This window comes from Ruminococcus bicirculans (ex Wegman et al. 2014), assembly GCF_000723465.1.
GTDB classification, from domain to species: Bacteria; Bacillota; Clostridia; order Oscillospirales; family Ruminococcaceae; genus Hominimerdicola; species Hominimerdicola aceti.
The window spans coordinates 1441785-1557127 of record NZ_HF545616.1; the positions used below are offsets into that span (position 1 = coordinate 1441785).

Below are 115343 nucleotides of genomic sequence, written 5' to 3' on the forward strand. Positions count from 1 at the left end.
TCTGCATCTGGATAATGATAAGGTAGGCAGGCTTTGTACCGCTACTTTGAAAGAACTGTTGCAGAAAGACTACAAAATCGTTGATGATCCACCGCCTGTCGGCAAGGACTTCAACGATTTTTTGTTGTCCTATCTGGAAATTGCAAGACCTATGCCCAAGCGTGAAAGGAGTGATGCCCGTTGATTGTGTAGTAGATTCTCACCAGAAAGACACCGAAACCAAATCAAAATTTAGTGCTGAAAGCGAGGAATGAACCATTGAAAAAGTATGATGTAACCCTTACCGCCCATTATCAAAAGACCGTTTCCGTCTATGCAGAAAGCCCCGAACAGGCAAAGGAAAAAACAAAAATTATCCTGTTCGATACCGACCTTATCAACTTTACCGATGATGATTTTGTCTGCGGCGAAGCCGATATTACCGAGCAGAGAGAGGACGGGCTTGACGGTGTTGGCGAGAATACACCACAGGAAAATGAAGATTGTTCGGACTGCCCGTACTTCTGCCCTGTGTGCGGTGAGTGTATGTATGAGGACGATTGCGAAGAATGAGATGTCTTACCAAGCACTGAATTTGGTTAGCCAAATTCGCTTGTTAGGGGGCAGCCCCCTAATACCCCGTGAGAACAGAAAGGAGTTCAAGAATGAGTGAGTTCTTATTTTTCATTATCGGCACAATGCTCGGCGGTCTGTTCGGCGTTGTGTGTATGTGCTGCTTGCAGATAAACAGACTTTCCGAGAGAAAGGAAGAGGACAATGCGAAAAAGAAATGTGCAGATACTTTTCCGTCTGACTGAGGAGGAAGCCGAACACCTTAATGAGCTTGTGCGGAAATCGGGTCGCTCAAAAGAAGCCTTTTTAAGAGAAATGGTAAGGGGCTATCAGCTCTGCGAAAAGCCCGACCCAGAGTTCTATAAAATGATGCGTGAGCTGTCCGCTATTGGCAACCGTATCAATCAGCTTGCGGTTAAGGCAAACGCCCTCGGCTTTGTGGATACCCCGATGCTCCGTGAGGAAGCAAGGAAGTGGCACGAATTTCAGATTGAAATTCGCAAAAGGTATCTGCTTCCACGCAGGTCATCGTAATGGCGGTCTGCGAGATATGGGATGTGCGTGGCAGGCTCGACCACCCAATCGACTATGCCGAAAATCCCGAAAAGACAGCCAACCCCAAATACACCGAAGCCGACCTGCAGGCGATGGTCGATGTAATGGAGTACGCTACTAATAAGAATAAGACCGAGCAGCGTTTCTTTGTCACAGGCGTAAACTGTGACCCGACCACCGCTAGAGATGAAATGATGATTACCAAAGCGGGGTGGAACGACACGAGCGAGATTGTCTGTTACCACGGCTTTCAGAGCTTCAAGCACGGTGAGGTTACGCCAGAGCAGGCTCACGAAGTCGGCGTTAAACTTGCTGAGCGAATGTGGGGCAACAGATTTCAAGTCATCGTTGCCACCCATCTGAATACCGACTGCCTGCATAATCACTTTGTCGTGAACTCTGTTTCTTTTGCTGACGGTATGCACTACCACGACAACAAAGCAAATCTGCGGCTGCTCCGTCAGCGCTCCGATGAGCTTTGCCGTGAGTATGCCCTGTCCGTCATCGAACACCCAAGCGGCAAGAAAAAGCCCTACGCCCTTTACCAAGCCGAAAAGCAGGGGCGACCCACGAGGGATAATGTTGCAAGACAGGCGGTGGACGAAGCTATCAGCAAATCATTCACGCTGAAAGACTTTGACCGCCAGTTGGCAGAAATGGGCTACCGCATAAACTTTGACCCCAACCGCAAGTATTGGACGATTATCGGCAAGGGCTGGCAAAGACCCAAGCGGCTTTATAAGCTCGGAGAGGAATACACCAATGACAGGATTATGGAGCGTATCAGAGAAAATTCCTATGCGGTCAAATTCCAGAGCTTCTCGGAGCCACAGCCACAGATTAAGGTCTATCGGGTCAAAGGCTCTTTGAAGAACGCTAAGAAAATCGGTGGCTTGCGTGGACTGTATCTCCATTACTGCTACAAGCTCGGTATCCTGCCAAAAGGCAGAAAACAAAATTATGCACGGCTTCATTATCTCTTAAAGGACGACCTTATGAAGATGGAAGCCATCACACAGGAAACAAGGCTGCTTTGCCGCAATCACATTGATACGGCGGAGCAGCTTTGTTCATATAAAGGCTCTCTGGAAACGGAGATGTCTGCCCTGCTTCAGAAGCGAAAGGAGCTTTACTCCAAATCCCGCAGGATAAGCGGCGAAGAAAAGGAAGCGGTCAAGGCAGAGATTTCCGATATTTCGGGGCGGCTGAAAGTTATCCGAAAGGAGGTCAGACTGTGCGAGGGCATTTCCGCCCGTAGTGATACCCTCAAGGAAAAATTGCAGACGATACGGGCAGACGAAAACGAACAGCGAAGAAAGGAGCTGATGAAGAATGAACACAGGCGGCGAAGCGGCAGAACAAATCGTCCGAATGAGCTTGGAGGGCTTTGAGGTCGCTGCCAAAATCACAGGTGCAGGTGCGAAGAACATCGCTATCCTGTTGTATTCCATTCTCAAAGAAGAAAAGAAAACCAAAGGAAAAGCAAGGCTGACAAGTATGCTCCGTTCTGGCAAGGAGCTGAAAGTCTTTACCGTCAAAAGCGCCGACTTAAAGAAGTTCACGCAGGAAGCAAAAAAATACGGTGTGCTTTACTGCGTCCTCACGGACAGAAAAAACAAAGACCCAAATGCAGAGGTCGATGTCATCGCTCGTGCCGAGGACGCATCGAAAATCAGCCGTATTGTGGAACGCTTTAATCTTGCTTCGGTGGATACCGCTTCTATTGTGACGGAAGCTGAGAAATCCAAAGATGCAAAGGACGGTCAGCCAGAGCCAGATATTGGCGTGCAGGAAAAGGCGGAGAAAGATAAGCTGCTTGACGAGCTTATGGGCAAGCCTGTCCAGAAGGAGGAAAACGCCCCAAACCCCTCGGTGGCAAAGACAGAAAAATCCCCTCAGTCCGAGCCTACCTCAGAGCAGCCAAAGAAGTCCGCAGAGGGGGCTACTATGACTAAGGAGAAACCTTCTGTCAGAGAGGAACTGCGGAAAATCAAGGAGAGCCGCAAGGAGCAGGAAGCAGAGATTGGCACTTCCGCCCTGGACAAAAGCGGAGCTTCCGACAGGGCGAAAAGTGCTAACAGGAAAACGGAGCATAAACAGCCCCAGAGAAAGAAAAAGAAACCAAAATCCAAAGAAACGAGGTAAACAGCTATGAGTATTTACGATGTATTCAGCGGCGGCAACAGACCTTTTGATAAAGAGGAATGGGCTGCCGCAAAGCAGGCACAGCGGAAAGAAGCCTATGAGCTGATTGACAATACCTGCTCTGAAATGATGGCAAGCGGCGACAGCTTCCGTCAGTATCTTGATGTGCAGGGTCGCTTTGACCGCTACTCCGTGGCTAACGCTATTCTGGTATCAGCACAGATGCCCGAAGCAACGCAGCTTAAAGAGTACAACAAATGGAAAGCGAGCCGTGTCTATGTGAACAAGGACGCACAAAAAATCATTATTCTTGAGCCGAGCAAGGAATACACCCGTGAGGACGGGACAAAGGGCGTCTCCTACAATGCCAAAGTGGTTTATGACATTTCTGAAACCTCGGCAAAGGACAGGCAGCAGGAACAGGAGCCGAAATCCATGCGTGAGCTTGTGTCGGCTCTGATTGATGCAAGCCCTGTACCCTGTGTTCCTGTCGGTGAGCTTGAACTGCCTGCCTATTATGACAGCTCTCAGCAGACCATTTTTGTCAAGAAGGGGCTTTCCGAGGAAGTGCTGTTCGTGAGTATGGCAAAAGAAGTGTCGGCGGCGGTCTATGATTTTAAGTACAACGAGAGCCGTGATGCTTCCGATTTCAAATCCTTCTGCGTTGCCTATATGGTAAGCTCCCGTTACGGTGTGGATACCAGAGGTTTTGACTTTTCCAGACTTCCCAGAGAGTGTGCGGAAATGGATACGCAGGCGTTCAAGGGAGAGCTTGGCACGATGCGTGATGTTCTGGGCGAAATCCAGAGCGATATGTATAAGAGTATGGAGAAGAACAAGTCTGCAAAGAACAAAGAGCAGGAACGCTAATCGGAGGTGAAGACTATGAGAGAGGAACGATACCATATCGCACTTGATAAGTACGATAAGAATATCGTCATCAACGCCTTAAACACCCTGCGTACAAGGCAGTTACAGGAGGAACGCCCCACCGAGCCTGTTGACGAGCTGATAAGCAAGGTGGCACACGCTCCGACAAAAAAGGTTAAGGTCGTGCATTGCAGGTGCAATGAGGAACGATGACCAGAAAACGAGCCTAATCCTTTCTGTCTGCGGCATACTTCCTGTTGTATGGCTCGCCCTACTGACAGCACCCTATGTCAGCGGTGGTCTTGTAGAGATTATCCGAGGTCTGCCTGTGGCGATGGGCAATCCGTTTGAAATAACGATGTGTGAGGACAGCGTAAAGACTGTCCTTATTTTTTTACTTGCCTACGCTATGGGCATCGGCGTTTATTTTTCTACACGCAGGAACTACCGCAGGCGTGAGGAACACGGCTCTGCGAAATGGGGCAACGCAGGTGCTTTGAATAAGAAGTACCGAGATAAAGACCCGTCAGCCAATAAGCTCTTGACCCAGAATGTCCGTATCGGGTTGGACGGGAAAAAGCACCGCAGGAATCTGAATATTTTAGTCTGCGGTGGCTCTGGTGCGGGAAAAACGAGGTTTTTCTGCAAGCCAAATGCTATGCAGTGCAACACATCTTTTGTAATACTCGACCCAAAGGGCGAAATCGTCCGTGACATTGGCGGTCTATTGGAAAATAAAGGCTATGAGGTGCGTGTACTTGACCTTATCAATATGCACCGCAGCCATTGTTACAATCCCTTTGTCTATCTGCGGAACGATAACGATGTTCAGAGGTTGGTAACAAACTTGTTTAAGGCGACCACGCCGAAAGGCTCACAGTCGCAAGACCCATTCTGGGATACGGCGGCGAGTATGCTGCTTCTGGCTCTGGTGTTCTATCTGAAATATGAAGCACCGCCAGACGAGCAGAATTTCCCGATGGTTATGGAGCTGCTCCGTGCAGGCGAAGTCCGAGAGGACGATGACAGCTATGTAAGCCCTCTGGATGAGCTGTTTGACCGTCTGGAAATGGTAAACCCAGAGCATATCGCCCTAAAGTATTACAGGGATTACCACTCTGGTAGTGCAAAGACCTTAAAGAGTATCCAGATAACCCTTGCCGCAAGGCTTGAAAAATTCAATCTGGAGAGCCTTGCAGGGCTTACCGCCACCGATGAGCTTGACCTGCCAAGTCTGGGAGAAAAGAAGGTCGCTCTGTTCGCTCTGATACCAGACAACGACACGAGCTTTAACTTCCTTGTCAGTATCCTTTATACCCAGCTCTTTCAACAGCTTTTTTATCTGGCAGATCACAAGTACGGCGGAAGCCTGCCTGTGCATTGCCATTTCATAATGGACGAATTTGCGAATGTTTCATTGCCTGATGACTTTGATAAAATCCTGTCCGTTATGCGTTCCAGAGGGGTATCGGTATCCATTATCCTGCAAAATCTGGCACAGCTCAAAGCCCTTTTTGAAAAGCAATGGGAAAGCATTGTCGGCAACTGCGATGAGTTTCTGTATCTGGGCGGCAACGAGCAAAGCACCCACAAATATGTGTCAGAGCTTTTGGGCAAGGAAACCATTGATACCAACACCTACGGGAAAAGCTCTGGGCGAAGTGGTAACTATTCAACAAATTATCAGATTTCGGGGCGTGAGCTGATGACCCCAGACGAAGTGCGTATGCTTAATAACCGCTACGCACTTCTTTTTGTGCGTGGAGAACGCCCCGTTATGGACTTCAAGTATGACATCTTGAAGCACCCGAATGTGAAGCTGACGGCTGACGGAGGGCAACCGCCGTATATCCACGGAGAGCCTACGCAGGCTGTCGCAACTCTTGTGTTTGACAGTGATATTCCAGATAACGCCGTGAGCATGAAAGCTGTCAGCACTTCCTATGAGCTTCTGTCCGATGAGGACTTGGAAGAAATATTCAATTTATAAGGAGGATTTACCCTATGAAACTTTTTAAGAAGAACGAGAACAAGAAAACCACGAAGCTGCCGATGACTGGAAAGGTTAAGAAAGGCTTTCGCTATTACTGTATGGCTGTTATGGCAATGACATTTGTGCTTGGTACTTCCGTAACCGCCTTTGCTGCCAATGACCCTATTCAGGTAGTCAACAATCTGTCCGATTTCATTTTCGGTCTGGTGAGGGCCGTCGGTATGATTATGCTCGGCTTTGGTATCGTGCAGATTGGTCTTTCCCTCAAATCCCACGACCCGTCCCAGAGAGCTAACGGATTTTTGACCCTTGCAGGCGGCGTTGTCATTACCTTCGCAAAGGAAATCTTGACTCTTATCACAGGCTAAGATAACAGACTGACACAAAAAGATAACGGGAGCAGATCCGCCGAGTGCGGAACTCGCTCCCGTTATCTAATATCATCAAGGAGGTGGTCAAATGTCTGATAACTGGGTGGTACAGAATTTAGAGAACGCCCTAAACACTTGGAATGAGAAATTAGCCGAGATATGGCAGCTCGTTACCCAATCCCCAGAGAACTTTAAGGGCGGCACGATATGGAATGTCATCGTGGATATTCACGGTGCGGTGCAGGCTATCGGACTTGCCCTGCTCGTGCTGTTCTTTGTTGTGGGTGTAATGCGTACCTGCGGAAATTTTGCAGAAGTCAAGCGACCAGAGCAGGCGTTGAAGCTGTTTATCCGCTTTGCCATTGCCAAAGGTGCAGTGACCTACGGATTGGAACTGATGATGGCACTGTTTAAGATTGTGCAGGGTATGATTTCCACGATTATGAATGCCGCAGGATTTGGCTCGGCACAGCAGACGGTGTTGCCGCAGGAAATCGTGACAGCCGTTGAAGACTGCGGATTTTTTGAGAGTATCCCGCTATGGGCGGTCACGCTGATAGGCGGACTGTTTATTACGGTGCTGTCATTCATAATGATTATGTCGGTATACGGCAGGTTTTTCAAGCTGTATATCTATACTGCCATAGCACCCGTACCCCTTTCCGCTTTTGCGGGAGAGCCGAGCCAAAGCGTTGGCAAGAGTTTCATTAAGAGCTATGCCGCTGTATGCCTTGAAGGTGCGGTTATCGTGCTTGCCTGCATTATCTTTTCCCTATTTGCTTCTTCTCCGCCTGTGGTCAATCCCGATGCGGCGGCGGTTACAATGGTATGGAGCTATATCGGGGAGCTTGTGTTCAATATGCTCGTCCTTGTCGGTGCGGTCAAAATGGCAGACCGTGTTGTAAGAGAAATGATGGGCTTGTAAGGGAGGTGCTATGATTGGAAGTCAAGATAAATAAGGAAATCCGTAATTATACGGAGAGTATGTTTTTTGGACTGTCCCTCAGACAGTTCATTTTTTCTGTCCTTGCCTGCGGCGTGGCGGTGGGTTTGTATTTTCTTCTCCGTCCACGGTTTGGTACGGAAACCCTCAGTTGGGTTTGTATCTTAGGTGCGTTCCCCTTTGCGGCAATGGGATTTATCAAATACAACGGTATGACCGCAGAGCAGTTTGTCTGGGCGTGGATTAAATCGGAATTTCTGATGCCGAAAAAGCTGATGTTCCTGCCAGATAATCTCTATTACGAAACGATGAAGCCGACCATTGAAGCCCATGAAAAAGGGTTGCCGACAGTACGGAAAAAGCAGAAAGGCAGGACACCTAAACCAAAGAAAACGAAAAAGAAAAAAGCGAAACGCAGCAAGGAGGTAAACAATGCTGAGAACTCTTAAAAATCTGTTCAAGCAGGACAGGGAAAAGTTTGTTGTGCCGAAGTCGGTACAGAATGTTATCCCGATTAAGACAATCTGGGATGACGGCATATTCCTTGTCGGCAGGAACAAGTACGCAAAGACCTTTAAATTTGAGGATATAAACTATGCCGTGGCAAGCCGTGAGGATAAGGAAGCAATGTTCCTTGAATACTCGGAGCTTCTTAATTCCCTTGACAGCGGTGCGACCACGAAAATCACTATCAACAACCGTCGCTTGAACAAAGCTGATTTTGAACAGACTATTTTAATCCCAATGGCTGATGACGGTCTGGATAAGTACCGCAAGGAATACAACAAAATGCTTCTGGATAAGGCGACAGGGGCTAATTCCATCGTACAGGATAAGTATGTAACCGTATCTGTCTGCAAGAAGAATATCGAGGAAGCCCGAAACTACTTCGCCCGTGTGGGTGCTGACCTTATCGCCCACTTTAACCGTCTGGGGTCGAAGTGTGTGGAACTGGACGCAGGCGACAAGCTGCGTATCTTCCACGACTTCTACCGTACAGGAGAAGAAACAGCGTTCCACTTCGATATTACCCAGACGATGCGGAAAGGTCACGATTTCAAGGATTTTATCTGCCCTGATACCTTTGAATTTGAGAGCGACTGCTTCAGAATGGGTGACAGATATGGGCGTGTGATTTTTCTCAGAGAGTATGCGGCATATATCAAGGACAGTATGGTTGCGGAGCTTTGTGAGCTGAACAGGAATATGATGCTGTCCGTTGATATTATCCCCGTTCCCACAGATGAAGCCGTGCGGGAGGTGGAAAACCGTCTGCTTGGTGTGGAAACCAATATCACGAATTGGCAGAGGAAGCAGAACCAGAACAACAATTTTTCTGCCGTTATCCCCTATGATTTGGAACAGCAGCGAAAAGAAAGCAAGGAATTTCTGGATGATTTGACAACCCGTGACCAGAGAATGATGTTTGCCGTGCTTACGATGGTGCATACGGCAGATTCCAAAGAGCAGCTCGACAATGATACAGAAGCTCTCTTGACTACCGCAAGAAAGCATTTGTGCCAGTTTGCGGTGCTGAAATATCAGCAGATGGACGGATTGAATACAGCCCTGCCATTTGGTGTACGGAAGATAGATGCCCTGCGTACCCTCACAACAGAGAGCCTTGCAGTGTTTATCCCGTTCCGTGTGCAGGAAATCTACCACGAAAACGGTGTGTATTACGGTCAGAATGTCATCAGCAAAAATATGATTATCGCCAACCGTAGGCAGCTCCTTAACGGCAATTCCTTTATTCTCGGTGTGTCGGGTGCAGGAAAATCCTTTACCGCAAAGGAAGAAATGACAAATATCATTCTGACCGACCCCAACGCTGATATTATCATCATTGACCCAGAGCGTGAGTATTCCCCGCTTGTTAAGGCAATGCAGGGAGAAGTCATTCATATCTCTGCGACAAGTGAAAATCACATCAATGCTATGGATATGAACTCCGATTACGGTGACGGTGCAAACCCTGTCATTCTGAAATCGGAGTTTATTTTATCCCTTTGCGAACAGCTCATCGGCGGCACGAACTTGGGAGCAAAGCAGAAATCCATCATTGACCGCTGTACGGCAAGCGTGTACCGCTATTATCAGCAGGGCAACTATATGGGAACGCCGCCCACCTTGCAGGACTTCCGTGAGGAACTGTTAAAACAGAATGAGCCAGAAGCACAGGAAATCGCCCTTGCGATTGAGCTGTTTACGGACGGGTCGCTCAACACCTTTGCAAAGCACACGAATGTTGATACCCACAGCCGCCTTATCTGCTATGACATTCTGGATTTGGGCAAGCAGTTACAGCCTATCGGCATGCTTGTCGTGCTTGACAGTATCTTAAACCGTATCACACAGAACAGAGCCAAAGGCAGAAACACTTTTATTTTCATTGATGAAATCTATCTGCTCTTTCAGCACGAATACTCTGCCAACTTCCTCTTTACCCTCTGGAAGCGTGTGCGTAAATACGGTGCGTACTGTACGGGTATTACGCAGAATGTAGACGACCTTTTGCAGAGCCATACCGCAAGGACGATGCTTGCCAACAGCGAATTTATCATTATGCTTAACCAAGCGTCCACGGACAGACTTGAGCTTGCCAAGCTCCTTAATATCTCCGACCTTCAGATGAGTTATATCACGAATGTCGGTGCAGGGCAGGGATTACTCAAAGTTGGCAGCTCCCTTGTACCGTTTGTAAACAAGTTTCCACGCAATACCGAGCTTTACAAACTGATGACAACCAAGTTCGGTGAGGTCTAAGAAAGGAGGTCTTTTATGGCTGATATTAAATTCCGTGATACGGCTCACCGTGATTTCTTTCTGGAAAATATGATGAAATGCAGAGTGAACGACTGTTATCATAGGGCGTTTTTCTATGTGATGGGTATCGCTTCGGAAACGAGGGCGAACATCAACCAGATGTTCAATTTCAAGGAGGACTGCATCGAGCCAGAGGGTATGCACGGCGGCTGGCAGACAAGCGGAACAGTCAAGGTCTGCCATCTTGCTTTTAACCTTTGGAACGGGTATGCAGAGGAAGGGCGGGAACGGTATTTCACGCCAGAGGAGTTGTTCTGCTGTGAGTTTGCTCCCTACTTTATGGAGGGTATCAAGGTCAGATACCCCGAATATTGCAGGGAGCTTCCTGCTCCCAGAAAACAGACGGAAATTTCAAGATAAGAAAGGAAAAGCCTATGAAGAATTATAAATCTATTATCTGTGTTGTAGCCGCCGTGTGCCTGTTAGGTACGGCGGCTTTTTGTGGCTTCCGCATTTATCATTACTATGCAGAGGTGGACGAGCAGACGGAAGCCTTTGAGGAGATTGCCGAGATGGTAGAGCAGGCTCCCACGGATGAAACCGTGCCAGACGATGCCCCTGTCAGCGAGGGAGAAGATGTGCTTGCCAAGTATCAGAAATTGTATTTACAGAATGAGGATATGGTGGGTTGGATTTCCATAGCCGGCACAACAATCAATTATCCTGTGATGCAGAGCAGGAACAATCCGAATTTTTATCTGAAGCACAATTTTGAAAAAGAGTACAGCGACTTAGGTACGCCTTATGTGCAGGAGAATTGTAATATTGCCGAAAGTGACAATCTGGTTATCTACGGTCATCACATCAAGAGTGGCAAGATGTTTGGAGCGTTGGAGGATTACAAGTCCAAGAGCTTCTATGAGGAACACAAGACTATTCAGTTTGATACCCTCACAGAGCAGGCAGAGTATGAAATCGTCGCTGTATTTAAGACTGTGGCGTACAGTTCTGAGGGATTCCGATACTACGACTTTGTTGATGCGGAGAATGAGGAAGAATTTAATTCCTATGTCGGGAAGTGCAAGGAGCTTGCTTTGTATGATACAGGTGTGATCGCTGAATACGGCGACAGGCTCATTACCCTTTCCACCTGCGAATACTCCGCACAGAACGGCAGACTCGTTGTAGTGGCAAAAAAGGTCGGCTGATTTGAACGCAAATCCTCTGGGAAAGGAGGTTTTCTATGGCTGATATTAAAACCAGAGATGCGGTTAAAGGCACGATAAAGACCATAGATAAAGCCACCATAGCCAGTGAACGTATGAAATCTGCCTATGTGGGGATAAAGGACAAGGCGGAACAGGGATATTACGCTGATGAAAACTCTGCCACAGAATATGCTGCGGACAGGATTTCTTATGTGGCAGACCGTGTAAAGGACGAAGGTATCCACCAGTTCAATAAGCAGGGGCAAAAGGCAGTCAAGACAACGCAGGAGAATATCGGTAAGGCAAAAGATAAAATAACCGATTTCAAGCAAAGTCGGGCAGTCAAAGCCGCAGAGCAGAAAGCAGCACAGAATATGTCAGAACAACACGGTTTGCAGATCCGTCACGGGGCTGCAAGCCGTTCCTCTGCCCCCGATGTTTCCCAGACAGCAAAATCGCAGTTGATAAAGACCCGACAGCAGGGGCAAAAAATGATTAAGACCACAGCCCGAAATGCAGAAAAAGCGGTGAAAACAACTGCTAAGGGAACAGTCAAGACTACCGAAAAGGGAATTAAAACCGCACAGGCAACTTCTAAGGCGGCGATTAAAACGACGGAAACCTCGGTAAAAACGGCACAGGCAGCGGCAAAGGCTTCTGCGAAAACTGCCCAAAAGGCAGCACAGGCGGCAAAAGCCACCGCAAAGGCAACCGCTGAAGCAACAAAAGCTACGGTCAGAGCCACCATAGCTGCGGTCAAGGCGATTATTGCAGGAACAAAAGCTCTGATTTCCGCTTTAATTGCAGGTGGTTGGATTGCAGTTGTGATTATTCTCATTGTTGTCCTGCTCGGCTGTGCTGTTTCCCTGTTTGGTGGCGGAAGCGGGAGCAACGCCTATACCCCTGTCAGTGCAGAGGTGGAAGCCTATGAGCCTTTGATACAGAAATATGCCAAACAGTACGGTATTCCCGAATATGTGGAGCTTATCAAGGCGGTAATGATGCAGGAAAGTGGCGGGCGTGGACTTGACCCGATGCAGGCGGCGGAGGGCAGCTTTAACACAAGGTATCCCCACGAGCCGAACGGGATACAAGACCCAGAATATTCGATTGAGTGCGGTGTACAGGAATTAAAGGCTGCCCTTATCTCTGCCGAGGTAGAAAACCCGATTGATATGGAGCATATCAAACTTGCCTTGCAGGGTTACAATTTCGGCAACGGCTATATCTCGTGGGCTAAGACTAACTATGGCGGCTATTCCTATGCCAATGCGGTAGAGTTCTCCACCATGCAGGCGGCACGGTTAGGTTGGGACAGCTATGGCGACACGCAATATCCCGCCCATGTGCTGCGGTATTATCCATACGGGAGAGCGTTCACAAGCGGCGGTAACCAGGCGATTGTGGAGGTCGCTTTGACACAGCTCGGCAATGAGGGCGGTCAGCCTTATTGGAGTTGGTACGGCTTTGAGGGGCGTGTGGAATGGTGTGCCTGCTTTGTGTCTTGGTGTGCCGACCAATGTGGCTATATCGAAAGCGGGATTATCCCAAAATTCGCAGGCTGCGTGGACGGTGCAAATTGGTTTAAGGGTAACGGACAATGGAAAGACCGAAGCTATGAGCCGTCGGCAGGCGATATTATCTTTTTTGATTGGGAAGGCGACGGAGAAACCGACCATGTAGGCATTGTGGAGAAATGCGAAAACGGTGTCGTTTACACCGTGGAGGGTAACTCTGGCGACACTTGCAGGCAAAATCAATATACGGTTGGAAGTAGCTCCATCTATGGTTACGGTGTTCCTGCCTATTAAGAATGGGCAAAAGAAAAACCAGAGGTTTATTCCTCTGGCTCTTTTGCCTTACATAGACCGCTGACAGTTGCTTCTATTACGAGCAACTCTTTATCATTTAGTTTGTCGAGTTCTGCGTCTAAGCGTCTGCGGACGGAACTTTTCTTGACCTCATTATCTGGGAATATGTATTCATCAACTGATACACCGAACATCGTCACAAGCTGAATGAACAACTCCAGACTTGGCTTTTGCCCCTCATTTTCAATCGCTTGAAGATGTCTTGGGTCATAATCCACAATACGAGAAAGCTCATCTCTGGTCATACCTTTTGCTGTCCTTGCTTTTTTGATTGCCTGCCCTATCGGTGTAAAATCGAAGTCAAAATCATTGTTTCTTGCGTCCATAAACTCACCACCTTGTATCAATATAATGCTTCTATTATATTTTACAGAAATAATAGTTCTTATAGAACGGTCTGAAATCCCTTGTATTAGGATATAAAATCTCTACTTGTAAGATATAAAAATTCACATTTGCATAGTTGATATTGTTCGTTCAAACGGATATAATAGATACAGTACGATTTTAGGAGGTCAGAAATGTTTGAATATATGACGGCACAGGAAGCCGCAGAACTTTGGGGGATATCGGTGCGGCGTGTGCAACGGTTATGCAAAGAAAACCGTATTGAGGGTGTCCTAAATATAAATCGGGTGTGGCTTATTCCTAAAAGTTCAAAAAAGCCCGTTGATAAGCGGAGAAAGGTTACAGATTATGGAGAATAGAATTTTATTACTAGAAGATGATGTAAGTTTAATAGACGGACTGCAATATTCGCTAAAGAAAAATGGCTTCGATGTCGATTTTGTCCGTTCTGTGCAGGAAACTCTAACTTATTTATCTGAGATAGAAAAATACGATATGCTCATCCTTGATGTCACATTGCCAGACGGAACAGGTTTTGAGATATGTGAAAAAGTACGAAAAAACGGAAGTCAGATACCGATTATTTTTCTGACAGCTTCTGATGAAGAAGTTAGCATTATTCGTGGTCTGGACTGCGGCGGTGATGACTACATAACAAAACCGTTTAAGTTAGGCGAGTTATGTTCACGCATACGAGCGTTGCTGCGGCGGGCAGGGTTGTCCACTCAAGGAACAGGGGCAGTTATGGAATGTGGCGATATTAAGATAGACCTTTTAGGAAGCCGTGTCTTATTAAAGGGAAAAATATTAGAACTTACCGCCGCAGAATACCGTTTAATATGCCTGTTGGTAAAGAATGCAAACCGTATTATTACAAGAGATATTATTTTAGACGAGTTATGGGACAGCACAGGAGATTATGTAGACAATAATACCCTTTCCGTCTATGTGCGACGACTGCGAGAAAAAATAGAAACAGACCCATCACATCCAGAACATTTACTAACAGTCCGAGGATTTGGTTATCAGTGGAAAGAGGTGGACGAATGAACTTCTTACATGATAAACATAGCCGTTATTATTGCATTTTCATTGTTACTCTTGTTTTGCTGCTTTTTTTGATGGGAATAGCTGTCATTGACACGCAAACGGCGGCTACCAAAGAAATGTTTTTAACACACAATAATGCGATTGCTACTTCTTTACTGGAAGAAGGAATTTCAAAGGAAGTAATTGCAACAGCCTTAATGAATACGGAAGCAGGCACTACAGGAAATAAGTTTTTAGCCGAAATTGGTCTTTCAAACAGCACGGATATAGAAAATTTACCTTATGTATCTGCTGTTAAAAATACAATACTGACATCTCTGTTTGTGATGTTATTTCTATGGACGCTGCTTCTGTTTTTAGGTACAATGCTGTTTTTGTATCGTAGGGAAAGACTATATAGGGAATCAGAAAACATCATTAAGGACTACATAGATGGGAACTATACTGTTCACCTTCCGCAATCTAACGAGGGAACTATTTACCAGCTCTTATCTTCTGTTGACCAATTGGCTACTATGCTTCAAGCAAAAAATGATACAGAACAAAAGACAAAAGAGTTTCTTAAAAATACAATTTCTGATATATCACATCAATTAAAAACGCCTCTGTCGGCACTTATGATGTATCAGGAAATTATTGAGAATGAGCCAGAAAACTTCGAAACGGTCAAAGAATTTTCCTTAAAGATTGGAACTGCATTAAAGAGAATGGAACAGCTTATTCAATCTATGTTGAAAATCACAAGAATAGATGCAGGGAGCATCTATTTTGAAAAATCCAATTACAGTATCCCGAATATTATTAATCACGCAATTAGTGAATTGACAACACGGGCGGACAATGAAAAAAAGGAAATTGTGATAGATGGTGATTTGGAACAGATGCTTTACTGTGATATAGAGTGGACGGGCGAAGCCATTGGCAACATTATCAAAAACGCACTTGACCATACAGATACAGGGGGAAAAATCTCTATATCGTGGGAACAAACGCCCGCTATGATTAGAATATTTATTACGGATAACGGACACGGCATTTCCCAAGAGGATATACACCACATATTTAAGAGATTTTATCGAAGCAAAAATACTTCAGAAAGTCAAGGGATTGGACTTGGATTGCCATTAGCAAAGGCGATTGTTGAGGGACAAGGCGGTATTCTTTCTGTTCAGAGCGAGCGATTACAGGGAACAACCTTTACATTGTCTTTCCTTACGGAATCGTAAGGTTAAATTCATCTGATTGTAAGCTGTTACTTCTATCCTTGTAAGAAAGGAGGTACTTATAAATGGAAATCTTAAAAGTACAAAATCTGTGTAAAACATACGGAACTGGTGAGGCAAAAGTCGATGCTTTGAAAAATGTATCGTTCTCTCTGGAAAAAGGTGAGTTCGTTGCTGTCGTTGGAGAGTCTGGCTCTGGGAAGAGTACCCTGCTAAATTGTATCGGTGCATTGGATGTTCCTACTTCTGGCACAGTCACGATGGATGGGAATAACTTATTTTCTATGAAAGAAGAAGAACGCACGATTTTCAGAAGGAGGAATATCGGCTTTATTTTTCAGTCTTTTCAGCTTGTATCTGAATTGACGGTGGAACAGAATATAGCATTTCCGCTTCTTTTGGATTATCGCAAACCGAAAGCTTCTGATGTAGAAGAAATATTAGAATTGCTCGGCTTAACAGAACGAAGAAACCATTTGCCAAGCCAGCTTTCTGGCGGTCAGCAGCAGCGTGTCGCTATTGGCAGGGCATTGATTACAAAACCGAAGTTGATTCTTGCGGACGAGCCGACAGGCAATCTGGATAGCAAGAATAGCCAAGATGTTATTGATTTGCTGACAAAAGCATCCAGACATTACCAACAAACAATACTTATGATTACGCACAACAACGGTCTTACTTCTATGGTTGACCGTGTCTTGCGTGTCACAGACGGTGTGCTGACAGACTTGGGAGGTAATGCGAATGAAAAGTTATCTTGACCTTGTTCCTATTTCTGCAAAAGTACATCGAAAGCAAAATCGTATGTCTATTATTTGCATTGTATTGGCTGTCTTTCTGGTAACAGCTATTTTCGGTATGGCTGATATGTTTATCAGAGGGCAGATTTTGCAGGCACAGCAGGAAAACGGAAATTGGCATATTGGCATACAAAACATTAGTGATGAAGATGCAATGCTTATATCTTCCAGACCAGAGGTAGCTACTGTTGCCGATTATGGTACGCTGAATTTTCGAGGAGAACAAGAATATACTTTGCATGGAAAAAATGTGAGTATATGCGGTGGAAATGAAAGCATAGTTACAGAAATTTTTAATGTGTTGGATGAAGGGACGTTTCCTAAAACTGAGAATGAAGCAATGATATCAATCAATGCGAAGGATACGCTAAAGTTAAAAATTGGTGAGCAAATTGTAATTACAACGCCAAATGGAACGGAATTCTCATATATTATTTCTGGCTTTATGAAAAATTCCGCAAACCTTATGCGTGAAGATGTTTATGGTGTGTTTTTGACAACAGATGGCTTTCGAACAATTTACTCCAATGAAACAGATGTTAACCCATCTGAGTATACAATGTTTTTCGTGCTATTTGATAATAAAGGAAACATTCCAAAAGAGATAGCTGAGATTAAAGAACAGTACGGATTGTCCGATAAACAAGTAACCGAAAATATAACATTGCTTGGTTTGATGGGGCAGAGTGATGATTCATTCATGGCACAGGTGTATACTGTTGCAATAATTCTATTTTTCCTCGTTTTGATGGCTGGCGTTTTAATGATTGCAAGTAGTATGAACACTAATGTGGCACAGCGAACAGAGTTTTTTGGAATGGTTCGTTGCATAGGGGCAACACCTAAACAGGTTATGCAGTTAGTACGTAAAGAGGTTATGAATTGGTGTCGCTTTGCAATTCCACTTGGTGTTATCGGCGGTATGGTATTGGTTTGGGTATTGTGTTTTATTTTGCGGCAGCTTAGTCCACAATATTTTGGTGGAATGCCTGCTTTTAGTATAAGCTATCCAAGTATTATAGCGGGTATTGTTGTTGGTTTGTTGACAGTTCTCCTTGCTGCCCGTTCTCCTGCTAAGAAAGCATCCAAAGTTTCTCCTTTGGCAGCGGTATCTGGAAATGCAAATGATTTACAACCTGTAAAAAAAGCGGCGAATACCAAGTTTTTCAAGATAGACACTTCTCTTGGTATTCATCATGCTAAAGCAAGCAAAAAGAATTTTATTTTAATGATTAGCTCATTTTCAATCAGTATTATTCTTTTTCTTGCATTTTCAGTAACTATTGATTTTATGAATCACACATTGACGCCTTTACAGCCGTGGACTGCCGATATATCTGTTATCAGTCCAGAAGATACCTGCTCGGTAAAGGCTGAATTTATTGAGGAATTACAGCAAAATCCCGCCGTAAAAAATGTTTATGGGCGAATGTTTGCTTACAATGTTCCCGTAATCGTAAATGGCGAGGAAAAAGTTGTTGACCTTATTTCATATGAAGACATGCAGTTTGACTGGGCAAAGGACTATGTTTTGTCCGGCAGCTTGGAAAAAGCACAAAGTGAAAGTAATACAGGACTTATCGTTTTTGAGCCACAAAACGACATTGAGGTAGGCAATGTCATTACCTTAAATTTGAATGGCAGCCAAGCTGATATGGAGATTGTCGGTATGTTATCTGACTGCCCATTTAATAATCGTCAAGATGTTGGCAAGCTCATTTGTTCTGAGGATACCTTTAGAAAACTGACGGGTGAAACGGATTATAGTATTATTGATATACAGTTATCTCAAAATGCCACAGAGAATGATGTAAATGAAATACACCGCTTGGTAGGCTCACAATATACATTTTCTGATGAGCGAATGGGTAATAGTAACACCCGTGGGGCTTACTATTGTTTTGGGCTTTTCATTTATGGCTTTTTGGTATTGATTGCATTGATTACACTATTCAATATCATAAATAGCATAGCTATGAGTGTGGTGGCAAAAATGAAACAATACGGAGTTTTTCGAGCGATTGGATTAAGTAACAGGCAACTGGCTAAAATGATTATTGCCGAAGCATCTACCTATGCAATCACAGGTACTATTTGCGGTAGCGTTTTAGGAATAGTCTGTAACAAGATTTTATTTAGCAAACTTATAACCTATAAATGGGGCGATGCATGGAGTGTTCCTCTGGTTCAGCTTGGTATCATTATTGTTGTTGTTGCCATTGCAGTAATTTTGGCAGTAAGAAACCCCATTAAAAAATTGGAGAAAACATCTATCGTAGATATAATTAGTGTGCAATAGTTCTCAATATTATTGCATTCATAGAGGGGCAGGCAGGTAATTCTTGAACGGAATTGTCTGCCTCTTTTAGCTTACTATTTTGTAAGTCAAAATTCATCTAATTGTAAGGTTGGCTCTATATCATAATATAGGAAAGATGGAGAACACCATGAAAAAACGATTATCTAAAAAAACTTTGATTTCTGTATGCACGTTGATTGCTGCTTTGATTATTTGGACTATGTGGAGCAATACAGCTTTGATGTTGAGTACGGTGACTGTTTCAAGCAATCGTATCCCTGCCGCATTTAATGGTTTTCGGATAGCTCAAATATCCGACCTGCACAATGCAGTGTTCGGAGAAGACAATGCAGAACTGTTACAAATACTGTCAGAATGTGAGCCAAACATAATAGTAATAACGGGTGATTTAGTTGATGCTGAACATACGGACATTGATGTTGCCCTTGATTTTGCAAAAGAAGCTGTTCAAATTGCAGATACATATTATGTAACAGGCAATCACGAAGCCAGTTTGTCACAGTATGATGAGCTTAAAGCAGAACTTGAAAATACTGGTGTAGTTGTCCTTGAAGATAAAGCAATGCAGTTAGAATATAATGGAGATGACATTACGCTTATCGGACTTTCCGACCCAAGCTTTACGCTTAAAGGGGATATGTTTGGAGAAGTTCCTGCTATGGTTGATACGAAATTACGGGGACTAATCGGAGATAAAGACAATTACACTATTTTGCTTTCACATCGCCCAGAATTGTTTGAAGCCTATGTAAATTGTGGTGTCGATTTAGTTTTAAGCGGTCACGCACATGGTGGTCAGTTTCGTTTACCGTTTATTGGCGGTTTGGTTGCTCCAAATCAAGGCTTGTTTCCAAAATATGATGCAGGCTTATATACGAAAGGTGACACAAATATGATTGTTTGCAGAGGACTTGGCAATAGTATAATCCCTATTCGATTTAATAACCGTCCAGAAATCGTGTTATTGGAGCTTATCGCAGAATGATAGTAAGTAAATGTATTTAATTTTGAAAGGTAGGTTGTAACTTGAAGCAGACAGAATGGCTATTATGTCCTCTTTGCGGAAACAAAACCCGAAACAAAATCAGAGAGGACACAGTTTTGAAAAACTATCCCCTTTACTGCCCAAAATGTAAACAGGAAACATTGATTGATGTAAAGAATTTACAAATAACCGTCATCAAAGAGCCAGACGCATAAGATGCAGAGCCGATGAACAAGTGAGTAATCGCAGTTTGTCGGCTCTGTTTTTATATAACCATAGGTAGGACAAGCCCGCCGAATAAAAAAAACGGTGCTTTGGTGGGCGGCTTTGTCACGCCCAGACTAAATTTTACTGCCCTCTAAACCCGTTTTCGAGTTTGGAGGGATTTTTATGTGTTGGTCAAGCACGACCATCACGCTGCTTATCAGAAGCAGCAGTTATTTACATAGTGTCACGTAGAAGTGAGGATAACTTATTAAAAAAAGCCTTGCTTGCTCGTGGCACTTTTCTACTTTTCGAGTAGAAGTCACATATCTATATCATAGAGATAATTATGCGTGTTGCCGTAGAGGTCTTAGTACCTTTGCGGCTTTTTGTTTGTCGTTTTTTGTCGCAACACAGGATAAACCTGCTTCTGGCATTGGGTGCCGTAGCCCACCTCAATCTGAATTTCTCAAAAAAATTCAGATTGGAGGTATACATTATGGCTTACAACAAAGCCAGAGAAGAAAAGAAATGGCGGCTCTGGAAAGAAGCCGAGGAAAAGCAGTTACGGAGCTTGGGGGTTAGCGAAGACACTATAGAACAGCTCCGTGTTCATGATTGGGCGATTTTTAATTCTGACAGACGGTACTATCAGCGTATGCAGGAAGCAGGTACATACCTTGATGAAGTCGCAGAGGATACAACACCACCCGAAATAAAAACGGTTGAGGACTTTTTGGATAACATCGAAAATCAGCAGCTCTACCAAGTTTTGATTAAAGTGGACAGGCTTACTTTGCAGGCAGTTCTGTTGCAGTTACAGGGATTTTCTATCGCTGAAATTGCTCTGATGCTCGATATGAAAGAGTACACCGTTTATAAGCGGTTGAGCAGGCTCAAAGAAAAAATAAAAAAACTTTTAGGATAGTGTCCAAAAAAGCACTTTCCCACGGGCTACAGGGTGAGAGGACAAAAACCTCTTACCCTGTTTTCCTTTGTGTGGCGAAAACGGGATAGCTCCTTGACAACCGAATACCCATTCGCCAAATACTTTCTCTTTGTGATTGCGATGAGCATAAGCGTGTGCAGCGGTACGCCACGACCTGCCGAGCGGCAGCGAGCGATTGAAAGGTGGTGAGCCTATCTTTACCGACTCAAAATATCGGGCAGCTCCCGATTTCGCCATAACCCACAAAGAGGATAATGATACTCCCGTCCAGTCACAGTCCGAGCGTGAAAAAACCGTCGCAGGCAATGAGGGCGGCTCTGTCAGAACGACAGTTGGGGTGGAACTCCCGTGGCGTCAGTTCGCTGCTGACCGTTTGGCGACTTCCCATAGCATTTCGGGGTGTCGAGGACAAGTTGAAATGCTTCTATCATATCAGCCAAACGAAAGGCGGTCATAAGAACAGAGATATTGTTAAGATACTTCCGACCTTAAATACTTCCTTGCGTTTGGCTGCCTACATAGGCAGGAAGCACCTGTCTAAATCATATTGGGAGGTCAAACACAATGGAAAGAATTATTAAGCGTGGCGACATTTACTATGCGGAGCTTAATCCCGTTATCGGCTCAGAACAAGGCGGCACAAGACCTGTACTTATCATTTCCAATGATATAGGAAACAAGCACAGCCCGACGGTAATCATTGCAGCAATTACGAGCCGAGTACACACAAAAGCAAAGTTGCCCACACATACCGCAGTAAGTAATTATGAAAGGCTTGACAAGGACTCTGTTATCCTGCTTGAGCAGATACGGACGATTGATAAGCAGAGGTTAAAACAGTATATGGGAATGATGCCCAATAACATAATGGCAAGAGTTAACAAGGCTCTTGCCATTAGTGTTGCACTTAAAAAAATATGAAAAAATGTGTAAAGCAGGTATGCGGGATAGATTTGCACATTGGTAAAAATGCGGCTGTATTTCTATAATTTAGAGTACAGCCGCTTGTTTTATAGCGGAGGTACTCATTATGGGAAATGAAAACTATATCCAAAATCCAGAATTGCAAAATGAACAGATGAAAGATGAAAACGAAGTATTTAATTCATTTATCAATGTTATGGTGCAGATAGTTGAAAAATACGGAAAGACAGTTTTGCAAGAATTGGATTGTGCTGCGTAAGCTACGCAGCCTTACATATCACATTTCCCTATAAAATTATGGAGGTGGTACGATGAACAGAGAAGGAAAGAAATGTGTCCTGTATCCGAGAGTAAGTACCGAAATGCAGGTAGACGGATATAGCCTTGAAGGACAAAAAAACGGATTAAAACGATTTGCTGACCGAGAAGAAATGGAAATTGTCGGTATCTATGAGGATGCGGGTAAATCAGGAAAATCTATTGAAGGACGCCCTGCATTTAAGAAAATGCTTTCCGATATAAAAAACGGATTGGAGATAGACTATATTCTGGTTTATAAACTTTCCCGTTTCGGAAGAAATGCAGCGGATATTCTAAATTCATTAGAGTTTGTACAATCTTATGGAATAAATCTTATTTGTATTGAAGAAGGAATTGACTCGTCACAGACAAGTGGAAAACTTTTAATCTCTGTTTTGTCTGCGGTTGCAGAAATAGAAAGAGAAAATATCATTGAACAGACAATGAATGGACGGAGAGAAAAAGCACGACAAGGTGGGTGGAATGGTGGATTTGCACCATACGGATATTATCTGAAAGACAATCAGCTCTTGATAGAAGAAACGGAAGCTGAAGCAATCAGAATTATATTTGATAAATTTGCTAATTCTGATATAGGACTTGGCGGAGTAGCAAAATATCTTAATCTTCAAGGTATAAAGAAGATACCTCGTCAGAACGGCACATTGGAAACTTGGAGCAGTCATTTTATACGGTTGATATTAGACAATCCTGTTTATTGTGGAAAGATTGCTTATGGCAGAAGAACACGAGAAAAGGTAAAAGGTACAAAAAATGAATATAAGCAGGTTCATGCAGAGGATTACATTCTGGAAGATGGACAACATGAAGGAATTATCAGCGAGGAATTGTGGCAAAAGGTTCACGCAAAGCGTATGGCAACAGGAATTAAACAGCCATCCAAAATCGGTAAGGATAGGTCACACCTTTTGACGGGGATATTAAAGTGTCCCCTTTGTGGAAGTTCAATGTATACGAACAAACACGCTTGGACAAATAAAGACGGCACATACAAAGAGGTTTACTATTATATTTGTGGTAGAAATAAGCAGGAGCGAGGACATCATTGTGATTATAAAGCATCGCTAAGAAAAACAGATATTGAGCCACTTGTAATTGAAGCTGTTAAGGAATTGGTAAGCGATAAGTATTTTGCAAAAGAGATTGAAAAGCGTATTGGCGTACAGAACGATACAACAGCTATTGATAAGGAACTTGCCAATTACGAGAGTAAGCTGAAAGAAGTAGATTTGAATAAAGCCCGTCTGGAACGAGAGATTGATAATCTGCCTATTGATGCTCGTTTCAGAGAAAGGAAAATCCACGACATGACTTTAAGACTTGATGCCTTGTATGATACGATTGTAGAGTTGGAAGAACGGATTGAAGATGCAAAGCTGAGAAAAAGTTCTATCGAAATGGAAACAATCACTCTGGACAATATTTACAAGCTTATGCTGAATTTTGGAAAGCTCTATGATATAATAAGTGACGAGGAAAAGAAAAGCCTTATTACTTATCTCATAAAAGAAATTCAGATATATCCAAATGGGGAGTCAGAGCAGCCTTTGAAGTCAATAGAGTTTAATTTCCCAATATATCGGGATGGTCAAGAGGTAAGGCGGCTCTTGTGGGAAAAAGGTAATACCGTTGAGACGGTTTGTTTGCTGTCAAGAAAATAAAATCAAGTGCTGAAAAGTGGCGTATTTCCGGGCTTTTTCGGAGGTTTGGATTTGAAGCCAGACTTCTGAAAAAACTCGGTTTTCTTATATGGAAACATATCCACTGCAAAATATGTGTCAGCTTTTAACCTCGGATTAGATGTCACAATTTGAGACAGTGGATTAGATGTCAGGCATTTTGAGATGATTTTTGGAAAATGAAAAAGGGTGACAACCAATCCGGCAGGACTGACTCCTATTGAAATCGGTCAGAGAGTAACCTATAAAGAGGCAAAATTAACATTTCTTTGTCAAAAGTTGTATCAGCATCAATTTTCCAAAGAGAATATTACAACTGAAGTTCAGGAGTATTATGCTTCCATGCCAAAAGTATATCCCGATTTCAATGGAGGCTGGCAACCACATATTGTTTTTGTAGGTGGAATTATAGAGGTTAGGGATGAGCGATAAATTGGGATTTAGAGGATGTGAATGAGCAGCATGAAGAAAACAAAAGAAGGAATTAATTTAAAAAAACTCCTTAGGCTGAAGAATACAGGCAGTATCTTTGTGATTGCGGGGCTTTTGACGATTTTTGTAATAGCGTCGTACACATTTATTCTGCAAAGTTCTTACACTAAGACTGCCCTTGAAACAGAAATCACACGTGACACTGCGAGTGCAGATGCAGTACACAAACTCGTGGATGGAAGAATCGGCAAAGAAGATTTTGATCAAATCAAAGATCAATCTGATGAAACGAAGCAATTATATAAGGATATTTCTTCATATTTCAATGAAATCAGAACACTGAATTCTACTCGATATATTTATACCGCTACAAAAAATGAAGAAGGAAAACTCGTTTATGTGGTAGACGGTTTGGATTCGGATGCGGATGATGTAAGACACCCTGGAGATTATATTGAGGAAGAAATGGTTCCGTATATTGATAGGGCTATTTCTGGGGAGAATGTGTACTCTCAGGATATCATTGATACAACATGGGGTCCGATTTTTACGGCTTGCTATCCTGTAAGAGCAAATTATGATGGGACAGGAGAAATCATTGGCGCATTTTGCATTGAAATGGATATGCAATCAGCTTATGGAATGGTTGAAGAGACGAATCATATTTCCATCATCTGCGGTTTAGTCGCAGGAGCTGTATTGCTTTTAATTTGTCTATATACCTATTATGTTTACCAGAAAAGCAAGGCAGAAGAGCAAAAACAAAAACAATTATTAATGACCGCCGCTGAGGAAGCAGATGCTGCCAACAAAGCAAAATCTGCGTTTTTGCTTAGTATTAGCCATGACATCAGAACGCCGATGAATGCCATTATTGGATTTACAAACATTGCGCTTCACCAGAACACGGTTTCAGATATACATGATAGCTTGGAGAAAGTTCAAAAAAGTTCGAATCATCTTCTCTCTTTGTTGAATGACGTTCTGGATTTTACTCGCATTGAAAGTGGAAAAGTTACTATTTCGCCCGAGCCGGTGGACATTACTCAATTGACGGATAACGTCCAGGCGATCATGAATGGACTTATTTATAATCGAGATCTTAAGTTTGAAGTACATCGAGAAATCCCAAAGAACCCATATGTCCTTGCGGATGTTGCGCGTATTCGGGAAGTTTTGGTGAATCTTCTTGGCAATGCTGTGAAATTCACAAAGGACGGCGGAAAGATTACTTTGGATATCAGCAGTTACCCAGGAGCAGATGAGAAACATATCATAACTCGTTATGTTGTTCGAGATAACGGTATTGGCATGAGCGAAGAGTTCCAGAAAAAATTATTCGATCCGTTTTCACAAGAAGATGATGCTAATGCCAGAACTCAATATAAGGGAACCGGTCTTGGTATGGCCATCACAAAAAAATATGTGGATATGATGGGCGGTTCGATCGCTGTTGAGAGCAAAAAAGGTGTAGGTTCTACATTCACAGTGGAGATCCCACTGGAGTTGTCAGAACAGGTTATTCAATCAGAACAAAAACAACATCTACATAGAGATTTGACGGGTATTCATGTTCTTATGGCTGAGGATAATGATCTAAATGCTGAACTTGCTACGATGATACTGGAAGATGCTGGCACGACCGTAACACGCGCATCAGACGGAAAAGAAGTTGTGGATTTGTTTAAAAATCATCCACGAGGCACATACGATCTTATTTTGATGGATATTATGATGCCAAACATGGATGGACACCAAGCAGCAAAAGCTATTCGAGCCTTGGGTATAGAGCGGCCCGATGCAGTTACGATTCCAATTATAGCTTTGTCTGCAAATGCTTTTATAGATGATATTCAGGAATCCCTGGATTCAGGCATGAATGACCATATTTCCAAGCCGATTAACATGGAGGAATTAATCGATACTATCACTAAATACATTAAACACGATTAGGAAAACAAAGAAGTTAATTCTGATTTACCTGTACCTTTTCAAAATCTTCTCTGCTGATTATGGAAGATCTGGAACAAAATGCGTGCTACTGATCCTGAATATGCACTTGCGATGAAAAATGCTGATATCGCTAAGGTTTGGCTGCTTGAAAATCTCTTCTAGCTGCAGGCTGATGAGATTGCAATTCAGACGTGTTTGGTAATGTAGCCATTCCTTATTTCTGATCAAAAATCAACAAAACTCGTTTGGTTTAGTTTTAGCCAAACGAGTTTTGTTTTTTACTCCCTGAGATTTTCTTTGAGTTTTACTTTTCGATATTCTTTTGGTGACATACCAATGTATTTATGAAACAGTCTGCTGAAATAAAGCGAATTGGTGTATCCAACCATATTTGCAATTTCAGTAATGGTGTAGTCCGTATTTTCTAACAAATTTTGTGCGTTGGAGATTCGCAGCTTTAAGATATATTGCAGCGGACTGGAACCTGTGATTTCTTTAAAGCACTGAATAAACCAACAGTTGCTAAGCCCTCTGGATTCGGAGTACTCCTCAATGCTGATTTCTGTGTTGTAATTCTTACGAAAATAGTGCATCGCAAAAGCAACTTCTTTTTCACTGGTGCTGCTGAATTTCTTTGCACTCATGATTGCACGGCTTATCAAAACAAAAATATTTCGCAGCTGCAAAGAAATCAACTCATCATACCGTGGTCTGCAAAGCTGTAATTCCTGAATCATCTGACCAAATAACCACTGATAATCGGGAGATGTTCCAATATAGAGAATATTATTTTTCAGGTTGATATTGTAATACTTTAAAATTTCTTCTACTTCATTTCCGGTAAAATGCACCCAATAAACATCTGTTTGATCTGCACGATAATAAACATATTCCTGTGGTTGATCCGGCAAATATATAATAATATTTCCGGCTGAAACCGTTTTTTCTTCTCCATGAATGAAAAAATGTCCTTTTCCGGAGGCAATATATAAAAGCTGATAATCTTTTCTTCCCTTCGGACGATGTGTTACTACTTCAGAACGATTTTTCACACGATAATTTCCACAGCTTGTTACAATCAAAGGTTTCGTATTATCCACTACAGTAGATGTAGAGTTGTTCAAATAGGCAACATTCATAAACATAAAAAGCACCTCCTTGATTCTATAACTATAGTATATCACACCTGAGCACTGATTACAAGAAAAATCCTAAACTTTGTGCATATATTTTATAACTTTGTGTATTTTTTAAGCCGTTTTGTGTGATATAATAGAGTTAAGAAATGAGAGGAAAGAATTAAAAAAAGACGTCTTTCATTGTAATTCCATGTTGAATTCAGTAAAAATTCTTTATGCTCAAAAAAATAATCATCTATTCTGACGATGGCATTATTTCGTTTTTGCAAGATGAAAAGCAGTTCGTATCATTCGTTATGGAAAAATTCTGTCCATGTGGGCATACAAACAATGAAAGGAGCTCTATTATGAGCAAAGAAAAAACATACTTAAAGTGGTATAACAAAGTCGGTTATGGTTCCGGCGATGTTGCAGGGAACGTTGTCTATGCATTGCTGACATCATTCGTAATGATCTATCTTACCGACACGATTGGATTAAACGCAGGTGTTATTGGCGTTCTCATTGCTGTATCGAAGATTTTTGATGGAATAACAGACATCATTTTTGGTACGTTGATTGATAAGACACATACGAAAATGGGCAAGGCAAAACCGTGGATGCTTTATGGTTTTATCGGCTGTGCAATTACCTTGATTGGTGTATTTGCAATCCCGATGAACATGGATAATTTTGCTCAGTACGCATGGTTCTTTATCTGCTACACACTTCTTAACAGTGTATTTTATACGGCAAACAACATCGCATATTCTGCTCTGACCGCTCTTGTTACAAAGAACAGCAAGGAAAGAGTTCAGATGGGTTCTTATCGCTTTATCTTTGCATTTGGAACAAGCCTCCTGATTCAGGCTGTTACATTCCAATTTGTTGAAGCAATGGGCGGTGGTGCAAATGGCTGGAGAACAGTCGCAATTATTTATGCGGTTATCGGTCTTATTGTAAATACAATTTCCGCTCTTTCTGTAAAGGAACTTTCTGATGAGGAACTTGCAGACAGTGAAACAAAAACAGAAGAAACCAAATACAGTTTTGGAGAAGCATTCAAAATTCTCGTACACAACAAATATTATGTGATGATCACAGTAACCTATATTTTGCAGCAGTTCTATGGTGCGATGATCGGTGTTGGAACATACTATGCAAAATATATTCTCGCAGATGAGAATATGTTCGGCACGTTTGCGTGGTTTATCAATATTCCTTTGATTATCGCCTTGATCTTCACTCCTACCATCGTACAAAAATGGAACGGCATGTATAAGCTGAACAAATACAGCTACATGGTAGCAACAGTTGGCAGACTTCTGGTAGCAGTTGCCGGATACATGGGAAACATTCCGCTGATGCTTGCATTTACAGCACTTGCAGCACTCGGTCAAGGTCCATGGCAAGGTGATATGAATGCAGTCATCGCATCATGCTCTGAATATAGCTGGCTTACCAAACACAAGCACGTTGATGGAATCATGTACTCCTGCACATCACTTGGTGTAAAAATTGGTGGTGGACTTGGAACAGCAATTGTCGGTCTTTTGCTCGACTTTAGCGGATTCAAGGGCACTTTGACAGTACAGCCTGATTCGGCTATCAATATGCTTCACATTATGTATCTCATCGTTCCGTTTGCACTGGATCTGATCATCACATTTATTCTTTCTAAGATGAATGTTGAAAAGGCAAATGCGGAAATCAAAGAAAAACTTGGAATATCCGAAAATGAAGTTGTGATGGAATCACAGAACTAAAATGGAGGAAACAATATGAAATATACACTCGACTGGCTGACCGATCCGGAAGTGTTTGCAGTCAACAGAATCGCAGCACATTCCGACCACAGAATCTATGCAAACCATTTGGAAGCCGATGCAGACAATTCCTCTCTGATTCAGAATCTGAACGGCACCTGGAAATTTGCGTGGGCAAAGAATCCGTCTGAATGGGAGCAAAAGTTCTATGAAGAAAGCGACAGCACTGACAATTTTGACAACATTCAGGTTCCGGGACACATGGAATTGCAGGGATACGGCAAACCGCAGTACGTCAATACCATTTATCCTTGGGAGGGACAGGAGCATCTCCGTCCGCCGTTTATCTCTGAAAAGGACAACCCTGTCGGCAGCTACGTCAGATATTTTGATTTGAACGATGCTCTGAAAAATAAACGTGTATTCATTTCTTTTCAGGGTGTGGAAACTGCTATGTATGTCTGGCTGAACGGCGAATTTATCGGCTACAGCGAGGATTCTTTTACACCGTCTGAATTTGAACTGACACCATATATCCGTGAAAAGGACAACAAACTTGCTGTTGCAGTGTTCAAAAGAAGTTCTGCAAGCTGGCTGGAAGATCAGGATTTCTGGAGGTTCTCCGGCATTTTCCGTGACGTATTCCTTTATGCGGCACCGTCTGCCCATGTTCGTGATATGAGGGTGATTTCAGATTATGATGGTACAAATGGTATCTTCTCTGCAACGCTGGATATTGCGGGCAAGTGTTCTGTGAGATCGATCTTGACAGATGAAAATGGAACGGTTATCTCAGAATCCAATGAAAAGGAATCTGTAAACTGGACAATTGAAAATAGCAAGCCTTGGAGTGCCGAAATACCGAATCTCTACACGTTTACAGTGATTCTGACAGACGAAGACGGAAATGAAATCGAGGTCAGCAGAACCAAAGTCGGATTCCGCCGATTTGAACTGAAAAACGGAATCATGTGTTTAAACGGAAAACGTATCATTTTCAAGGGCATCAATCGACACGAATTTGATGCGAAAACAGGCAGAGCAATCACAAAGGAAGATATGCTGTTTGACATCCAGTTCATGAAGAAAAACAATATCAATGCAGTTCGTACCTGTCATTATCCGAACAATTCTTTTTGGTATCAGCTTTGTGATGCATATGGCATTTATCTGATTGATGAAACCAATCTGGAAACACACGGTACATGGCAGAAGCTTGGTGCAACAGATCCGTCTTGGAATGTACCTGGTTCACTTCCGGAATGGAAAGAAGCTGTACTGGACAGAGCAAAATCAATGTATGAACGTGACAAGAATCACGCAAGTGTTCTCATCTGGTCTTGCGGAAACGAATCCTACTGCGGAGAAGGTATTGCTGCAATGTCGGAATATTTCAGAAGCGTAGACCCGACAAGACTGGTGCACTATGAGGGCGTTACAAGAGTTCCGAATCATCAGTATGATTCTATCACGGATATGGAAAGCCGTATGTATGCAAAACCGCAGGAAGTGGAAGAATACCTGAAGCAGAATACAGGCAGACAGTATATCAGCTGTGAGTATATGCACGCTATGGGCAATTCTCTTGGCGGTCTGAGCCTTTACACTGACCTTGAGGACAAATATGAGGCTTATCAGGGTGGTTTCATCTGGGACTACATCGATCAGGCAATCGAAACCAAAAATGACGACGGGAAAACGGTTCTGGCTTATGGCGGAGATTTTGAGGACAGACCAAGCGATTACGGATTCTGCACCAACGGTGTGGTCTATGCCGATCGCACCTATTCTCCAAAGGTTCAGGAAATGAAGGCTCTTTACTCCAACATCAGAATGTCTATTCAAAACGGAATGCTTACCGTAGAAAACCGAAATCTCTTTGCAGATACAAATAACTTGTCCTTTGTTGTACGATTGGAAAAGAATGGCGTTGTTCTGAAATCCGATACATTTTCTCTGAATGTTCCTGCCGGAGAAAGCAAGACAATGAAACTGACACTTCACAAAATAGACAGTACAGGAGAATATGTTTATCATGTTTCCGCCGTTACCGCAGATCAGACACTATGGGCAGATGCAGGACACGAAATTGCCTTTGCTCAGGAAGTGTTTGAAGTGAAAGATAATCAGATTCCGGAAACAACATTGCAAAAGCCAACGATTGTATACGGCGATGTTATAATTGGCGTTCACGGAGAAAACTTCTCCATGATGTTCGACAAAAAAGAGGGTGGCATCAGTTCTCTGAGATACAATGGTTTTGAATATATCACACGCACACCAAAGGTCAGCTTCTGGAGAGCGATGACAGACAATGACACTGGTGCTTCCGAGCCATACAATCTTGCACAGTGGTATTCCGCAGGTAAATTTGCAAAGTATAAAACCGTTTCATGGCTGGAACAGGAAGATGCTTTGAAAATCACATTCACATATCAGGCTGCCTGTGTTCCGACTTTTGAGTTTACTGTAACCTATACCGCGCACTTTGACGGAAAGCTGGGCGTAAGTGTAAATTATGCAGGAGTAAGCGGAATGTCCGATATGCCGGTTCTTGCATTGGACTTCAAGATGAAAAAACAGCTTTGCAATTTTCAGTATTACGGACTCGGCCCTGATGAAAATTACAGCGACCGATGCAAAGGAGCAAGACTGGGATTGTGGAAATCTACGGCAAAAGAAAATCTTTCCGGATATCTCAATCCTCAGGAATGCGGCAACCGTACCGGTGTAAGAACGCTCTCTGTCCATGATGATATGCAGCATGGTCTGACGTTCCAAAAGGCATCTGCTCCGTTTGAAATGAGCGTACTGCCATACAGTGCCTATGAACTCGAAAACGCAATGCATCTGGATGAACTTCCAAGTGTTCGCTACACATGGGTCAGAATCGCTGCAAAGCAAATGGGTGTCGGCGGCGATGATTCCTGGGGTGCACCGGTGCATGAGGAGTACAGAATCCATGCAGATCAGCCGATGAAATTGGAATTTGTAATTATGCCCTTAAGATCGTAAGAAGAAAGGAAAGCAATGAAAATACAAGATTTTCAAGACAAAGTTACTTATGGTGGATTTGATAATATCTTCGCAAATATTTATAAGCCACAGGATATAGAAAGTCAGAAATCTCGATATATGAGTGCTGTGGAGAAATTCACAGCACTGTATCCGAATAGAAATGATATACACGTTTATTCTGCTCCGGGTAGGACAGAAATCGGCGGTAATCATACCGATCATCAACATGGCTGTGTCATTGCAGGAGCAGTTGACTTAGATGTTATCGGTGTTGCAGCATTTCATCATGAAAACATCATCAGAATTAAATCAGAGGGATACGATGAATTTGCAGTTTCACTGGACGATTTGGATGTTCATATCGGTGAAAAAGGTTCTTCTGAAATTGTCAGAGGGATTGCAGCTCGCTTTAAGGATTTAGGTGTAGAAATTTCCGGATTTGATATGTATACAACTTCAACCGAACAGATAGATGCAGTGATTCACTTTGCAGCATATTCTGGTTTTGTCAATATCACTTGACATTACTATAAACCGTTCTAAGCCAGAGAAAGATCCTCGTGATATTGCCGCTGCTAAATTGCAAAAAAAATCAGCCTATCCTCAATGTCAGCTTTGTGTTGAAAATATGGGATTCGCAGGTCATCAGACTCACCCTGCAAGACAAAATCTTCGTCCGGTAAAGTTGAATATCAACAGCCAAGATTGGTTCATGCAGTATTCTCCTTATGGATATTATAATGAACACTGCATCGTCTTTAATAAACAGCATATTCCTATGACAATAAATGCACAGGTATTCAATAAACTGTTTGATTTTGTTGAGCAATTTCCACACTATTTTATCGGTTCAAATGCAGACCTTCCTATTGTAGGCGGTTCAATTCTAACGCATGAACACTTTCAAGGCGGCAATTATAATTTTGCAATGGCAAAAGCACCGATTGAAAGAACATTTCTTTTGAAAAATTATATGAATGTTAGTGCCGGCATTGTAAAATGGCCGATGTCTGTGATACGTCTTTCTTCAAAAAACAGGAAGGCTTTGGCAGCTGCATGTGCTGATATTTTATCAAAATGGAGAACATATACGGATGAAGTGGTTGGAATTTTTGCAGAAACAGACGGAATTCTGCATAATACAATTACTCCAATTGCAAGAGCAACTTCTTCTGGATTTGAATGCGACTTGGTATTGAGAAACAATATTACAACGAAAGAAAGACCGTTAGGTGTGTTCCATCCGAATCTTACCTTACATCATATCAAAAAAGAAAATATCGGATTGATTGAAGTGATGGGACTTGCTGTTCTTCCGGCGCGTTTAGCAGATGAACTGACACTTTTAAAAGGTGCAATGCTGTCCGGCAAAGAGATTGCTACAGATGATAAAATTGCATCTCATGCAATTTGGGCAAGTGAAATTCTAAAAAAATATTCTGATTTTAACGCTGATAATGCAATGGAGATTATTCGTTATGAAGTTGGCAGAGTTTTTGAACAGGTACTTGAAGATGCCGGAGTATTTAAGAGAGATAAACAAGGAAAAGAAGCATTTGCAAGATTTGTAGAACAATTAGGTTGATTTGGAATATACGAAAATGAGCTATTGCATTATGTGCAGTAGCTCATTTTTAATTTAATTATTCAAGGCTGAGAATTTATTTCAGCACATCATCCAGTGGAATCCAATTATCTCCTGACATATCTTCAGTGTAGATTGTATTATTTATGTACAATTCCTCATCAATGTCACGCACAAAGCCCCAATGAAGGTTGTACTTCTTGGCGTATTCCTTAAATGCATTAAACTTATTTTCGACCTGACGGTCAATGTTTTTGGTGTGACCAGCCTGCATACGACCTTTAGTTTCGATAATCCAAATATTTACGCCAGTAGTCTTAATGATGTAATCAGGATAAAAGAGCCACTGCTTTCTGATACCATTCACATAGACGATAGAAAGATACTGTTGACCAGAGTCACCATTTTTGTAAACCTATTCTACACTATCAAAGGATATGTGCGTTATCTGAATTTTGTTGACTTTTTATATTTGTATGCTATAATATAATTACTGCCTAATATAAAATGCACTGATGAGTAGTGTCATTATCTTAAATTTGAGGTTTGAGAGTAGTGTAATTTTATATGGTAGTAAAATTTCCAAGACAGGATATTGTTCTTACACCAAAAACTGAAAATAGATTATTTTTTTTTTGGATGAAAGATATGAGCAGGGATTTCCGTTGGATGAGAATGAATCGTTCTACATTGGAAAGTCGATAGCCGGATTGAAGTTGAATCAGTCGGCACAGAATCCGATTACATATCTGTATCCACTGGAGAAAGATAAAATTCATATTTAACGAAATTGACAAATCGGAATTTGAGAAGGTAAGTGAATGGGATATCACGATACAAGATACCAAAGATACCATGGAGGAATATGATAATGTCGAAAGATGAGTATTTGATAACCGATACGCCCTTCAAAGCGTTGACGGTTTTTGCAATGCCAATGATTATTGGAAGTTTCTTTCAACAAATATACAATATGGCCGACTCTGTTATTGTCGGCCAGTTTGTTGGTTCTTCCGCACTTGCAGCTGTCGGTGCATGTGCAGCATTGACCAATGTGTTCATTTGTGTGGCACTGGGAGCCGGTGTCGGAGCCGGTGTGCTTGTGAGCCGTTATTTCGGAGCCAGGGAGTATGGCAAAATGAAAACAATCGTGTCAACCTCCTTGATTAGCTTTTTGCTTCTAAGTATAGTCCTTGGTGTTTTTGGCTTTTTCTTCGCCAACTCGTTGATGAGTGGACTGCAAACCCCTGTCGACATACTGGATGATGCAGTACTGTATCTGCGGGTCTATTTTGTGGGCTTTCCGTTTCTGTTTATGTATAACATTCTTTCTACCATGTTCACCTCAATCGGCGAATCCAAAATTCCGCTAGGACTGCTGATTTTTTCGTCCATACTGAATATTTTAATGGATCTTTGGATGGTAGCCGGGCTAGGTCTCGGTGTGTTCGGTGCGGCTATTGCAACCCTGATTGCACAGGGAATTTCTGCCGTGTTTTCGTTTTTGATCTTTCTGTCTCGGATGCGGCAATACAAGAGCTCCTTTAGTAGGTTCGACCGGCAGGAGCTCTATTCCATGCTTCGCATTGCGGTACCATCGGTTTTGCAGCAGTCCACAGTGTCTATCGGTATGATGATCGTGCAGGCAGTAGTAAATCCTTTCGGTACACAGGCACTCGCCGGGTATGCAGCAACGATGAGGGTGGAAAATGTTTTTTCATTGATCTTTGTATCCATCGGCAATGCGGTTTCGCCGTATGTTTCCCAGAATCTTGGTGCAAAGAAAATTGATCGTATCAAAAAAGGCTACCATGTTGCACTGGTGCTGGATCTGTGTTTTGCGGTCATTGCGTTAGTGACCATTGAAGTGCTGCATACGCAGATCTCATCACTGTTTTTAGGAAAAGACGGAACGGCGTTTGCCTATCAGGTATCTGGTGATTATATGAGGTGGCTTGGTTACTTTTTCATCTTCATGGGTATCAAGATGGCAACCGATGGAGTTCTTCGCGGTCTCGGAATTATGCGTCCGTTCCTCGTTGCAAATATAGTGAATCTTGCGATTCGTCTGTCCGTTGCCCTGATCTGTGCACCACGTTTCGGCATTGCCTTTGTCTGGCTTGCGATACCAGTTGGCTGGCTTGCAAACTTTTTAATCTCCTATGTGGCTCTTAGGAGATCATGGCCGACTGATAAAATGGCATCCATTAGTTAAATTCCAGTTTGTAGGGATGACATGAAAAATGAAGTTTAAGGAACAGAACTTTACCCTGTTTGCCTATACAAATTATAGAGCAATTCAAGGTTATCACAGGCTCGAACCACTAGATTTTAAGGGAAAAGGTGCGTTCCACCATTTTCTTGTACAATAGGGGTTGAGTATGTTTTCGGTGTTTACAACTCTTTGATTGTTGCCGTATATAAGCCATCAGAGTGGTTTGTATGTAAAGAGGCAAAGGACAGACTTCCAGGACAGGATATTGTTCTTACACCAAAAACTGAAAATAGATTATTTTTTTTGTGGATGAAAGATATGAGCAGGGATTTCCGTTGGATGAGAATGAATCGCTCTACATTGGAAAGTCGATAGCCAGATTGAAGTTGAATCAGTCGGCACAGAATCCGATTACATATCTGTATCCACTGGAGAAAGATAAAATTCATATTTAATGAAATTGACAAATCGGAATTTACGGAGGAAAATAGTAATGGCACTGTTCCTACTGATTACATATATAGTAATTTTTATATTTCAAATAATATTATTTGTGATAACCATTCGCAAGAAAACAAAAAAAATTTGGCGGATATTGTTTTCGGCAGAACTAATTCCGCTGCTTATATCCATAGGACTGATGATTTACTATAATAATCTTCCTGGATATGGATTTATGCCAGGACTAACTTATTTGGGAGAAGTATTGTTTAGTTCTGGAGCGGTTGTTTTGTACTGTATAAGTTTCCTGATTTCTATATGCAGTTATATTGCAATTTCAAATAAACAAAGGAAACGCTGAATAAATCGTTTCTGCCGTTTTTTCACAGTCCTCTCAGTGACGTATTTTCGAGCGTTGCTCAAAACGGCGAAACGAATGCCTCGCATTAATCAGCTTTTTCTAAACTTAATTTGAGGTGTTCCACTTGTGTGTTTATTTGAGTTCCTTGAATGAGTTTAAATATTATGTTAATATTTTAAAGAAGTTGGCGTGTAGTTGATTAGAAAGATAAATCGAAATTTGTGAGGATAAAATGATAAGTCAGAGAGTACAGAACAATATAGAAGCCATGATCTGGTTCCCTCTTTCTATCTGGTAGATTAACAAATTCCAGTTTGTAGGGATGACATTAAAAATGAAGTTTAAGGAACAGAACTTTACCTTGTTTGCCTATACAAATTATAGGGCAATTCAAGGTTATCACAGGCTCGAACCACTAGATTTTAAGGGAAAAGGTGCGTTCCACCATTTCCTCGTACAATAGGGGTTGAGTATGTTTTTCGTTGAACAACCGAGCCACGTGGAGTGTGTGGTATTGATAACAAGGAAAGCGCAGTAAATCAGGACAGTTAGCTTAGCGGTGTGGTTTACACACATTGGTTAAACATGCCGCTTTTTATAGGGCATGGCAGTTTAGCGTATAGGATAATATGTTTGTGGTGACAACAGTTCCACAGCGATACAAGTAACGTTGGAGATATTATGGATAGAACTGTAAGAAATGCAGCAAAAGCATTAATTATTAAAGATGATAAGATGTTGGCAATCAAAATAAGTGACGGAAAAGAAGAATGGTATATTATGCCCGGCGGCGGACAAGATGTGGAGGAACTTCTTCCTGAAGCAGTTTGTAGAGAAGTGGCAGAAGAAATGGGATTGCGGGTAGTTGTGAAAGATTTAGCGTTTGTTATAGAGGGTTTACATGGAGAAAAATTTCATCGTGTAGATTTGGTGTTTTTATGTGAGTATATTGGAAAACTTGAAAATGCCGTCTTGCAAAGTGATACAAATCAAGTTGGATATGATTGGTTAGATATTAAAACATTAAATACAACACCATTATATCCTTCAAAATTACGCCGACAGATCATGAATTTGTATGAAGGAAAAGCGTATAAAGTTTATTTAGGAAATGAAGAAATTGGAGACCCGGAAGTAACAGACTAAATAATGAAGGAACTTGTTTATGAGAAGAGTGATACCAGCAAATAAAGTAAATCATGATTATGAGAAAGTATTGAGTGAATTTGTGTCAGCCTTAAAAAATAGATTAGGTGAATACTTATTAATGGTTTATTTGACTGGAAGTTATGCGAGAGGAGATGCAAATGATAATTCTGATTTAGACGTGTTTTGTATCTTTAGTACAATAAATCAATATGTCTTAGAAAATGTTGGGCATTGTGCAAGAAACACATCTATCCCTTATGATTTGTTGGAGATAAATACTCAATGCTTATCCGTAGACGAATATAAAAGCAAAATATTTGAAGATTGGTCAGAATATGCAATTGCTGAACTAAATAGTGTTTTATTGTATGGTGAGCAATTGGTGAAAATCGAAAATATAAATGAAAAGATACAGTTATCCTATAAGAAAAATTTAGCAAATATTTTAATGAGTGTTCGCCATTATATATGTGTAGATGAGCCAAAAGAATTACTTACGCACCAAAAAATTTCGACATATATTTTGAAGCCGCTCATGTTTGCATTAAGACAAGAACGCTTTTGTGCAACAGGAGTTTATCCCTTGTCGATAGAAAGTTTATTAGAATCGTATCAGGATGATAATAGAATTATGGTTGAATACTTTCTAAATAAGGAAAGATTTGAAACGGACATTTTGTCTGATCATAAGGATGTTCTGATGTTTCTTAATGATAAAATACAAAACTTTCTTGAAAATGATTTATAATTAGATAGCATGAAGAAAGCATATATACGAACCCTTTATATCGCAGAAATGGGCATGTCTTTATATGAAAAGTTTGGATTTGTGCAAATGAAGAATGAAATGGAGTACATTGAAATTTAGCAAATAGGAAGAAAATATGAAAAAAACAGTAATAGGCATAATTGCCCACGTCGACTCAGGCAAGACAACGCTTTCGGAAGCAATGCTTTATTTGTCTGGCAAAATAAGAAAGGTCGGACGTGTAGACCACGGTGACGCTTTTCTTGACACGGATATGATTGAAAAATACAGAGGTATAACTGTTTTCTCAAAACCCGCAGAATTTGAATATAAAAACACATCTTTCACCTTGCTTGACACACCTGGTCATGTCGATTTCTCAGCGGAAACTGAGCGTGCCTTGCAGGTGCTTGATCTTGCAGTGCTTGTTATAAGCGGCACTGACGGTGTGCAGAGCCACACTCAAACTCTTTGGAGGCTGTTAAAGCGTTATAACGTCCCAACCTTTGTTTTTGTAAATAAAATGGACTTGGACGGCGCTGATAAAACCTTCGTCATGAACAGTTTAGAGGGTCGTCTTGGCAGTGGATTTGTGGATTTCTGCCGTATGAAGTCCGAAGTCGCAGAGGATTGCGCCCTTTTTGATGAAAATATTATGAATGAGTTTCTTGAATCGGGATCAATGTCTGACAAGATACTGTCAGATGCCGTGGCTCATAGAAAAGTATTTCCATGCTTTTTCGGCTCAGCTTTAAAATCACAGGGCATAGAAAAATTTATGAACGCCATTGCAGAGCTTGCACCGTGTGTATATGACAGCGGTACTTTTGGTGCAAAAGTGTATAAAATTTCAGAGGACGGTGGCTCACGCCTGACTTTTATGAAGATAACAGGGGGCTGTCTTAAGGTTAGAGATCTAGTAGATTACACATCGGCTGACGGTGAAAGCTTCTCAGAAAAGGTCAGCAGGATAAGAATATATTCAGGGGCAAAATATCGTAATGCGGATAAGGCTGAAACTGGCGTTGTTTGCGCTGTTGAGGGGTTGACTAAAACCTATGCAGGGCAGGGATTTGGTTTTGAGCAGGATTCTGCAAAACCACTGTTGGAGCCTGTTCTTACCTATCGTGTCGAGCCTGTGTTTGATTTGGATATGCACACTCTGCTGTCGTATTTCCGTGTGCTTGAAAATGAAGATCCACAGCTTCACGTCGATTGGAATGAACAGCTTGGCGAAATACATGTCAGTATAATGGGTGAGGTGCAGCTTGAAATACTGAAAAGCATTTTCAAGCGGCGCTTTGATATCGACATTGATTTTGGCGAGGGAAGCATTGCATACAAAGAAACTATTGAGAAAACGGTTTACGGCTATGGTCACTATGAGCCGCTCAGGCATTATGCTGAGGTGCATTTGAAGCTTGAGCCGCTGGAGCGTGGCAAGGGTCTGCGTTTTGCAACCGAATGCAGTGAAGATACGCTGGACAAAAATTGGCAAAGACTTATTCTTACCCATTTGCAGGAGAAAAAGTATCTTGGCGTTCTCACAGGCTCTCCTATTACAGATATGAAAATAACGCTCGTTTCGGGAAGAGCGCACCTTAAACACACAGAGGGCGGCGACTTCCGTCAAGCAACATATCGTGCCGTCAGACAGGGACTTAGAAACGCAAAGTCCGTTCTTCTTGAGCCTTATTACAGCTTTACACTTGAAGTGCCACAGCAGAACGTGGGACGTGCTATAACAGATATACAGAACATGGGCGGAGTTTTCTCACAGCCAGAGGTATCGGGCGAATTTTCCGTTATAAAGGGAAGCGCACCAGTGGCGGAAATGCGTGGATATCAGTCGCAGGTCATAAGCTACACAAAGGGCGTTGGAAAGCTGATATGCACTTCTGACGGTTACCGTGAATGTCATAATACAGAAGTTGTGCTTGAAGAATATGGCTATGATCCTGACAGAGATCTTGAAAATACGGCAGATTCTGTATTTTGCTCTCATGGCGCAGGTTACAATGTCAAATGGAACGAAGTTCCTGATAAGCTTCACATACCTCCAGAGGACAAACGCAGGCAGGTTTCTCAGCCACAGACATACGCTCGTGCCGAAGATTTTGTAAGACGTGCAGTAAGTGATAAGGAGCTTATGGAGATATTTGAGCGCACTTACGGAAAGATAGAACGTGATAAGTACTATGCGATGCGCAGACCTGAAAAATCTGTAAAGTCAGCGTCAAAGCTGAAGCAGATATACTCAGGCGTGGAATATTTGCTGGTTGACGGCTATAACATAATTTTCTCTTGGGACGAGCTGAAAAAGGCTGCCAACGAGAGCCTTGACCTTGCACGAAGTATGCTTGTGAACAGGCTTTGCAACTATCAGGGATACAAGCAATGTGAGCTGATACTAGTCTTTGACGCATACAAGGTCAAAGAGCAGGAGCGTGTAGTGGAAAATTACCACAATATCAGTATAGTTTACACCAAAGAAGCCGAAACGGCTGATACTTATATCGAACGCACTGCTCACAAGCTCAGCCGAGAGCATAAGGTAAGGGTCGCCACATCTGACGGCATGGAGCAGGTCATAATCATGGGCAGCGGTGCTTTCAGAATGTCAGCTCAGGAGCTTCACGAGGACGTTATCCGTGTGGAAAAAGAGATAAGAGAATATATCTCCAATATGAAATAAAAAAAACGATTTTCTGAAAATAACCAGAAAATCGTTTTTTTGCTATCTTTTCCTTTTTTTGGACTTTATTTTTATCTCAGGTATTGCTAAGTTGTCGAATATTACGCCTGATTCGCTATTATTTTCGTTTTCATCATTCTCAGTTTTTACATCTTCAACGTGAACTTCTGGAAAAGCAAGGTTATCTGTATAACAGTCAAGATGTTTGTTCTTTTTGTTCATATTCTTTTCCTCCGTTAATTAATAAAGTTGATAAATCCTGTTATAACAAGGCTGTTTATAAAATCGGCAAACATACTTCCAACAATAGGAACAAGCATATAAGCCTTTATTGAAGGGGCAAATTTTGCTGTTAAAGCCTGCATATTAGCCATAGCGTTTGGCGTTGCACCTATTCCGAAGCCGCAAGTTCCTGCCGCAAGCACTGCCGCATCATAGTTTCTTCCCATTATATTATATACGATAAAGTATGAGAACATTGCCATAAGAAGCACCTGTGCAACCAGCATGATTATCATAGGCAATGCAAGCTCGGCAAGCTGCCAGAGTTTCAATGTTATCATGGCTATTCCGAGAAAAAGTGAAAGACAAATACCACCGATATCATTTATTTCACCCATGTGTATGTGTATTTTACCGCTGTATTCACCGATGTTTCTCATAAATGCTGCAACGATCATTGATCCGATATACACAGGAAAAGTCATGCCTGAATATGAAAGCACCCATGATACAAACGTGCCTATTCCCATTGCTATCGCAAGCTGATAAGCTGCAGGTGCGTACATGCTTACAGAACGGTGATGTTTTTGTTCGTCCTCGACAAGTATAGAGTCGTCCTCAGGAATAACAGTTTTCAGCAGATCATGTTTGAGTATAAGCTTTCTGCCGATAGGTCCGCCCATTACAGAGCCTATAATCAATCCAAAAGTTGCCGCCGCAGTGCAAAGGCTTGTGGCACCTTGCAGACCAAGGTCTTCAAGCACAGTGCCGAATGCTCCCGATGTTCCGTGACCGCCTACCATTGGGATAGATCCTGTACACATACCTACCAGTGAGCTTACTCCTAATAGCTTTGAAAGTCCTACGGCAACCGCATTCTGCGCAAATATCAGCACTATCAGGCATAATAAAAATACAATAAGGCTTTTGCCTCCTGCTTTCAAAACTTTAATGTTTGCCTGAAAGCCGACAGAAGTGAAGAACATGACCATGCAAACTGTTTTTAGCGTTTCATCAAACTGAAATTCGACTATTCCTGCGACGTGAAGAATACATGATATGATAGCAAAAATAACTCCGCCGATGACAGGAGAGGGAATACAGAAGGTTTCAAGAAATCTGACTTTCTTTTTGAGAAATCCTCCTAAATACAAGACTCCTACTGCCACCGCAAGAGTTTGATACATATCCACATTTATTGTTTTCAAATTTGATCCTCCTCTGTTATAGCAGTTCCAATGCTGTTATAATATTCCACTGCCCCTTTATGAAAAGCACACGGGATATTATCTGTCGCAAATTTTGTGTCATTATTCGCAAATGAGATCCTTTTCTTTATCTGGTTATTTTCCTCAAAAAGCATTTCCGTGATATCTGCTACAGTGTCGCTGTCCATCTTTTGGCTTGCCACAAGAACAGCCTTTACGCCGACAGTCTTGATGTCCTCGTCAATGCCTTTATAAGTTCCTGCCTTTATTACAGTTTCATAGTATCCGTCATAAAGATTCGTCATATATGATATCGTTCTGTCATCAAGAGGCAATATTCTTATATCCATTTCCTCAGAAAGCTGTGTTATAACATCACATGGAGCACCAAGTACCACGAAAAATGCATCGATAGAGCCGTTTTTAAGTGCCTCAGCAGACTTCTGATAGTTCATGTTGCACACATCTATCATGTTATAGTCAAGACTTACAGAGTTTAAAATGTACTCAGCATTTTTTGCTACGCCAGAATCTTCTTCGCCCACAGAGACCTTTTTGCCTTTAAGATCAGCAGGAGTTTGAATATCTGAGTCAGCCGGAACGATTATCTGAAAAGACTCCATGTAAAGAGCCGCAACTGCACGGACGTTGTTTATTTTGTTACCATTAAAATCTCCTGTGCCATTCACTGCTTCAGACAGGACATCGCTCTGGACTATTCCCATGTTGATAAAGCCGTCCTTTAAAAGCCTCATATTAGCCTGAGAACCAGCCGTTCTTATATTTGTGATGTTTTCATCAATATCACTGAGAGTGTCAGCAAATTTATAATATATACCACCTTCGTTGCCGGATCCCAGTTTTATCTCAGAGCGTTTACAGCAAGAGCAGAACATTGTAAGTATAGCAACTGTAACAATAAATATTATTGTATTTTTTATTTTTCGCAATCCGATCATTCCTTTCTAAAATATTCAAAAAGTTATCCTACTGATAATATCATATCCATATTTGCATTAAACATATACTTCATATAAAAAAATCACCTATCAGCTTTTTGGTATTATCATTGAGGTTAAAAAAGCCACACCGAGCGTGGCTTTTTCTCTCTAATATAGACAGTAAACAAATTTTGCATTAAGAAGCTTAGCGCCCGAAAGCTTTGGCAGGACGATCTTGTCCTTTACGATTTCAAAATAAGAAAGTGCGGTTTCGAGTTCCCCATCAGATATTACTGAGTTGCTCATTTCCGCTTTGACAGCAAGTTCTCCGATATATTTTATCATATGAGAGAAATCATTGATTTGCATTTCCTGGCATTTTTCTGTTAATCTGTCACAAAGCTGTAAGTCTGTAATATTTCTGCTGTCGGTAATGCCTATAAGCTTTAAATATTTGAGCATATAGCGGTATACCGCCACAGTGCGTGATCTATTGTCCCCATTACTTAGTTCCGAACGCATTTTCTTTACCTTAACATCTCTATGGACTACAACGCCGAAGGCTATAAGCAGAAGTCCGCCCATAGTGATGAAAATTCCTACAAATGAGCCATGGTCGCTGTTGTTTTCTGTTATTCTTGATGAAACAGAAGTTTTCCCAGCGCCTGACATCACTCCGGCACCATGTCCGTTGCTTGCAGAATTTGTTTTCTTTGTTGTTGAAGTTTTTGAACTGTTTGCAGGCTTTTTAGTAACCACTGAAGTTGTGCCACCCTGACCGCCATTTTGTGTGGTAGTCGTAGGCTTGCTTTCTGTGCTTTTAGTTGTTGTAACTTCCTTAGGGTCTTTCTCTTGTTGCGTAAGATTAGGATTATCATTATCATAACCTGGTGTGAATTCTGCAGGATACCAACCTGCATTGTCTATAAATACCTCAGCCCATGCGTGCGCACATTTGTCCTTTACACTTACCTCGTATGTTGAATCATCTTCAGGTTCACCGAGCTGTGAATTAAGCACCACATATCCCTCTACATATCTTGACGGATAGCCAAACATTCTTAAAAGCTCTGCACCCGCTGTTGCGAAATATGAACAATAGCCCTCCTTTTGTGTACCTAAAAAATAATCTATGAAATCTTCACCTTTTGGAGTAACACCCGGTTCAAGGGTATAAGTGAAGTTATCAGAGAAATAGTTTTTTATTGCAGTGCTTATTTCTTCATAAGTCCAATCACCCTTGTGGTAAATATCCACGCCAAGATATTCGTTGAGTATCTCTTTATATGCCTTATCAAGCTCATCAGACTTTGAAACGTCCATATATTTCTGGTGAACAAACTCTGAGTAAGCGTCAACACCTCTGTCCTTATTAACAGACAATGCAGGCACTTCTGTGGCTATAGCCTCAGGGAGAGCTTCAAGTCTTTCTTCTATAAGAGAGGGGTCAAAATAGTAAAGAGAATACTTTGTTGAACTTAATTTGACATATGACTCAGTGGTAGGACGCATTTTTTTATCGTCTGTATTTCCATCACTTGAATATAAAGAAGCGTATGGCGCATACACAAATTTCTTGCTTGCGCCGAGAACAGATACAGAAATCTGAGCAGGGGTCAGATCAGCGTATTTTCGTTGGATAAGGTCATAATCCAGATCCTGCACCCATATCTTGCCTTGCTCAAAATCATCAGAGAAGGTGTCTTCATTGCCATTCACGTCAACAGGAGTCCAGCTATTGTCGTTATAAACGCCTGCTACATATCCACGGAGATATAGTGTATTAGAGAATTTTGGAGTGACCACTTTTAGTGCTGTTGAGCCGTTGAAGCTAATGCCTGCTGTCTTGCCAAGAACGCCTCCGTTTGTGCCACCAACTGTTTTTATACCAAACAGATCAAATCCGCCGTCATAATCTGAAAAAGCATTTCTCAGGTCAGAGAGAGAGAAATTTGACACTGCTGTAGAAATATCATGTCTGTATTTTGCAAATGACTCAGGACGTGTAAAGCCTGTTATTGCTGAGAAAAGCATAATAACTACAAGTACCAACGAACTTAAAATAGCCGTGAATTTCATGAATACGTTATAGAAACAAGCTTTTTGCTTTTCAGATGTAAAATAAAACGTGCGTTTTCGCTCATGCACCGCAAAGGTGTTTTTTCTTCCTGCCTTGTTAGTTGTGTGGTTTATTATGTGCAGTGCAAGCACTGTCACCCAGCATACAAACAGACCAATAACAGTCCACATTGACGGCTCCCAGCCCCAATACATTCCAAGCTCGAAAACAGGAAATGTAATGATGAACAGCAGTGGAAAATCTATCCTATAAAGGCAGGCTGCTGCCGTTCCAAGGCAAACAAGAGTTATAAAAAATACGAAAAAATTTGACGCAAGATATGGGTAGTCGATAGTAGAAATCCCACTAAGCTGAACGCCAAGAGTTGAGTTAGGTTGATTTGCCCTTGAAAGATATCTGTCTATAACAACGAACAAGCCGTATTTTATTGTAGATATCCTGCTCACAAGGTAAATTACATGAAGTATCATCACACCAAGTGCAGAAAACTTAATTATCTTGTGTGACGATTTCATCAGACCAAACACAAGTGAAAGCATGGCGGAGTAATATATGATCGTGGTCTTGTATATTTCCATATCAAGGAATGATACTGCCATAAACGCTGTGCATATGGTCGTCACAAAGGTCAGAAGTATCTGAAACCCTAGAAATGAGCCTGAATTATGTTCACGCTCACAATTCATAAGGATATCTCCGTCAATGCAGATACCATTGCTGCTGATAAATCCTATATCTTTGTTTTTGCTTTTTATTCTTTTCTTTTTCATGTTGTCACCTTTATAGACATATTTCCTGTATGCTTTCGGCAACGTGTTTTGCAGTAACGTTCACGACCTCTGCAAACTCATCGTTTATAACGTCGTCTTTCTTTTTATTCGTGATAAGCATATAGGAATAGCGGAACGCCAGATCGTTATCGTTCATAACGCCGCTGAGATTGCTGTTATATGCGGGAGAAAAATACATCAAGTGACCGCATTTATATCTCTCAGGCTCATTGATGTAATTTATCATAGACAGGTCAGGCTCATCATAAACAGAAGCCTGCAACAGCAGACTTATAAGCAGCCTTGCACTTTCTTCGTCTGTAACGTTCACTACTTCGCTCAAATCTTTCTTTTTATCATACCACACTACCTTATGAGGTGTGTCATTTTCTATGAGATAATAGGATATAGACGCTATAGCCTCTACAAGAGTATCATATATGAGCATATAATCGTCTGTATTTGTATCAAGGTGGAGATCCGCCATAAGCACGATAGAGTTTGATATTGGCAGAGAGTAATCCTTGACCATGGTCTTATCCTGCTTTGCAGTAAGCTTCCAATGTATCCTGTTTATTTTGTCACCATCATGATATTCGTGTATATCAAAAATCTCAGAGGGATCATCGCCCTTTGATGTCTTGGAATAATCATCGGTTTCAAGACCCATTTCAGCATAATTGGCAATGTTGTTTTCGATAGGTATATAGTCAGGAACTATAGTGAAAGTACTTTCGCCAAAAAGTTTGGAAGCAGCGTCGGTGCTTACTCTTATCTTGAAAAGCTTCAGCATATCAACAATGCGACAGCGTTTTATGTTCATTCTGACAGTGCCATAATGCTTTGCAGAAACGTGCAAAGTAAGATACTGAACATCATCAGGATAAAGGGGAGTGTTTATCTTCATTGTATTTTTGTCGCCGTCAAGAGTGTTGTAATATTCTATCTCTATAATCATATTGGCGACAGGCAACTTTGAACGGTTTTGCAATCTCAGCACAACAGGTATCTTTGACGATCTGCCTGCGGTTTTCTGAGTGTTCACAAAACCAACGCTTATTTTCTTTGACATTTTTTTGAGCATAACGAATAAGATTATAGGCATAACAAGTAAAAATGCAAAGAGATAAAAAGAGAAGCTACCAACATATAATATATAGAAAAAGATAGAGGCGATAAATAATATTATATATAAAACCAGCATTTGCTCCTCCGTTACTTGCTAACTCTAGGAACCTGAACTGAGGAAATAACTCCTTTGAGTATCTGTTCTCCTGTTAAGCCGTTTATCTTTGCCTTTGAGCTGAACACAAGTCTGTGAAGAACAACGTCCTTGAAGCTGTATATAACGTCATCGGGGATAACATAATCTCTGCCCTTAAGAAGCGCCGTCGCCTTTGTCATTCTTAGTAGTGCGATAGTTCCTCTAGGTGAAAGACCTAACTTTATATATTCATTGTTTCTGGTTGCATTTGCAAGCATAACGATATACTGTAAAACCTGATCTGAAACATAAATATTTTCTACAACTTTCCTTGCCTGAAGGATATCCTCCGCAGACACCACAGGCCTTACATTATCCACAGGCACAAGATTTTGCTTGGATTTTAGCATTGCAACTTCGCTTTCAAGATTAGGATAACCCATTGTGAGCCTTACGATAAATCTGTCCATTTGCGACTCAGGGAGCATTTGCGTGCCTATAGAGCCAACCGGGTTTTGCGTTGCGATAACGATATAAGGGTCAGGCATTTTATGTGTTATACCGTCTACAGTTACCTTGCCCTCCTCCATTACTTCAAGAAGCGCAGACTGCGTCTTACTTGAGGTTCTGTTTATCTCGTCTGCAAGAAAAAGATTTGTGAGTGCTGCACCCTGCTTATATTCAAACTTGTGTGTTTCTTTATTTAGTATGGTAAAACCTGTCACGTCTGTTGGCAAAACATCAGGGGTGAATTGTAGTCTTTTATAGTCAAGTGAAAGCGCCTTTGAAAGAGCCACGGCAAGAGTGGTCTTTCCTACTCCCGGAATATCCTCAATAAGGATATGACCGCCTGCAAGTATGGACAGCAGGACTTTTATGATTATCTCGTCCTTGCCGATAATGACCTTTCTTACCTCATTTATCACGCTTTGTGACATATTCAGTACTTTTACCTGTTCTTCAGTTAAGCTGTTGTTCATAATTTTCTCCTTTGTTTTGTATGTTTCTTTTATCTTCACAATATTTGTGCATATTGCATTAACATTATATCACAAATACAACAGTATTTCAAGCATTTTGCGTGATAATTAAATACAATAATGGATATCTGCGTATGTAGAAGAATACAAATATCTTGTACTAAAATGCAGTCTCACAGCATAGTTATTTCATAGGACAAGTCAAAAGGAGCGTGAAAAAAATGATAAGAGAAGTCAGCAAGATAAAATACGTTTACGAACTGCTCACCCCTCGCATAAGGGGAGCAATTATGTCAGTGCCAGAAATAGAGCGTGACAGGATACAGGAAATAAGGCTTCGCAGAGGTAGACGGCTGTCTGTTACCATATTCTCGAAAGAGTATTTCGTTAATGATAACGGCAGACTAATGAACAATATCGGGGATAGCGTTCAAGTTACCACAGATGATATTGAAACTATCTATCAGCGAGCATTTCAGAACTCTCTTCACAGCTTTCACCGTGAGATAGCAAGAGGGTACATAACGGTTTCAGGAGGGTGCAGAGTAGGCTTCTGCGGAACTGCCGTTCTTGATCCTGCAAGGAGTTATGCCGTGGAGTCGGTAAAAAATATATCTTCTCTTAATATAAGGATAGCTCGTGAAATGATAGGCAGTTCAGACGAGATATATGCAAAATGCTTTTCTGACAAACCAATGAGCCTGCTTATAGCTTCACCGCCCTCGGGAGGAAAAACTACAGTGCTTCGTGATCTTGCAAGAAAGCTTGGCGAACGCTGGCGTGTTGCGCTTATAGACGAGCGAAACGAGTTTGCCGCAACAGTGGCAGGTGAGCCGCAAAATCTTATAGGTGCAATGACGGACGTGTTCAATTCCTACAACAAATATGAGGGCATAATGACGGCTGTCAAGGTCATGTCACCGCAAATACTCATATGCGACGAGATAGGTTCTTCTGAGGACAACGAAGCTTTGCAGTATGCGCTCAACTCAGGAGTGAAGCTTATTGCTTCATGCCATGCTTCAAGCCTTGATGAGCTTAAAAAGCGGCGTTATATCTCAAAACTCATAAAAGACAAGGCTTTCGACGCACTTGCGGTATTAGGCACAGGAACAATGTGTGGCAGGCTGGTATCATTTACAAAAACAGGAGCATGAAATGATAAAGCTAATAGGCTGTGTGCTGATCATATCCGCCTGCACACAAATGGGCTGTGCAATGGCGACGGACAAGATACGGCAAATGAAATATCTCAAGCTTCTCAGACGGTTGATATTTGAAACAAGGGCAATGGTTGAGGGTGGAATGACTTTCGGGGAAATTATCTTAAAGCTTAGCTTGCAGAAGGATTATTCTGACTTTACATTTTTGTCGCAAGATACCTCTTCGCCTGATGTCCGCAGAAGAATAACCGAGGATATATATAAGTCAAAGCTTTTTGACAATGAAATCAGGCAGACCGCCATAGATTTTTTTGAAAAACTCGGCACAACAGACACAAATGGTCAGCTTGCATACATTTCCATGAACCTTGCCGCACTTGATGAGCAGATAAGCAGACTTTCAGAGAATTTCACCTCACAGGTGCGGCTTTGCAGAGCTTTGGGCGTTCTCAGCGGGGCTTTTATCGCTATTCTGCTAATATAGCCATAGCAAAGGATAACCATAATGAAGGGAACAAAATTTTATGGACATAGATCTTATTTTCAAAATCGCTGCCATAGGAATTATCGTTGCCGTGTTAAATCTCTTGCTGAAACGAGCGGAGCGTGACGAGCAGGCAATGATGACAACTCTTGCAGGGCTTATTGTCGTTCTGCTTATGATAGTAAGGCAGATCGGAAATCTATTTGAAACGATAAAAGAAGTGTTTGGATTGTATTAATGAAAATATTTACAATAGCGTGCTTTTGTATTTTCTCAACCATAGTGTGCAAAGCCATTGAGAAAGACAGCCGTGAAATAAAATATGCGGCTGTGCTTGCAGCGGCGGCACTGGTGCTTTTTCATTCGGTAGCATTTGTGAAAGATCTTATCTCTGTATTTGAGGACCTTTTCACTCTTTCAGGAATCGACAATATGTATCTTAGCATACTGTTCAAGTCACTTGGTATCTGCTATATCGTACAGCTTGCATCTGATTATTGTAAGGACTGCGGAGAAAACGCACTTGCGTCACAGGTCACTTTGGCAGGAAAGCTTGCAATGCTTTCGGTATCGCTGCCGCTTTTCAAAGCATTTGTAGAAATAGTAAAAGCATTGCTTATATAGGATTAACATATGAAAAAAATAATTGCCACTGTCATCATAGTACTTGCGGTCATGTTTACACCACAGGGAGTATATGCAGACAGTGAGGAACAGAACAATGAATATTATGACAGGCTCATAAGCGAAATAAACGAGGGACTTTCTTTTGAGGGTGATGAAGATGTAAAAACTGTACTTGAAGATAATAACATCACTTTGGAAGATCCGTCCTCTGCCGCAAATATAAGTGCCTCTGATGTGATAAAGCATATATTTGAAAGCTTTACCGCTGCTTTGCGAAGCCCTCTTATAATGCTCGGGAAAATAACAGCCGCCACTATGCTCTGCGTGTTGGTAAGGTCAATGTCAGCCGAGGGTACAGTGGACAAGGTATTCACGCTCATATGTGTTCTTACCACAGTGCTTGTTATAAGCGATACTGTCACCGACAGTCTTTATTCTGTAAAGACTTCCATGGAACAGATGAACAGATTCATGATGTCCTACATACCCATATTTTCAAGCGTGGCGACAGCAGGCGGTAGTGCGGCGGCAGGAGCAGGCTATTACGGCGTTATGCTGATAATATGTGAAAGCGCAGGTATATTGGCAGATACGATACTTGTGCCGTTTTTGTCGGCAGTGCTTGCAGTGACCCTTGTTTCTGCAATAAACCCGTCTCTTGACCTTGGAAGCCTTGCAGAGTCGGTGAAAAAGCTGGTCATATGGGTGCTTGGCATTGTGATGACCCTTTTTACAGGGCTGTTATCTATTCAAAGCTTTGCAGGAGCGGCGGCTGATAATCTCTCTGCTAGAGCCGTTAAATTTGCGGCTTCAAGCTTTATACCTGTCATAGGCGGCTCGGTCTCTGAAGCTTATTCAGCGGTAAAGGGAAGTATAGGCGTAATAAGAACAAGCGTCGGCGTGATAGGGGTTATAATAATGTCTGTGATAGTTGCGAAACCTTTGCTTACGCTTCTTGCAGTAAAACTTGCAGTGTGGATAGGCGCTACCATAAACGATATTTTTGGCATAAGCAACAGTGGTGGACTTCTTAAAAGCATAAACTCGGTTTTATCAATTGGTGTGAGCATCCTTGCGGCTTATTCTATAATGTTCGTTATTTCCACATCAGTTGTAATAATGACAGCCATGAACATAGGAGCTTAAAATGAATACAGTTAAAGCAATGATATTTATTGCCTGCATTATAGGCGTGATAACTTCTATGACGGATATTGCCACACCTGAGGGAACTTTGAAAAAACAACTTAGATCAGTGCTTGCTGTGATACTTTTGCTTGCGGTCATAACGCCTGTAATGGGACATGGCTTCAAAGTCACCCTAAGCGACTATACAGAGCTTGCAGATCTGCCTGAGTTTGACAGCGTTTCAACAGCGACGAAACTTTATTATCTGTCCGAATCCGAAAGCAGGCTTGAAGAATATTTTTTGGATAAGCTGAATAAGAATGGCATAGAAAACGTCAGAGTGGACATAACCACAGATATAAATGAATATAATGAAATAGAGATAACAGCGGTAAGGGTATATCTGACTAAAACAAGCGACAGAGGGCTTGTTGAAAAGCTTATTGCAGAAGATCTGCCTGATACTCAAGTTATCGTGCAGGAGGAATAAACGTTGCTGAAAAGTAAAGTTGAGGGGAAAATAAAGGCTCTTAAAAAGCTTCCTTTGAAAACGAAGATAGTGATAGCCGTAGGTCTTGCAGGGATATTGCTTATATTTGTTTCTGAGATGTTTCCTGCTAAAAATACGGCAGAGAGCAAGAGCATTCCCACGGAAAGCGTTGCCACTGATGATACAGACAGCTACAAAAAGCAGATAGAAAAAGAGCTTAAAGATGTTATTTCTCAAGTCAGGGGAGTTGGCGAGTGCGAGGTAATGGTGACAGTTGAGGGAACTACCGAATATGTTTATGCCGAAAATCTTACCAAAAGCACAGACAATAATGGTGACAGAACAAGCGACAGGTATGAAAACGAGATAGTAATAACTGATAATGACGGCAAAAAGGAGGCTTTGGTCAGAAAAATAATAAAACCGCAGATATGCGGCGTTGTCATTGTTTGCGAAGGAGGTGGAGATATAAAAGTAAACGAACGTGTGCTTAAAGCGGTTTCGACAGTACTAGGTATATCAAGCAGTAAGATCTGCGTTGAGGGCAGAAAATAACAGAAAGAGGTAATAAAGATGAAAAAACCGACCATGATAATAGGCAAAAAGCAGATAATCCTTGCAGGAATGACGCTGATACTCGGTCTTGCAGTATACATAAATTATGCAGTATCGACCTCAGACGGCAAGATAAAGGCGACGGACGTTGTGAAAAGTCAAAGCGTGAATTACGGCGACGCACAGCTCGTAAGCACTGACAGTACTTCAGATTATTTTGCACAGGCAAGAATAGACAGAATGAATTCAAGGGACGAGGCGGTAGAAACATTAAAGAATATAATGAACGGCGGCGATTCCACAGAGGAAGAAAAGAAAGTCGCTGAAGAAGAAGCTTCAGCCATGACAGGGCTCATGGAGTCGGAGAGCAAGGTAGAGACACTTGTGAAAGCAGCAGGCTTTGAGGACTGTGTTGTTTATCTTGACGGTGACAACGCAAATATCGTTGTAAAGACCGACAGCGACGGGCTTGTTGCAAGCGAAGCGGCACAGATAAAAGATATCCTCCTTAGCGAAGTTTCAGTTGCAAATGAAAACATCAGAATTTATGATGTAGAATAAAATTTGTCAGCAAATAAAAAAAGTCCTTCAAAATACTTGTAACCTATTGATTTTTATGATATAATGGTTGTAAGTATAGATTGAAGGATTTCTTTTTTATATCTAAAAAGGGAGGCTTGGATAAATATGAATGATGTTTCAAAGAAAGTAGAAAAAAGCCTGCACATAAGTCAGGACGTAATAGCGCAGATCGTTACAAACTCTGTTAATGAGATAGAGGGCGTTTATGGTATCGCTCCTGTTATGAAGACTCCACGTCAGCTCTGGTTTAGACAGGAGAATTTCGGCAATATCAGGATAGGCCTTGTTGACGATGTGCTGTCAGTGTCTATAGGTATAATACTTTGCCGTGGAGCTAAGGCGGTTTCCGTTGCCGAGGAGATACAGGATAAAGTAAAAAGTGCAGTTCAGAATATGCTTGGACTTACAGTTGCAAAGGTAAATGTGACCATATGCGGAGTTGACCTTTCGGAAAAGGAATAGGATTCAGACAAATATAAGATGAAGGAAGTGTTTTTGTGCCAATTAAAAGGCGTGAAATAAGAGAATCAGCATTTTTGCTGATATTTGAGAAAATGTTTAGACAGGACGAGGAGCTTGACGATATTTTCATGTCTGCCATGGAAGTGAACGAGATCATTGTAAATGATGAAGTTAAAAAGCTTGTGGAAAATGTTTGCGAAAAGCAGGACGAGATCGACAGCATAATCAGCAAGTTCAGCAACAAGAGAACTGTTGAAAGAATACCTAAGATAAATCTTGCAATACTCAGACTTGCTATTTACGAGGCAATATATGAGGAGAACGTTCCTGTGAACGTTGCCATAAGCGAGGCTGTGGCTCTTGCAGGAAAATATGCCCTCGAGCCTGACGTTTCATTTGTAAACGGTGTGCTTGGCTCATTTGCAAAGGAACAAGAGGAAAAGCAGTGAGTTTTGTACTCGGAATAGACACAAGCAATTATACCACTTCATGTGCACTGCTTGATACTGCGGATATGAGCATCAGGTCATGCAAAAAACTTCTTCCTGTCAAGCAGGGAGAGCGAGGGCTAAGACAATCCGACGCTGTGTTTCACCATACGAAACAGCTTCCAGAACTTATGAAACAGCTTTTTGATAAAAGGTATGATTTAAGTGCAGTTGGGTATTCTTATGCACCAAGGTGTGCAGAGGGTTCGTATATGCCTTGCTTTCTTGTTGGAGAAAATGTTGCACAAGCTGTGTCACTTGCCTGTGGAGCTGACCTTGAAAAGACTTCGCATCAGGTGGGACATATACTTGCGGCACTTTATTCCTGCGGAAAGCTGGATATGCTCAGTTCTGATAAGCCTTTTGCGGCTTTTCACGTCAGTGGTGGCACTACAGATCTTCTTTTGTGCGAGCCTGACAAGGCTAAGTTGATAAATATAACTCAGATCGGCGGAAGCCGTGATCTTAAAGGCGGACAAGCCATAGACAGAACAGGCGTAAGGCTTGGGCTGTCTTTTCCATGTGGTAAAGAGCTTGAAAGGCTTGCGTCTGAAAGCGAACATAAAATAAAGCCAAAAGCATCAGTTGATGGGCTTTATTGTTCACTTTCCGGAATAGAAAATCAGTGCATGAAGCTTATAGACGAGAGCTGTTCCGTGGCTGATGTTGCGGCATACTGTATTGATTGTGTGTGCCTTGCGGTGGAGAAAATGACAGTTAATCTTCGCCATGAGTATAAGGATATACCTATTATATATGCAGGCGGTGTGATGTCTAATCGCTTTATAAAAAGCAAGCTTGAAAAGTACGGCAGCTTTGCTGAACCTGAGTTTTCAAGTGATAACGCAGTGGGCGTTGCGGTCTATGCTGCGATCAGGAAAGGGAAGATCAAAATATGAGTTCAGTTATCACTGTTTCTCAGCTAAACAGATATCTTGCTTCAAAACTGCGGTCTGACCTTAAGCTGAAAGGCATTGCCGTCAAGGGTGAGATATCCAATTTTAATATACATTACAAATCAGGTCATGCCTATTTTACAGTAAAGGACAGCAGTTCTGCACTTAAAGCTGTTATGTTTTCAAGCAGTGTTTCAAGGCTTAAATTCGTGCCTGAGGACGGCATGAGCGTGCTTGTTATGGGCAATATAGAGGTCTATGAGCGTGACGGTGTTTATCAGATAATAGCTACGGAGATAGCACCTCTTGGAGTCGGTGATATGCACGTTCAGCTTGAACAGACCAAGAAAAAGCTTGAAAAAATGGGCGTATTTGATGTGAACAAAAAAAAGAAAATACCCCTTGTTCCAAAGAAGATAGCTGTTGTTACGTCGCTTACTGCGGCGGCTTTGCAGGATATAATCCATATAGCTGAAAGGCGTTATCCTGTGTGCAATATCGAAGTTTATCCTGCGCAGATGCAGGGTTCGGCGGCAGCACAAACTATATGCAAAGCACTTTCAGCGGCTGATAAAAGCGGTGCAGATACCATAATCTTAGCTCGTGGCGGTGGCTCTAGCGAGGATCTTATGGTGTTCAATGACGAGGCGGTGGCACTGGCTGTTTACGCCTGCAATACACCTGTGATATCGGCTGTAGGTCACGAAACTGACACCACCCTTGCAGACTATGCCGCAGATATGCGTGCGCCAACTCCGTCAGCGGCGGCTGAGATTGCTACCCCTGACAAGGCGGATATACTTAATGCTGTGAGGCTTTTAAGGCAAAAGCTTGACAAGGCTATGGAGCTTAAACTTGATAAGGCTGTGTCACAGATAGAAAGCTGTGATAAGCTTTTGAAATTATACTCTCCTGAAAAGAGATTAGAGCAGAGCGAAAAAGCAGTGTGCGACATTGAAAAAAGGCTGTCGCAGATCATGGAACGCAGGCTTGAAAAGCTGTCAGTTAAGCTTGACGGCTATGTTTCTTCTCTGAATATGCTTAGTCCGTTCAATATTCTGGGCAGGGGATATGCTATCGTTCAGAAAGACGAAAGCGTTGTCGACAGTGTATCAATGCTGAACGTTGGCGACGATGTAAACATAAAGCTGTCAGACGGCAGTGTATCTGCTAAAATAACATTTGTCAAATGAAAGGCTGTTTAAAATGACTTTTGAAGAAAATCTTACAAGACTTAACGATATAGTTGGTCAGCTTGAAAATGACAAGCTTCATCTTGAGAAAGCTTTGGCACTTTATAAAGAGGGGATAGATCTGTCGGTCGACTGCAAAAAAAGCCTTGAAAGTGCAAAGCTTTCCGTAAAGGCTATGAACGGAGATAATAGCGATGAATGATATGAACAAAGCCACACTTGATTATTATGTGGAGCTTATAGATAATAAACTGCTGGAGCTTACCCGCTCAAAGCCTGAGCTTCAGGGTCAGGTAGTTGAGGCTATGGAGTATTCTTTGCAGGCAGGTGGCAAAAGGCTCAGACCTGTGCTTATGCTTGAATTTTGCCGTATGTGTGGCGAGCGTCAGCCTGAGAAGTATGCAGAGATAGCTTGTTCTATTGAACTCATACACACTTTTTCTCTTATACACGACGATCTGCCTTGTATGGACGATGATGATTACAGACGTGGAAAGCCCTCATGTCATAAAGCTTTTCCTGAAAATATCGCACTCCTTGCAGGTGATGCACTGAATACCCTTGCTTTTGAGGTCATAGCCAACAGTGCCATGAACGGCGTTATATCTGCCGACAAGGCCGTTATGCTTATCTCTGTTCTGGCAAGAGCAGTAGGCACTGACGGCATGATAGGCGGTCAGGTGATAGACCTTAAATATGAAAATAAAGAAATAGATGTTGATACACTGAATATTTTGCAGACCTGCAAAACAGGCGCACTTATTGAAGCCGCTTGTGTAATGGGCGTTATTCTCGGCGATAAGCTTGAGGCTATCCCCTTTGCGGCAGACTATGCTCAGGCAATGGGCAGAGCATTTCAGATAGTTGACGATATCCTTGATGTAACAGGCACTTTTGAGGAGCTTGGCAAGCCTATCGGCAGTGACAGCGAACAGCATAAAAACACATATGTATCCCTCCTTGGACTTGACAAGTCAGAACAGATAGCAAAACAACTGACAGTTCAAGCACTGGGTCATCTTAAATATTTTGAGGACAGCGTTTTCCTCACAGAGCTTACATCTGATATGCTTACAAGAAGAAGTTGATAAAAAGATTGGAGATCTAGATATAATGTCGGAAATAAAAAAGCCTGATATTTATAAAATGAATTTGCCTGCCGACCTGAAAAAGCTTTCCACTGCACAGTGTGAGGAGCTTTGCGGTGATATAAGGAAAATTCTTATAGATACGGTTTCAAAAAACGGCGGTCATCTTGCGTCAAATCTTGGTACTGTGGAGCTTACAATGGCTATCCACAGAGTTTTTGAATCACCTAAAGATAAAATCGTCTGGGACGTTGGTCATCAGGCATATACACATAAAATACTTACGGGTAGACTCAAAGAGTTTAAAACTCTCAGACAGGAAAACGGTATTTCGGGTTTTTGCAGACCTGACGAGTCAGTGCATGACGCTTTTATAAGCGGTCACAGCTCTACGTCTGTTTCTGCGGCGCTTGGGATCGCCACAGCAATGAAGCTGAGTGGTGATAAAACTCACCATGCTATAGCTGTAGTCGGTGACGGTGCTTCAACAGGTGGCGAGCTTTACGAGGGACTTAACAATGCAGGCAAAAGTGATACAAATATCATCGTTATCCTCAACTACAATGAAATGTCTATCTCAAAAAATGTTGGCGGAATGGCAAAATATCTTTCCTCCATGCGTACAAAAGAGAGCTATCAGCGTACAAAGGGCAAAGTAGAGAGAATACTTGATAAGACGCCTGTTATAGGTAAACCTGTGAAAAATGCCGTTCGTAACTCCAAAAATGCGGTCAAGAACATGATACTTCACAGCACCATGTTTGAAGATCTTGGCTTTCACTATATTGGACCTATCGACGGACACAATCTTGAAGAACTTGAACAGGGACTTATGGCTGCAAAGGCAGTAAACAAGCCTGTTTTTGTTCATGTGAATACTATAAAAGGCAAGGGCTATGCTCCTGCAGAAGCTAACCCGGGAGAGTTTCACGGGGTCGGCTCCTTTGAGATAAAAACGGGCAATCCTGACGTCGTACTTTCTGACAGCTTTTCTTCTATAATGGGAAAAGAGCTTTGTGAAATGGGAGAAAAGAATAAGCGTCTTTGTGCAGTCACTGCGGCAATGAAATACGGTACGGGGCTTCAGTATTTTGCGAAGCGTTTTCCTGAACGCTTCTTTGATGTAGGCATTGCCGAAGAACACGCAGTTACTTTCTGTGCTGGGCTTGCTTCTATGAACTATGTACCTGTTTTTGCGGTGTACTCATCGTTTTTGCAAAGGTCATACGACCAACTTATCCATGATATGGCTATAGGAGGCTGTCATGCAGTTATATGCGTTGACCGCGCAGGTATAGTCGGTGATGATGGTGAAACACATCAGGGAATTTTTGATGTTTCTTTTCTTACCTCTGTGCCAAATATGAGGATATATTCTCCGTCTAATTATGACGAACTCAGACTGTGCCTGCATAAGGCTGTTGAGGACGACAGTGGCATTTGTGCTGTGAGATATCCAAGGGGCAGGGATCAATCGCTGTATGATACATCTGATCCTGTTTCAACTTACGTTTATCGTCATATAGAGGGCGCAAAGGTTCTGCTTGTTACATACGGCAGGCTTGCAAATGATCTTTTTACAGCTATAGAAATACTCAGAAATCGTGATATAAAGTGCGATGTTATTAAGCTCGTGAATATTTTCCCTATAGACAATGAGGTGGTTGATATAATGTCAGCCTACGATGCTGTGCTGTTCTTTGAGGAAGCTTATTACTGTGGAAGTATTTCAGAGAAGTATGCTTCTATCTGCCCAAATGTGGCACAGTTTGCTATTGACGGTTTCGTGAAGCACGGAAAATGTGATGTGCTACTTGACGAGCTTGGTTTTTCAGCAGAGAAAATGGCTGATACAGTTGAGGGCTTTTTGAAAGATGAGTGAAAGACTTGATGTGTATATAGTTACGAACTGCGGCGTAAAAAGCCGAGAACGTGCCAAGCAGCTTATAAAAAATGGATTTGTGTCGGTAAACGGCAAGGTCTGCGTCAAGCCTTCTATATTGGTTGATGAGAACGACGGGGTGAAGTGTAGACCTGACGATATGAAGTTTGTCGGCAGGGGCGGGCTTAAGCTTGAACACGCCTGCGATGTTTTCGGGCTTGACTTGACAGGTAAAGTCTGCGCAGATATCGGTGCTTCAACCGGGGGATTTACTCAGTGTATGCTTGAACATGGCGCAGAATTTGTCTATGCGGTGGACGTGGGTCACGGACAGCTTGATGAAAGTTTGTGCAATGACAGCAGGGTGAAAAACTGTGAGGGCGTGAATGCACGATATCTGACAGCGGATTTTTTTGACAGACCTGTGCATTTCATAAGTGGTGACCTTTCGTTTATTTCTCTAAAACTTGTTATAAAATCCCTTTGCGATTGTCTTTGCGATGGCGGCGAAATGGTTCTTCTTATAAAACCTCAGTTTGAGGCTGGCAAGCAGGCTCTCAATAAAAAGGGTATCGTCAAAGATCGTAAAGACCATGTGAGAGTGATAACCGAGCTTCTTGGCTGTTTTCGAGCAGAGGGGCTTGCGGCTGAAAAGATAACAATTTCCCCTGTTAAGGGCGGCGACGGTAATCTTGAATATCTTATTCTACTTAAAAACGCTGACATGACGGCTGACAAGCTTGGTCAGCTCAATATAAAAGAATTTGTGAACGAAGCTTTTGATAGCTTCAAAGACTAAACACAAGAGTGGTAATATTATGAAAATTTATCTTTATCCAAATCTTGATAAAACTCATTGCTTTGAGTATACGACCGCAACATATGAAAGGCTGCATAAAAATGGTGCAAAACTTTTTATGGATACATGCTATAAGCACGTTTTCGGAAAGCTCGATATAACTTTCTGTAGCGAAGACGAGTGTGTAAAGCAGTGTGATATGATTATTGCGATCGGTGGTGACGGAACGATACTCAAATGCTCTCTTAAGGGCTGTGAGTTTGAGAAGCCTATACTTGGCATAAACTGTGGCAGACTCGGTTTTATGGCCTCTCTTGAACATTCACAGCTTGAATTGCTGGACAAGCTTTTTTCTGGAGAATATACCCTCAGCCGCCGAATGATGTTAAACGTAAATGTCGAATGTGGCAGTGAAAATAAGTCATATACTGCGCTTAATGATGTTGCAGTAACAAAAGCTGACGATTGTAAGATAGCCGATTTTGAGGTGTCAAAAAACGGCAGACTTATTTCTTCACTTCGTGCAGACGGCGTTATACTTTCTACAGCCACAGGCTCAACAGCCTATTCAATGTCAGCAGGCGGACCGATAATCGAACCTGAAATGAAGTGTATAGAGTTCACACAGATATGTGCTCACTCGCTTTTTGCAAGATCTATGATACTTTCAGAGGACAGCGTTATGAAAGTCAAGTGTCACACTAACAGTGGCTCTCACGCAATCGTCAGCGTTGACGGTAATAATGTTTTCAGACTTTCGTCAGAGGACACTGTGATAGTATCAAAGTCAAAGTATTTTGTTGAAATCATAGATATAAGCGGCGGCAGCTTTTTCTCGTCAATAAACAAAAAGCTTATGCAGCCGTTGAAGGAATCAGCGGAGGACGGCATATGAAAAATCAGCGTCAGAATTTGATAATGCAGATTGTCAAAGACGAAAATATCGGCACTCAGGAGGAACTTCGTGAAGCGCTTAAAAGGCATGGTCTGAAAGTCACTCAGGCAACAGTTTCAAGGGATATAAAAGAGCTTTCCCTGGTAAAGACCATTGGTTCAGACGGCAATTATAAATACAGCCTGCCAGCACTCAAAAAAGATATTGCAGAGCAAAACAATGGTATTTTTGGCATAATTTCAGACGCGGTTGTGTCAGTGGATCATGCGCTTAACACTGTTGTTGTGAAATGTCATACGGGCATGGCACAGGCGGTGTGTGCAAAGCTTGACAAGTTAGGGCTTGACAATGTTGTGGGAACGCTTGCAGGTGACGACACGATATTCATACTTATGCGGACAGAAAAAGATGCGTCCCATATGGCAGAGGAACTGAGATCCTTTATTATTTCTTAAACAGCAGAGGAATGATCTAAAATGTTAAGTGAACTTTATATTGAAAATCTTGCCGTGATAGAAAAGGCAACTATAGATTTTTCTAATAAGCTTAATGTTTTCACAGGCGAAACGGGAGCAGGTAAGTCCATACTTATAAATGGAATAAATGCTATCCTCGGTCAGCGTGTCACTAAGGATATTGTGAGAACAGGCACGGACAAGGCTGTTATTTCAGCGTTGTTTACTGACATTGGGGACAATGTTTTGCAGGTACTAGATGAGCTTGGCATAAGTGCAGAAGACGGACAGCTTTTCCTTACCCGTGAGATACGTTCAGATGGTGGAAGCGTTGCAAGAGTCAACTCGAGAGCGGTGAACGTTTCTGTACTTAAAGCTATCGGAGAAACGCTTGTAACTATCCATGGACAGCACGACAATCAGATACTCATGGCTCCTGAACGTCATATAGAGATACTTGACAGCTATGCCGAATCGGAAGCTCTTATAGAAGATTATCACAGCTCTTTCAGAGAGCTTCAAAGCATTGCAAAGAAGATAAACAAGATAAAAACTGAGCAAAGCAAAAAAGAGTTTCGCATGGCTGAGCTTGCTGATATTGTCGAGGAGATAAATGCGCTAAACATTCATGAAGGCGAGGATAAAGAGATAGAAGCAGAGCTTAACATCTCTAAAAATGCTGTTGCAATCTCTGAGGCTCTTTATATGGCAAAACAACTTCTTTCGGGCGATGATGACACAGATGGTGCAGTGGAGATGACGCAGAGAGCTTCAAAATCGGTTGAGGGATATACCGATATAATGACTGAGATATCGCCTATATATGACAGACTTAGTTCTGCGGCTATTGAAATGGAGGATATTTCCGAGGAGATAGGCTCACTTCTTGACAGCCTCGATATCGACCCGAAACGTTATGATTACCTTAATCAGCGTTCTGATGAACTCAGACGTATCATGAAGAAATACGGACCTGAACTTGATGATGTACTGACTACTCTTGAAAATTCACAGAATGAGCTTGATGAACTGAGTGGAGCAGAGCAGAGCTTAGACGAGCTTAATAAAGAAAAGGAAAGACTTCTTGCGGAGGTATCAAAGAAAGCCAAAGCACTTTCAGACCATAGAAAAAAAGCAGGAGAGCGGTTTGTTTCTCAGGTAACAGAGGAGCTTGAATTTCTCAATATGCCAAAGGTCAAGCTGGTGGTTCAGCAGAAAACAGGCAAGCTCACCATAAATGGCATGGATAGCATAGAGTTTCTTATTTCTGCAAACCTGGGCGAAGAGCCAAAGCCTATTGCGAAGATCGCTTCAGGCGGTGAGCTTTCAAGAATAATGCTTGCACTGAAAAACGTAATTGCAGAAAAGGACAGTATCGGCACGCTGATATTTGACGAGATAGACACAGGAGTAAGCGGCAGAGCGGCTCAGAAGATAGGTATAAAGCTGAAACAGATATCTCGCCTTAGGCAAGTTCTTTGCGTGACCCACCTTGCCCAAATGGCTGTTATGGCGGATAATCATTTGCTTATTGAGAAAAATATACAGGGCGACAGGACAGTTACAACTGTTAGAACTCTCGATCATGAACAGAGAAAGTATGAGATAGCAAGGATAATGGGCGGTGAAAATATCACAGAGCTTATGCTTGAAAATGCTGAACAGTATCTTAAAGATGCTGACAATATGTAACACAAAGTCCCTGATTATTACGGGGACTTTTTTGTGAACGTACATTTATTATTTATTGTTGTAAAATTCATAGTAATGTGGTATAATAACAATCGGTAGGTGATTATTTGAAACTTGAACATATAAACGTCAAAGAAGCCGTGAGATATATGGGAATGGGCAATAACAAGCCAGACGAACGCACGGCTTTGTTGATAGATGAATGTGAAAAAGAGCTTTTGAAGGTCATTGAGCCTAAATTTGTGTACAGAGTGTTTGATGTCGCTCATAAAGAGAACGGTGTTGAGGTCATCGGTACTCCGTTGTTTCTTGGCGGCAATGATATATGCAGACACCTTGAGGGGTGCAGTAAATGCGTGCTTTTTGCAGCGACTATTTCTTCGGGCGTTGATAGAAAGCTTCGTGCTTATGAAGCAGAGGATATGGCTAAAGCTATGATAGCGGATTGCCTTGCAAGTGCGGCTGTGGAGCAGGTATGCGATATAGTTGACAACACTGTGAAAGAAAAGCTCAGCGGATATAATCAGACATGGAGGTTTTCTCCTGGTTATGGCGATCTGCCTATCAGCGTTCAGAGAGTTTTTCTTGACGTACTCAATGCGCAGAAATTTATCGGGCTTAATGCAACTGAAAATAATATACTGACGCCGAGGAAGTCTGTTACGGCGATAATCGGATTGTCAAAAAATGAAATATCAAAGGGCAGACGTGGTTGTGCCTGCTGTAATATGAGGGAAGTCTGTCAATTCAGAAAAAGAGGAGATCATTGTGGATTTTAGAACATTACTTAAAACAAAAGAATTTGTCATACTTGACGGAGCAATGGGTACGATGCTTCAGGCAAAGGGACTTGAAATGGGTGGCACTCCTGAAGCCCTTAACATAGACAAGCCTGATTGGCTGGTGGACATACACCGCCAGTATATAAACGCAGGCTCAGACATTGTTTACGCCAACACTTTCGGTGCAAACAGACACAAGCTTGAAAAGTGCGGATATACTGTCCAGCAAGCTATCCCTGCGGCTATAAAAAATGCTAGAAAAGCCTGTGAGGGTACTGATACCCTTGTTGCTCTTGATATCGGACCTATCGGACAGCTTCTAGAGCCAACAGGAACGCTCACTTTTGAAGAAGCTTACGATATTTATAAGGAGCAGATACTTGCAGGAGCTGACGCAGACCTTATCGTTTTTGAAACAATGACAGATCTCTATGAACTTAAAGCGGCTGTTCTTGCGGCAAAGGAACACAGCGATCTTCCTATAGTCTGCACAATGACTTTTGAGGAAAATATGCGTACATTTACGGGCGTTGCCATAAGCTCCATGGCTTTGACTTTGGAGGGTCTGGGCGTTGACGCAATCGGTGTGAACTGCTCATTAGGGCCAAAGGAGCTTTATCCTGTTGTGGAGGAGCTTTGCAAGTGGACAAATCTCCCTGTTGTAGTAAAGCCTAATGCAGGACTTCCTGACCCTGTTACAAATGAATATAACTGTTCCCCTGAAGATTTTGCAGAGTTTGCAGAAAAGCTTATCCCATTGGGAGTTAAGGTGCTTGGAGGTTGCTGTGGAACTAACCCTGAGTATATCAAAAAGCTGGCTGAAATGCTCAAAGGCAAGAAGCACGTCAGCGTGCATAATGATATCCCTGCCGCTTGCTGTTCACCGACACATACTGTAGTTATAGACCAGCCAAGAATAATCGGCGAGCGTATCAATCCTACTGGCAAGAAGCGTTTTAAAGAAGCACTGCTTGCAAACGATATCGACTATATTCTTGGTCAGGCTATCGAGCAGATACACGCAGGTGCGGATATTCTTGATGTAAATGTTGGTCTGCCGGGAATTGACGAAAAGAGTATGATGGTCAAGGCTGTAAAGTCTTTGCAGGGCGTTGTCGATGTGCCTTTGCAGGTGGATTCAACTATACCTGAGGTGCTTGAAGCGGCTCTGAGGGCTTATAATGGCAAGCCTATCGTCAATTCTGTAAACGCTGAGGACAGCTCCATTGAAAATGTTCTTCCTCTTGTAAAGAAATATGGTGCGGCTGTGGTAGGTCTTACTCTCGATGAAAACGGCATACCAAAGAGTGCTGACAAGAGATTTGAGCTTGCTAAAAAGATACTTGACAAGGCGCTTGAATACGGCATTAGAAAAGAAGATGTGTATATAGATTGTCTTACTCTTACCGCTTCTGCGGAGCAGGAAAATGTTATGCAGACAGTAAATGCAGTGGAGCGAGTAAAGAACGAGCTTGGACTTAAAACAGTTCTCGGTGTATCGAATATCAGCTTTGGTCTGCCTAGCAGAGAGATAGTTAATCACAACTTTCTTATGATGGCGCTCACAAAGGGTCTTGACCTGCCGATAATGAATCCTAATATTGATTCTATGACGGCAACTGTTCGTGCCTACAAGCTTCTGACAAACATTGATAAAAACTCTGTTGACTTTATTTCTCACTACGGTGGCGAGAAAAAAACTGCTCCTGCCGCAACAGGCGCAAAAGCTGAGATAGACTTGCCGTATGCTATCGAAAACGGTCTGAAGAAAGAAGCAGCTGACCTTACTGCAAAGCTTTTGCAGGAAACAGAAGCCATGAACATTGTCAACGATATGCTTATCCCGGCACTTGATAAGGCTGGTGCAGAATTTGAAAAGGGCAAGCTTTTCCTGCCGCAGCTTATCCAGACAGCAGGCACTGCACAGGCTTGCTTTGAGGTAATAAAAAATTACATTCTGTCAACGGGTGAAAAAAGCGTTTCTAAGGGCAAGATAATCCTTGCAACAGTAAAGGGCGATATCCACGATATCGGCAAGAACATTGTAAAGGTACTTCTTGAAAACTATGGTTATGACGTTATTGACCTTGGCAAGGACGTTGACTATCAGACAGTAGTTGATTGTGCAATAGAAAATGACGTACATCTTATCGGCCTTTCTGCGCTTATGACAACAACTCTTGTGAGCATGGAAAATACGGTTAAGCTTCTTCGTGAAAACAATGTTGACTGCAAGATAATAGTAGGCGGTGCGGTGGTAACGGCTGACTATGCAGAGCAGATAGGCGCTGACTATTATGCAAAAGACGCAAAAGAGTCGGTAGATATCGCAAGAAAATTTTTCGGAAACTGAATAAAATAACTATGACCTCCCATAATCTGAACAACAGATATTTATGGGAGGCCATTTTTAATGAAAAAGTTTGTTACAGCTATCATCATTTCATTTGTCATTACAGTAAGCTCTGCAGGCATCAAAGCCGCTGCTTTTTCCTCATCAAACCTTGGGGCAGCATTCGTTTTGAGCAATGTTATGTCAGATGAAAAAAACGATAAAAATGGCAGTGGTATAACTGTCATAGACGGCAATAGGGAAGATATAAAGTTTACTTTTAAAATAGCCGAGATAATTAAAAGCCTTTTTAGTTAAGTGTACATTTAATTGTACTTGTATCAAAAGTACGATTGACTTTTGAGCCTTGCCGTGTTATTATATAAATATCAATCATAACGGAGGCTCATTCAATGGTAACAGTTATAAGCGGTGGCTCTCACAGTGGACGTGACAAAGTTTTCATAGATAAGATCAAGTCTGCTGTAAAAAACGGCGAGCAGGTCATGGTCATAATACCAGATCAGTTTTCTTTTGAATATGATAAAAAACTGTATGAACACCTTGGTGCGGCAGATTTCAACGTCATACAGACTGCAGGCTTTAACCGTATCGCTGAGTTCACAGAGAAGCTTTATGGCGGTAGGGCAAAAGAAAATGCCGATGATAACGTCCGCACTATCCTTATGTATAAGGCTGTCAGACGTCTTAAGCAGACCAAGGATATCCGCTTTTATAAAAAGAGTCTTGAAAAGGGCAGTTTCTTAGCCGAACTTAACGAACTTGTGAGCCAGTTTCGTGAAAGCGGAATAACACCACAGGATCTAGCTCTTGCCGCTGAGAAGCAGAGCGGCTCTCTTGCCATGAAACTTTTTGATATCTCAAGGCTTTATGATTTTTACATGGATGAGCTTGAAAAAGCAGGAATGCAGGATACACTGTCTGCAATGGCAAGAAGTGTGGATCAGGTGAAGAAAAATGGATATTTCCGTGGAATGACAGTTTTTGTTGACGCTTTCAACGATTTTTCCTTTGACGAGCTTAAAATGCTCGACGCTTGTATCGCACAGTGCAAGAGTATAACGTTTTCTCTATGTATCGACAATGAAAGCATTAGAAGATATGCAAATCACCCTTTTGCTGATACTCTTAAAACGTTGCAACAGATAACAGATATTTCCGCTGATCATAATTACAAGGTCAACACGGTAGAGTGTCGTAACAGCTCATTTAGAGTCCCTGAACTTGAATATGTGAGCAAAGAGATTTACAACACCTGCAAAAAGCCATACGTCGGAAAGTGCGAAAATGTTTCTGTTATATCAGCAACGGATATTTACGAAGAAAGTGAATTTGTCAGTGGAAAGATATGGGAGCTTGTCAGAGAAAAAGGCTATAAATTCAGTGACATAGCTTTGCTTGCAAGAAACCTTAAAGATTGTGCTTCCGTTTTTGAGGGTACGTTTGACAGATATGAGATACCATATTTTTCAGACTGCAGTGACAGTGTTTCTTCATCATCTCTGGTGAGGTATATGAACTCGCTTTTCAAGTGCTTGCTTTCAAGAAAGTATTCCACGGACAATATTTTGAAATACATAAAATCGCCACTTTTTCCAATGCTGAATATCGAGATATCAAATCTGGAAGACTATTGCATACGCTGGAGCGTTGAGGGTGATATGTGGCTCAGTGATTTTACTGTTGCAGGTGATCTTAGCGAAAAACAGCTTGAAAAAATAAATTGCTCAAGACGAAAGATAATCGAGCCTTTTGAAGCATTTAAAAGCAAACTTGTTAAAGACGTTACAGCAGGGGAACTGTGCCGTGGACTTTATGATCTTCTTGGCAGCATTGAGCTTTCTCAGCAGACCTTTTCTGTAGTAAAAAAGGCAGGAACTTCGGATAACGGAACTCAGCTTGAAATGGCTAGAGGATTGAAACAACTTTGGAACTCTGTTCTTTCGGCTATCAAATCCGTCTATGACTGCATGAATGACGAAGTTATCTCCCTCAGACAGTTTTATGAGCTTTTCAAGCTCATGCTTTCGCAAATGAGTGTTTCACGTCCTCCGCAGAAACTTGACTGCGTAAGAATATGCGACCCGAGCCATTCAAGGCTTGAGGGCGTAAAGGCTGTCTTTCTTGTTGAGGTGAACGACGGCATATTTCCTGCGTCTTTAAGCTCTGGTGGACTTATCACAGAAAATGAAAAAATGATATTAGAGGGAAGCGATATTCATATCTCACACAGCGCAAGAAAATCTTTTCAGACAGAGAAACTTGTGTGCTACAACGCTTTTACCCTTGCAGACGAAAAGCTCTATGTGCTTTATTCAGAATCTGACCTTGTAGGAGAAGCTCATCACCCCTCTGCACTTGTTTCCGAGCTTAACGGAATGTTCGGCAAAATCAATACCAAAGCTCAGGATATGGGGCTTGATTTTTACTGCACTTCTTTTAGGACAGCTTACTATAAATATATGGAACATTCCCGCGATAAAAACGCTACAATTTCTGCAATTAGGTCTGCGTTGGGGTTATCGCAGGAATATGCCGAGAAACTTATGCGAACAAAGAATCTTCATGAAAACGGTGACTATAAGCTTGAAGAAAAGACCGCAGAAAAACTTTTCATGTCAGAACAGCCTGCAAAGGTCTCGCCTACTCAGCTTGATACATATTATAAATGCCCGTTCAATTATTTCTGCAAGTATGGTCTTGGTCTTAAAACTGTCAGAAAGGCAGATATCGACGGGCTTAACAGGGGACTTATCATTCATCAGCTTCTTGAAAAGATAATGCGTAAAGATGATGACGGCACAGGCTTTGACAAGGCTTTCCTTACTCTCTCAGATGATGAGATAAAAGAGTATATCCACAAAAACGTTACCGAATATATAAAGGAAAGCCTTGGTGGAATGTTCGGAAAATCTCCGTCATTTGTATTTTTACAGGAGCGTATGGAAAGCAATATCCTGCATATCATTCGTTTTATGCAGAATGAGCTTCTTCACTCAAAATTCAGACCTGCGCTTTTGGAATACAAAATAGACAAGTCCGAAGGAGAAGACAGACTTATCATAGACGTAAACGGCAGAGATAAGATAATCCTTACGGGAATTATCGACAGAGTTGACGTTTTCGAGGACGAGAACGGTGAAAAATATGTGAGAATAATCGACTATAAAACAGGCTCTATTGACCTTAAATATTCAATGCTCTACAATGGCCTTAATTTGCAGATGTTCGTGTATCTTACCGCTTTACTTGAAACCAAAAATCCAGTGAATATAGACGGTGGATTGAAGCAGGCTGGTATCGTATACTACACGCTAGGAAACAAGCCTAAAACATACGAGCAGACAGCCGACGCTGACGTAGAAGAAGCCGAGAGCAGATCACGGCTAAACGCTTTCAAGCCTATAGGAAAAGTCGTGGATATAAAGGCTGTCACTGAAGCTTTCAGCTCAGAAGAAAATTACGCCTATGCGCCTTTTAAATATTCTAAAACCAACGGCATTTCAGGCACTATTCCAGACGGCTTTTTTACAAAGCTCAGAGAATTTGCTATAGGCAAAGTGGCGCAATTTGGTGAACAGCTTTGCCAGGGAAACATTCAGGCAAGACCTGTGGCGGAAGCCTGCAAGCACTGTGATTTTCACGATATCTGCGGCAGGATAAACCAAGAGGACGTTACAGACGTGAAAGACAGCGTTTATGAAGAAAAACTTATGGAAGAACTAACTGACAGAAAGGAGAAAAAATAATTGGCTGATACAAAATGGACCAAAGAGCAGGAAAGAGCCATTAGTGACCGTGGCAAGGGCATTATAGTTTCAGCGGCGGCAGGAAGTGGAAAAACCACAGTGCTTATAGAACGAATGATACAACTTCTTTCTGATGAAAAAAATAAAATACCTGCCGACAGACTTCTTGCAGTAACATTCACAAAAGAAGCCGCTTCAAGCATGAAAGAAAAACTCAGCCGTGCTTTTGACGAACAGCTTCGCCGTGACCCTGAAAACAAGTGGTTGCTTAGTCAGCAAAATCTTATCCAGCTTGCGAGGATATCTACAATAAATTCTTTCTGTCTTGACCTTGTGAAAAGTAATCTCCATGAATTTGATTTTCAGGGCGGACTTGATATACTTGATGACAGTGTGCAAAACCTTATTTTGCAGGAAGCTATCACGCAGGCCTATGAAAAGCTTTGTGAAGAAGATTATGAAAGCTACAAACTGCTGAAAAACGCTTTTGCGGATAAAACTCTCAATGAAATTACCGACAATCTTTATAAATTCATGCGTTCACTGCCGTTTCCTGAGCGTTGGATAGCAGAGGTACATAAAAACTTTACTGATGATAAGATTTTTGACAGCTTTATAAAAGATAATATATGTGTAGCTCAAACAAAGCTGAAAGAAGCATTTTCAATGTATGAGGTTTTTGAAGAATATGCCTGCCGTAAAGAGATAGAGGGCATACCTTTTATAAAACATATCAAAATGAATGAAACTGCCGACAGTGACAGAGAACTTCTTCATAGGTTAAGAAAGCTTCTTGAAAGCGGCGATATAGATACTATTGCTAAGTCAGATTGGAAATTCAGCACCATAAAAAGATTTCCCACGAACAAGGCTTTCAATGCATCACTTGACGATGATATTCGCATTAGGTTCAAGGACAATTATGCCTTCTGTGCATCATATAGAAACAAATATAAAGATATCGTAGCTAAAATAACCGATATGTTCAATAACACCAAACTAATCATGAAGGAAAATATGCTTGAATCTGGCAGAATATTTACTGTTCTGTGCAGGGTATGCGAAGATATAGACAAGATCTCACAAGAAATGAAGCTTGAACGAAATGGCGTTACTTTTTCTGACGTTGAGATAATGGCGAGAGAATTGCTTGTAAAAGATACCGAGAATGGACCTGTTCGCACGGAGCTTTGCGAGGAAATTCGCAGAAACAGGCTATATGAGCTTATTTTCATAGACGAGTTTCAGGACGTGAATAATCTTCAGGAGCTTGTTTTCCGCTCGCTTTCTGATTCTGATAACTTGGATATCATGGGCAAAAATGTTTTTGTGGTTGGCGATATAAAGCAGGCTATATATCGTTTCAGACTCTCAAATCCTGAACTTTTCTGCAAAACGAGAAATGACGCTTCCGCACCTGAAAACAGCGAACAGCTCGAGGCTATCTTGCTAAGCAAGAATTTCAGAAGTCGTGAGTCTGTGGTTGATTTTGTAAATTTTCTGTTTCACTATCTTATGACACAGCACACAGGTCAGGTGGATTATGATAGAAATGAAGAACTTCGATACGGTGAACTTTATGATGAAAATAACAAGCCTACAGAAATAATGCTCATACCTTTTGATAAGGACTACAAAAAGACAAATGGCTATTCTGTGGAGAACAAAGTAATAGCGCAAAAGATAAAGCACATGCTTGAAAACGGTGAGGAAGTCAAAGATCATGGCTCTCTAAGACCGTGCCGTGCAGGAGATTTTTGTATACTTGTTCAAAAGAATGATGAAATTACCCTTATGGCAAAAGCCCTTGAAGAAGTAGATCTGAAAGCATATTCTGAGGATACAAACGGATACATGAAGTCAAGAGAGATAACACTTGTGCTGAATATGCTCAGGGTAATTGACAATCCTATGAACGATATTGCAATGACAGCTATCATGATGTCGCCTATCATGGGATTTACACCTGATGAAATGGCGGCAGTAACAGAAAAGTCAAAGAAGCCTAACAGCAAACTGAAAGACCATATCTATCAGGTGGTAGCGGCGTCAGCTTCTGCTGAGGACAGCCACGAAAAGGAAGCTACCCATATAAGCTTTAATAATAAAACATTGCAGGATAAGTGCATAGAGCTTAATAAGCTTATTAATTCCCTGCGTTATCTTTCAATGAGCATGGGTCTTGAACGGCTCATAAGAAAAATATACGACATGACCGACCTTATGGGGATCGTTTCGTTATATCTTGATTCTGATAAAAAGCGAGCAAACCTTCGTCTGCTTCTTGAATATGCTTCGTCCTATGAGCAAAATAGTCAGGAGGGCGTAACTGGTTTTCTAAGATATATCGACTCTGTGTCCTCAAATGAAAAAGCCTTTAAGCAGGCAATGACGGTAACAGAGGGCTTAGATTCCGTTTACATAAAGACCTACCATGCTTCAAAAGGTCTTGAATATCCATTTGTATTTTTATGTCAGCTTGACATACCGCTTATAAAGAAAGACAAAGGTTACTGTTCACATAACAAGCTGGGCTTTGCTTTCAGTTTTATGGATAACAGCAAACTTATGAGAAAAACTTCACTTTACTATGATAAGCTTTCAAAGGAATCAAAAGCAGAGGAAAAAAGTGAAAAACTCCGCCTGCTTTATGTTGGATGTACAAGAGCAAAAGAAAGACTTTTTGTAAGCTATGCACCGATTATTTACAGCAATACCACATATGAGAAGGTTATTGAACGTAAGGTGGGAATAGTTGACAGGCTTAGAAACATATACTCAAAGCAGGGAGATTCTCTTGAAAATGTTGTGGCGGACGCTGAAACGATGCTTGATTGGATAACAATCACGCTTGCACTTCACTCCACGGGTGATCAACTCACATCTTGGCTTGGTACTGATAATATAGCTGTCAGCGGGGACGAATACCCTGAGCCTGAGATAATATATAATGAATACGGCATTGAAAATACAGAGCCGACACAGGAAGAAGATACAACTATTAGCGAAATAGAAGCGGACAAAACAATGCTTAGAAATCTTCTTGACAAATTTGCATTTGAGTATGACTGGTCAGGAGTATCTACACCAGCAAAGCTTACTGTTACGGAGATAACTGCGGCTGAAAAAGAGAAGCAGACAGAGAAAACCGAACCTGAGTTTTATCCTAGTCTTCCACGGCTTGATGATGAGTTTGATAAACTATCAGCAGCGGAAAAGGGAACTTTTACCCACAAATTTATGGAGTTATCGGACTATGATAAGGCACATGAAAGCGTAAAAACAGAGCTTGAACGTCTTGTGAATCAGGGGTACTTCAGCCAGAAAGAAGCTGACGGAGTTTATGTTGAAGCACTTGAAGCATTCTTTAGATCTGATTTTTATGAGCGTGTGAAAAATTCCGATAATGTGATGCGTGAAAAGAAGTTTCTTGTTTCAATGAGTGATCTTGACTTAAGTGAAAATCTTCCTGAATATAATGGTAACAGTGGTATGCTTCAAGGTATCGCCGATTGTATCTTCCACGAGCCTGACGGATATGTTATCGTTGATTATAAAACTGACAGATTTAATGATTTGTCACATCTCATGGGCTATAAAACACAGCTTGCACTGTATAAAGCATCATTTGAGATGATACTCGGAGAGAAAATAAAAAGCTGTTATATTTATTCATTCTGGTTGAGAAAAGGGGTTGAAATCAAGCTCTGAATGTGATATAATGACATATAGAGAACTTTGATAATATTTTTTTGAAATAATTTGAGAAAAGGTATTGACAAGTGGGTAAAAGTGTAGTATAATATCATGGTAAACAAAGCAGAACAATGTCCGTTCTCACCTTAAGCGCAGATCTCTGTAGTAAAAAGGTCAACATGAATTTGCATATCAATGTGATTTTATGCGGGTACGGATCAGTTCTGTGCCCGTTTTATTTTATTTTTGGAGGTGCTGCGTCATTAGCAACAGGGAACATCAGATCAACGAAGAGATCCGTGATAAAGAACTCAGGGTCATAGACGTTGACGGAAATCAGCTTGGTATTTTAAGTGCTGACGAGGCTCTTAAAATTGCATTTGAGAAAGATCTTGATCTTGTAAAGATCGCTCCTCAGGCAACTCCGCCTGTATGCCGTATCATGGATTATGGCAAGTTCTGTTTTGAACAGACAAAGCGTGCGAAGGAAGCAAAGAAAAATCAGAAAGTTATCGAGATCAAGGAAGTTAGAATGTCATCTACGATCGATACTCATGATTTTAATGTAAAGGTCAATCAGGCTGTTAAATTCCTTAACGGAGGAGATAAGATAAAAGTTTCTGTAAGGTTCAAGAAAAGAACTTTGGCTCATCCACAGTTCGGTGAAGAACTTCTTGCAAAATTCAAAGACGCTATCTCTGAAGCCGGCGTTGTTGACAAGCCATCAAAAATGGAGGGACGCAGTCTTGTGATGTTCGTTTCTCCGAAAGTAAACAAGTAAAATAATAAGGAGGATAAATACAATGCCAAAGATCAAAACACATTCTGGTGCTAAGAAGCGTTTCAGTGTTACCGGTAGCGGTAAGGTTAAGTTCCAGCACACAAACAAAAGACACAGACTTACTCAGAAGGATCACAAGCGTAAGAGAATCCTGCGTGGTGCAGCTTATGCAGATGATACCAACATCAAGAACGTAAAGGCTCTTATCCCTTACAAATAAACGAGTTGTAGGGAAAACAAATTTTAAAAATTTCAGGAGGTAATAACTATGGCTCGTGTAAAGGGAGCAATGATGACTCGTAAGAGAAGAAATAAGACTCTGAAGCTTGCTAAGGGATACTTTGGTGCCAAGAGCAAGCACTTCAAAATGGCTAAACAGGCTGTAATGAAGTCAGGTCAGTATGCATACATTGGAAGAAAGCAGAAGAAGAGAGATTTCAGAAAGCTTTGGATCACAAGAATTTCAGCAGCTGCTAAAATGAACGGTATGAATTATTCAACATTCATGAACGGCGTAAACAAGGCTGGTATCAATCTTAACAGAAAGATGCTTTCCGAAATAGCTATCAGCGATCCTGCTGGTTTCACAGCAATCGCAGAAAAGGCGAAGGCTGCTCTTTAATAGTCAAAAACACGCACGTTCTTGTAACCTGCGTGTTTTGTTGTATATTAAGGCAACACCATATATGACGCATTTGGCAACTAAATGATTAAATTTTCAGAATAAGAGGTGACGCAGTTTGCATATTAATAGTAAAGATAACCCTAGAGTGAAGCTTTTCAGAAAGCTTCTGTCATCAAAAAAAGCTAGGGAAGAACATGGATTGTTTGCTGTTGAAGGTGCAAGAAACTGCGTTGACACCGCTTATGAAGCTGTGTGCGGAAGAATAAAAGTTCATTCTGTTTTCTATACTCAAACGGCCTTGACTAAGTATAAAAATACACTTAAAACTGATAACCTTTTCTCGTGCACAAGACCTGAAGATGTTTTTGAAATATCTGATGAGCTTGCGAAAAAGATGACAGATGAAGGAAACTCTCAGGGCATATATATGATCGTTTTTAAGGTCGATTTGCCTTTTGTGGCTGAGTATATTGACAAAAACGGGAAGTATCTCGTGCTTGACAATTTACAGGACCCAGGTAATTTGGGTACGCTTTTAAGAACTGCCGATGCCGTAGGCGTTAGTGGAGTAGTTATGACAGATAATTGCGTTGATCTGTATAACCCAAAGGTGGTTCGTTCTGCTATGGGAAGTACTACAAGACTTGATATTTTTGTAGTGGATAGTTTTCTGAACGTCGCAACGCTTTTTGATGAGCTTGGTATCATTACAAATGCTGCAGTTGTCAGAAACGGTGAAAATATCACAGAATTTGATTTTGATAGACCGTGTGCTGTTGTAATAGGAAACGAGGGCAAAGGTTTGCCTAAAGAACATTCAGACATTTGTAAAAATCGTGTGACTATTTCTATGCACGGTAACATAGAATCACTTAATGCTGCTTGCGCAGGCACAATCATTTTGTGGGAAATGTTTCGAGGTGGCAGTCATGGATAAAGAAAGACTTTTATTGTGGATAAGAGCGGTTCTGATTTTCACTCCATCGAGCAAACGTATATGGGAAGTTTCTGCAAATTATGATGATATAGTTGAGTTCATGACAGCACTCGATGATCATATGGTCAGCGGACTTAATGATAAAGAGCTGCAGAGGATAGGAAAATATAGTCTTAAAGACGCAGAAATCATAAAAAAACGCTGTGAAGAGCTTGGCATAAATATTTATTGTTACGAAAGTGAGGGCTATCCTGACAGACTTAAACGGATCGCAAATCCACCTGCTGTTCTGTATACTTATGGTAACCTTGACTTTTTAAACGATAAATGCGTTATTTCAGTAGTAGGCTCCCGTGAGCCGTCTGAATATTCTGTAAAGATAACGAAGCATATTTGCGCAGATCTTATAAGAAGAAACTGTCTGCTTGCTTCGGGGTTTGCAGGCGGTATAGATCAGATCGCTAACAGGATAGCTATTGAAAATAATAGTAGACCTATAGCTGTGTGTGGCATAGCTCTTGATTGTGATTACCCTAAGGGAAGTAACGAGCTAAAAAAACAGATCGCTGAGAATGGAGTAGTAATATCAGAGTATTTTCCGGGTTATAAACCATTTGGAAATGCTTTTGTGAATCGCAATAGGATTCTTACAGGACTTTCAAATGCAGTGCTTTTTACTGAGTGTAGCAAGGAAAGTCATGGTCTTGATAATGTCAATCACGCCATATCTCAAGGAAAACAGGTATTTGTAGTACCGCCACATGATATCTATGACAGCCGATATTTCGGACAGCGTGATCTCATAAGAAATGAGTGTCAACCTGTGTTCGGCGCAGAGGATATAGTGTATTCGCTTGGCAATGAAAGGTATCAATCTCTTAGACTTGTGGAAAGCCTGGGAGAGTTCACGCTTCCTGCTGAGGATTCTGCTATACTTAACAATGGCGAGCCTAAGACAGTGAAGCACAGAAAAAGCAAAAGAAAAGTGCCTGACAGCAAGACTGTTTCTGAAACAGAAGTGGTAAAGCCAACACCTGAGCCTGATCTGTCAGGGCTTGATGACACACAAAAGAGCATTTGCAAACTGTTAAAAAGCGGAAATATGCTTGCGGACGAGATAGCCGCAAAGCTTGGTATGGATATCTCTGATGTGCTTGCACAGCTAACGGAGCTTGAACTTTATGGCACTGTTAAGTCATATCCGGGCAAAATGTTTGGACTTTAATATATATTAAGAATGGAGAATAGATTTGTCTAATTTGATCATAGTTGAGTCACCAACGAAGATAAAAACAATTAAGCGTTATCTTAGCGATGATTATGAAGTCGTGGCTTCAAAGGGTCATGTCCGTGACCTGCCAAAATCAAAGCTGGGCGTCGATATAGATAATAATTTTGAACCTAAATATGTCAACATAAAAGACAAAGAGGGCGTTATAAAAGATATAAAAAAACTTGCAAAGAAAAGCGACCATGTTTATCTTGCAGGAGACCCTGACCGAGAGGGAGAAGCCATTTCATGGCATCTTGCATTGCTTTTGGGTCTTGACCTGAATGATAAAAACCGAGTAACTTTCAACGAACTTACTGAAACTGGTATCAAAGCTGGAATGAGCCACCCACGTTCTATTGATATAAACCTTGTTAATGCACAGCAGGCAAGACGTATCCTTGACAGACTTGTGGGCTATAAGCTTTCACCTTTTCTTTGGAGAAAGATAAGAAAAGGACTTTCAGCGGGCAGAGTTCAGTCTGTCGCAGTTAAAATGATATGCGACAGAGAAAACGAGATAAGGGCATTTGTATCTCAGGAATATTGGTCCATTGACGGAAAATTTTCTGCAAACGGTGAAAGAAAGACCTTTGCCGCAAAGCTTAATACAGTTGACGGAGAAAAGCCAGAGTTGAAAAATAAAGAGCAGGCTGACGAGATACTGAAAAGACTTGAGGGTGCCGAGTTTGTTATCGACAAGGTAAAAAAGAGCGTTCACAGAAAATCTCCTGCCGCACCATTCACCACCTCGACTTTACAGCAGGAAGCGTCAAGACGTCTCAGCTTTCAGGCGAGAAGAACGATGAAAACCGCTCAGGAGCTTTATGAGGGTGTTGAGATAAACGATATGGGTCAGACAGGTCTTATCACCTATATGCGTACCGACAGCCTTAGAATTTCTGATGAAGCAAGAGCAGCGGCATATGATTTTATCAGAAAAAAATATGGCGATAAGTATATCCCTGACACACCGAAAAAATATAAAACTAAGGGCAACGCTCAGGACGCTCACGAAGCCATCCGACCAACACACCCAGAGGTAACACCTGATATGGTAAAGGCAAGCGGAGTGACGAGTGACCAGTACAAGCTTTATAAACTCATTTGGGAGAGATTTATAGCTTCTCAGATGTCAAACTGCCTTATGGACACTGTTTCTGTTGATATCTCTGCAAACGGTTGTAACTTCAAGGCAACAGGCTATTCTGTAAAGTTCGACGGATTTACTGTTCTTTATGAAGAGGCTAAAGACGATGAGGGCGAAAAGAAAAACGTGCTTCCTCCAATAAAATCCGGTGACTCAATAAAGGTGCGTAACCTTGAGGAAAATCAGCATTTCACTCAGCCACCTGCAAGATACACAGAAGCGACCCTCGTAAAGGCGTTTGAGGAAACAGGCATCGGCAGACCTTCGACTTATGTTCCAACTATTACAACCATAATAAACAGGAATTATGTTGAGCGTGACGGAAAACAGCTTAAGCCGACTTCGCTTGGCGAAGTAACAAACCAGCTTATGAGCGAGCACTTTGATAAAATAGTTGATGTTAAGTTTACTGCAAACATGGAGAAATCTCTTGACGAAGTGGAAAATGGCAAGAAAAGTTGGGTAAAAACTTTGCAGGATTTTTATAGTGATTTTGACGAGGAATTGACTGAAGCCGAGGAAGCCATGGACGGGAAGCGTATCAAAGTGCCTGACGAAGAAACAGATCAGGTGTGCGAGCTTTGCGGCAAACCTATGGTAATAAAGATAGGCAGATATGGCAAATTTATGGCTTGCTCAGGTTTTCCTGAGTGCAAGAATACCAAGAAAATAGTTCAAGAAACAGGCGGAATTTGCCCTTACTGCGGAAAGAAAGTGCTTCTCAAAAAGTCTAAAAAGGGCAAAAAGTATTACGGCTGTGAGGACAATCCTGAGTGCAAGTTCATGACATGGGACGTTCCTACCGAAGAGAAATGCCCTAAGTGTGGCAGTACGCTTTTCCAGAAAGGCGGAAAGAACGGAATACTCATTTGCCATAAGCCTGATTGCGGATATGAAAGGAATTTATCTAATGGCGGTTAAGGTAATAGGTGCAGGACTTGCAGGCTGTGAAGCTGCGTGGCAGTTAGCCCAAGCAGGGATAGACGTTGAGCTTTATGAAATGAAGCCGAAAAAGTTTACGCCCGCCCATAAATATAAGGGCTTTGCAGAGCTTGTCTGCTCAAATTCATTGAAAGCGGACAGAATAGATTCAGCCGCAGGTATGCTAAAAGAGGAAATGCGCAGGCTTGGCTCTGTCACAATGGAATGTGCAGCTGAAACTAAGGTATCAGCAGGTGGAGCACTTGCTGTTGACAGGGAAAAGTTTTCCGATATGGTCACGGCAAAGATAATGGAAAATCCTCACATCACTGTTATCGAGGAGGAAGTCACAGATATACCTGATGGCGATGTTATAATCGCAACAGGTCCTCTTACAAGCGATGGGCTTGCAGAGAGTATCGGCAAAATATGCGGTGATTATCTGTATTTTCATGATGCCGCCGCACCTATCGTCACATATGAAAGTCTTGATAAGGATAAGGTGTTTTTTGCTTCGAGATACGGCAAGGGTGAGGCTGATTATATAAACTGCCCTATGAATAAGGAAGAATATCTCAGGTTCTATAATGAACTTATCAATGCGGAATCCGCTCCGCTCCATGATTTTGATAAGGAGCATTTTTCAAAGGACGGGTTCAAGGTGTATGAAGGCTGTATGCCGGTTGAGGTCCTTGCCAAAAGAGGAGAGGACACAATGCGTTTCGGTCCGCTGAAACCTGTGGGTTTGACAGACCCACGAACAGGAAACAGACCTTATGCCATCGTTCAGCTTCGTGCAGAGAACGCAGAGGGAAGTCTGTATAACCTTGTGGGCTTTCAGACAAACCTTAAATTTGGTGAGCAGAAAAGAGTATTTTCTCTTATCACAGGACTTGAAAATGCAGAATTTATACGCTATGGAGTTATGCATAGAAACACTTTCATCAATTCGCCTAAGCTCTTAAATCCGCAGTTTAATATGCGAGATAGAGAAAACCTTTATTTTGCAGGTCAAATGACAGGCGTTGAGGGATATATCGAATCGGCGGCAAGCGGAATTTTTGTAGGGTTAAGCATGGCAAGACGTTTGCAGGGCAAGCCTGCGGTTACCTTGCCTGATACCACAATGCTGGGTGCGCTTTCAAAGTATATAAGCGATTCTACTGTGGAGAAGTTCCAGCCTATGGGATGTAATATGGGTATCCTGCCTGAGCTGCCTGAACGTATAAGAGATAAGAAACTGAAATATAAGATGATAGCTGAAAGGGGTCTTGCAGACCTTGACAAGGCTATTGAGGAATTTTAAGGAGAATGTTATGAACATAGTAATTGACGCTTTCGGCGGAGATAACGCACCTCTCGAAGTCATAAAAGGTTCAATTGACGCACAGAAAGATTTCGGTGTTGACGTTACTCTTGTTGGTGATGAAGAAAAAATAAAAAAATGTGCACAGGAAAACGGACTTGATATCACAGCTTTACATATCAAGCATGCTGATACTGTTATCGAGATATGCGAAGAGCCTACAGAAGTAATCAAGGGCAAGAAGGATTGTTCAATGGCTGTGGGCATGAAAATGCTTGCAGACGGCGAGGGCGACGCTTTCGTTTCAGCTGGCTCAACAGGCGCACTTGTAGTTGGAGCAACGTTTATCGTAAAGAGAATAAAGGGCATCAAAAGACCAGCTCTTGCAACAATACTTCCTACGGCAACGACGCCTACGATGCTTCTTGACAGCGGTGCAAACGCAGACTGCCGCCCTGAAATGCTTACTCAGTTTGGAATAATGGGTTCGGCTTATATGAACAAGATACTTGGTGTTGAGTCACCAAGAGTAGGTCTTGCAAATATTGGTGCCGAGGAATCAAAGGGCAGAGAGCTGGAGCTTGAAACTTACAAGCAGTTGAAAAACGCACCTGTAAACTTTGTTGGAAATATCGAAGCAAGACAGCTTCCTATGGGCGATTGTGACGTATGCGTGGCTGACGGCTTCTGCGGAAACCTTATGCTCAAGCTTTACGAGGGCATGGCAAAATTCTTCTCAGGGGAGCTTAAAACGCTTCTGACTAAGGATACAAAGTCAAAGATCGCTGCTCTTATGGTAATGAAGAACGTTAAAGAATTCAAGAAAAAGGTAGACTACTCTGAGTATGGCGGAGCGCCTCTACTTGGTACTGCAAAGCCTGTTATCAAGGCACATGGCTCATCAAATGCAAGAGCATTCTATAACGCTATCAGACAAGCAAAACAATTTACTGAAACTAATGTGATAGACGAGATCACAACTGCTATCGAGCAGTTGAAAAGCAAACAGGAGATGTTATAATGGACGAGCAAAAGGCTCTTAAAGAGTTTCAGGAAAGAATAGGTTATCAATTCAAAGACGAAAAGCTCCTTTACGAAGCTCTTTCCCATTCATCATTTGCAAATGAAAACAAGAAGGCAAGAAACAGCAATGAAAGGCTTGAATTTCTTGGAGATTCAGTGCTTTCTATAGTTGTGTCAGATCACATTTTCGAGCATTACAAGCATATGCCTGAGGGCGAGCTGACAAAAATGAGAGCTTCACTTGTGTGCGAAAAAGCACTGTTTGAGTTCTCAAAGAAAATAGAACTTGGAAAGTATATTTTCCTTGGAAAAGGCGAAGAGATAACAGGCGGCAGAGAAAGACCGTCAATTATTTCAGACGCTTTTGAAGCAGTTATCGCTGCAATTTATCTTGACGGTGGTATCGAGCCTGTTTCAAAATATATACTTTCATTCATACCTGAAAATATCACGCCTGATGGAGTTGTTTTCCATGATTACAAGACTATTCTTCAGGAGATAATCCAGAAAAATCCTGAGGAGAGAATAGAATATCACCTTAAAGGCGAGTCAGGTCCTGACCATAATAAGAAATTTACTGTTCAGGTACTTTTGAATACGAATGTTATCGGCGAGGGTACAGGCAGATCGAAAAAGACCGCTGAACAGTTGGCGGCTAAAGAAGCATTGGAACTAATGGGCTATGGGGCACAGTAATATATCTGTCTTCGTGCCGCATATAGGCTGTCCGCATATGTGTGCGTTCTGCAATCAGCGCACCATAACTGGTACAGAGAAGATACCGCACGCTGATGATGTTAAGCGTATCTGCACACAGGCAATGAACGAAGTCAAGGACGTTTCACAGACGGAGATAGCCTTTTTCGGAGGTAGCTTTACAGCAGTGCCGAGAGAATATATGCTCGAACTTCTTGGTGCAGCACAGGAGTTTATAGGCAACGACAAATTCAAGGGTATCAGGATATCCACCAGACCTGACTATATCAGCACTGAGATACTTGACATTCTCAGAGATAATCATGTTACGGCTATCGAGCTTGGCGCACAGTCTATGTCAGATGTTGTTCTTAAAGCCAACGAGCGTGGACATACTGTTCAGGACGTCGAAAACGCTGCAAAGCTTATAAAAAGCTATGGTTGCTTTGACCTTGGTCTGCAAATGATGATAGGACTTTATAAAAGCAACCGTGAAACTGAGCTGGAAACTTGGTCGAAGATAGCGGCGCTGTCTCCTAAAACAGTACGTATTTATCCCGTTGTTATCCTTAATGGTACAAGGCTCGGCGAGCTTTACAAAAGTGGCGAATATAAGCCTATGGATTTTGACGAGGTAGTGAAAATCTGTTCTTATTTTCTCACAGAAGCCGATAAACTTGGTATAGATGTTATAAAGCTTGGTTTGCACGCAAGCGAGGTCGTGGAGGAGCAAATGTTGGGCGGATTTTATCACCCTGCATTCCGTGAACTTTGCGAAGGCAGAAATTACCGCAGGCTTATAGCAGAGGAGCTTGGAAAGCATGGCAATATAAGCGATATAGCTTCCGTTGTGATATCTGTACCGAAAAGGCAGATAAGCAAGGCAATAGGTCAGAAAAAAGCTAATATAGAATATTTCAAAGATCTTGGTGTCAATATAAAAATTGTAGGTCACGAGGGCAGCGATAAAATAAAGATAAACGAAATCATAATGAGGGGTGGTGAAAAATAATGTATCTTAAATCACTTGAATTGCAGGGCTTTAAGTCTTTTCCAGATAAAATAGAGCTGAAATTCAATAAGGGTATCACCGCAGTTGTCGGTCCTAACGGCTCAGGCAAGAGTAATATCGGTGACGCTATGCGCTGGGTAATGGGCGAGCAATCTTCCAAAGCCCTGAGAGGTGAAAAAATGGCAGGCGTTATTTTTCACGGCACTCAAACTAGACCAAAAGCGCCTTTTGCTCAGGTAACTATCACCATAGACAACGAGGACGGTGCACTTGAATATGACAGCGACACCGTGTCAGTATCACGAAAGCTTTACCGCAATGGCGACAGCTTTTACATGATAAACGGCAAAGAAGTAAATTTAAAGGATATCGTGGAACTGTTTATGGACACCGGTCTTGGCAGGGACGGTTATTCGATAATCGGTCAGGGCAGGATAGCAGATATCGTAAACGGAAAATCCAATGACCGCCGTGAGATATTTGAAGAAGCGGCAGGCATTTCAAAATTCCGTTCAAAGAAAAAAGAAGCCGAAAAAAAGCTTGTGGCGGCTGAGGATAATCTCTCTCGTATCAATGACATCATGGGAGAGATAGAAGGACGAATAGGTCCGCTTAAAGCGCAGGCTGAAAAGGCGGAGAAGTTCAGAGTCCTTGATGAAGAAAAAAGAAAGCTGGAAGTCTCCGTATGGGTGCATAAGCTCAACGAGTATATGAGCCAAATAGCAGGTTATGAGGAGAAACTTTCTGCTGTAAAAAAAGAGTACGAGGTCATCACGCAGGAGCTTGAAAGCATTGAAGATGATATAAATGACAGCTTTGCAAAGAGCGCTGAAAAATCTGAGCTTGCTGACAGCTACAAAAATCAGATACATCAGGTGGAGCTTGAAAACTCTCAGGCACTGTCAAAGATCGCAGTATATGAGAATGATATTTCTCACCTTGAAGATAATATTTTGAAGCTTAAAGAGCAGATAAGTGAGTCCAACTCATCAAAATACTATCTTGAGGCTGAGCTGAAAACACGCAGACAGGAGCTTGAAGAACTCGACGAGAAAAAAGCAAAGCAGCAGGAAGCTGTAGAGTGTAAGGAAAAAGAGCTTTCTGAGCTTATTGATAAAACTGCATTATCTGACAAGTCGGTAAGTGAAGCTGGAAGCTTTATAAATGAGCTTTACATGAAAAAGTCGGAAGTTTCATTCAGACTTGAAAATGCTAAAAACAACCTTTCGGATATTGATGAGCAGATCGAAAATTCTCTTGAAAGAAAAAAACAGCTTGAAGAACATTCAAAACTTTCTTCAAAGGAATTAAAGGAACTGCGTGAATCAAAAGGCAAAGCTGACGAAAACAAGCAGGAGCTTACAAACCGCATGAGCGGACTTGCAAAGCTTCTTGAAACTAGAAACACAAAGCTTTCAGAATGTCGCAAAAATCTCACAGATACGGAAATACAGCTCCGTGACGTTGAGAACAGGATAAAGACTATAGCCGACCTTGAAAACTCCATGGAGGGCTTTCAGTTCAGCGTAAAGCACATAATGAAAGCCTCACAGCAGGGTAGGATAAGCGGCATTTGCGGTACTGTTTCTCAGCTTATATCTGTTGAAACAAAATACTCTGTAGCCATTGAAACTGCGTTGGGTGGGGCACTTCAGAACATTGTCGTAAACAATGAGGACTCTGCTAAGAGAGGTATCAGGCTTCTGAAAGAGAACAGAGCAGGCCGTGCAACATTTCTGCCTGTTACATCAGTTCGAGGAAACAGGCTAAATATGCCGCAACTTGAAAATGAGGACGGCTTTGTGGCTCTAGGCTGTGAGCTTGTTAAGTATGACAGCCAGTTTGAGGGCGTAATCAACAGCCTTTTAGGCAGGATATGTATAGCAGAGGATATCGACAGTGCAACCCTTATCGCAAAGAAATACGGCTATAAATTCCGCATCGTTACCCTGGACGGACAGGTGATAAACGCGGGCGGCTCATTCACAGGAGGAAGCGTTTCCAAACAGACAGGTCTGCTTACAAGAAAAAATGAAGCGGAAGCACTTGCTAAAAAGAAAACTGCACTTGAAAACTCCTTTACAGAGCTTAAACAGCAGGTTGAGAAGCTAAATCAAGAGGTTTCAAAATACACCGCTGATACCGAGGGATTAAGGGAAAAGCTTTCACAGGTAAACAGCGATATACTCCGTTTTGAAATGGAAATAAAGCGTGTTTCAGAGTATTATTCTGATTATGAAAACAAGCTTGATGAGATAGAAACATTTATCGAAACGCTGAAAAATAAATACAAGATAGTAAGTGGAGATATCGACAAGGCTCAGACAGAACTTTCAGAAATCGAAGCTGAGATATCTGATAATGAAGCCAAGCTTGCCGACTCTCAAAACGAGCAGGCAGAACTTAAAAATAAGCGTGAACAGCTCAGCGAAGAGCTTTCGCAAATGAAGATAATGGCGGCAGAATTATCCAAAGACCTTGATGCCTGCAAGCTTTCAATATCACAGCTTGAAGAAACTATCGGCGACAGTGATACTGACAGCGGCAAGTTGAACGATAATATCTCCGAGTGTGAAAAGAAAATAGCCGAGAAGAAAGAGCTTATTTTTCAGACCAAGCAGGAACTCAGCGGCGCTGACGAAAAGATAGCCGCTGCACAGAAAATGGCGGAGCAGGCTCAACGTGAGCATATTGAGCTTGACAATGCAGCAAACAAACTTCGCACCAAGCAGAAGCACAAAATGGACGAGAAGGAAACACTTTCAGGTCAGATTACAAGAGCGGAGGAACAGAAAAAATCTGTTACTGCAGGCTTTGATAAGCTTGTGGCACAGCTTTGGGACGATTATGAGCTTACAAGAAGCGACGCTGCAGAGATAGCCGAGGATATTGTGGATATAACGGTAGCTAATAGGCGACTCAACGAACTTCGTGGAAAGATAAGAAATCTTGGAAGCGTAAACCTTGGAGCTATAGAGGAATATGCAGAAGTGTCACAGCGACACGAATTTATCACAGGTCAGCTTAATGACGTAAATACGTCAAAAACAGAACTTGAAAAACTTATCGAGGATCTGACAGAAAATATGAAGAATATGTTCACCGACAGCTTTGAACGTATAAATGCGAACTTCAAGAAAATATTCACCGAGCTTTTTGGTGGTGGTCAGTGCGAGCTTATTCTCACAGACCCAAACAATGTACTTGAATGTGGTATTGAGATAAACGTTCAGCCGCCAGGCAAGGTCATAACAAACCTTATGTCCCTTTCAGGCGGAGAGCAGGCTCTGGTGGCTATTGCAATATATTTTGCGATACTGAAAATTTCGCCATCACCTTTCTGTCTTCTCGATGAGATAGAAGCGGCACTTGATGATGTGAACGTAAGTAAATATGCACAATATCTGCACCACCTTACAGATAAAACACAGTTTATCACCATTACTCACAGACGTGGAACAATGGAAGAGGCTGACGTTCTGTATGGCGTAACGATGCAAGAAAAGGGTGTTTCCAAGCTTCTTAAAATGGACGTTTCGGAAACACGTCAAATGAAACTTGAATAGGAGTGAAGAAATGGGATTTTTTGAAAAGCTGAAAAATGGTCTTAAAAAGACTAAAGACTCAATGATGGGCAGAATAGAAAGTCTGCTCCATTCATTCAGCAAAATAGATGAAGATCTTTTTGAGGAGCTTGAAGAAACGCTTATCCTCTGCGATATCGGTGTTACAACTTCTGAAAAGATATGCGATAAGCTCAGACAGAAAGTCAAGCAGGAGGGCGTTAAAGAGCCTGAAAAAATCAAGGATATGCTTAAAGAGATAATCACAGAAATGCTCGGTGAGGATCAGAAGCTCGATATGTCAACAACACCGTCAGTTATACTGGTTATCGGAGTAAACGGTGTTGGCAAAACAACAACTATCGGCAAGCTTGCTTATCAGCTTCATAAACAAGGCAAAAAGGTTATCGTTGCGGCGGCTGATACTTTCAGAGCGGCTGCTATTGACCAGCTCGAAGTGTGGACAGAACGTGCAGGGGTAGACATAATCAAGCACAACGAAGGTTCAGACCCTGCTTCCGTGGTATTTGACGCACTGGCGGCGGCTAAGGCAAGACAGGCTGACGTTGTTATATGCGATACGGCAGGTCGTCTTCACAATAAGAAAAACCTTATGGACGAGCTGAAAAAGATATCCCGTATAGTTCACCAGCAGGCAGAGGGCTGCGCTCTCGAAGTCCTGCTTGCGCTTGACGCTACAACGGGACAGAACGCAGTTAATCAGGCAAGACAGTTCAACGAAGTAGCTGATATAACGGGTATTATTCTTACCAAGCTTGACGGCACAGCCAAGGGTGGAATAATTATCAGCATAACCGACGATCTGCAAGTGCCTGTAAAGCTTGTTACAGTAGGCGAAAAAATAGACGACATACAGCCGTTTTCAGCAAGAGATTTTGTTGAAGCGCTGTTTGAATAATAGAATATTGGATTAGACACTTAAAAGTATAAAATCAGGGGGAATTTTTTATGGATAAGGTTTTGTTTGTAGTTGATATGCAGGAAATGTATGTAGGAAGGGGCAGAGATAAGACCACATACTCATATGATGCCGACGCACTTATTGACGCTATAAACAAGCGTATCTCTGCTTATAAAGCTGAGGAGGTCTTTTATATCGTCAGCTACAAAAAGGGACTTTTGGGTGGAGGAATGCCCAAAGAGGGAACACCTGCGGCTAGCTTTCCAGCAAAGCTGAAAGTTGTATCCAAAAATATTTATTCCAAAAGCAAGCCAGATGCTTTTTCAAACGTTGCTCTTGAAGATTTTATGAGAGCAAGGAATGTGAAAGAGATTGAATTTGTAGGTGTTGATGGTGGCATCTCCGTTATCAACACTGCAATAGGTGCTATTGAATGTGGAATGAAAGTTGTTTTCAACGAAGAATGTATCGGTACAGTTTTCAAAGATAAGGCAAACAAATGCCGTGAAAAATTAAAGAAAAATAAGGTAACTTATATACACAGCTAAAGGAGAAAAAATGAAACTTGTTATTGCAAGCAACAATAAAGGCAAGATAAGAGAATATAAACAGATTCTTGAGCCGCTTGGTTATGAGGTGTTCTCGCAATCAGAGGCAGGTCTGATACTTGATGTTGAGGAAACAGGCACTACTTTTGCTGAAAACTCTGCACTAAAAGCAAGAGCTGCATTCAAGCTTTGCGGCTGTGCTGTACTTGCAGACGACAGCGGTCTTGAGATAGACGCCCTGGATGGTGAGCCTGGAGTATATTCAGCAAGATATGGCGGACTCGAAACTGATGATGAGCGTACCGCTCTTGTGCTAAAAAAAATGAAAGAAATACCTGATGATAAAAGGGGAGCACACTTTACCTGTACAATACACTTTATCAAAGCAGACGGTGAAGAGATAGCCGTTGAGGGAAAAGTATTCGGTAAGATAGCTCACGAGCCTGTTGGCGAAAACGGCTTCGGCTATGACCCTATTTTCATGTATGGGAACAAGAGCTTTGCTCAGGTGGACTCAGAAACAAAGAATACCGTTTCCCATAGAGCAAACGCACTGAAAGCTTTGCTTGAACAGCTCACAAAGCAGTAAACTGAAAGGATTTAGATTATGATTACAACTAAACAAAGAGCAGAACTCAAAGGTATGGCTTCGCTTATACAGCCTGCTTTTCAGATAGGCAAGGGCGGAGTTAATGACGCTCAGGTTGCACAGATAGACGATTATCTAAGAGTTCACGAGCTTGTAAAAATAAAGGTGCTTGACAACTCAATGTACACCGCAAGGGAAGCCGCAGAGGAGATCGCTGAAAAGATATCTGCTGAAGTCGTTCAGGTAATAGGCTCAAAGGCGGTACTTTATAAACGCAATGAGAAGCAGCCTGTTATAAAATTAAAGTCAAAGTAATGAAAATAGGTGTTTTCGGCGGCACGTTCAATCCTGTTCACTTAGGGCATTTAAATTGCCTTAAAAGCGTAGCGGAGCAGGCGAGTCTTGACAAGATGATCGTCATGCCTGACAGAATACCTCCACATAAGCAAGCGGAGGACTTAGCTTCCTCTGAGGATAGGTTGAATATGTGCAGACTTGCTTTTGCAGATATCCCATGTGTGGAAATATCCGATTGGGAACTTAAGCAAGAGGGCAAAAGCTATTCAGTGATAACACTCAGACATCTAAAAGAAATATATCCACATGATAAGCTGTTTTTTATAATGGGCAGCGATATGTTGCTTTCATTTGAAGAATGGTATCAGTATAAGGAGATATTATCACTTTCGGCACTTATCTGCGTTGCACGCTCGCATGAGGACATTGACCACATAGAGGTGAAAGCCAAACAGCTCAAAGCCGAGGGTGGAGAGATAATCATAGTAAAAACCGACCCATTTGAGGTGTCTTCAACTGAGATACGTCAAATGCTCAAAAAAAATGTTGATTGCTCTTGCTATTTGAGTGAAAATGTTGTACAATATATAGTGGACAAAAATTTGTATAACCGAGGTTTTCTAAGTGGCAGATAAAAAAACAATAGGCATTTATAAAGCATACCTAAAAGAACATTTATCAAAAAAGAGATACACACACTCTATGAACGTGGCAAATTCCGCTGTGGAGCTTGCAAAAAGATATGGTGCTGACGCAGACAAGGCTTATATTGCAGGACTTTTGCATGATGTTGCAAAAGAGATACCAGCATTGGAGCTTGCGGCTATAGTTTCTAAATCTTCACTTGATGTGTGCGATATAGAGAAAAAGGCTGTTCCGCTGTTTCACGGTATTGCAGGGGCAGAGCTTGTGCAGACGCTTTTTGATATCCATGATCCTGAGATAATCTCAGCTATACGCTATCATACAGTTGCCTGTGGCAATATGCCCAAGCTTAGCCAAATAGTATATCTTGCAGACCTTATTTCTGCGGACAGGGATTATAAAGACGTAAAGAAAATGAGAAAGTATGCCGAACAAAGCTTGGAGAAAGCAATGTTTGAGGCTTTGAAATTCTCAATAAAAGACTCAGTGGAAAAGGGTAACACTATCCCTGTTTCCACACTTGAAGCATATAATGATTTTGCCGATAATTCAAAATAAAGGAGATTTTTATGGATAATATTTCACAGAATGAAAAGCTGTCAACTATTGTTAAAGCTCTTGATTCAAAAAGAGCAGAGGACATCAGGATAATAGAGATCGGTGACCTGACTATAGTTGCGGATTATTTTGTTATAGCAAATGGTACTTCAAGCACTCAGACAAAGGCACTTGCAGAAGAAGTTGAGTTCAAAATGAGCCAGCTTGGCATTGAACCTAACAGAACAGAGGGCTATCAGGGTGCAACTTGGGTCGTACTTGATTACGGTGATATCATAGTTCATGTTTTCTATAAGGAAACAAGAGATCATTACAATCTTGAAAGACTATGGTCTGACGGCAAGGATATCGACGTAAAGCAGTTCTTACCAGACGAGCCACAGGATTAATTTTGACAATTATAATTTAACAAAGGATTGATAAAGATGAAAGAATACAATTTTTCGGCCATAGAAAGCAAATGGCAGAAATACTGGGACGAGCATAAGACCTTTGAGGCAAGCAATGACTTTTCTAAGAAGAAATTTTACGGACTTGTAGAGTTCCCATATCCGTCAGGTCACGGTATGCACGTTGGACACATCAAGGCTTATTCCGGTCTAGAAGTTGTAAGCCGTAAAAGACGTATGCAGGGCTATAATGTTCTTTTCCCTATAGGTTTTGACGCTTACGGTCTGCCTACAGAGAACACAGCTATCAAAACAGGTGTTCACCCAAGAAAGGTAACTGACGACAACATTAAGAAGTTCACGGGGCAGCTCAAAAGAGTAGGTTTTTCATTCGATTGGTCAAGAGTTATTGATACGACAGACGAAAACTACTATAAGTGGACACAGTGGATATTCCTTAAAATGTTTGAGAATGGTCTTGTATTCAGAGATAAGACCCTCGTAAATTATTGCCCAAGCTGTAAGGTCGTTCTTTCAAATGAGGATTCACAGGGCGGTCACTGCGATGTTTGCCACAGCGAGATAGTTCAGAAAACTAAAGAAGTATGGTATCTGAGGATCACAGAATACGCTGACAAGCTTCTTCAGGGACTTGAAGAAGTTGACTATCTGCCTAACATCAAACTCCAGCAGCAGAATTGGATAGGAAAATCAACAGGTGCATTTGTAAACTTCAAGATCAAAGAGCAGGACGAGCAGCTCAAGATCTACACTACACGTCCTGACACACTTTACGGCGTTACATTCATGGTAATCGCTCCTGAACATCCTATCATCCAGAAATACAGAAATAGTATTGCAAACATTGCTGACCTTGACGCTTATAAGACAGAGTGTGCAAAGAAGAGCGAATTTGAGAGAACTCAGCTCGTTAAGGATAAAACAGGCGTTAAGATAGACGGTCTGACAGCTATCAATCCTATCACAGGCAAAGAGATACCTATCTACATCTCAGATTATGTTATGATGGGATACGGCACAGGCGCTATCATGGCTGTGCCTGCTCACGATACAAGGGACTATGATTTTGCAAAGAAGTTCGGCATTGACATAATCGAAGTCATCAAGGGCGGCGACATTTCTAAGGAAGCCTACATAGGCGACGGCGAAATGGTCAACTCAGGTGAGCTTAACGGCATAACAAACAAAAAAGAAGCTATTGAAAAGATGCTTACTGTTCTTGAAAAACTGGGCTGCGGTGAAAAGGGCGTTCAGTATAAGATGAAAGACTGGGCTTTCAATCGTCAGAGATATTGGGGCGAGCCTATCCCGATAGTACATTGCCCTCACTGCGGAATGGTCGCTGTGCCATATGATGAGCTTCCACTTAAATTGCCACCGGTAGAGAACTTTGAGCCTGGTACAGACGGCGAAAGCCCTCTGGCTAAGATAGACTCTTTCGTACACTGCAAATGTCCTAAGTGTGGCTGTGACGCTAAGAGAGAAACAGATACAATGCCACAGTGGGCTGGTTCTTCATGGTACTTCCTGCGTTATTGCGATCCTAACAACAATGACGAGTTTGCTTCACAGGAAGCACTGAAATATTGGATGCCTGTTGATTGGTATAACGGTGGTATGGAGCACGTTACACGTCATATGATCTATTCACGTTTCTGGCACAAGTTCCTCTACGACCTCGGTCTTGTACCAACTTCAGAGCCTTATGCAAAAAGAACAGCTCAGGGTCTTATCCTTGGACCTGACGGTGAGAAGATGAGTAAGTCAAGAGGAAACGTTGTTGACCCTAACGATGTTGTTGACGAATACGGTGCAGATGTTCTCAGACTTTATGTTCTGTTCATGGGTGACTATGAAAAGGCAGCTCCATGGAGCGAGAGCAGTGTTAAGGGCTGTAAGAGATTTGTGGACAGAATTTGGGCTTTGCAAGATAAGGTAGTTGACAGCGACGAGTACAGCGACAAGCTGAGATCGCTCATGCACAAGACTATCAAGAAGGTATCCGATGATATCGAGTCAATGAAGTTCAATACTGCTATTGCCGCAATGATGACGCTTCTTAATGAGATATATAACGTTGGCTCTATCACAAAGAAAGAGTTCAGAGATCTTCTTATCATACTCAATCCTTTTGCACCTCATGTTACAGAAGAACTTTATCAGATGATCGGTTGCGAGGGAGTTCTTGACGAGCAGGAGTGGGTAACATATGATGAAGCACTCTGCAAAGACGATACTATCGAGATCGTTTGTCAGATAAACGGCAAGGTAAAATCCAAGCTCACAATACATACAGACGCAGCTAAGGACGACGTTATCGCACTTGCTAAGGCTGACGAAGCTATCGTTAAGGCAACGGAAGGCAAAAATATAGTCAAGGAAATCTATGTTCCTAACAAGCTTGTAAATCTGGTTGTAAAGTAAGCGAAAATTTCCTCAGAAAAATCAAAAAAAGAGCCAGAAAGCTATTGACATTTTGGTGGAAATATAGTATAATTAAATTTGTAATTATATCGGTTTTATAAATTCCGCAGATTAAAGACAGAGCGGTCCGAAAGAGTAGGACTGGGGGAACGTAAAGCGTTTCAGTTTGCTTTTGCAGACACCTTCACTATCACCGTTGATTTTCGGAAATTCCGATAGAATTGCCTCTGTCACAGGTGGCAAAGGGAGGGAATAATTTTGGCAGAAATCCGTGTTGGAAAGAACGAAACTTTGGATACAGCACTTAAGCGTTTCAAGAGATCATGTGCAAGAGACGGCGTTATCGCAGAGGTTCGTAAAAGAGAACACTACGAAAAGCCTTCGGTAAAGCGTAAGAAGAAGTCCGAAGCTGCTCGTAAGCGTAAATACTAATATGTAATTAAAGGCGGGCATTTTTATGTCCGCTTTTTATTTTATACTACAGGAGTTTTTTTATGTTCAAACCAACTTATGTTTTTGACAAGGTAGGAGAGATAACCCCCGATTTTCTTGCTAAAAAGCATATCAAGGGGCTGCTCCTCGATCTTGATAATACGCTGACAACACATAACAATCCCGTTCCCCCGCAGTCGAGTCTTGATTGGCTTGCTAAGATGAAAGCGGCAGGGATAAAGCTTATGATCGTTTCAAACAATCATGCTCCAAGGGTAAAGCCTTTTGCAGAGCAGTTGGAGCTTGACTTTGTACCTGAAGGTAAAAAACCGCTGACCTTTGGATATACCAAAGCTATAGCTAAGCTGGGGCTTAATAAGAAAAATGTTGCGGCTGTGGGTGATCAGATATTCACTGACGTGCTTGGCTCAAATCTGAAAGGTATACGCTCCATATTCGTGTTCCCAATAGAGCCTGAAACGAGCTTGCCATTTCGATTTAAAAGAGCCTGTGAAAAGCCGTTTTTACCAAAGCTCAAATAGCATAAAACGAAAGGAATGATACTAATGTCGGCAAAATTCGGACCTGCGGGAAACAGCGAGGCTTTTTCCATTAAATATAAAACAACACTTCAAGCTCCGGGATATCTCGAAGTAATGGGGCTTGACCACTATGAATATCAGTGTGGAAGGGGAGTTAAGGTCTCCGATAAAATAGCTTTTGCCTTGAAAGATAAGGCAAAAGAGCATAATATCACGCTTTCGCTCCATGCGCCGTATTTTATTTCGCTTTCAAGCCTTGAAGCTGAAAAGCGTGACAACAGCATAAATTATATTCTGCAATCCTGTGACGCTGCAAGCAGAATGGGTGCTGATAGAATAGTTATCCATTCAGGAAGTTGTGCGAAAATAAGTAGAGAGGACGCTTTGGAACTTGCTAAAGATACTCTCACAAGGGCAAGAAAAACAGCTGTTGAGCAGGGCTTTGAGCATATCGTCTTTTGCCCTGAAACTATGGGTAAGGTAAATCAGCTTGGTAACTTAACAGAAGTGCTGGAGCTTTGCAAGCTTGATGATACGTTCCTTCCGACAATAGATTTCGGACATCTCAACGCAAGAGAGTTCGGCTATATAAAAGGTAAGGCAGAGTATGAGAAAATGCTTGATGAAGTGGAAAATGCTATCGGTCACGACAGGCTGAAAATATTCCACAGCCATTTTTCTAAGATAATGTTTACAAATCCAGGCGGCGAGAAAAAGCACCTGACTTTTGACGATAATCAAGGCTTTGGACCTGACTATGAGCCGCTTATGGAGATAGTCGCAAAGAAAGATCTTTCGCCTATATTCGTCTGTGAAAGTGCAGGCACTCAGGACAAAGACGCACTGACAATGAAGAATTATTATTTGTCGGTGAAATAAAGATAGGAGAGTATTGATATGAAAAAAATACTTGTTATACATGGTCCTAACCTTAATCTTCTGGGCGAACGTGAGCCTGGAGTTTACGGTACAGATACATTCGAGAGCATAAACAACGAGATAATCGAGCATGCAATAAAATATGAGTTTCACTGCGACGTTTATCAGTCAAACCATGAGGGTGAAATAATCGACAAGCTTCACCTTGCTAGAAAAAATTATGACGGCGTTATACTTAACGCAGGCGCTTATACACACTATAGCTATGCTATCAGAGACGCTATCGCCGCAATAAAGATTCCTGTCGTTGAGGTGCATCTGAGCAATATACACTCCCGTGACGAATTCAGACACACTTCTGTTATTGCACCTGTATGCGTGGGTCAGATAAGCGGGTTCGGAAAGTATTCATACTACATGGCTGTTGACGCTTTGTATTACAAATGGAAAAATGAAAGCGGTGCAGACAATGACTGATCTTGAAAAACTTTGTTCACGAGTAACAGAAGCGGCAGATTGTGCTGTTATCACTGACGATGTGAACAGAAGATATTTCACCGCAATGAAATCAAGTGCAGGAACACTATTGGTTTTTCCAGAAAAAGCGTATTTTATCATAGATTTCAGATATATTGAAAAGGCAAAGAAAACTGTCACAGCTTGCGAGGTTATTTTGCAGGACAAGCTCTATGAGCAGATAAACAGCCTTATTGAAAAGCATGGTGCAAAAACAGTTTCTGTTAATGCCGATACCTGCACACTTTCCGAGCTTATCGCATATCAGCAAAAGCTTAATGCTGAGGTCATCGCAGACACAAAGCTTGCGGAAATAATACGAGAGATCAGAACAGTTAAATCCCAAGAGCAGATAGACAAGATAATCAAAGCACAGCGTATCGCTGAAAAGGGTTTTGCACATATGCTTGACTTTATCAATGTCGGCAGAACTGAAAAAGAAATTCAGCTGGAGCTTGACTATTATATGCTTAAAAATGGTGCTGAAGCTCTGTCTTTTGACACTATTGCACTTTCAGGCTCTAATACTTCGCTTCCACATGGTGTACCATCTGACAAAAAAGTTGAGAGCGGTGAGTTCGTGCTTATGGATTTCGGAGCAACTTATGATGGCTGGCACAGCGATATGACTAGAACTGTATGCGTAGGCAAACCTAGTGACAAGATGAAGTCTGTATACGAAACTGTTCTTAATGCACAGCTTTCAGCTCTTGACGCAGTAAAGGCAGGTATGTCAGGAAAAGAGCTTGACAAGATAGCTAGAGATATCATAACTGAAGCAGGCTATGGAGATAATTTCGGTCATTCTCTCGGACATGGTGTGGGAGTTGAGATACATGAAAGCCCTTATGCTTCGCCTAGCAGGGAAGATATATTGCCTGAAAATTCGATCGTAACAGTAGAGCCAGGTATTTATCTTGAGGGCAAGTTTGGTGTAAGAATAGAAGATTTTGTTGTTGTTACAGAAAACGGCTGTATCAATATGACAAAAGCCCCTAAAGAGCTTATTTGCTTGTAACTTTTTTTGATTTTTTGGTAAAAAAGTTTTCAAAAGCTATTGCAATAAACAAATAAATATGGTAAAATAAATATAGAGGTATGCGGACATTTTGAACTGTGTACACATTAATTAAGAATGTTTATGGAGGTACTAAATAATGGTAACTGCTGGTGATTTCAGAAACGGCGTGACTTTTGAAGAGGACGGCAACGTAATGCAGATCGTTGAGTTTCAGCACGTTAAACCTGGTAAGGGTGCAGCGTTCGTCAGAGCAAAGGTTAGAAATGTAATTTCAGGTTCTGTTGTTGAAAAGACATACAATCCAACAGCTAAATTCCCAACAGCATATGTTGAGAGAAAGGATATGGAGTATTCTTACAATGACGGTGATCTTTATTATTTCATGGATCCAGAGAGCTATGAGCTTGTTCCAGTAAACAAGGCTGAGCTTTCAGATAACTTTAAGTTCGTAAAGGAAAACATGGTATGTAAGATCCTTTCTTACAAGGGCACAGTATTCGGCGTAGAGCCTCCATACTTTGTTGATCTTGAAGTAACAGAGACAGAGCCTGGTATCAAGGGCGATACAGCTACAAATGCTACAAAGCCTGCAACAGTTGAAACTGGTGCTGAGATCAGAGTTCCTCTGTTCATCAACACAGGCGACAGAATAAGAATCGATACTCGTACATGTGAGTACATGGAAAGAGCATAAGTTTTAGCCTTTACGGTTTTTTAGAAACGGAGGGAATATTATGGAGCTGTCAAAGAAGGTTGCATATTTAAAGGGACTTATGGAAGGTCTTAAAATTGACGATTCCACAAACGAAGGCAAGATATTGACAATTATGGCTGATATTCTTGATGAGATGTCTGCTACAGTTGAGGATATTGCAGAAGAAGTTGACGAGACAGTTGAGCTTGTAGATACTCTTGACGAGGATCTCGGCGAGATAGAAGAGCTTATTTACGGCGACGATGATGACGATGACGACTGTGATTGTGACGACGATTGCTGCTGTGATGACGAATATGACGATGATGAGGACGCTATGTATGAGTGTGTGTGCCCTAACTGCGGTGACACAATAATGCTTGGCGAAAACATTATCGCTGACGGTTCTATTGACTGTCCAAACTGTGGAGAGAGCCTTGAGTTTGATTTCTCAGAAATTGAGGACGAGGACAACGAGGATTGATCTCATAAAAAGTGTTCAGCAAAATTTAATAATGTGTTTCAGGGGTGGTGAAATTCCACACCGGAGGTGATCGAATAGTATTCGTAAGTCCTCGACCGCAGAAATGCGCTGATTCGGTGAAAATCCGAAACCGACGGTAAAGTCCGGATGGAAGAAACGACAGATCAATAACGCATAAATTGCACCCTGATTTTATTTTCAGGGTGCTTTTGCTTTTGCTGCTGTTTCTCCCGATAATTTTATTATTTGGAGGAATTAAAATGACAAGTGATAACACTATGCCAAGAAATAAAACTTTTACAACAAGAAAAATGGTAACGGTGGCAATGCTCAGCGCCATAGCTACTGTAATATATTACCTTGATTTCCCTGTGCCACTTATGCCAGGATTTATCAAGCTTGACCTTTCAAACGTTATATCCCTGCTGGCAGGTTTCTCAATGGGACCTATTGCAGGCGTGATCGTTTGCCTTATCAAGAACGTTATCCAGTTGATTATAAAGGGACTAGGCACAACAATGGGTATCGGCAACATCTTTGACTTTGTAACAAGCGCAGCTTTTGTGCTGACGGCTTCTGTTATATACCACAAGAAAAAAACCAGAAAGAATGCTATCATAAGCTGTATCATTGGCACTTTGGTTTTCACAGTAATAAGCTTGCCGTTGAATTATTTTATCGTTTATCCTATATACTTTAAAGCATTCGGCGGAGAAGCTGCTATACTCGGTATGTACCAGCAGATAATGGGTAGCGTAAAGAATATTTTCTCTGCACTGTGTATTTTCAATCTGCCTTTTACTTTTGTGAAGGGTATTATTTGTGCATTGGTCACAATTCTTATTTATAAGCCTTTGTCGCCTATTCTTAAAGGCAAAGACTAAAACAAAATTAATGCTGAACACAAAAAAGCCTTGGCAGGCACATTCCTGTCAAGGCTTTGATATTTATTATTTAACTGCTTCAAGAAGATCATTGATCTTGTCTGTCTTTTCCCAAGCTACATCAAGATCCTCACGTCCCATATGACCATAAGCTGCAAGCTGCTTGTACTGTGGCTTTCTAAGGTCAAGGCTCTTGATTATTGCAGCAGGGCGAAGGTCAAATACCTTTTCTACAGCTGCCTCTATCTTTTCATCAGAAACCTTTCCTGTGCCGTATGTGTCGACCATGATTGAAACAGGGTGAGCAACACCGATAGCATACGCAAGCTCAACCTCGCACTTCTTGGCAAGACCTGCTGCAACGATATTCTTTGCAACGTATCTTGCAGCATATGTTGCGCTTCTGTCAACCTTTGTAGGATCTTTTCCTGAGAAAGCACCACCACCATGACGAGCATATCCACCATATGTGTCAACGATTATCTTTCTTCCTGTCAGACCACTGTCGCCCTGAGGGCCGCCGACTACAAATCTACCTGTTGGGTTTACAAAATAAGTAGTGTTCTCATCAAGAAGTTCAGCAGGGATAACTGTCTTTATAACGTTCTCGATAATATCTTCTCTTATCTGCTCCAGTGTTACAGCGTCATCATGCTGTGAAGAAACTACAACAGCGTCAACTCTTGTTGGCTTGCCATCATCATATTCAACTGTTACCTGAGTTTTTCCGTCCGGTCTGAGATATGGCAAAGTGCCGTTCTTTCTGACTTCTGTAAGTTTAAGAGCAAGCTTGTGAGCAAGTGATATAGGCATTGGCATAAGTTCAGGTGTTTCGTCACAAGCAAAACCGAACATGATACCCTGATCGCCTGCACCTGTATCGAATGCGTTTTCAGCTCTGCCTTCGAGAGCGTTGTCAACACCCATTGCAATATCAGGCGACTGCTTGTCTATAGTTGTGAGAACTGAACAGGTGTGTCCGTCAAAACCATACTTGGCTCTGTCATAGCCTATACCGACAACTGTATCTCTAACGATCTGTGGTATGTCGATTATAGCCTTTGTTGTTATCTCGCCCATGCACATTACTACACCTGTTGTAGTGACCGTTTCGCAGGCAACTCTTGACATAGGGTCCTGCTCCAGCAGAGCGTCAAGTATAGCGTCAGAGATCTGATCGCATATTTTGTCAGGATGTCCCTCAGTAACCGACTCAGATGTAAATAAATACTTTGACATAAAAATACCTCTTTTCTGAATATTTGTTAATCTAAAAACAGCCACAAAAAAAGCGCTTCATTCCGAAACGCTTGAAATTACTCAATTTCCTCATCTTTCGGAAATAACCGCAGGATTTAGCACCTTAACTAACGCTAGGTTGCTGGGCTTCACAGGACCTGTTTCCTCCACCACTCTTGATAAGGCTATTTAATTTTAACAAAATATATTATACACCATATATCGACTATTGTCAACTGTTTTACACATAATTATAGATTATTTTAATGTTTCGTAATAAATCAGCAAATACTAATAAAAGCATTGACTAACTAGGACAAGTTCGTTATAATATAAAAAGAGGTGAGTTTTTTTGAAAAATGACAATTCAAATATAAGAACATTGTTTCTGACCTTTCTTAAGATAGGCGTTTTTACCTTTGGCGGAGGATATGCAATGATAGCCTTGCTAGAAACAGAATTTTGTGTGCGCAAAAATTGGCTTGATAAAAAAGAATTTCTCGATATGACAGCTATATCAGAGTCCACCCCCGGACCAACTGCTGTAAACAGTGCTACATATATCGGCTACAAAATAGGCGGTGTGCTGGGTGCTATTGCGGCAACTGTCGGTGTGTGCATACCGTCGTTTTTTATAATCTACATAATATCACTTTTCTTTGACAAATTTCTGTCTTTAAAAGTAGTCTACGCTGGATTCCGTGGCATTCAGGTGGGCGTAATATATCTCATACTTACTGCAGGACTAAGAATGTTGAAAGCACTTGATAACACATTGCTTGACAAAATTATAATTCTTGGAGTTTTCATAATGATGATACTTTTCACACTTTTTTCTGTGAAGTTTTCATCAGTATTTTATATTATCATAAGTGGTGCTGTGGGCATTGCCGTGTATCTGATTAAAACCCTCAGAAAGAGAAGTACAATAAAATGATATATCTCAAACTTTTTCTCATTTTTCTGGAAATAGGCGCAGTGTCATTCGGCGGAGGATACGGAATGATATCCATTATCCGTGAAAAAGTTCTTACCTTTGGCTGGCTCAGTGAGGACGAATTTGTGAACTTTATTGCCGTATCTGAGTCCACACCTGGACCACTTGCCGTGAACATGGCGACCTTTGTAGGCTCATCGCAGGCAGGTTTCATAGGCGGATTGATAGCCACTCTTGGCGTTGTGTTGCCTTCGTTCGTGATAATATTCATCATAGCTTCGATCATGAAAGATTTGCTGAAATACTCAGGGGTAAAAGCAATGCTTTCAGGCATTCGTCCTTGCGTTGTTGCAATGATACTCGCCACTGGCATTACAATGGCTTTATCTTCACTGCTAAATATCACCACCATAAATTCAAAGCCTGCTTTTGACTATAAAGCGTTGATAATATTCCTGCTCATAGCCTTGGCAGATGTGCTTCTTTTGAAACTGAAGAAATTCAAGCTCTCACCGATCACAATTATCGTAAGCTCCGCCTTTCTCGGCATAATATTCTATTAAAAAAAGCTGTAACACCGCAAAGTGCTACAGCTTTTAATATTTGTGATATGAAAATTAACCCAGAAGCTTTTTAAGTCTCTCGTCAACAGCCTTAAGGAAGTCCACTGTATTTACTTTCTTCTTATTTTCAAGTGTAGAAAGCAGATAAAGATCACCTGTCATAACACCGTCTTCAATAGTTTCGATAGTTGCCTTTTCAAGACAATCAGCAAAGTTCATAAGCTCAGGCAGGTTATCGAGTTCGCCTCTTTTTCTCAGAGCGCCTGTCCATGCGAACAGTGTGGCAACTGAGTTTGTAGAAGTTTCTTCGCCCTTGAGGTGCTTGTAATAGTGTCTTTGAACAGTACCGTGAGCAGCCTCATATTCATAGATTCCGTCAGGTGAAACAAGAACAGAAGTCATCATAGCCAGTGAGCCATATGCTGTAGCTACCATGTCAGACATTACGTCACCGTCATAGTTCTTGCAGGCCCAGATATAACCGCCGTTTGAACGAATAACTCTTGCAACAGCATCGTCGATAAGAGTATAGAAATACTCGATACCAGCCGCTTCAAACTTAGCCTTGTACTCGTTGTCATATATCTCCTGGAAGATATCCTTGAATGTGTGGTCATACTTCTTTGAAATAGTATCCTTTGTAGCAAACCAAACATCCTGCTTCTTATCAAGTGCAAAATTAAAGCAAGCTCTTGCGAATGAAGCGATAGAAGTTGACTTGTTATGCTGACCCTGAATAATTCCGTCGCACTCAAAGTTGTAAATTGTTTCTCTAGTTTCCTTGCCGTCCTTGTCAGTGCAAACAAGCTCTGCCTTTGAGCCAGCAGGACACTTCATTTCAACGTTCTTATAAACGTCGCCGTATGCGTGACGAGCGATAGTGATAGGCTTTGTCCATGTAGGAATGTATGGAGTGATACCCTTAACAAGGATAGGAGTTCTGAAAACTGTACCGTCAAGGATAGCTCTGATAGTGCCGTTAGGGGATTTCCACATTTCCTTGAGGTTGTATTCAGGCATTCTCGCAGCGTTAGGTGTGATAGTTGCGCACTTAACAGCAACGCCGTATTTCTTTGTAGCGTTTGCAGAGTCAACAGTTACCTGATCGTCGGTCTCATTTCTATGAACAAGACCAAGATCATAGTATTCTGTTTTAAGGTCAATATATGGAGTAAGAAGAATATCCTTTATATCCTGCCAGATAATTCTGGTCATTTCGTCGCCGTCCATTTCAACGAGCGGTGTTTTCATCTGAATTTTTGCCATTGGTAAGACCTCCTATAAAGTAATAATGGAATATCCGTTGTTTTTAGCTATCGCAGATATCTTTTTGTAAACGTCAAGACTTGCAATTATAAGCTCCTAGTTGTCGCTGTCATTGTCCGTAATAAATGCGGCAATATCGGCAATAAAAGAATAGTTTTTCATTTCCGGAGTGCTGTCCTTTGTGCCGAAAAGTTTCGAGAAAATCCCCATAGGGACCTCCATATCAGACTTCATTATTTTGAGAGCTGTTCTCTTGTGTAGTCAAGCAGACCACCTGCAAGGATAATATCCTTTGTTCTGCCTGTAAGCTCGCAGAGAACTGGTATCTCAACACCTGTTGTCTTATTCACAACAATGAGCTTAGACATATCAGCCTCAACATCTGCACGAACGTCAGCAAGAACGATCTCATCGCCCTGATTTATCTTGTCATAGTCAGCTTCATTTACAAATGTGAGCGGAAGGATACCTGCGTTGATAAGATTAGCTCTGTGTATTCTTGCAAAGCTCTTAACAAGAACAGCCTTTATGCCAAGATAGAGAGGAGCAAGTGCTGCGTGTTCTCTTGATGAACCCTGACCATAGTTTGAGCCGCCAACGATTATTGACTTGCCCATGTTCTTTGCACGTCTTGGGAAGTCCTCATCACATACTGTAAAGCAATGCTGTGATATAGCAGGGATATTTGAACGCAATGGAAGTATCTTCGCACCGGCAGGCATGATGTGGTCGGTTGTGATGTTGTCGCCCACCTTAAGTGATACCTGACAATCAATGCTGTCATCAAGCGGTGAAGTCTGTGGGAAAGGCTTGATATTTGGTCCTCTAAGAACCTCAACGCTGTCCATATCAGCCTCGTCAGCTGGCGGAACAACCATATTGTCGTTTATCTTGAAATGTTCAGGAAGCTTGAACTCAGGCATATCTCCAAGTGTTCTTGGGTCTGTGAGGTAGCCTGTGAGAGCTGAAACAGCAGCCATTTCAGGTGATACCAGATAGATCTGACCATCCTTTGTGCCTGAACGTCCCTCAAAGTTTCTGTTGAATGTTCTAAGTGAAACACCCTTTGAGTTAGGTGACTGACCCATACCGATACATGGGCCGCAAGCGGATTCAAGTATTCTTGCGCCTGCTGCTATCATATCAGCAAGTGCGCCGTTCTCAGCGATCATGTTAAGTACCTGCTTTGAGCCTGGAGCGATTGCAAGTGAAACGCTAGGGTCAACTGTCTTGCCCTTAAGAATGTGAGCTACTTTCATCATGTCAACATAAGAAGAGTTTGTGCATGAGCCGATACAAACCTGATCTATCTTAAGCTTTCCGATCTCATTTACGCTCTTAACGTTGTCAGGAGAATGAGGACAGGCAGCCAGTGGTACGAGCTGTGAAAGATCGATGTCTATCTGTTCGTCATAGACAGCGTCATCATCAGCCTTTAGCTCGCTCCATACGTCAGCTCTGTCCTGAGCCTTCAGAAATGCAAGTGTTGTTTCGTCAGAAGGGAAGATAGATGTGGTTGCACCAAGCTCAGCACCCATATTTGTGATAGTTGCTCTCTCAGGGACTGTAAGTGTCTTTACGCCCTCACCGCAGTATTCTATAACTTTGCCTACGCCGCCCTTTACAGACATTCTTCTGAGAACTTCAAGGATAACGTCCTTAGCTGATACCCATGGAGAAAGCTTGCCTGTGAGATTTACCTTTACTATCTTAGGATATGTGATGTAATAAGCACCACCACCCATTGCAACTGCAACATCAAGTCCACCTGCACCTATAGCGATCATTCCGATACCACCGCCTGTTGGAGTGTGGCTGTCAGAGCCTATAAGGGTCTTACCTGGTATACCGAAACGCTCAAGATGTACCTGATGACAGATACCGTTTCCGGGACGTGAAAAATAAATGCCGTGCTTCTTGCAGACAGAACCGATAAATCTGTGGTCGTCGGCATTCTCAAAGCCTGACTGAAGCGTGTTGTGGTCGATATAAGCTACAGACTTTTCCGTTCTGACACGAGGAACGCCCATTGCCTCATATTCAAGATAAGCCATTGTACCTGTTGCGTCCTGAGTAAGTGTCTGGTCGATACGGATACCGATCTCCTGACCCTTAACAAATTCGCCGTCAACAAGATGTGCTTTAAGTATTTTTTCTGTTAAAGTAAGTCCCATTGTAACAACAATCCTTTCAAAAATAACTGATATTAATATTTTATAACAAATTGCGATTTTTGTCAAGGTAAATATAAACATTTGCTTGATTTTATAGCGTTTTAGTGCATATTTTTGCATGGTATACGTCAATTTACTGTATAAATTTTCATTTCTTACGATATCCTTACTTGACACGGCAAAGCGTATATTATATAATAGTTGTGTTATCAGAGAAAACAAGGCGGTGAAAAGCATGAAAGCAAAAACTGTTTTGATATTATTATCGGCGGTGATACTATGTCTGACAGGCTGTACAGAGTCACAAAAGCCCACAACAGTTGTGGATAATTCCTCTGCCGTGACTACGTCATCAAGTGCTGACAGCGACAGCACAAATTCCTACTATGACAGCACGCCTATATCTCAGGCTTATCTCTCAGGCAATACAGCAAATCTTGATGATAAACAGCTTGAAATATACAACAAAGCCGTTTCAGCCATTGAAAAACTTATTACCCTTGACATGAACGATTACGAAAAAGAGCTTGCGGTACATGATTATATAGTCGGCTGTTCAAGCTATGACGAAGCACATCTCAATGCGCTTGGTATTGGCCTGCCAAACTCTGATAATCCATATGGCTGTCTTATAAACGGAAAAGCAATATGCTCAGGCTATTCCACAACGTTTCAGCTTTTTATGGATATGCTGGAAATACCCTGCAAGACCATATACGCCACAGATTTTGAGGGCGACGATCACTCATGGAACATAGTTCAAATAGGAGAAAGCTGGTATTATGTTGATGCCTGCTGGGACGACCCTATCCCTGACTTTACGGATAGACCAGTAAGGCACAAGTATTTTAACGTCTCAAAAGAATACATGAAAACAAAACACGTCTGGGACGATACAGAGCTTCCTGATACAGATAGTACAAAGTTCAGCTATATTACGCAGACAGTTACGCATATAAACTCAGTAAATGAGATAGAGAGTCTTATGGAAAAGGCTTTGGATAATATGCAGGACAGCGTGGCGGTAACGTCAGATATGAGCGATTTTCAATTCAGTGAAACTGACCAGATAGACACGAACTTCAATGAGGAAAATATCAAAGGGCTTAGCAAAGTTTTTGACAGCTTCTGCGAAAAGCATACAGATCATCAAGTATACTGTCAACGCGTTCAAAACGGAAATGATATAGTTTTGGTGATGTACATGAGAAAATTCAGATAGGAGAGAGCAATGAAATTCAGACCTTGCATAGATATCCATAACGGTAATGTAAAACAGATAGTGGGCGGAAGCCTTTCTGACAAAAATAATTATGCTGTGGATAACTTCGTTTCAGAATATGACGGAGCTTATTATGGCAAGCTTTATAAGTCATACGGACTGACGGGGGGACATATTATTATACTGAACCCTGTCGGCAGCGAATTTTACAACGCAGACCTCGAACAAGCCTACAGTGCATTATCCGCATTTGAGGGCGGATTGCAGATAGGCGGCGGAATAAATGATGAAAACGCCGCACAATTTCTTGAAAAGGGCGCAAGTCACGTTATCGTGACGAGCTTTGTTTTCAAAAACGGTGTTGTTAATTTCGATAATCTGAACAGACTGGTGAAGTCCGTTGGCAAAAGCAGACTTGTTCTTGACCTTTCCTGCCGCAAAAGGGACGGGAAGTATTACGTTGTGACCGACCGTTGGCAGAAATTCACCGATATTGAAATGAACAGCCAGACCTTAGAAATGTTCTCAAAATATTGTGATGAATTTCTTATCCATGCTGTTGACACAGAGGGCAAAGCAAAGGGCATTGAGCCGCAGATAGCAAAGATAATGGGAGAATACTGCACCATTCCATCGACCTATGCCGGAGGAATTTCATCATTTGAGGATCTCGATAACCTGAAAGAACTCGGCAGGGGAAAGATAGATTTCACCATAGGCTCTGCCCTTGACATTTTCGGTGGAAATATGAACTTTGAAAAAGTCGCTGTCTACGGCAAATAGCCACGCCTTATGCAATAAACACAATATTTATAGCTGTTTGCTGCATATTTTGGCACAAAAAGATTTGCAATTTTAGCGGAAATATGTTATAATATTATGATACTAATTCAGAAAGGACGAATTTTTATGTCTAAGATCCGAGTTGCCGTTATTTTCGGCGGAAAATCAAACGAGCACGACGTATCTGTTGTTTCTGCAACTCACGTTATAAAGAGTATACCAAAGGACAAATATGATGTTATTTGTATCGGAATAACAAAAAAAGGTCACTGGATGAAATATATAGGAGATGTTGACGATATTGCGTCAAACAAATGGGAACAGCACCCTGATAATGTTCCATGCGTTCTCAGCCCTGACCCTCTTCACAAGGGCTTTATCGCTCTTGGCGAAAACGGCGAATATCAGAATGTAAAAGTTGACGTTATTTTCCCAGTCCTTCACGGAAAGAACGGTGAAGACGGCACTATTCAGGGGCTTTTTCAGCTTGCTGAGATACCATTTGTAGGCTGTGACTGCATATCCTCTGCAAACTGCATGGATAAGGGACTTACACACACTGTTCTTGACGCAAACGGCATAAAGACAGCAAAGTGGGTAGGCATTATAACCTCAGAGCTTTCACATCTTGACAAAAAGTGCGACGAAATGGAAAGCAAGCTTGGCTATCCTATGTTCGTCAAGCCTGCAAACTGTGGTTCTTCGGTGGGCGTTTCAAAAGCTAAAAACAGAGACGAGCTTAAATCTGCTATCAAGCTTGCATTTGCTCATGACAGCAAGGTCATTGTAGAAGAAACTATAGTAGGCATGGAGTGCGAGTGTGCGGTAATGGGCAATGACGAGCCTTTTGCTTCAACTGTCGGTGAAGTATGCTCCGCAAATGACGAGTTTTACGATTTTGACGCAAAATATAATGACGCCGCTTCCAAAACGCTTATCCCTGCAAGAATGAGCGAGGAAAGCATTGAAGAAATAAGAAAGACGGCTGTCAAGGCATACAGAGCAATGGGCTGCAGCGGACTTTCAAGAGTAGACTTCTTCCTTATGAAAGACGGCACTGTTATTCTTAACGAGATAAATACTCTCCCAGGTCACACGCCTATAAGTATGTATCCACAGCTTATGCAGTACGAGGGAATGACCCCTGCACAGCAGGAAGATAAGCTTATCAAGCTGGCACTTGATAAGGCGGAGGTTGATTATGAATAACGCCGCCATTGGAGTTTTCGACTCAGGAGTTGGCGGGCTTACCTGTGTGAAAGAGCTTATAAAGCTTCTGCCAAATGAAAATATCGTTTATCTTGGCGACACGGCAAGAGTGCCATACGGCTCAAAAAGCAGAGAGACTATAATGAGCTATGCCAGACAGGATATAGAGTTTCTTAAACAGCATAACGTTAAAATGATACTCGTTGCTTGCGGTACAGTTTCTTCTGTATTGCCTGCAATGGATATAAAGTCAGATATCTCCATAAGCGGAGTTGTTGAGCCTGCTGTAAAGGCTGCCTGCTCTGCTACAAAGAATAACAGGATAGGCGTTATAGCCACAAGTGCGACCATAAAGAGCGGCATTTACGGCAAAGCTATAAGAAGCATTAACCCTAACATCAAGGTGGTCGGCAAGGCTTGTCCTATGTTCGTACCACTGGTAGAGAATGGCTATACTGCCCCTGATTGCGTGCCTGCAAGGTATATCGCACAGGAGTATCTTGAAATAATGAAAAAAGAAGACGTTGATACGCTTATTCTCGGCTGTACTCACTATCCACACCTCACTGAACTAATTTCAGATATAATGGGCGAGGGTGTAACACTTGTTTCATCAGGTGCAGAGCTTGCGAAATATGCACTCAACTCCCTTTCATACAGCGATGATACGGCTGAAAGAGAAGAGCGTGAGAGCCTTGAGCTTTACTGTACCGACAGCGTTGAGCTGTTTTCTGAGAATGTTGAACGTTTTCTCGGAAACAATATCAATGCACAAATATCAAAATGCAGCCTAAAGCTGTAAACTGGAGGATTTTATTTGACCAGCAAGGAAGTATCAATAAAACTTGTTAGCCGTCAAAGCGACGGTAATACAAAAGAAGAAACAGAGCTTATCTCAGCAGGACTTTATGAAGCAACCGAAAAAGGATATCGCATATCGTATGAGGAGTCTGAGGCAACAGGATTTGAAGGAAGCGTTACAACGCTAGAAACCGAAGGCTGCCGCAAGGTGACTATGAACAGAACCGGAACGGTTGAAGCGAATCTTGTTGTTGATATGGGCGAAAAGCAGCATTGCGTTTATGGCACTCCATACGGTGATTTTATGATAGGCATAACCGCTAAAACCATAAGATCAGATCTTGACGAAAACGGTGGAATGCTTTTCTTTCACTATGTTTTAGATGTCAATTCAAGCTATATCGGTGATTTTGAGATAGCTATAGAAGTAAAAGCGGCAAATGTTGTCGCATAATTATATTTGGAAGGACGGAAAAATAATATGACTAATCTCATAAGCGACGCATTTATTCAGGCTAAGGAGCTTGTAATGAAGGCTATGGGCGAGCTTGTTGCAGACGGAACTTTTCCAGCAGAGCCTGTTCCTGCATTTAATACGGAGATACCTGCCGACTCAAAAAACGGTGACGTTTCCACTAATGCCGCAATGGTATGTGCAAGACCTTTCAGAAACAATCCAAGAAAAATAGCAGAAGCTATCGTATCAAAGATAGACCTTAACGGCTCATACTTTGCAAGATGTGAAGTGGCAGGTCCTGGGTTCATCAACTTTTTCTATTCTACTGAATGGTATGCAACTGTAGTTGCCACTGTTTTGGAGCAGAAAGAGAAATACGGCGAAACTGACCTTGGCGCAGGGAAGAGCGTTCTTGTGGAATTTGTTTCTGCAAATCCAACAGGTCCTATGCACATAGGCAATGCAAGAGGCGGAGCTATAGGCGATTGTCTTGCGTCTGTTCTTGAAAAGGCAGGCTATGAGGTAGCAAGAGAGTTCTATATCAATGACGCAGGCAATCAGATAGAGAAGTTCAAGACTTCACTCGAAGTTAGATATCTTCAGATATACAAGCCTGAAACTGAGCTTCCGGAGGATGCTTATCAGGGTCAGGACATAATCGACCATGCAAACGCATTCAATGAGATATACGGCGACAAGTATGTGAACGCTGACAGCGAGGAACGCCGTCAGGCACTTTGCGATTTTGCTCTGCCAAAGAACATTCAGAAGCTTCACGACGACCTTGGCAAATACAGAATACAGTATGACAAGTGGTTCAACGAAAGCACACTTCATAAGGACGGCTCAGTTCAGAGAGTTATCGAACAGCTCAAAGCAAGCGGTCATACCTATGAAAAAGACGGTGCCCTTTGGTTTAAAACAACAGAGTTCGGTGACGAAAAGGATAGAGTTCTCGTTCGTGAAAACGGTGTGCCAACATATCTTGTGCCTGATATCGCATATCACTACAACAAGCTTGCAGTAAGAAAATTCGATAAGGCTGTAGATATTTTCGGTGCGGACCACCACGGATATATAGCTCGTATTAAAGCTTCTATGACAGCACTTGGCGTTGACGCTGACAGACTTGACATTGTTATCATGCAAATGGTAAACCTTGTCCGTAACGGTGAAAAGTATAAGCTTTCCAAGCGTTCAGGCAAAGCTATCACTCTGTCAACTCTTCTTGACGAAATACCGATAGACGCAGCAAGATTTTTCTTCAATCTCCGTGAGCCTAACTCTCACTTCGATTTTGACCTTGACCTTGCCGTATCTCAGACAAGCCAGAACCCTGTTTATTATGTACAGTATGCACACGCAAGAATTTGTTCTGTCCTTAAAAAGATGAACGAAGAGGGCATTGAAGTTAAGAGCCTCGACAAGGCGGCTCTCAGCGTCCTCACAGCCCCTGAGGAGCAGGAGATGATAAAACACCTTGCTACTCTGCCGAACGTTATAAACGAGGCTGCAAAGGCTTATGACCCAGCTAAGGTAACAAAGTATGTTATAGACCTTGCTACAATGTATCACAAATTCTATAACAACTGCCGTATCATGGGAGAAGACGAGAGCGTTATGCAGGCAAGACTTTCACTTTCACTTGCAGTTAAGCAGGTAATAAAGAATATTCTTGATATGCTCAAGATAACTTGCCCAGAGTCTATGTAATAAAATATCAGACCCGACCGTGGAAAACTCCACGATCGGGTCTTTTGTTATTTCTGGGTATTTCTTATGTAGTGGAATAGATATTGCTGTGCAATGCCCTCAACACCCTTCACACAAGAGGGAAGTCCGTTCGGATACCACTGTGCAAGCACTCGCTTCACCCACACGTCTTTTGGGAAAGCGTCCGTTTTGTAAAAGCCGAAAAGCAGTGTACAATCAGCAACTTTCGGACCAACGCCCTTGATCTTCATAAGCTCGTTTCGTGCATCGTCAAGGGGCATTTCTTTTATCTTTTGGTAGTCTATCTCACCACTCAAAACCTTTTCAATGGCGTCAACAAGATATTTTGCTCTGAACCCTGAACGCAGATACGCAAGGCTGTCTATAGTTTCATCTGCCATATCTTCAGCAGAAGGGTAGCCGCTATAATGCTCACACAAACGTCCTATAATGCCCTTTATCCTTGGGATATTGTTATTCTGACTTATTATAAAGGAAGATAACGCCTCCCAACTGTCCTGCCTGAGTATTCTTATGCCGCCTGCAAATGAGCAGGCTTTTGACAGAGTTTCGTTCTCAGAGAAGCGGCGTTTAAGCTCCCCGTAATCAGTATTCAGGTCAAAATAATCGATCCAAATGTTTTCAAAGTTCTGCACAGTAGTGTCATGAAGCCTAAACACGCCATTTTCGGGTTCCTCACTTATGGTAAGTTTGTTGTTAAGGAAAGCTCCGCTGTAAGTTTTTTTATCTATCTTCTCCCAGCGAAAAGCCTGTCCGCAATCAAGTGTATCATCTAGTCCAAAATCAGGCTGTTTCAGCAAAATGTCACTGCCGCTTTGTGTATAATCCATAAAATTCAGCTCCTATTTATCATAAAATCATCGAATCTACTTGCAAAATTCTACAAAAAATATTATACTATAAATATTAGTATTTTTCAAGCGGATAAAGTAAACATATCTAAGAAAGGATAGATCATATGAGAGAAAGCATTCTAACAATACCTGTCACAGATATATTTAAGCCGAAATGCGGCTGTCCAATATGCCGCCTGCGTGATACGTTGGAGCAGAGAACTGTTGAGTACATAATGGGAGCGGCTATGATGGAGCCAGACGTGCGTATGGAGACCAATAAGCTCGGTTTCTGCAAAACACATTTTGAACAGATGAGAGCCTGCAAAAATAGACTGTCACTTGCGCTTATGCTTCAATCACATTTGCAGGATATGCAAAAGCATATTTTCACACGAAAGAAAATGTTCGAGGGCAAGACAGCAAAGCAAAAGAAAGTCAGCGCAGTAAATAACGAATGTTTTGTATGCAGCAAGGTGGATTGGGGAATGTCAAGGATACTCGTTACGCTGTTTGAGATGTATGTTCAACAGCGTGATTTCAGAGATCTTTTTGCTCAGCAGGAAATGCTTTGTCTGCCGCACTATGACCTTTTAGTGTCTATGTGTACTGAAAATATGGATAAGAAATATCAGAAGCAGTTTATTGACGCTTGCGGCGAGCTGACAAGCAAATATCTTGACACTCTTGAAGCGGACGTATCACACTACTGTAAGATGTATGACTACCGTAACACAGGAGCAAATGCCGATTGGGGAAACTCAAAAGACTCCATAGAGCGTGCTATAAAATTTCTTACCACAAGATAAGAAATTTTCGTTACTTTTCGTTACAATGGTTACAGCTTAGATTTTATGCAGAACATTGTAAAAGTACAATTATATGTACAGAAGATCAGCTTATATCATTTAATAGGTCATTGTTCTTTGATCGGGTCATTTTTTTGTACTTTGGATCTAGCATTGTAAATTTATTCTCAAACAAATTCAAAAATTATGTAAAGTGCGGTCATTCCACTGCTAACAAATAACCTTCAACAGACAAGTTTGTATGTTAATATATTCGTAACATTCTCGTATGTATTTGTTCCCAAAAGTTAGCGTTTTTTCGCTTAAATGGTCGATTTTCGTTATAATATGAAGTTTTCAACAGCCTGCAAATACCGATAAAACCATGAGTTTTCAACGTTTTCAACATGGTTTTCAACAGAAAATGCCCCTACGAATGTTGAAAACTTTTCATATTCAACATTTTTGCGTTGAAATGTTGAATATTGCACTTTTTAAATGCCAACAATCAGTAATATAATCAAGTAATTGGTATTTAGAGGAGTTGACTTTAATGCTTAAAGGAATTAATAAACAAATCATCGAAATAAAGTGTACAGAAAATGAATGTTTTGATAAGATTCTATTATTTGTAAACGCAAATAAAAATCATCTACACCCTGATATTTTAAGAAAAAATGCTGTTGATATCGCAAGTGCGATAACGGGGGACAAAATGTTTTCGACAAACAGAAAATTCAACTTTGCGGCTGTGATATCAACTATAATTGGTGTGGCAATGCTTGTTCTGCTGCTTATCGCATTGTGTATGTGATAAGCATAAATATCATTGATAAAATTTGTGTAAATCGTCGAAAGTCTATATAAAAAGCCTGTTTACTATTGGCATTATGTTTTTTTTGTGGTATAATTACGAGTAGTATATTTTTTTGAAAAGGAAAATTCAATGAGTAATTATCAAGATAAAAATAATAATTTAGACGAAGAAAATGAACTGCAGCTTATAATTGGCAGAAACCCTGTTATCGAGGCTTTAAAAGCAAATAAGCTGATCGACACTATCTATATTAACCCTGAGGCTAAAGGCTCTATAACACTTATTTGTAGACTTGCAAAGGAAAAAGGCATAAATGTCAAGCGTGTTACCGAAACAAAACTCAACAATATGAGCAGGGGAGCTTCACATCAGGGTGTTATTGCTATGGGTGCGTGTGCGGAATATGTGTCTCCGGAGGATATTCTCAGCATCGCAAATGAAAAGGGAGAGGATCCTTTCATTATCATTTGCGATGAGATAGAAGATCCGCACAATCTTGGTGCAATAATCAGAACGGCTGAGGCGGCAGGTGCTCACGGCGTTATCATTCCAAAGAGAAGAAGTGCATCATTGAACGCAACTGTTTTCAAAACGTCCGCAGGTGCAGCAAGCTGGTTGCCTGTTGCAAGAGTTTCAAATCTTGCTGCAACTATTGATATGCTTAAAGAAAACGGTGTGTGGATATATGGAACTGACGGCGAGGGACAGAGCTATACTGAAGTTAAGCTAACTGGTCCTATAGGGCTGATAGTCGGCTCTGAGGGCTTTGGCATGGGACGTTTAATAAAAGATAAATGTGATTTTTTGCTTAGTTTGCCTATGGCAGGCAAAGTCAATTCTTTGAATGCTTCCGTTGCGGCGGGCATTTTTATGTATGAAGCCGTAAGACAGAGAAATCTATAAGGAACAGGGAGGTTAAAGCTTTGGCTGATAAATTCTCAATAGACGATATAATTTCAGAATACAGCG

General features: G+C 41.7%; 112 protein-coding genes, 1 pseudogene and 2 riboswitches (2 of these 115 cut by a window edge). Of the genes and pseudogenes, 100 read left to right on the plus strand and 13 right to left on the minus strand.

What is annotated here, in order from left to right; all coding sequences use genetic code 11:
• From RBI_RS06550 to RBI_RS06625, 16 genes and pseudogenes are all read left to right on the plus strand, one after another.
• Positions 1 to 184 carry the 3' portion of a DUF3991 and TOPRIM domain-containing protein gene (locus RBI_RS06550; protein ID WP_038671872.1) on the plus strand. Its footprint begins 809 nt before the window's first position, so 184 of the gene's 993 nt are visible here — the last part of the coding sequence; its start codon lies off the left edge, out of view; it ends in the stop codon at positions 182 to 184.
• A 74-nt stretch (positions 185 to 258) separates the two neighbouring features.
• Entirely contained in the window at positions 259 to 552 is a 294-nt protein-coding gene (locus tag RBI_RS06555) for a hypothetical protein (RefSeq protein ID WP_038671873.1), read from the plus strand.
• A gap of 92 nt (positions 553 to 644) precedes the next feature.
• Entirely contained in the window at positions 645 to 797 is a 153-nt protein-coding gene (locus RBI_RS06560; protein WP_015522602.1) for a DUF3789 domain-containing protein, read from the plus strand.
• On the plus strand, positions 757 to 1086 hold the full coding sequence (locus RBI_RS06565; protein WP_015522601.1) for a plasmid mobilization protein: 330 nt from the start codon (positions 757 to 759) through the stop codon (positions 1084 to 1086). Before RBI_RS06560 ends, RBI_RS06565 begins: the two co-directional genes overlap by 41 nt.
• Positions 1086 to 2498, plus strand: a complete 1413-nt coding sequence (locus tag RBI_RS06570) for a relaxase/mobilization nuclease domain-containing protein (protein WP_015522600.1) — start codon at positions 1086 to 1088, stop codon at positions 2496 to 2498. The genes RBI_RS06565 and RBI_RS06570 overlap by 1 nt, the downstream gene beginning before the upstream one ends.
• Positions 2440 to 3252: a PcfB family protein gene (locus tag RBI_RS06575; RefSeq protein WP_038671874.1), complete on the plus strand. Its 813-nt coding sequence runs from the start codon at positions 2440 to 2442 to the stop codon at positions 3250 to 3252. The genes RBI_RS06570 and RBI_RS06575 overlap by 59 nt, the downstream gene beginning before the upstream one ends.
• 6 nt (positions 3253 to 3258) lie before the next feature.
• Positions 3259 to 4122: a hypothetical protein gene (locus tag RBI_RS06580; protein WP_038671875.1), complete on the plus strand. Its 864-nt coding sequence runs from the start codon at positions 3259 to 3261 to the stop codon at positions 4120 to 4122.
• Between the two features lie 15 nt (positions 4123 to 4137).
• Positions 4138 to 4335 carry a hypothetical protein gene (locus RBI_RS06585; protein ID WP_006857246.1) on the plus strand — a complete coding sequence of 66 codons (198 nt, stop codon included), beginning with the start codon at positions 4138 to 4140 and terminating at the stop codon, positions 4333 to 4335.
• Positions 4322 to 6112 carry a VirD4-like conjugal transfer protein, CD1115 family gene (locus RBI_RS06590; RefSeq protein WP_038671876.1) on the plus strand — a complete coding sequence of 597 codons (1791 nt, stop codon included), beginning with the start codon at positions 4322 to 4324 and terminating at the stop codon, positions 6110 to 6112. The genes RBI_RS06585 and RBI_RS06590 overlap by 14 nt, the downstream gene beginning before the upstream one ends.
• A 14-nt stretch (positions 6113 to 6126) precedes the next feature.
• Positions 6127 to 6483, plus strand: coding sequence for a hypothetical protein (locus tag RBI_RS06595; protein ID WP_015560134.1), 357 nt, complete (start codon positions 6127 to 6129; stop codon positions 6481 to 6483).
• A gap of 91 nt (positions 6484 to 6574) precedes the next feature.
• Positions 6575 to 7411 (plus strand): hypothetical protein, encoded by an 837-nt coding sequence (locus RBI_RS06600; RefSeq protein ID WP_038671878.1) that lies wholly within the window; start codon positions 6575 to 6577, stop codon positions 7409 to 7411.
• Between the two features lie 14 nt (positions 7412 to 7425).
• Positions 7426 to 7767 (plus strand): annotated as a pseudogene (locus RBI_RS06605) (PrgI family protein); the annotation flags it as partial.
• 94 nt (positions 7768 to 7861) lie between these two features.
• On the plus strand, positions 7862 to 10195 hold the full coding sequence (locus tag RBI_RS06610; RefSeq protein WP_038671879.1) for a VirB4-like conjugal transfer ATPase, CD1110 family: 2334 nt from the start codon (positions 7862 to 7864) through the stop codon (positions 10193 to 10195).
• Positions 10196 to 10210: 15 nt separating this feature from the next.
• Complete coding sequence (locus RBI_RS06615; protein ID WP_015560136.1) at positions 10211 to 10615, plus strand: DUF6075 family protein; 405 nt, start codon at positions 10211 to 10213, stop codon at positions 10613 to 10615.
• Positions 10616 to 10629: 14 nt separating this feature from the next.
• Positions 10630 to 11403 carry a class B sortase gene (gene srtB / locus RBI_RS06620; protein ID WP_038673233.1) on the plus strand — a complete coding sequence of 258 codons (774 nt, stop codon included), beginning with the start codon at positions 10630 to 10632 and terminating at the stop codon, positions 11401 to 11403.
• Between the two features lie 35 nt (positions 11404 to 11438).
• Positions 11439 to 13214, plus strand: coding sequence for a lysozyme family protein (locus RBI_RS06625; protein WP_038671881.1), 1776 nt, complete (start codon positions 11439 to 11441; stop codon positions 13212 to 13214).
• 26 nt (positions 13215 to 13240) lie between these two features.
• Here RBI_RS06625 and RBI_RS06630 read toward each other — a convergent pair whose 3' ends face one another.
• The gene (locus RBI_RS06630; RefSeq protein WP_006857255.1) at positions 13241 to 13600 is read right to left on the minus strand and encodes a helix-turn-helix transcriptional regulator; all 360 of its coding nucleotides are present in this window, start codon (positions 13598 to 13600) and stop codon (positions 13241 to 13243) included.
• Between the two features lie 195 nt (positions 13601 to 13795).
• Here RBI_RS06630 and RBI_RS06635 point away from each other — a divergent pair, with 195 nt between their 5' ends.
• The 13 genes from RBI_RS06635 to RBI_RS14090 all read left to right on the plus strand — a co-directional run bounded on the left by RBI_RS06635 (position 13796) and on the right by RBI_RS14090 (position 26462).
• On the plus strand, positions 13796 to 13981 hold the full coding sequence (locus RBI_RS06635; RefSeq protein ID WP_006857256.1) for a helix-turn-helix domain-containing protein: 186 nt from the start codon (positions 13796 to 13798) through the stop codon (positions 13979 to 13981).
• A complete protein-coding gene (locus RBI_RS06640; RefSeq protein WP_006857257.1) occupies positions 13971 to 14672 on the plus strand; it encodes a response regulator transcription factor in 702 nt (233 codons plus the stop codon). The genes RBI_RS06635 and RBI_RS06640 overlap by 11 nt, the downstream gene beginning before the upstream one ends.
• On the plus strand, positions 14669 to 15898 hold the full coding sequence (locus RBI_RS06645) for a sensor histidine kinase (protein ID WP_038671883.1): 1230 nt from the start codon (positions 14669 to 14671) through the stop codon (positions 15896 to 15898). The genes RBI_RS06640 and RBI_RS06645 overlap by 4 nt, the downstream gene beginning before the upstream one ends.
• Before the next feature lie 62 nt (positions 15899 to 15960).
• On the plus strand, positions 15961 to 16656 hold the full coding sequence (locus RBI_RS06650; RefSeq protein ID WP_008703421.1) for an ABC transporter ATP-binding protein: 696 nt from the start codon (positions 15961 to 15963) through the stop codon (positions 16654 to 16656).
• A complete protein-coding gene (locus RBI_RS06655; protein ID WP_038671885.1) occupies positions 16640 to 18994 on the plus strand; it encodes an ABC transporter permease in 2355 nt (784 codons plus the stop codon). Before RBI_RS06650 ends, RBI_RS06655 begins: the two co-directional genes overlap by 17 nt.
• Positions 18995 to 19142: 148 nt before the next feature.
• Entirely contained in the window at positions 19143 to 20000 is an 858-nt protein-coding gene (locus tag RBI_RS06660) for a metallophosphoesterase (protein WP_020993957.1), read from the plus strand.
• 41 nt (positions 20001 to 20041) lie between these two features.
• Positions 20042 to 20215 (plus strand): cysteine-rich KTR domain-containing protein, encoded by a 174-nt coding sequence (locus tag RBI_RS14570; RefSeq protein ID WP_038671887.1) that lies wholly within the window; start codon positions 20042 to 20044, stop codon positions 20213 to 20215.
• A 488-nt stretch (positions 20216 to 20703) separates the two neighbouring features.
• A complete protein-coding gene (locus RBI_RS06670) occupies positions 20704 to 21132 on the plus strand; it encodes an RNA polymerase sigma factor (RefSeq protein ID WP_020993956.1) in 429 nt (142 codons plus the stop codon).
• A gap of 196 nt (positions 21133 to 21328) precedes the next feature.
• Positions 21329 to 21610 carry a hypothetical protein gene (locus RBI_RS14580; protein WP_081856034.1) on the plus strand — a complete coding sequence of 94 codons (282 nt, stop codon included), beginning with the start codon at positions 21329 to 21331 and terminating at the stop codon, positions 21608 to 21610.
• A 107-nt stretch (positions 21611 to 21717) separates the two neighbouring features.
• The gene (locus RBI_RS06680) at positions 21718 to 22074 is read left to right on the plus strand and encodes a type II toxin-antitoxin system PemK/MazF family toxin (RefSeq protein ID WP_038671889.1); all 357 of its coding nucleotides are present in this window, start codon (positions 21718 to 21720) and stop codon (positions 22072 to 22074) included.
• Positions 22075 to 22183: 109 nt separating this feature from the next.
• A complete protein-coding gene (locus tag RBI_RS15045; RefSeq protein WP_015560145.1) occupies positions 22184 to 22336 on the plus strand; it encodes a hypothetical protein in 153 nt (50 codons plus the stop codon).
• Between the two features lie 52 nt (positions 22337 to 22388).
• Positions 22389 to 24059: a recombinase family protein gene (locus RBI_RS06685; protein ID WP_038671891.1), complete on the plus strand. Its 1671-nt coding sequence runs from the start codon at positions 22389 to 22391 to the stop codon at positions 24057 to 24059.
• 471 nt (positions 24060 to 24530) lie between these two features.
• Complete coding sequence (locus tag RBI_RS14090; RefSeq protein ID WP_242843628.1) at positions 24531 to 26462, plus strand: ATP-binding protein; 1932 nt, start codon at positions 24531 to 24533, stop codon at positions 26460 to 26462.
• A gap of 278 nt (positions 26463 to 26740) precedes the next feature.
• Here RBI_RS14090 and RBI_RS06700 read toward each other — a convergent pair whose 3' ends face one another.
• Positions 26741 to 27607 (minus strand): AraC family transcriptional regulator, encoded by an 867-nt coding sequence (locus RBI_RS06700; protein WP_022288341.1) that lies wholly within the window; start codon positions 27605 to 27607, stop codon positions 26741 to 26743.
• Positions 27608 to 27948: 341 nt separating this feature from the next.
• Here RBI_RS06700 and RBI_RS06705 point away from each other — a divergent pair, with 341 nt between their 5' ends.
• Genes RBI_RS06705 through RBI_RS06720 form a run of 4 tightly spaced genes read left to right on the plus strand, consistent with a single transcriptional unit; the run spans position 27949 to position 33949 of the window.
• On the plus strand, positions 27949 to 29346 hold the full coding sequence (locus RBI_RS06705; RefSeq protein ID WP_038671892.1) for an MFS transporter: 1398 nt from the start codon (positions 27949 to 27951) through the stop codon (positions 29344 to 29346).
• Between the two features lie 15 nt (positions 29347 to 29361).
• On the plus strand, positions 29362 to 32361 hold the full coding sequence (locus RBI_RS06710) for a glycoside hydrolase family 2 TIM barrel-domain containing protein (RefSeq protein ID WP_038671894.1): 3000 nt from the start codon (positions 29362 to 29364) through the stop codon (positions 32359 to 32361).
• Between the two features lie 15 nt (positions 32362 to 32376).
• A complete protein-coding gene (locus RBI_RS06715) occupies positions 32377 to 32886 on the plus strand; it encodes a galactokinase family protein (protein ID WP_051706568.1) in 510 nt (169 codons plus the stop codon).
• Positions 32870 to 33949, plus strand: coding sequence for a UDP-glucose--hexose-1-phosphate uridylyltransferase (locus RBI_RS06720; RefSeq protein ID WP_051706570.1), 1080 nt, complete (start codon positions 32870 to 32872; stop codon positions 33947 to 33949). Before RBI_RS06715 ends, RBI_RS06720 begins: the two co-directional genes overlap by 17 nt.
• 76 nt (positions 33950 to 34025) lie before the next feature.
• On the opposite strand, the gene RBI_RS06725 is transcribed toward RBI_RS06720, so the two are convergent.
• Positions 34026 to 34316: a hypothetical protein gene (locus RBI_RS06725; protein ID WP_051706573.1), complete on the minus strand. Its 291-nt coding sequence runs from the start codon at positions 34314 to 34316 to the stop codon at positions 34026 to 34028.
• Between the two features lie 498 nt (positions 34317 to 34814).
• Between RBI_RS06725 and RBI_RS06730 the strand changes: the two genes are divergently transcribed.
• From RBI_RS06730 to RBI_RS06750, 4 genes are all read left to right on the plus strand, one after another.
• Positions 34815 to 36164, plus strand: a complete 1350-nt coding sequence (locus RBI_RS06730) for an MATE family efflux transporter (protein WP_437436331.1) — start codon at positions 34815 to 34817, stop codon at positions 36162 to 36164.
• Positions 36165 to 37647: 1483 nt separating this feature from the next.
• Positions 37648 to 38112: an NUDIX domain-containing protein gene (locus RBI_RS06740; protein WP_038671899.1), complete on the plus strand. Its 465-nt coding sequence runs from the start codon at positions 37648 to 37650 to the stop codon at positions 38110 to 38112.
• A gap of 19 nt (positions 38113 to 38131) precedes the next feature.
• Positions 38132 to 38863: a nucleotidyltransferase domain-containing protein gene (locus RBI_RS06745; RefSeq protein ID WP_038671901.1), complete on the plus strand. Its 732-nt coding sequence runs from the start codon at positions 38132 to 38134 to the stop codon at positions 38861 to 38863.
• Between the two features lie 136 nt (positions 38864 to 38999).
• Complete coding sequence (locus RBI_RS06750; RefSeq protein WP_038671903.1) at positions 39000 to 41558, plus strand: translation factor GTPase family protein; 2559 nt, start codon at positions 39000 to 39002, stop codon at positions 41556 to 41558.
• A gap of 42 nt (positions 41559 to 41600) precedes the next feature.
• Here RBI_RS06750 and RBI_RS06755 read toward each other — a convergent pair whose 3' ends face one another.
• From RBI_RS06755 to RBI_RS06780, 6 genes are all read right to left on the minus strand, one after another.
• Positions 41601 to 41780 carry a hypothetical protein gene (locus RBI_RS06755; RefSeq protein ID WP_038671905.1) on the minus strand — a complete coding sequence of 60 codons (180 nt, stop codon included), beginning with the start codon at positions 41778 to 41780 and terminating at the stop codon, positions 41601 to 41603.
• Positions 41781 to 41794: 14 nt separating this feature from the next.
• Positions 41795 to 42967: a sodium/glutamate symporter gene (gene gltS / locus RBI_RS06760; protein ID WP_038673243.1), complete on the minus strand. Its 1173-nt coding sequence runs from the start codon at positions 42965 to 42967 to the stop codon at positions 41795 to 41797.
• Positions 42968 to 42984: 17 nt separating this feature from the next.
• Positions 42985 to 43938 carry a TAXI family TRAP transporter solute-binding subunit gene (locus tag RBI_RS06765; RefSeq protein WP_051706575.1) on the minus strand — a complete coding sequence of 318 codons (954 nt, stop codon included), beginning with the start codon at positions 43936 to 43938 and terminating at the stop codon, positions 42985 to 42987.
• A gap of 159 nt (positions 43939 to 44097) precedes the next feature.
• Entirely contained in the window at positions 44098 to 46779 is a 2682-nt protein-coding gene (locus RBI_RS06770) for a transglutaminase-like domain-containing protein (RefSeq protein WP_051706578.1), read from the minus strand.
• A gap of 10 nt (positions 46780 to 46789) precedes the next feature.
• The gene (locus RBI_RS06775) at positions 46790 to 47983 is read right to left on the minus strand and encodes a DUF58 domain-containing protein (protein ID WP_038671909.1); all 1194 of its coding nucleotides are present in this window, start codon (positions 47981 to 47983) and stop codon (positions 46790 to 46792) included.
• An 11-nt stretch (positions 47984 to 47994) separates the two neighbouring features.
• Positions 47995 to 48963, minus strand: coding sequence for an AAA family ATPase (locus RBI_RS06780; protein WP_038671911.1), 969 nt, complete (start codon positions 48961 to 48963; stop codon positions 47995 to 47997).
• Between the two features lie 221 nt (positions 48964 to 49184).
• Between RBI_RS06780 and RBI_RS06785 the strand changes: the two genes are divergently transcribed.
• The 51 genes from RBI_RS06785 (at position 49185) to RBI_RS07035 (ending at position 99551) form a co-directional block, all read left to right on the plus strand.
• Positions 49185 to 50120, plus strand: coding sequence for a hypothetical protein (locus RBI_RS06785; protein WP_051706583.1), 936 nt, complete (start codon positions 49185 to 49187; stop codon positions 50118 to 50120).
• Between the two features lies 1 nt (position 50121).
• Positions 50122 to 50610, plus strand: a complete 489-nt coding sequence (locus RBI_RS06790) for a stage III sporulation protein AB (protein ID WP_038671913.1) — start codon at positions 50122 to 50124, stop codon at positions 50608 to 50610.
• A gap of 40 nt (positions 50611 to 50650) precedes the next feature.
• The gene (gene spoIIIAC / locus RBI_RS06795; RefSeq protein WP_022286844.1) at positions 50651 to 50848 is read left to right on the plus strand and encodes a stage III sporulation protein AC; all 198 of its coding nucleotides are present in this window, start codon (positions 50651 to 50653) and stop codon (positions 50846 to 50848) included.
• Positions 50848 to 51234, plus strand: coding sequence for a stage III sporulation AC/AD family protein (locus tag RBI_RS06800; protein ID WP_051706585.1), 387 nt, complete (start codon positions 50848 to 50850; stop codon positions 51232 to 51234). The genes spoIIIAC and RBI_RS06800 overlap by 1 nt, the downstream gene beginning before the upstream one ends.
• A 9-nt stretch (positions 51235 to 51243) precedes the next feature.
• Complete coding sequence (locus RBI_RS06805) at positions 51244 to 52383, plus strand: stage III sporulation protein AE (RefSeq protein ID WP_038671917.1); 1140 nt, start codon at positions 51244 to 51246, stop codon at positions 52381 to 52383.
• 1 nt (position 52384) lies between these two features.
• Positions 52385 to 52855, plus strand: coding sequence for a stage III sporulation protein AF (locus tag RBI_RS06810; protein WP_038671919.1), 471 nt, complete (start codon positions 52385 to 52387; stop codon positions 52853 to 52855).
• Between the two features lie 3 nt (positions 52856 to 52858).
• Positions 52859 to 53410: a stage III sporulation protein AG gene (locus RBI_RS06815; protein WP_242843629.1), complete on the plus strand. Its 552-nt coding sequence runs from the start codon at positions 52859 to 52861 to the stop codon at positions 53408 to 53410.
• Between the two features lie 18 nt (positions 53411 to 53428).
• Positions 53429 to 53971: a SpoIIIAH-like family protein gene (locus tag RBI_RS06820; protein ID WP_038671921.1), complete on the plus strand. Its 543-nt coding sequence runs from the start codon at positions 53429 to 53431 to the stop codon at positions 53969 to 53971.
• A gap of 126 nt (positions 53972 to 54097) precedes the next feature.
• A complete protein-coding gene (locus tag RBI_RS06825; RefSeq protein WP_022286850.1) occupies positions 54098 to 54454 on the plus strand; it encodes an Asp23/Gls24 family envelope stress response protein in 357 nt (118 codons plus the stop codon).
• 35 nt (positions 54455 to 54489) lie between these two features.
• Positions 54490 to 54903, plus strand: a complete 414-nt coding sequence (gene nusB, locus RBI_RS06830) for a transcription antitermination factor NusB (protein ID WP_242843630.1) — start codon at positions 54490 to 54492, stop codon at positions 54901 to 54903.
• Positions 54900 to 55841, plus strand: coding sequence for a peptidase M22 (locus RBI_RS06835; RefSeq protein WP_022286852.1), 942 nt, complete (start codon positions 54900 to 54902; stop codon positions 55839 to 55841). The genes nusB and RBI_RS06835 overlap by 4 nt, the downstream gene beginning before the upstream one ends.
• Complete coding sequence (xseA, locus tag RBI_RS06840; RefSeq protein ID WP_038671922.1) at positions 55838 to 57031, plus strand: exodeoxyribonuclease VII large subunit; 1194 nt, start codon at positions 55838 to 55840, stop codon at positions 57029 to 57031. The genes RBI_RS06835 and xseA overlap by 4 nt, the downstream gene beginning before the upstream one ends.
• Before the next feature lie 13 nt (positions 57032 to 57044).
• Entirely contained in the window at positions 57045 to 57233 is a 189-nt protein-coding gene (gene xseB / locus RBI_RS06845; protein WP_178086260.1) for an exodeoxyribonuclease VII small subunit, read from the plus strand.
• Positions 57226 to 58119 carry a polyprenyl synthetase family protein gene (locus RBI_RS06850; protein WP_051706588.1) on the plus strand — a complete coding sequence of 298 codons (894 nt, stop codon included), beginning with the start codon at positions 57226 to 57228 and terminating at the stop codon, positions 58117 to 58119. The genes xseB and RBI_RS06850 overlap by 8 nt, the downstream gene beginning before the upstream one ends.
• Before the next feature lie 25 nt (positions 58120 to 58144).
• Positions 58145 to 60001 carry a 1-deoxy-D-xylulose-5-phosphate synthase gene (dxs, locus tag RBI_RS06855; protein ID WP_038671926.1) on the plus strand — a complete coding sequence of 619 codons (1857 nt, stop codon included), beginning with the start codon at positions 58145 to 58147 and terminating at the stop codon, positions 59999 to 60001.
• Positions 59994 to 60800 carry a TlyA family RNA methyltransferase gene (locus tag RBI_RS06860; RefSeq protein WP_038671928.1) on the plus strand — a complete coding sequence of 269 codons (807 nt, stop codon included), beginning with the start codon at positions 59994 to 59996 and terminating at the stop codon, positions 60798 to 60800. The genes dxs and RBI_RS06860 overlap by 8 nt, the downstream gene beginning before the upstream one ends.
• 19 nt (positions 60801 to 60819) lie before the next feature.
• Positions 60820 to 61695 carry an NAD(+)/NADH kinase gene (locus RBI_RS06865; protein ID WP_038671930.1) on the plus strand — a complete coding sequence of 292 codons (876 nt, stop codon included), beginning with the start codon at positions 60820 to 60822 and terminating at the stop codon, positions 61693 to 61695.
• Positions 61692 to 62150 carry an arginine repressor gene (argR, locus tag RBI_RS06870; protein WP_038671932.1) on the plus strand — a complete coding sequence of 153 codons (459 nt, stop codon included), beginning with the start codon at positions 61692 to 61694 and terminating at the stop codon, positions 62148 to 62150. Before RBI_RS06865 ends, argR begins: the two co-directional genes overlap by 4 nt.
• A gap of 21 nt (positions 62151 to 62171) precedes the next feature.
• A complete protein-coding gene (gene recN / locus RBI_RS06875; protein WP_038671934.1) occupies positions 62172 to 63842 on the plus strand; it encodes a DNA repair protein RecN in 1671 nt (556 codons plus the stop codon).
• 107 nt (positions 63843 to 63949) lie between these two features.
• Positions 63950 to 64621 carry a vitamin B12 dependent-methionine synthase activation domain-containing protein gene (locus RBI_RS06880; protein WP_038671936.1) on the plus strand — a complete coding sequence of 224 codons (672 nt, stop codon included), beginning with the start codon at positions 63950 to 63952 and terminating at the stop codon, positions 64619 to 64621.
• Positions 64611 to 66977, plus strand: a complete 2367-nt coding sequence (locus tag RBI_RS06885; RefSeq protein WP_038671937.1) for a homocysteine S-methyltransferase family protein — start codon at positions 64611 to 64613, stop codon at positions 66975 to 66977. The genes RBI_RS06880 and RBI_RS06885 overlap by 11 nt, the downstream gene beginning before the upstream one ends.
• Positions 66978 to 67037: 60 nt before the next feature.
• Positions 67038 to 67274, plus strand: a complete 237-nt coding sequence (locus RBI_RS06890; protein ID WP_038671940.1) for a hypothetical protein — start codon at positions 67038 to 67040, stop codon at positions 67272 to 67274.
• 95 nt (positions 67275 to 67369) lie between these two features.
• Complete coding sequence (locus RBI_RS06895) at positions 67370 to 70726, plus strand: PD-(D/E)XK nuclease family protein (RefSeq protein WP_038671942.1); 3357 nt, start codon at positions 67370 to 67372, stop codon at positions 70724 to 70726.
• A complete protein-coding gene (locus tag RBI_RS06900; protein WP_038671944.1) occupies positions 70727 to 74437 on the plus strand; it encodes a UvrD-helicase domain-containing protein in 3711 nt (1236 codons plus the stop codon).
• Between the two features lie 211 nt (positions 74438 to 74648).
• Entirely contained in the window at positions 74649 to 75203 is a 555-nt protein-coding gene (infC, locus tag RBI_RS06905) for a translation initiation factor IF-3 (protein ID WP_022286866.1), read from the plus strand.
• A gap of 22 nt (positions 75204 to 75225) precedes the next feature.
• Positions 75226 to 75423, plus strand: a complete 198-nt coding sequence (rpmI, locus tag RBI_RS06910) for a 50S ribosomal protein L35 (protein WP_022286867.1) — start codon at positions 75226 to 75228, stop codon at positions 75421 to 75423.
• A gap of 48 nt (positions 75424 to 75471) precedes the next feature.
• The gene (rplT, locus tag RBI_RS06915; protein ID WP_022286868.1) at positions 75472 to 75825 is read left to right on the plus strand and encodes a 50S ribosomal protein L20; all 354 of its coding nucleotides are present in this window, start codon (positions 75472 to 75474) and stop codon (positions 75823 to 75825) included.
• Positions 75826 to 75943: 118 nt separating this feature from the next.
• Positions 75944 to 76765, plus strand: a complete 822-nt coding sequence (locus RBI_RS06920) for a TrmH family RNA methyltransferase (RefSeq protein WP_038671946.1) — start codon at positions 75944 to 75946, stop codon at positions 76763 to 76765.
• Entirely contained in the window at positions 76758 to 77990 is a 1233-nt protein-coding gene (locus RBI_RS06925; RefSeq protein WP_038671948.1) for a DNA-processing protein DprA, read from the plus strand. Before RBI_RS06920 ends, RBI_RS06925 begins: the two co-directional genes overlap by 8 nt.
• 25 nt (positions 77991 to 78015) lie before the next feature.
• The gene (topA, locus tag RBI_RS06930; RefSeq protein WP_038671950.1) at positions 78016 to 80106 is read left to right on the plus strand and encodes a type I DNA topoisomerase; all 2091 of its coding nucleotides are present in this window, start codon (positions 78016 to 78018) and stop codon (positions 80104 to 80106) included.
• On the plus strand, positions 80096 to 81412 hold the full coding sequence (trmFO, locus tag RBI_RS06935) for a methylenetetrahydrofolate--tRNA-(uracil(54)-C(5))-methyltransferase (FADH(2)-oxidizing) TrmFO (protein WP_051706590.1): 1317 nt from the start codon (positions 80096 to 80098) through the stop codon (positions 81410 to 81412). Before topA ends, trmFO begins: the two co-directional genes overlap by 11 nt.
• Positions 81413 to 81422: 10 nt before the next feature.
• Positions 81423 to 82433 (plus strand): phosphate acyltransferase PlsX, encoded by a 1011-nt coding sequence (plsX, locus tag RBI_RS06940; protein ID WP_022286873.1) that lies wholly within the window; start codon positions 81423 to 81425, stop codon positions 82431 to 82433.
• Entirely contained in the window at positions 82433 to 83131 is a 699-nt protein-coding gene (rnc, locus tag RBI_RS06945; RefSeq protein WP_022286874.1) for a ribonuclease III, read from the plus strand. The genes plsX and rnc overlap by 1 nt, the downstream gene beginning before the upstream one ends.
• Positions 83118 to 84143: an elongator complex protein 3 gene (locus tag RBI_RS06950; protein WP_038671954.1), complete on the plus strand. Its 1026-nt coding sequence runs from the start codon at positions 83118 to 83120 to the stop codon at positions 84141 to 84143. Before rnc ends, RBI_RS06950 begins: the two co-directional genes overlap by 14 nt.
• Entirely contained in the window at positions 84143 to 87709 is a 3567-nt protein-coding gene (smc, locus tag RBI_RS06955) for a chromosome segregation protein SMC (RefSeq protein WP_038671956.1), read from the plus strand. Before RBI_RS06950 ends, smc begins: the two co-directional genes overlap by 1 nt.
• A gap of 10 nt (positions 87710 to 87719) precedes the next feature.
• Positions 87720 to 88625 carry a signal recognition particle-docking protein FtsY gene (ftsY, locus tag RBI_RS06960; protein WP_038671958.1) on the plus strand — a complete coding sequence of 302 codons (906 nt, stop codon included), beginning with the start codon at positions 87720 to 87722 and terminating at the stop codon, positions 88623 to 88625.
• Between the two features lie 50 nt (positions 88626 to 88675).
• Positions 88676 to 89176 carry an isochorismatase family protein gene (locus tag RBI_RS06965; RefSeq protein WP_038671960.1) on the plus strand — a complete coding sequence of 167 codons (501 nt, stop codon included), beginning with the start codon at positions 88676 to 88678 and terminating at the stop codon, positions 89174 to 89176.
• Between the two features lie 10 nt (positions 89177 to 89186).
• Positions 89187 to 89765, plus strand: coding sequence for an RdgB/HAM1 family non-canonical purine NTP pyrophosphatase (rdgB, locus tag RBI_RS06970; protein WP_022286879.1), 579 nt, complete (start codon positions 89187 to 89189; stop codon positions 89763 to 89765).
• An 18-nt stretch (positions 89766 to 89783) separates the two neighbouring features.
• On the plus strand, positions 89784 to 90080 hold the full coding sequence (locus RBI_RS06975; RefSeq protein WP_022286880.1) for a YhbY family RNA-binding protein: 297 nt from the start codon (positions 89784 to 89786) through the stop codon (positions 90078 to 90080).
• The gene (gene nadD / locus RBI_RS06980) at positions 90080 to 90697 is read left to right on the plus strand and encodes a nicotinate (nicotinamide) nucleotide adenylyltransferase (protein ID WP_022286881.1); all 618 of its coding nucleotides are present in this window, start codon (positions 90080 to 90082) and stop codon (positions 90695 to 90697) included. Before RBI_RS06975 ends, nadD begins: the two co-directional genes overlap by 1 nt.
• Positions 90687 to 91265, plus strand: coding sequence for a bis(5'-nucleosyl)-tetraphosphatase (symmetrical) YqeK (gene yqeK / locus RBI_RS06985; RefSeq protein ID WP_022286882.1), 579 nt, complete (start codon positions 90687 to 90689; stop codon positions 91263 to 91265). Before nadD ends, yqeK begins: the two co-directional genes overlap by 11 nt.
• A gap of 11 nt (positions 91266 to 91276) precedes the next feature.
• Complete coding sequence (gene rsfS, locus RBI_RS06990) at positions 91277 to 91654, plus strand: ribosome silencing factor (RefSeq protein WP_117857270.1); 378 nt, start codon at positions 91277 to 91279, stop codon at positions 91652 to 91654.
• A 36-nt stretch (positions 91655 to 91690) separates the two neighbouring features.
• On the plus strand, positions 91691 to 94099 hold the full coding sequence (gene leuS / locus RBI_RS06995; RefSeq protein ID WP_038671962.1) for a leucine--tRNA ligase: 2409 nt from the start codon (positions 91691 to 91693) through the stop codon (positions 94097 to 94099).
• A gap of 258 nt (positions 94100 to 94357) precedes the next feature.
• Entirely contained in the window at positions 94358 to 94531 is a 174-nt protein-coding gene (rpsU, locus tag RBI_RS07000; RefSeq protein ID WP_002847085.1) for a 30S ribosomal protein S21, read from the plus strand.
• Between the two features lie 62 nt (positions 94532 to 94593).
• The gene (locus RBI_RS07005) at positions 94594 to 95073 is read left to right on the plus strand and encodes a YqeG family HAD IIIA-type phosphatase (RefSeq protein ID WP_038671965.1); all 480 of its coding nucleotides are present in this window, start codon (positions 94594 to 94596) and stop codon (positions 95071 to 95073) included.
• A 24-nt stretch (positions 95074 to 95097) separates the two neighbouring features.
• Positions 95098 to 95952, plus strand: a complete 855-nt coding sequence (locus RBI_RS07010) for a TIM barrel protein (RefSeq protein WP_038671967.1) — start codon at positions 95098 to 95100, stop codon at positions 95950 to 95952.
• 18 nt (positions 95953 to 95970) lie between these two features.
• A complete protein-coding gene (gene aroQ, locus RBI_RS07015; protein WP_038671969.1) occupies positions 95971 to 96429 on the plus strand; it encodes a type II 3-dehydroquinate dehydratase in 459 nt (152 codons plus the stop codon).
• The gene (locus RBI_RS07020; RefSeq protein ID WP_051706593.1) at positions 96422 to 97486 is read left to right on the plus strand and encodes an aminopeptidase P family protein; all 1065 of its coding nucleotides are present in this window, start codon (positions 96422 to 96424) and stop codon (positions 97484 to 97486) included. The genes aroQ and RBI_RS07020 overlap by 8 nt, the downstream gene beginning before the upstream one ends.
• Before the next feature lie 139 nt (positions 97487 to 97625).
• Complete coding sequence (efp, locus tag RBI_RS07025; RefSeq protein WP_022286889.1) at positions 97626 to 98183, plus strand: elongation factor P; 558 nt, start codon at positions 97626 to 97628, stop codon at positions 98181 to 98183.
• 40 nt (positions 98184 to 98223) lie between these two features.
• Positions 98224 to 98667, plus strand: a complete 444-nt coding sequence (locus RBI_RS07030) for a CD1247 N-terminal domain-containing protein (protein WP_038671973.1) — start codon at positions 98224 to 98226, stop codon at positions 98665 to 98667.
• A 30-nt stretch (positions 98668 to 98697) separates the two neighbouring features.
• A riboswitch (FMN riboswitch) is annotated at positions 98698 to 98830 on the plus strand.
• Between the two features lie 97 nt (positions 98831 to 98927).
• The gene (locus tag RBI_RS07035) at positions 98928 to 99551 is read left to right on the plus strand and encodes an ECF transporter S component (RefSeq protein WP_022286891.1); all 624 of its coding nucleotides are present in this window, start codon (positions 98928 to 98930) and stop codon (positions 99549 to 99551) included.
• 66 nt (positions 99552 to 99617) lie between these two features.
• On the opposite strand, the gene metK is transcribed toward RBI_RS07035, so the two are convergent.
• Positions 99618 to 100790, minus strand: coding sequence for a methionine adenosyltransferase (metK, locus tag RBI_RS07040; RefSeq protein WP_038671975.1), 1173 nt, complete (start codon positions 100788 to 100790; stop codon positions 99618 to 99620).
• An 87-nt stretch (positions 100791 to 100877) separates the two neighbouring features.
• Positions 100878 to 100976, minus strand: a riboswitch (SAM riboswitch).
• 166 nt (positions 100977 to 101142) lie between these two features.
• Between metK and RBI_RS07045 the strand changes: the two genes are divergently transcribed.
• Together RBI_RS07045 and RBI_RS07050 are read left to right on the plus strand one after the other, a co-directional pair.
• Positions 101143 to 101727, plus strand: coding sequence for a chromate transporter (locus RBI_RS07045; RefSeq protein ID WP_081855986.1), 585 nt, complete (start codon positions 101143 to 101145; stop codon positions 101725 to 101727).
• The gene (locus RBI_RS07050; protein ID WP_022286894.1) at positions 101724 to 102290 is read left to right on the plus strand and encodes a chromate transporter; all 567 of its coding nucleotides are present in this window, start codon (positions 101724 to 101726) and stop codon (positions 102288 to 102290) included. Before RBI_RS07045 ends, RBI_RS07050 begins: the two co-directional genes overlap by 4 nt.
• 54 nt (positions 102291 to 102344) lie before the next feature.
• On the opposite strand, the gene RBI_RS07055 is transcribed toward RBI_RS07050, so the two are convergent.
• Both RBI_RS07055 and RBI_RS07060 read right to left on the minus strand, forming a co-directional pair.
• The gene (locus tag RBI_RS07055) at positions 102345 to 103556 is read right to left on the minus strand and encodes an NADP-dependent isocitrate dehydrogenase (RefSeq protein ID WP_038671977.1); all 1212 of its coding nucleotides are present in this window, start codon (positions 103554 to 103556) and stop codon (positions 102345 to 102347) included.
• Between the two features lie 233 nt (positions 103557 to 103789).
• On the minus strand, positions 103790 to 105730 hold the full coding sequence (locus RBI_RS07060) for an aconitate hydratase (RefSeq protein ID WP_038671979.1): 1941 nt from the start codon (positions 105728 to 105730) through the stop codon (positions 103790 to 103792).
• A 235-nt stretch (positions 105731 to 105965) separates the two neighbouring features.
• Here RBI_RS07060 and RBI_RS07065 point away from each other — a divergent pair, with 235 nt between their 5' ends.
• The 6 genes from RBI_RS07065 to argS all read left to right on the plus strand — a co-directional run bounded on the left by RBI_RS07065 (position 105966) and on the right by argS (position 111915).
• Entirely contained in the window at positions 105966 to 106952 is a 987-nt protein-coding gene (locus tag RBI_RS07065; RefSeq protein ID WP_051706595.1) for a transglutaminase domain-containing protein, read from the plus strand.
• A gap of 9 nt (positions 106953 to 106961) precedes the next feature.
• Positions 106962 to 107735 (plus strand): phosphoribosylformimino-5-aminoimidazole carboxamide ribotide isomerase, encoded by a 774-nt coding sequence (gene hisA / locus RBI_RS07070; protein WP_038671981.1) that lies wholly within the window; start codon positions 106962 to 106964, stop codon positions 107733 to 107735.
• Between the two features lie 126 nt (positions 107736 to 107861).
• Entirely contained in the window at positions 107862 to 108944 is a 1083-nt protein-coding gene (locus RBI_RS07075; protein WP_022286899.1) for a D-alanine--D-alanine ligase family protein, read from the plus strand.
• Positions 108937 to 109746: a glutamate racemase gene (gene murI, locus RBI_RS07080; RefSeq protein ID WP_022286900.1), complete on the plus strand. Its 810-nt coding sequence runs from the start codon at positions 108937 to 108939 to the stop codon at positions 109744 to 109746. Before RBI_RS07075 ends, murI begins: the two co-directional genes overlap by 8 nt.
• Positions 109747 to 109761: 15 nt before the next feature.
• Positions 109762 to 110199: a DUF1934 domain-containing protein gene (locus RBI_RS07085; protein WP_038671983.1), complete on the plus strand. Its 438-nt coding sequence runs from the start codon at positions 109762 to 109764 to the stop codon at positions 110197 to 110199.
• Positions 110200 to 110226: 27 nt separating this feature from the next.
• A complete protein-coding gene (gene argS, locus RBI_RS07090) occupies positions 110227 to 111915 on the plus strand; it encodes an arginine--tRNA ligase (protein WP_038671985.1) in 1689 nt (562 codons plus the stop codon).
• 47 nt (positions 111916 to 111962) lie between these two features.
• Here the strand turns inward: argS and RBI_RS07095 are convergent, their stop codons facing one another.
• Positions 111963 to 112766 (minus strand): DNA-3-methyladenine glycosylase family protein, encoded by an 804-nt coding sequence (locus RBI_RS07095; RefSeq protein WP_051706598.1) that lies wholly within the window; start codon positions 112764 to 112766, stop codon positions 111963 to 111965.
• 128 nt (positions 112767 to 112894) lie between these two features.
• Here RBI_RS07095 and RBI_RS07100 point away from each other — a divergent pair, with 128 nt between their 5' ends.
• The 4 genes from RBI_RS07100 to RBI_RS07115 all read left to right on the plus strand — a co-directional run.
• On the plus strand, positions 112895 to 113578 hold the full coding sequence (locus RBI_RS07100) for a DUF6062 family protein (protein WP_038671987.1): 684 nt from the start codon (positions 112895 to 112897) through the stop codon (positions 113576 to 113578).
• Positions 113579 to 114110: 532 nt separating this feature from the next.
• A complete protein-coding gene (locus RBI_RS07105; protein WP_022286905.1) occupies positions 114111 to 114371 on the plus strand; it encodes a hypothetical protein in 261 nt (86 codons plus the stop codon).
• 132 nt (positions 114372 to 114503) lie between these two features.
• Positions 114504 to 115277: a 23S rRNA (guanosine(2251)-2'-O)-methyltransferase RlmB gene (gene rlmB, locus RBI_RS07110; protein WP_038671989.1), complete on the plus strand. Its 774-nt coding sequence runs from the start codon at positions 114504 to 114506 to the stop codon at positions 115275 to 115277.
• 20 nt (positions 115278 to 115297) lie between these two features.
• Positions 115298 to 115343, plus strand: the start of a protein-coding gene (locus RBI_RS07115; protein ID WP_038671991.1) for a hypothetical protein. Its footprint extends 2249 nt past the window's final position; only the first 46 of its 2295 coding nucleotides appear in the window; its start codon is at positions 115298 to 115300; its stop codon lies beyond the right edge, outside the window.

What these genes read in the sequence shown, in the direction of transcription:
- RBI_RS06560 (WP_015522602.1), top strand. Translation starts at nt 645, where the DNA reads ATGAGTGAGTTCTTATTTTTCATTATCGGCACAATGCTCGGCGGTCTG.
- RBI_RS06565 (WP_015522601.1), top strand. Translation starts at nt 757, where the DNA reads ATGCGAAAAAGAAATGTGCAGATACTTTTCCGTCTGACTGAGGAGGAA.
- RBI_RS06570 (WP_015522600.1), top strand. Translation starts at nt 1,086, where the DNA reads ATGGCGGTCTGCGAGATATGGGATGTGCGTGGCAGGCTCGACCACCCA.
- RBI_RS06575 (WP_038671874.1), top strand. Translation starts at nt 2,440, where the DNA reads ATGAACACAGGCGGCGAAGCGGCAGAACAAATCGTCCGAATGAGCTTG.
- RBI_RS06580 (WP_038671875.1), top strand. Translation starts at nt 3,259, where the DNA reads ATGAGTATTTACGATGTATTCAGCGGCGGCAACAGACCTTTTGATAAA.
- RBI_RS06585 (WP_006857246.1), top strand. Translation starts at nt 4,138, where the DNA reads ATGAGAGAGGAACGATACCATATCGCACTTGATAAGTACGATAAGAAT.
- RBI_RS06590 (WP_038671876.1), top strand. Translation starts at nt 4,322, where the DNA reads ATGAGGAACGATGACCAGAAAACGAGCCTAATCCTTTCTGTCTGCGGC.
- RBI_RS06595 (WP_015560134.1), top strand. Translation starts at nt 6,127, where the DNA reads ATGAAACTTTTTAAGAAGAACGAGAACAAGAAAACCACGAAGCTGCCG.
- RBI_RS06600 (WP_038671878.1), top strand. Translation starts at nt 6,575, where the DNA reads ATGTCTGATAACTGGGTGGTACAGAATTTAGAGAACGCCCTAAACACT.
- RBI_RS06610 (WP_038671879.1), top strand. Translation starts at nt 7,862, where the DNA reads ATGCTGAGAACTCTTAAAAATCTGTTCAAGCAGGACAGGGAAAAGTTT.
- RBI_RS06615 (WP_015560136.1), top strand. Translation starts at nt 10,211, where the DNA reads ATGGCTGATATTAAATTCCGTGATACGGCTCACCGTGATTTCTTTCTG.
- srtB (WP_038673233.1), top strand. Translation starts at nt 10,630, where the DNA reads ATGAAGAATTATAAATCTATTATCTGTGTTGTAGCCGCCGTGTGCCTG.
- RBI_RS06625 (WP_038671881.1), top strand. Translation starts at nt 11,439, where the DNA reads ATGGCTGATATTAAAACCAGAGATGCGGTTAAAGGCACGATAAAGACC.
- RBI_RS06630 (WP_006857255.1), bottom strand. Translation starts at nt 13,600, where the DNA reads ATGGACGCAAGAAACAATGATTTTGACTTCGATTTTACACCGATAGGG.
- RBI_RS06635 (WP_006857256.1), top strand. Translation starts at nt 13,796, where the DNA reads ATGTTTGAATATATGACGGCACAGGAAGCCGCAGAACTTTGGGGGATA.
- RBI_RS06640 (WP_006857257.1), top strand. Translation starts at nt 13,971, where the DNA reads ATGGAGAATAGAATTTTATTACTAGAAGATGATGTAAGTTTAATAGAC.
- RBI_RS06645 (WP_038671883.1), top strand. Translation starts at nt 14,669, where the DNA reads ATGAACTTCTTACATGATAAACATAGCCGTTATTATTGCATTTTCATT.
- RBI_RS06650 (WP_008703421.1), top strand. Translation starts at nt 15,961, where the DNA reads ATGGAAATCTTAAAAGTACAAAATCTGTGTAAAACATACGGAACTGGT.
- RBI_RS06655 (WP_038671885.1), top strand. Translation starts at nt 16,640, where the DNA reads ATGAAAAGTTATCTTGACCTTGTTCCTATTTCTGCAAAAGTACATCGA.
- RBI_RS06660 (WP_020993957.1), top strand. Translation starts at nt 19,143, where the DNA reads ATGAAAAAACGATTATCTAAAAAAACTTTGATTTCTGTATGCACGTTG.
- RBI_RS06670 (WP_020993956.1), top strand. Translation starts at nt 20,704, where the DNA reads ATGGCTTACAACAAAGCCAGAGAAGAAAAGAAATGGCGGCTCTGGAAA.
- RBI_RS06680 (WP_038671889.1), top strand. Translation starts at nt 21,718, where the DNA reads ATGGAAAGAATTATTAAGCGTGGCGACATTTACTATGCGGAGCTTAAT.
- RBI_RS15045 (WP_015560145.1), top strand. Translation starts at nt 22,184, where the DNA reads ATGGGAAATGAAAACTATATCCAAAATCCAGAATTGCAAAATGAACAG.
- RBI_RS06685 (WP_038671891.1), top strand. Translation starts at nt 22,389, where the DNA reads ATGAACAGAGAAGGAAAGAAATGTGTCCTGTATCCGAGAGTAAGTACC.
- RBI_RS14090 (WP_242843628.1), top strand. Translation starts at nt 24,531, where the DNA reads ATGAGCAGCATGAAGAAAACAAAAGAAGGAATTAATTTAAAAAAACTC.
- RBI_RS06700 (WP_022288341.1), bottom strand. Translation starts at nt 27,607, where the DNA reads ATGTTTATGAATGTTGCCTATTTGAACAACTCTACATCTACTGTAGTG.
- RBI_RS06705 (WP_038671892.1), top strand. Translation starts at nt 27,949, where the DNA reads ATGAGCAAAGAAAAAACATACTTAAAGTGGTATAACAAAGTCGGTTAT.
- RBI_RS06710 (WP_038671894.1), top strand. Translation starts at nt 29,362, where the DNA reads ATGAAATATACACTCGACTGGCTGACCGATCCGGAAGTGTTTGCAGTC.
- RBI_RS06715 (WP_051706568.1), top strand. Translation starts at nt 32,377, where the DNA reads ATGAAAATACAAGATTTTCAAGACAAAGTTACTTATGGTGGATTTGAT.
- RBI_RS06730 (WP_437436331.1), top strand. Translation starts at nt 34,815, where the DNA reads ATGATAATGTCGAAAGATGAGTATTTGATAACCGATACGCCCTTCAAA.
- RBI_RS06740 (WP_038671899.1), top strand. Translation starts at nt 37,648, where the DNA reads ATGGATAGAACTGTAAGAAATGCAGCAAAAGCATTAATTATTAAAGAT.
- RBI_RS06745 (WP_038671901.1), top strand. Translation starts at nt 38,132, where the DNA reads ATGAGAAGAGTGATACCAGCAAATAAAGTAAATCATGATTATGAGAAA.
- RBI_RS06750 (WP_038671903.1), top strand. Translation starts at nt 39,000, where the DNA reads ATGAAAAAAACAGTAATAGGCATAATTGCCCACGTCGACTCAGGCAAG.
- RBI_RS06755 (WP_038671905.1), bottom strand. Translation starts at nt 41,780, where the DNA reads ATGAACAAAAAGAACAAACATCTTGACTGTTATACAGATAACCTTGCT.
- gltS (WP_038673243.1), bottom strand. Translation starts at nt 42,967, where the DNA reads ATGTATCAAACTCTTGCGGTGGCAGTAGGAGTCTTGTATTTAGGAGGA.
- RBI_RS06770 (WP_051706578.1), bottom strand. Translation starts at nt 46,779, where the DNA reads ATGAAAAAGAAAAGAATAAAAAGCAAAAACAAAGATATAGGATTTATC.
- RBI_RS06775 (WP_038671909.1), bottom strand. Translation starts at nt 47,983, where the DNA reads ATGCTGGTTTTATATATAATATTATTTATCGCCTCTATCTTTTTCTAT.
- RBI_RS06780 (WP_038671911.1), bottom strand. Translation starts at nt 48,963, where the DNA reads ATGAACAACAGCTTAACTGAAGAACAGGTAAAAGTACTGAATATGTCA.
- RBI_RS06785 (WP_051706583.1), top strand. Translation starts at nt 49,185, where the DNA reads ATGATAAGAGAAGTCAGCAAGATAAAATACGTTTACGAACTGCTCACC.
- RBI_RS06790 (WP_038671913.1), top strand. Translation starts at nt 50,122, where the DNA reads ATGATAAAGCTAATAGGCTGTGTGCTGATCATATCCGCCTGCACACAA.
- spoIIIAC (WP_022286844.1), top strand. Translation starts at nt 50,651, where the DNA reads ATGGACATAGATCTTATTTTCAAAATCGCTGCCATAGGAATTATCGTT.
- RBI_RS06800 (WP_051706585.1), top strand. Translation starts at nt 50,848, where the DNA reads ATGAAAATATTTACAATAGCGTGCTTTTGTATTTTCTCAACCATAGTG.
- RBI_RS06805 (WP_038671917.1), top strand. Translation starts at nt 51,244, where the DNA reads ATGAAAAAAATAATTGCCACTGTCATCATAGTACTTGCGGTCATGTTT.
- RBI_RS06810 (WP_038671919.1), top strand. Translation starts at nt 52,385, where the DNA reads ATGAATACAGTTAAAGCAATGATATTTATTGCCTGCATTATAGGCGTG.
- RBI_RS06820 (WP_038671921.1), top strand. Translation starts at nt 53,429, where the DNA reads ATGAAAAAACCGACCATGATAATAGGCAAAAAGCAGATAATCCTTGCA.
- RBI_RS06825 (WP_022286850.1), top strand. Translation starts at nt 54,098, where the DNA reads ATGAATGATGTTTCAAAGAAAGTAGAAAAAAGCCTGCACATAAGTCAG.
- xseA (WP_038671922.1), top strand. Translation starts at nt 55,838, where the DNA reads ATGAGTTCAGTTATCACTGTTTCTCAGCTAAACAGATATCTTGCTTCA.
- xseB (WP_178086260.1), top strand. Translation starts at nt 57,045, where the DNA reads ATGACTTTTGAAGAAAATCTTACAAGACTTAACGATATAGTTGGTCAG.
- RBI_RS06850 (WP_051706588.1), top strand. Translation starts at nt 57,226, where the DNA reads ATGAATGATATGAACAAAGCCACACTTGATTATTATGTGGAGCTTATA.
- dxs (WP_038671926.1), top strand. Translation starts at nt 58,145, where the DNA reads ATGTCGGAAATAAAAAAGCCTGATATTTATAAAATGAATTTGCCTGCC.
- RBI_RS06860 (WP_038671928.1), top strand. Translation starts at nt 59,994, where the DNA reads ATGAGTGAAAGACTTGATGTGTATATAGTTACGAACTGCGGCGTAAAA.
- RBI_RS06865 (WP_038671930.1), top strand. Translation starts at nt 60,820, where the DNA reads ATGAAAATTTATCTTTATCCAAATCTTGATAAAACTCATTGCTTTGAG.
- argR (WP_038671932.1), top strand. Translation starts at nt 61,692, where the DNA reads ATGAAAAATCAGCGTCAGAATTTGATAATGCAGATTGTCAAAGACGAA.
- recN (WP_038671934.1), top strand. Translation starts at nt 62,172, where the DNA reads ATGTTAAGTGAACTTTATATTGAAAATCTTGCCGTGATAGAAAAGGCA.
- RBI_RS06890 (WP_038671940.1), top strand. Translation starts at nt 67,038, where the DNA reads ATGAAAAAGTTTGTTACAGCTATCATCATTTCATTTGTCATTACAGTA.
- RBI_RS06895 (WP_038671942.1), top strand. Translation starts at nt 67,370, where the DNA reads ATGGTAACAGTTATAAGCGGTGGCTCTCACAGTGGACGTGACAAAGTT.
- rpmI (WP_022286867.1), top strand. Translation starts at nt 75,226, where the DNA reads ATGCCAAAGATCAAAACACATTCTGGTGCTAAGAAGCGTTTCAGTGTT.
- rplT (WP_022286868.1), top strand. Translation starts at nt 75,472, where the DNA reads ATGGCTCGTGTAAAGGGAGCAATGATGACTCGTAAGAGAAGAAATAAG.
- RBI_RS06925 (WP_038671948.1), top strand. Translation starts at nt 76,758, where the DNA reads ATGGATAAAGAAAGACTTTTATTGTGGATAAGAGCGGTTCTGATTTTC.
- trmFO (WP_051706590.1), top strand. Translation starts at nt 80,096, where the DNA reads ATGGCGGTTAAGGTAATAGGTGCAGGACTTGCAGGCTGTGAAGCTGCG.
- plsX (WP_022286873.1), top strand. Translation starts at nt 81,423, where the DNA reads ATGAACATAGTAATTGACGCTTTCGGCGGAGATAACGCACCTCTCGAA.
- rnc (WP_022286874.1), top strand. Translation starts at nt 82,433, where the DNA reads ATGGACGAGCAAAAGGCTCTTAAAGAGTTTCAGGAAAGAATAGGTTAT.
- RBI_RS06950 (WP_038671954.1), top strand. Translation starts at nt 83,118, where the DNA reads ATGGGGCACAGTAATATATCTGTCTTCGTGCCGCATATAGGCTGTCCG.
- smc (WP_038671956.1), top strand. Translation starts at nt 84,143, where the DNA reads ATGTATCTTAAATCACTTGAATTGCAGGGCTTTAAGTCTTTTCCAGAT.
- ftsY (WP_038671958.1), top strand. Translation starts at nt 87,720, where the DNA reads ATGGGATTTTTTGAAAAGCTGAAAAATGGTCTTAAAAAGACTAAAGAC.
- RBI_RS06965 (WP_038671960.1), top strand. Translation starts at nt 88,676, where the DNA reads ATGGATAAGGTTTTGTTTGTAGTTGATATGCAGGAAATGTATGTAGGA.
- rdgB (WP_022286879.1), top strand. Translation starts at nt 89,187, where the DNA reads ATGAAACTTGTTATTGCAAGCAACAATAAAGGCAAGATAAGAGAATAT.
- RBI_RS06975 (WP_022286880.1), top strand. Translation starts at nt 89,784, where the DNA reads ATGATTACAACTAAACAAAGAGCAGAACTCAAAGGTATGGCTTCGCTT.
- nadD (WP_022286881.1), top strand. Translation starts at nt 90,080, where the DNA reads ATGAAAATAGGTGTTTTCGGCGGCACGTTCAATCCTGTTCACTTAGGG.
- rsfS (WP_117857270.1), top strand. Translation starts at nt 91,277, where the DNA reads ATGGATAATATTTCACAGAATGAAAAGCTGTCAACTATTGTTAAAGCT.
- leuS (WP_038671962.1), top strand. Translation starts at nt 91,691, where the DNA reads ATGAAAGAATACAATTTTTCGGCCATAGAAAGCAAATGGCAGAAATAC.
- RBI_RS07005 (WP_038671965.1), top strand. Translation starts at nt 94,594, where the DNA reads ATGTTCAAACCAACTTATGTTTTTGACAAGGTAGGAGAGATAACCCCC.
- RBI_RS07010 (WP_038671967.1), top strand. Translation starts at nt 95,098, where the DNA reads ATGTCGGCAAAATTCGGACCTGCGGGAAACAGCGAGGCTTTTTCCATT.
- aroQ (WP_038671969.1), top strand. Translation starts at nt 95,971, where the DNA reads ATGAAAAAAATACTTGTTATACATGGTCCTAACCTTAATCTTCTGGGC.
- RBI_RS07020 (WP_051706593.1), top strand. Translation starts at nt 96,422, where the DNA reads ATGACTGATCTTGAAAAACTTTGTTCACGAGTAACAGAAGCGGCAGAT.
- efp (WP_022286889.1), top strand. Translation starts at nt 97,626, where the DNA reads ATGGTAACTGCTGGTGATTTCAGAAACGGCGTGACTTTTGAAGAGGAC.
- RBI_RS07030 (WP_038671973.1), top strand. Translation starts at nt 98,224, where the DNA reads ATGGAGCTGTCAAAGAAGGTTGCATATTTAAAGGGACTTATGGAAGGT.
- RBI_RS07035 (WP_022286891.1), top strand. Translation starts at nt 98,928, where the DNA reads ATGACAAGTGATAACACTATGCCAAGAAATAAAACTTTTACAACAAGA.
- metK (WP_038671975.1), bottom strand. Translation starts at nt 100,790, where the DNA reads ATGTCAAAGTATTTATTTACATCTGAGTCGGTTACTGAGGGACATCCT.
- RBI_RS07050 (WP_022286894.1), top strand. Translation starts at nt 101,724, where the DNA reads ATGATATATCTCAAACTTTTTCTCATTTTTCTGGAAATAGGCGCAGTG.
- RBI_RS07055 (WP_038671977.1), bottom strand. Translation starts at nt 103,556, where the DNA reads ATGGCAAAAATTCAGATGAAAACACCGCTCGTTGAAATGGACGGCGAC.
- RBI_RS07060 (WP_038671979.1), bottom strand. Translation starts at nt 105,730, where the DNA reads ATGGGACTTACTTTAACAGAAAAAATACTTAAAGCACATCTTGTTGAC.
- RBI_RS07065 (WP_051706595.1), top strand. Translation starts at nt 105,966, where the DNA reads ATGAAAGCAAAAACTGTTTTGATATTATTATCGGCGGTGATACTATGT.
- hisA (WP_038671981.1), top strand. Translation starts at nt 106,962, where the DNA reads ATGAAATTCAGACCTTGCATAGATATCCATAACGGTAATGTAAAACAG.
- RBI_RS07075 (WP_022286899.1), top strand. Translation starts at nt 107,862, where the DNA reads ATGTCTAAGATCCGAGTTGCCGTTATTTTCGGCGGAAAATCAAACGAG.
- murI (WP_022286900.1), top strand. Translation starts at nt 108,937, where the DNA reads ATGAATAACGCCGCCATTGGAGTTTTCGACTCAGGAGTTGGCGGGCTT.
- argS (WP_038671985.1), top strand. Translation starts at nt 110,227, where the DNA reads ATGACTAATCTCATAAGCGACGCATTTATTCAGGCTAAGGAGCTTGTA.
- RBI_RS07095 (WP_051706598.1), bottom strand. Translation starts at nt 112,766, where the DNA reads ATGGATTATACACAAAGCGGCAGTGACATTTTGCTGAAACAGCCTGAT.
- RBI_RS07100 (WP_038671987.1), top strand. Translation starts at nt 112,895, where the DNA reads ATGAGAGAAAGCATTCTAACAATACCTGTCACAGATATATTTAAGCCG.
- RBI_RS07105 (WP_022286905.1), top strand. Translation starts at nt 114,111, where the DNA reads ATGCTTAAAGGAATTAATAAACAAATCATCGAAATAAAGTGTACAGAA.
- rlmB (WP_038671989.1), top strand. Translation starts at nt 114,504, where the DNA reads ATGAGTAATTATCAAGATAAAAATAATAATTTAGACGAAGAAAATGAA.